This is a genomic window from Brevundimonas sp. FV1ye7S, from assembly GCF_058680995.1.
Map to the genome: position 1 here is coordinate 2287093 of NZ_CM178726.1, position 108199 is coordinate 2395291.

120 protein-coding genes, 2 tRNA genes, 3 pseudogenes, 3 riboswitches and 1 other annotated feature (2 of these 129 running past the window's edge) are annotated in these 108199 nt (G+C 67.7%); of the genes and pseudogenes, 76 read left to right on the forward strand and 49 right to left on the reverse strand.

Going from position 1 to position 108199, the window contains the following annotated elements; translation table 11 throughout:
- The 3 genes from ACW18C_RS11165 to ACW18C_RS11175 form a co-directional block, all read left to right on the forward strand.
- Window positions 1-1609: the 3' portion of a CocE/NonD family hydrolase gene (locus tag ACW18C_RS11165; RefSeq protein ID WP_492070921.1), read on the forward strand. It extends 278 nt beyond the left edge of the window; only the last 1609 of its 1887 coding nucleotides appear in the window; the start codon falls outside the window, past its left edge; it ends in the stop codon at window positions 1607-1609.
- 75 nt (window positions 1610-1684) lie between these two features.
- Entirely contained in the window at window positions 1685-2635 is a 951-nt protein-coding gene (locus tag ACW18C_RS11170) for an ABC transporter ATP-binding protein (RefSeq protein WP_492070923.1), read from the forward strand.
- The gene (locus tag ACW18C_RS11175) at window positions 2632-3990 is read left to right on the forward strand and encodes an ABC transporter permease (protein ID WP_492070925.1); all 1359 of its coding nucleotides are present in this window, start codon (window positions 2632-2634) and stop codon (window positions 3988-3990) included. The genes ACW18C_RS11170 and ACW18C_RS11175 overlap by 4 nt, the downstream gene beginning before the upstream one ends.
- 101 nt (window positions 3991-4091) lie before the next feature.
- Here the strand turns inward: ACW18C_RS11175 and rpsU are convergent, their stop codons facing one another.
- Complete coding sequence (gene rpsU / locus ACW18C_RS11180) at window positions 4092-4352, reverse strand: 30S ribosomal protein S21 (protein WP_035310689.1); 261 nt, start codon at window positions 4350-4352, stop codon at window positions 4092-4094.
- Window positions 4353-4539: 187 nt separating this feature from the next.
- Here rpsU and ACW18C_RS11185 point away from each other — a divergent pair, with 187 nt between their 5' ends.
- Window positions 4540-5199, forward strand: a complete 660-nt coding sequence (locus tag ACW18C_RS11185) for a COQ9 family protein (protein ID WP_492070926.1) — start codon at window positions 4540-4542, stop codon at window positions 5197-5199.
- 106 nt (window positions 5200-5305) lie between these two features.
- On the opposite strand, the gene tuf is transcribed toward ACW18C_RS11185, so the two are convergent.
- The 3 genes from tuf to ACW18C_RS11200 form a co-directional block, all read right to left on the reverse strand.
- Complete coding sequence (gene tuf / locus ACW18C_RS11190) at window positions 5306-6496, reverse strand: elongation factor Tu (protein WP_040349698.1); 1191 nt, start codon at window positions 6494-6496, stop codon at window positions 5306-5308.
- Window positions 6497-6548: 52 nt separating this feature from the next.
- A tRNA-Gly gene (locus tag ACW18C_RS11195) sits at window positions 6549-6622 on the reverse strand.
- An 81-nt stretch (window positions 6623-6703) separates the two neighbouring features.
- Window positions 6704-6787: transfer RNA gene (locus ACW18C_RS11200), tRNA-Tyr, on the reverse strand.
- A 148-nt stretch (window positions 6788-6935) separates the two neighbouring features.
- Between ACW18C_RS11200 and rlmB the strand changes: the two genes are divergently transcribed.
- From rlmB to ACW18C_RS11215, 3 genes are read left to right on the forward strand one after another with little or no spacing between them, the layout of a single operon-like run.
- Complete coding sequence (gene rlmB, locus ACW18C_RS11205) at window positions 6936-7820, forward strand: 23S rRNA (guanosine(2251)-2'-O)-methyltransferase RlmB (protein ID WP_492070927.1); 885 nt, start codon at window positions 6936-6938, stop codon at window positions 7818-7820.
- 31 nt (window positions 7821-7851) lie between these two features.
- Window positions 7852-8673, forward strand: coding sequence for a TerC family protein (locus ACW18C_RS11210; protein WP_008262837.1), 822 nt, complete (start codon window positions 7852-7854; stop codon window positions 8671-8673).
- Window positions 8670-8999, forward strand: coding sequence for a rhodanese-like domain-containing protein (locus tag ACW18C_RS11215; RefSeq protein ID WP_008259958.1), 330 nt, complete (start codon window positions 8670-8672; stop codon window positions 8997-8999). Before ACW18C_RS11210 ends, ACW18C_RS11215 begins: the two co-directional genes overlap by 4 nt.
- Here the strand turns inward: ACW18C_RS11215 and ACW18C_RS11220 are convergent.
- Window positions 8996-9343, reverse strand: a complete 348-nt coding sequence (locus ACW18C_RS11220; RefSeq protein ID WP_008258902.1) for a carboxymuconolactone decarboxylase family protein — start codon at window positions 9341-9343, stop codon at window positions 8996-8998. The two genes, ACW18C_RS11215 and ACW18C_RS11220, sit on opposite strands and share 4 nt — an antisense overlap.
- Before the next feature lie 44 nt (window positions 9344-9387).
- Here ACW18C_RS11220 and ACW18C_RS11225 point away from each other — a divergent pair, with 44 nt between their 5' ends.
- The gene (locus ACW18C_RS11225) at window positions 9388-9720 is read left to right on the forward strand and encodes an ArsR/SmtB family transcription factor (protein ID WP_230307715.1); all 333 of its coding nucleotides are present in this window, start codon (window positions 9388-9390) and stop codon (window positions 9718-9720) included.
- A gap of 88 nt (window positions 9721-9808) precedes the next feature.
- Here ACW18C_RS11225 and metG read toward each other — a convergent pair whose 3' ends face one another.
- The 3 genes from metG to ACW18C_RS11240 form a co-directional block, all read right to left on the reverse strand.
- Window positions 9809-11527 carry a methionine--tRNA ligase gene (gene metG, locus ACW18C_RS11230; protein ID WP_492070929.1) on the reverse strand — a complete coding sequence of 573 codons (1719 nt, stop codon included), beginning with the start codon at window positions 11525-11527 and terminating at the stop codon, window positions 9809-9811.
- An 88-nt stretch (window positions 11528-11615) separates the two neighbouring features.
- Window positions 11616-12965 carry an MATE family efflux transporter gene (locus ACW18C_RS11235; RefSeq protein ID WP_426026240.1) on the reverse strand — a complete coding sequence of 450 codons (1350 nt, stop codon included), beginning with the start codon at window positions 12963-12965 and terminating at the stop codon, window positions 11616-11618.
- Between the two features lie 51 nt (window positions 12966-13016).
- On the reverse strand, window positions 13017-13415 hold the full coding sequence (locus ACW18C_RS11240) for a DUF1489 family protein (RefSeq protein ID WP_492070930.1): 399 nt from the start codon (window positions 13413-13415) through the stop codon (window positions 13017-13019).
- 95 nt (window positions 13416-13510) lie between these two features.
- Between ACW18C_RS11240 and ACW18C_RS11245 the strand changes: the two genes are divergently transcribed.
- Window positions 13511-13801, forward strand: coding sequence for a putative quinol monooxygenase (locus tag ACW18C_RS11245; RefSeq protein ID WP_292150569.1), 291 nt, complete (start codon window positions 13511-13513; stop codon window positions 13799-13801).
- On the opposite strand, the gene ACW18C_RS11250 is transcribed toward ACW18C_RS11245, so the two are convergent.
- Window positions 13798-15789, reverse strand: a complete 1992-nt coding sequence (locus ACW18C_RS11250; protein ID WP_492070932.1) for an acetyl/propionyl/methylcrotonyl-CoA carboxylase subunit alpha — start codon at window positions 15787-15789, stop codon at window positions 13798-13800. The two genes, ACW18C_RS11245 and ACW18C_RS11250, sit on opposite strands and share 4 nt — an antisense overlap.
- 213 nt (window positions 15790-16002) lie before the next feature.
- Here ACW18C_RS11250 and ACW18C_RS11255 point away from each other — a divergent pair, with 213 nt between their 5' ends.
- Complete coding sequence (locus ACW18C_RS11255) at window positions 16003-16614, forward strand: TIGR02466 family protein (protein ID WP_492070933.1); 612 nt, start codon at window positions 16003-16005, stop codon at window positions 16612-16614.
- A 702-nt stretch (window positions 16615-17316) separates the two neighbouring features.
- On the opposite strand, the gene ACW18C_RS11260 is transcribed toward ACW18C_RS11255, so the two are convergent.
- The 3 genes from ACW18C_RS11260 to ACW18C_RS11270 all read right to left on the reverse strand — a co-directional run bounded on the left by ACW18C_RS11260 (window position 17317) and on the right by ACW18C_RS11270 (window position 19388).
- Complete coding sequence (locus tag ACW18C_RS11260) at window positions 17317-17745, reverse strand: J domain-containing protein (protein WP_492070934.1); 429 nt, start codon at window positions 17743-17745, stop codon at window positions 17317-17319.
- Between the two features lie 16 nt (window positions 17746-17761).
- Entirely contained in the window at window positions 17762-18598 is an 837-nt protein-coding gene (locus ACW18C_RS11265) for a division plane positioning ATPase MipZ (RefSeq protein ID WP_035308288.1), read from the reverse strand.
- Between the two features lie 127 nt (window positions 18599-18725).
- Window positions 18726-19388 (reverse strand): SPOR domain-containing protein, encoded by a 663-nt coding sequence (locus ACW18C_RS11270; RefSeq protein WP_492070936.1) that lies wholly within the window; start codon window positions 19386-19388, stop codon window positions 18726-18728.
- Window positions 19389-19508: 120 nt separating this feature from the next.
- Here ACW18C_RS11270 and panC point away from each other — a divergent pair, with 120 nt between their 5' ends.
- On the forward strand, window positions 19509-20369 hold the full coding sequence (gene panC, locus ACW18C_RS11275) for a pantoate--beta-alanine ligase (RefSeq protein ID WP_008259248.1): 861 nt from the start codon (window positions 19509-19511) through the stop codon (window positions 20367-20369).
- Window positions 20370-20491: 122 nt separating this feature from the next.
- On the opposite strand, the gene ACW18C_RS11280 is transcribed toward panC, so the two are convergent.
- Window positions 20492-21235: a hypothetical protein gene (locus tag ACW18C_RS11280; RefSeq protein WP_008263486.1), complete on the reverse strand. Its 744-nt coding sequence runs from the start codon at window positions 21233-21235 to the stop codon at window positions 20492-20494.
- 110 nt (window positions 21236-21345) lie between these two features.
- On the opposite strand from ACW18C_RS11280, the gene ACW18C_RS11285 reads away from it, so the two are divergent.
- Both ACW18C_RS11285 and ACW18C_RS11290 read left to right on the forward strand, forming a co-directional pair.
- Window positions 21346-21951 (forward strand): LOG family protein, encoded by a 606-nt coding sequence (locus tag ACW18C_RS11285; RefSeq protein WP_154725530.1) that lies wholly within the window; start codon window positions 21346-21348, stop codon window positions 21949-21951.
- Window positions 21952-22055: 104 nt separating this feature from the next.
- On the forward strand, window positions 22056-22349 hold the full coding sequence (locus ACW18C_RS11290) for a DUF8200 family protein (protein ID WP_035308281.1): 294 nt from the start codon (window positions 22056-22058) through the stop codon (window positions 22347-22349).
- Window positions 22350-22365: 16 nt separating this feature from the next.
- Here ACW18C_RS11290 and gltX read toward each other — a convergent pair whose 3' ends face one another.
- Window positions 22366-23700 carry a glutamate--tRNA ligase gene (gene gltX, locus ACW18C_RS11295; protein ID WP_492070939.1) on the reverse strand — a complete coding sequence of 445 codons (1335 nt, stop codon included), beginning with the start codon at window positions 23698-23700 and terminating at the stop codon, window positions 22366-22368.
- A 104-nt stretch (window positions 23701-23804) separates the two neighbouring features.
- On the opposite strand from gltX, the gene ACW18C_RS11300 reads away from it, so the two are divergent.
- Window positions 23805-24068, forward strand: a complete 264-nt coding sequence (locus ACW18C_RS11300) for a type II toxin-antitoxin system VapB family antitoxin (RefSeq protein ID WP_052005001.1) — start codon at window positions 23805-23807, stop codon at window positions 24066-24068.
- A complete protein-coding gene (locus ACW18C_RS11305; protein ID WP_492070941.1) occupies window positions 24065-24457 on the forward strand; it encodes a type II toxin-antitoxin system VapC family toxin in 393 nt (130 codons plus the stop codon). Before ACW18C_RS11300 ends, ACW18C_RS11305 begins: the two co-directional genes overlap by 4 nt.
- 2 nt (window positions 24458-24459) lie before the next feature.
- On the opposite strand, the gene dksA is transcribed toward ACW18C_RS11305, so the two are convergent.
- The gene (dksA, locus tag ACW18C_RS11310; protein ID WP_081836181.1) at window positions 24460-24894 is read right to left on the reverse strand and encodes an RNA polymerase-binding protein DksA; all 435 of its coding nucleotides are present in this window, start codon (window positions 24892-24894) and stop codon (window positions 24460-24462) included.
- A 169-nt stretch (window positions 24895-25063) separates the two neighbouring features.
- Window positions 25064-25495, reverse strand: a complete 432-nt coding sequence (locus ACW18C_RS11315; RefSeq protein ID WP_008260169.1) for a flagellar assembly protein FliX — start codon at window positions 25493-25495, stop codon at window positions 25064-25066.
- A 184-nt stretch (window positions 25496-25679) separates the two neighbouring features.
- On the opposite strand from ACW18C_RS11315, the gene ACW18C_RS11320 reads away from it, so the two are divergent.
- The 5 genes and pseudogenes from ACW18C_RS11320 to ACW18C_RS11340 all read left to right on the forward strand — a co-directional run.
- Window positions 25680-26795 (forward strand): flagellar basal body P-ring protein FlgI, encoded by a 1116-nt coding sequence (locus ACW18C_RS11320; protein ID WP_035308278.1) that lies wholly within the window; start codon window positions 25680-25682, stop codon window positions 26793-26795.
- A 2-nt stretch (window positions 26796-26797) separates the two neighbouring features.
- Complete coding sequence (locus tag ACW18C_RS11325; protein WP_008263546.1) at window positions 26798-27109, forward strand: rod-binding protein; 312 nt, start codon at window positions 26798-26800, stop codon at window positions 27107-27109.
- The gene (locus ACW18C_RS11330; RefSeq protein ID WP_008259237.1) at window positions 27106-27543 is read left to right on the forward strand and encodes a hypothetical protein; all 438 of its coding nucleotides are present in this window, start codon (window positions 27106-27108) and stop codon (window positions 27541-27543) included. The genes ACW18C_RS11325 and ACW18C_RS11330 overlap by 4 nt, the downstream gene beginning before the upstream one ends.
- 795 nt (window positions 27544-28338) lie before the next feature.
- A pseudogene (locus ACW18C_RS11335) lies at window positions 28339-29061 on the forward strand (EAL domain-containing protein); the annotation flags it as partial.
- Window positions 29062-29158: 97 nt separating this feature from the next.
- Window positions 29159-29221, forward strand: a pseudogene (locus ACW18C_RS11340) (hypothetical protein); the annotation flags it as partial.
- A gap of 170 nt (window positions 29222-29391) precedes the next feature.
- Here ACW18C_RS11340 and ACW18C_RS11345 read toward each other — a convergent pair.
- Together ACW18C_RS11345 and ACW18C_RS11350 are read right to left on the reverse strand one after the other, a co-directional pair.
- Window positions 29392-30873: a SulP family inorganic anion transporter gene (locus tag ACW18C_RS11345; RefSeq protein WP_492070944.1), complete on the reverse strand. Its 1482-nt coding sequence runs from the start codon at window positions 30871-30873 to the stop codon at window positions 29392-29394.
- Window positions 30874-30932: 59 nt separating this feature from the next.
- Window positions 30933-30994: a sequence feature (sul1 is cis-regulatory element that is thought to sense ions involved in sulfur or methionine metabolism; They are found in Alphaproteobacteria), on the reverse strand.
- 45 nt (window positions 30995-31039) lie between these two features.
- Window positions 31040-32284: a dipeptidase gene (locus ACW18C_RS11350; RefSeq protein ID WP_492070945.1), complete on the reverse strand. Its 1245-nt coding sequence runs from the start codon at window positions 32282-32284 to the stop codon at window positions 31040-31042.
- A gap of 218 nt (window positions 32285-32502) precedes the next feature.
- Here ACW18C_RS11350 and hemF point away from each other — a divergent pair, with 218 nt between their 5' ends.
- Window positions 32503-33384, forward strand: coding sequence for an oxygen-dependent coproporphyrinogen oxidase (hemF, locus tag ACW18C_RS11355; protein ID WP_492070946.1), 882 nt, complete (start codon window positions 32503-32505; stop codon window positions 33382-33384).
- Window positions 33381-33572 (forward strand): hypothetical protein, encoded by a 192-nt coding sequence (locus ACW18C_RS11360; RefSeq protein WP_492070947.1) that lies wholly within the window; start codon window positions 33381-33383, stop codon window positions 33570-33572. Before hemF ends, ACW18C_RS11360 begins: the two co-directional genes overlap by 4 nt.
- Window positions 33573-33846: 274 nt before the next feature.
- Here ACW18C_RS11360 and ACW18C_RS11365 read toward each other — a convergent pair whose 3' ends face one another.
- The gene (locus tag ACW18C_RS11365) at window positions 33847-34722 is read right to left on the reverse strand and encodes a LysR family transcriptional regulator (protein ID WP_492070948.1); all 876 of its coding nucleotides are present in this window, start codon (window positions 34720-34722) and stop codon (window positions 33847-33849) included.
- Between the two features lie 79 nt (window positions 34723-34801).
- Between ACW18C_RS11365 and ACW18C_RS11370 the strand changes: the two genes are divergently transcribed.
- Window positions 34802-35866 (forward strand): YeiH family protein, encoded by a 1065-nt coding sequence (locus tag ACW18C_RS11370; RefSeq protein WP_492070950.1) that lies wholly within the window; start codon window positions 34802-34804, stop codon window positions 35864-35866.
- 188 nt (window positions 35867-36054) lie between these two features.
- Here ACW18C_RS11370 and ACW18C_RS11375 read toward each other — a convergent pair whose 3' ends face one another.
- Together ACW18C_RS11375 and rlmJ are read right to left on the reverse strand one after the other, a co-directional pair.
- Complete coding sequence (locus tag ACW18C_RS11375) at window positions 36055-36786, reverse strand: glutamine amidotransferase-related protein (protein WP_492070951.1); 732 nt, start codon at window positions 36784-36786, stop codon at window positions 36055-36057.
- A gap of 29 nt (window positions 36787-36815) precedes the next feature.
- Entirely contained in the window at window positions 36816-37631 is an 816-nt protein-coding gene (gene rlmJ, locus ACW18C_RS11380; protein WP_492070952.1) for a 23S rRNA (adenine(2030)-N(6))-methyltransferase RlmJ, read from the reverse strand.
- Window positions 37632-37771: 140 nt separating this feature from the next.
- Between rlmJ and ACW18C_RS11385 the strand changes: the two genes are divergently transcribed.
- The gene (locus ACW18C_RS11385) at window positions 37772-38794 is read left to right on the forward strand and encodes a DNA topoisomerase IB (RefSeq protein WP_492070953.1); all 1023 of its coding nucleotides are present in this window, start codon (window positions 37772-37774) and stop codon (window positions 38792-38794) included.
- 167 nt (window positions 38795-38961) lie between these two features.
- Here ACW18C_RS11385 and cysS read toward each other — a convergent pair whose 3' ends face one another.
- Complete coding sequence (gene cysS, locus ACW18C_RS11390; protein ID WP_492070954.1) at window positions 38962-40371, reverse strand: cysteine--tRNA ligase; 1410 nt, start codon at window positions 40369-40371, stop codon at window positions 38962-38964.
- A gap of 129 nt (window positions 40372-40500) precedes the next feature.
- Between cysS and folE the strand changes: the two genes are divergently transcribed.
- The 18 genes from folE (at window position 40501) to ACW18C_RS11480 (ending at window position 54544) form a co-directional block, all read left to right on the forward strand.
- On the forward strand, window positions 40501-41130 hold the full coding sequence (folE, locus tag ACW18C_RS11395) for a GTP cyclohydrolase I FolE (protein ID WP_154725539.1): 630 nt from the start codon (window positions 40501-40503) through the stop codon (window positions 41128-41130).
- A gap of 157 nt (window positions 41131-41287) precedes the next feature.
- Window positions 41288-41722: a biopolymer transporter ExbD gene (locus tag ACW18C_RS11400; RefSeq protein WP_292148310.1), complete on the forward strand. Its 435-nt coding sequence runs from the start codon at window positions 41288-41290 to the stop codon at window positions 41720-41722.
- A 127-nt stretch (window positions 41723-41849) separates the two neighbouring features.
- The gene (locus tag ACW18C_RS11405) at window positions 41850-43679 is read left to right on the forward strand and encodes a gamma-glutamyltransferase family protein (protein ID WP_492070956.1); all 1830 of its coding nucleotides are present in this window, start codon (window positions 41850-41852) and stop codon (window positions 43677-43679) included.
- Window positions 43680-43703: 24 nt separating this feature from the next.
- Window positions 43704-43946: an AbrB/MazE/SpoVT family DNA-binding domain-containing protein gene (locus ACW18C_RS11410; protein ID WP_008263152.1), complete on the forward strand. Its 243-nt coding sequence runs from the start codon at window positions 43704-43706 to the stop codon at window positions 43944-43946.
- Window positions 43947-43966: 20 nt separating this feature from the next.
- Window positions 43967-44341 (forward strand): type II toxin-antitoxin system VapC family toxin, encoded by a 375-nt coding sequence (locus ACW18C_RS11415; protein WP_492070958.1) that lies wholly within the window; start codon window positions 43967-43969, stop codon window positions 44339-44341.
- Window positions 44338-44679, forward strand: a complete 342-nt coding sequence (locus tag ACW18C_RS11420; protein WP_492070960.1) for an MmcQ/YjbR family DNA-binding protein — start codon at window positions 44338-44340, stop codon at window positions 44677-44679. The genes ACW18C_RS11415 and ACW18C_RS11420 overlap by 4 nt, the downstream gene beginning before the upstream one ends.
- Window positions 44680-44736: 57 nt before the next feature.
- Window positions 44737-45621, forward strand: a complete 885-nt coding sequence (locus ACW18C_RS11425; RefSeq protein ID WP_492070962.1) for an alpha/beta hydrolase family protein — start codon at window positions 44737-44739, stop codon at window positions 45619-45621.
- Window positions 45622-45653: 32 nt separating this feature from the next.
- A complete protein-coding gene (locus ACW18C_RS11430; protein ID WP_492070963.1) occupies window positions 45654-46496 on the forward strand; it encodes an aldo/keto reductase in 843 nt (280 codons plus the stop codon).
- A 15-nt stretch (window positions 46497-46511) separates the two neighbouring features.
- Entirely contained in the window at window positions 46512-47174 is a 663-nt protein-coding gene (locus tag ACW18C_RS11435) for a Pr6Pr family membrane protein (protein ID WP_492070965.1), read from the forward strand.
- An 8-nt stretch (window positions 47175-47182) separates the two neighbouring features.
- Window positions 47183-48712 (forward strand): UbiD family decarboxylase, encoded by a 1530-nt coding sequence (locus ACW18C_RS11440; protein ID WP_492070966.1) that lies wholly within the window; start codon window positions 47183-47185, stop codon window positions 48710-48712.
- A 42-nt stretch (window positions 48713-48754) separates the two neighbouring features.
- Entirely contained in the window at window positions 48755-49084 is a 330-nt protein-coding gene (locus ACW18C_RS11445) for an AbrB/MazE/SpoVT family DNA-binding domain-containing protein (protein WP_492070968.1), read from the forward strand.
- Between the two features lies 1 nt (window position 49085).
- Entirely contained in the window at window positions 49086-49403 is a 318-nt protein-coding gene (locus ACW18C_RS11450) for a type II toxin-antitoxin system PemK/MazF family toxin (RefSeq protein WP_426026269.1), read from the forward strand.
- Between the two features lie 74 nt (window positions 49404-49477).
- Window positions 49478-51310, forward strand: a complete 1833-nt coding sequence (locus tag ACW18C_RS11455; RefSeq protein ID WP_492070970.1) for a M14 family metallopeptidase — start codon at window positions 49478-49480, stop codon at window positions 51308-51310.
- Between the two features lie 3 nt (window positions 51311-51313).
- Window positions 51314-51721, forward strand: a complete 408-nt coding sequence (locus ACW18C_RS11460; RefSeq protein WP_035307697.1) for an MAPEG family protein — start codon at window positions 51314-51316, stop codon at window positions 51719-51721.
- A 54-nt stretch (window positions 51722-51775) separates the two neighbouring features.
- Window positions 51776-53143, forward strand: a complete 1368-nt coding sequence (locus ACW18C_RS11465; RefSeq protein WP_492070971.1) for a TldD/PmbA family protein — start codon at window positions 51776-51778, stop codon at window positions 53141-53143.
- Window positions 53140-53934, forward strand: coding sequence for a 3'(2'),5'-bisphosphate nucleotidase CysQ (locus ACW18C_RS11470; protein ID WP_492070973.1), 795 nt, complete (start codon window positions 53140-53142; stop codon window positions 53932-53934). The genes ACW18C_RS11465 and ACW18C_RS11470 overlap by 4 nt, the downstream gene beginning before the upstream one ends.
- Before the next feature lie 93 nt (window positions 53935-54027).
- Window positions 54028-54273, forward strand: coding sequence for a DUF4170 domain-containing protein (locus tag ACW18C_RS11475; RefSeq protein WP_008262601.1), 246 nt, complete (start codon window positions 54028-54030; stop codon window positions 54271-54273).
- 67 nt (window positions 54274-54340) lie between these two features.
- Complete coding sequence (locus ACW18C_RS11480) at window positions 54341-54544, forward strand: hypothetical protein (protein WP_035307695.1); 204 nt, start codon at window positions 54341-54343, stop codon at window positions 54542-54544.
- Window positions 54545-54611: 67 nt separating this feature from the next.
- Here the strand turns inward: ACW18C_RS11480 and ACW18C_RS11485 are convergent, their stop codons facing one another.
- Together ACW18C_RS11485 and ACW18C_RS11490 are read right to left on the reverse strand one after the other, a co-directional pair.
- The gene (locus ACW18C_RS11485; RefSeq protein WP_492070974.1) at window positions 54612-55277 is read right to left on the reverse strand and encodes a fused DSP-PTPase phosphatase/NAD kinase-like protein; all 666 of its coding nucleotides are present in this window, start codon (window positions 55275-55277) and stop codon (window positions 54612-54614) included.
- 31 nt (window positions 55278-55308) lie between these two features.
- A complete protein-coding gene (locus tag ACW18C_RS11490; protein ID WP_492070975.1) occupies window positions 55309-56280 on the reverse strand; it encodes a DMT family transporter in 972 nt (323 codons plus the stop codon).
- Between the two features lie 97 nt (window positions 56281-56377).
- Window positions 56378-56521: riboswitch (FMN riboswitch) on the reverse strand.
- Window positions 56522-56625: 104 nt separating this feature from the next.
- On the opposite strand from ACW18C_RS11490, the gene ACW18C_RS11495 reads away from it, so the two are divergent.
- From ACW18C_RS11495 to lpxK, 5 genes are read left to right on the forward strand one after another with little or no spacing between them, the layout of a single operon-like run.
- Window positions 56626-57141 (forward strand): COG3650 family protein, encoded by a 516-nt coding sequence (locus tag ACW18C_RS11495; protein ID WP_492070976.1) that lies wholly within the window; start codon window positions 56626-56628, stop codon window positions 57139-57141.
- A 31-nt stretch (window positions 57142-57172) separates the two neighbouring features.
- Window positions 57173-59002, forward strand: a complete 1830-nt coding sequence (locus ACW18C_RS11500) for an ABC transporter ATP-binding protein (RefSeq protein WP_492070977.1) — start codon at window positions 57173-57175, stop codon at window positions 59000-59002.
- Complete coding sequence (locus ACW18C_RS11505) at window positions 58999-59682, forward strand: lysophospholipid acyltransferase family protein (RefSeq protein WP_492070978.1); 684 nt, start codon at window positions 58999-59001, stop codon at window positions 59680-59682. The genes ACW18C_RS11500 and ACW18C_RS11505 overlap by 4 nt, the downstream gene beginning before the upstream one ends.
- On the forward strand, window positions 59679-60983 hold the full coding sequence (locus ACW18C_RS11510; RefSeq protein ID WP_492070979.1) for a 3-deoxy-D-manno-octulosonic acid transferase: 1305 nt from the start codon (window positions 59679-59681) through the stop codon (window positions 60981-60983). Before ACW18C_RS11505 ends, ACW18C_RS11510 begins: the two co-directional genes overlap by 4 nt.
- Entirely contained in the window at window positions 60980-61996 is a 1017-nt protein-coding gene (gene lpxK / locus ACW18C_RS11515; protein WP_492074010.1) for a tetraacyldisaccharide 4'-kinase, read from the forward strand. The genes ACW18C_RS11510 and lpxK overlap by 4 nt, the downstream gene beginning before the upstream one ends.
- Here lpxK and ACW18C_RS11520 read toward each other — a convergent pair.
- On the reverse strand, window positions 61981-63306 hold the full coding sequence (locus ACW18C_RS11520) for a metal-dependent hydrolase family protein (RefSeq protein WP_492070981.1): 1326 nt from the start codon (window positions 63304-63306) through the stop codon (window positions 61981-61983). The two genes, lpxK and ACW18C_RS11520, sit on opposite strands and share 16 nt — an antisense overlap.
- Before the next feature lie 114 nt (window positions 63307-63420).
- Between ACW18C_RS11520 and ACW18C_RS11525 the strand changes: the two genes are divergently transcribed.
- Entirely contained in the window at window positions 63421-64104 is a 684-nt protein-coding gene (locus ACW18C_RS11525; RefSeq protein WP_035307683.1) for a murein L,D-transpeptidase catalytic domain family protein, read from the forward strand.
- Window positions 64105-64207: 103 nt separating this feature from the next.
- A complete protein-coding gene (locus ACW18C_RS11530) occupies window positions 64208-64537 on the forward strand; it encodes a hypothetical protein (protein ID WP_492070982.1) in 330 nt (109 codons plus the stop codon).
- A 65-nt stretch (window positions 64538-64602) separates the two neighbouring features.
- On the opposite strand, the gene purD is transcribed toward ACW18C_RS11530, so the two are convergent.
- Together purD and ACW18C_RS11540 are read right to left on the reverse strand one after the other, a co-directional pair.
- Window positions 64603-65877, reverse strand: a complete 1275-nt coding sequence (purD, locus tag ACW18C_RS11535) for a phosphoribosylamine--glycine ligase (protein ID WP_492070984.1) — start codon at window positions 65875-65877, stop codon at window positions 64603-64605.
- A gap of 56 nt (window positions 65878-65933) precedes the next feature.
- Window positions 65934-66095 carry a hypothetical protein gene (locus ACW18C_RS11540; RefSeq protein WP_492070985.1) on the reverse strand — a complete coding sequence of 54 codons (162 nt, stop codon included), beginning with the start codon at window positions 66093-66095 and terminating at the stop codon, window positions 65934-65936.
- A 64-nt stretch (window positions 66096-66159) separates the two neighbouring features.
- On the opposite strand from ACW18C_RS11540, the gene xseA reads away from it, so the two are divergent.
- From xseA to ACW18C_RS11585, 9 genes are all read left to right on the forward strand, one after another.
- Window positions 66160-67761, forward strand: a complete 1602-nt coding sequence (gene xseA / locus ACW18C_RS11545; RefSeq protein WP_492070987.1) for an exodeoxyribonuclease VII large subunit — start codon at window positions 66160-66162, stop codon at window positions 67759-67761.
- A gap of 57 nt (window positions 67762-67818) precedes the next feature.
- Window positions 67819-68325 (forward strand): signal peptidase II, encoded by a 507-nt coding sequence (gene lspA / locus ACW18C_RS11550; protein ID WP_035307679.1) that lies wholly within the window; start codon window positions 67819-67821, stop codon window positions 68323-68325.
- A gap of 174 nt (window positions 68326-68499) precedes the next feature.
- Window positions 68500-69066, forward strand: coding sequence for a DUF3035 domain-containing protein (locus tag ACW18C_RS11555; RefSeq protein WP_008261403.1), 567 nt, complete (start codon window positions 68500-68502; stop codon window positions 69064-69066).
- Between the two features lie 68 nt (window positions 69067-69134).
- Window positions 69135-69809: a Tat pathway signal sequence domain protein gene (locus tag ACW18C_RS11560; protein ID WP_492070988.1), complete on the forward strand. Its 675-nt coding sequence runs from the start codon at window positions 69135-69137 to the stop codon at window positions 69807-69809.
- On the forward strand, window positions 69809-71611 hold the full coding sequence (argS, locus tag ACW18C_RS11565; protein WP_492070990.1) for an arginine--tRNA ligase: 1803 nt from the start codon (window positions 69809-69811) through the stop codon (window positions 71609-71611). The genes ACW18C_RS11560 and argS overlap by 1 nt, the downstream gene beginning before the upstream one ends.
- 121 nt (window positions 71612-71732) lie before the next feature.
- Entirely contained in the window at window positions 71733-72494 is a 762-nt protein-coding gene (locus ACW18C_RS11570) for a PIN domain-containing protein (protein WP_492070991.1), read from the forward strand.
- Between the two features lie 46 nt (window positions 72495-72540).
- Window positions 72541-72780: a FitA-like ribbon-helix-helix domain-containing protein gene (locus ACW18C_RS11575; protein WP_008261351.1), complete on the forward strand. Its 240-nt coding sequence runs from the start codon at window positions 72541-72543 to the stop codon at window positions 72778-72780.
- Window positions 72781-72797: 17 nt separating this feature from the next.
- Window positions 72798-73208 (forward strand): type II toxin-antitoxin system VapC family toxin, encoded by a 411-nt coding sequence (locus tag ACW18C_RS11580; protein WP_492070993.1) that lies wholly within the window; start codon window positions 72798-72800, stop codon window positions 73206-73208.
- Window positions 73205-74233: an adenosine deaminase gene (locus ACW18C_RS11585; RefSeq protein ID WP_492070994.1), complete on the forward strand. Its 1029-nt coding sequence runs from the start codon at window positions 73205-73207 to the stop codon at window positions 74231-74233. Before ACW18C_RS11580 ends, ACW18C_RS11585 begins: the two co-directional genes overlap by 4 nt.
- A 190-nt stretch (window positions 74234-74423) precedes the next feature.
- Here the strand turns inward: ACW18C_RS11585 and pncA are convergent, their stop codons facing one another.
- Window positions 74424-75056: a bifunctional nicotinamidase/pyrazinamidase gene (gene pncA, locus ACW18C_RS11590; RefSeq protein WP_492070996.1), complete on the reverse strand. Its 633-nt coding sequence runs from the start codon at window positions 75054-75056 to the stop codon at window positions 74424-74426.
- Window positions 75056-76027: a class 1 fructose-bisphosphatase gene (locus ACW18C_RS11595; protein WP_492070997.1), complete on the reverse strand. Its 972-nt coding sequence runs from the start codon at window positions 76025-76027 to the stop codon at window positions 75056-75058. Before ACW18C_RS11595 ends, pncA begins: the two co-directional genes overlap by 1 nt.
- A 167-nt stretch (window positions 76028-76194) precedes the next feature.
- A riboswitch (glycine riboswitch) is annotated at window positions 76195-76293 on the forward strand.
- 4 nt (window positions 76294-76297) lie between these two features.
- Window positions 76298-76378, forward strand: a riboswitch (glycine riboswitch).
- A 55-nt stretch (window positions 76379-76433) separates the two neighbouring features.
- Here ACW18C_RS11595 and gcvT point away from each other — a divergent pair.
- The 8 genes from gcvT to ACW18C_RS11635 all read left to right on the forward strand — a co-directional run bounded on the left by gcvT (window position 76434) and on the right by ACW18C_RS11635 (window position 83203).
- A complete protein-coding gene (gene gcvT / locus ACW18C_RS11600; protein ID WP_492070999.1) occupies window positions 76434-77549 on the forward strand; it encodes a glycine cleavage system aminomethyltransferase GcvT in 1116 nt (371 codons plus the stop codon).
- Window positions 77550-77559: 10 nt separating this feature from the next.
- The gene (gcvH, locus tag ACW18C_RS11605; protein ID WP_492071000.1) at window positions 77560-77925 is read left to right on the forward strand and encodes a glycine cleavage system protein GcvH; all 366 of its coding nucleotides are present in this window, start codon (window positions 77560-77562) and stop codon (window positions 77923-77925) included.
- 6 nt (window positions 77926-77931) lie between these two features.
- The gene (locus tag ACW18C_RS11610) at window positions 77932-78444 is read left to right on the forward strand and encodes a hypothetical protein (RefSeq protein WP_492071002.1); all 513 of its coding nucleotides are present in this window, start codon (window positions 77932-77934) and stop codon (window positions 78442-78444) included.
- A complete protein-coding gene (gene gcvPA, locus ACW18C_RS11615; RefSeq protein WP_492071003.1) occupies window positions 78444-79790 on the forward strand; it encodes an aminomethyl-transferring glycine dehydrogenase subunit GcvPA in 1347 nt (448 codons plus the stop codon). The genes ACW18C_RS11610 and gcvPA overlap by 1 nt, the downstream gene beginning before the upstream one ends.
- On the forward strand, window positions 79787-80272 hold the full coding sequence (locus ACW18C_RS11620) for a hypothetical protein (protein ID WP_492071005.1): 486 nt from the start codon (window positions 79787-79789) through the stop codon (window positions 80270-80272). Before gcvPA ends, ACW18C_RS11620 begins: the two co-directional genes overlap by 4 nt.
- Window positions 80269-81837, forward strand: a complete 1569-nt coding sequence (gcvPB, locus tag ACW18C_RS11625) for an aminomethyl-transferring glycine dehydrogenase subunit GcvPB (protein WP_492071006.1) — start codon at window positions 80269-80271, stop codon at window positions 81835-81837. Before ACW18C_RS11620 ends, gcvPB begins: the two co-directional genes overlap by 4 nt.
- A 309-nt stretch (window positions 81838-82146) precedes the next feature.
- Window positions 82147-82599 (forward strand): hypothetical protein, encoded by a 453-nt coding sequence (locus ACW18C_RS11630; RefSeq protein WP_291837821.1) that lies wholly within the window; start codon window positions 82147-82149, stop codon window positions 82597-82599.
- A 133-nt stretch (window positions 82600-82732) separates the two neighbouring features.
- Window positions 82733-83203: a DUF6789 family protein gene (locus tag ACW18C_RS11635; protein ID WP_035309002.1), complete on the forward strand. Its 471-nt coding sequence runs from the start codon at window positions 82733-82735 to the stop codon at window positions 83201-83203.
- Between the two features lie 77 nt (window positions 83204-83280).
- On the opposite strand, the gene ACW18C_RS11640 is transcribed toward ACW18C_RS11635, so the two are convergent.
- From ACW18C_RS11640 to ACW18C_RS11660, 5 genes are all read right to left on the reverse strand, one after another.
- Window positions 83281-83796: a F0F1 ATP synthase subunit B gene (locus ACW18C_RS11640; protein ID WP_492071007.1), complete on the reverse strand. Its 516-nt coding sequence runs from the start codon at window positions 83794-83796 to the stop codon at window positions 83281-83283.
- Entirely contained in the window at window positions 83796-84368 is a 573-nt protein-coding gene (locus tag ACW18C_RS11645) for a F0F1 ATP synthase subunit B family protein (protein ID WP_492071008.1), read from the reverse strand. Before ACW18C_RS11645 ends, ACW18C_RS11640 begins: the two co-directional genes overlap by 1 nt.
- Before the next feature lie 68 nt (window positions 84369-84436).
- The gene (locus ACW18C_RS11650; RefSeq protein WP_008261286.1) at window positions 84437-84661 is read right to left on the reverse strand and encodes a F0F1 ATP synthase subunit C; all 225 of its coding nucleotides are present in this window, start codon (window positions 84659-84661) and stop codon (window positions 84437-84439) included.
- 57 nt (window positions 84662-84718) lie between these two features.
- A complete protein-coding gene (locus ACW18C_RS11655; RefSeq protein WP_035309004.1) occupies window positions 84719-85504 on the reverse strand; it encodes a F0F1 ATP synthase subunit A in 786 nt (261 codons plus the stop codon).
- Window positions 85505-85510: 6 nt separating this feature from the next.
- Window positions 85511-85870 (reverse strand): AtpZ/AtpI family protein, encoded by a 360-nt coding sequence (locus tag ACW18C_RS11660; RefSeq protein ID WP_008261665.1) that lies wholly within the window; start codon window positions 85868-85870, stop codon window positions 85511-85513.
- A gap of 237 nt (window positions 85871-86107) precedes the next feature.
- Here ACW18C_RS11660 and ispH point away from each other — a divergent pair, with 237 nt between their 5' ends.
- The gene (gene ispH, locus ACW18C_RS11665) at window positions 86108-87079 is read left to right on the forward strand and encodes a 4-hydroxy-3-methylbut-2-enyl diphosphate reductase (RefSeq protein WP_426026300.1); all 972 of its coding nucleotides are present in this window, start codon (window positions 86108-86110) and stop codon (window positions 87077-87079) included.
- Between the two features lie 20 nt (window positions 87080-87099).
- Here ispH and scpB read toward each other — a convergent pair whose 3' ends face one another.
- The 5 genes from scpB to ACW18C_RS11690 all read right to left on the reverse strand — a co-directional run bounded on the left by scpB (window position 87100) and on the right by ACW18C_RS11690 (window position 91716).
- Window positions 87100-87765, reverse strand: coding sequence for an SMC-Scp complex subunit ScpB (gene scpB, locus ACW18C_RS11670; RefSeq protein ID WP_008262461.1), 666 nt, complete (start codon window positions 87763-87765; stop codon window positions 87100-87102).
- Window positions 87762-88583, reverse strand: a complete 822-nt coding sequence (locus ACW18C_RS11675; protein WP_492071011.1) for a segregation and condensation protein A — start codon at window positions 88581-88583, stop codon at window positions 87762-87764. The genes scpB and ACW18C_RS11675 overlap by 4 nt, the downstream gene beginning before the upstream one ends.
- A gap of 54 nt (window positions 88584-88637) precedes the next feature.
- Complete coding sequence (gene nagZ / locus ACW18C_RS11680) at window positions 88638-89687, reverse strand: beta-N-acetylhexosaminidase (RefSeq protein ID WP_492071013.1); 1050 nt, start codon at window positions 89685-89687, stop codon at window positions 88638-88640.
- A complete protein-coding gene (locus tag ACW18C_RS11685) occupies window positions 89684-90445 on the reverse strand; it encodes an SPOR domain-containing protein (protein ID WP_492071015.1) in 762 nt (253 codons plus the stop codon). Before ACW18C_RS11685 ends, nagZ begins: the two co-directional genes overlap by 4 nt.
- 80 nt (window positions 90446-90525) lie before the next feature.
- A complete protein-coding gene (locus ACW18C_RS11690; protein WP_492071016.1) occupies window positions 90526-91716 on the reverse strand; it encodes a deoxyguanosinetriphosphate triphosphohydrolase in 1191 nt (396 codons plus the stop codon).
- 142 nt (window positions 91717-91858) lie between these two features.
- Here ACW18C_RS11690 and erpA point away from each other — a divergent pair, with 142 nt between their 5' ends.
- On the forward strand, window positions 91859-92176 hold the full coding sequence (gene erpA, locus ACW18C_RS11695) for an iron-sulfur cluster insertion protein ErpA (protein ID WP_492074012.1): 318 nt from the start codon (window positions 91859-91861) through the stop codon (window positions 92174-92176).
- A 6-nt stretch (window positions 92177-92182) separates the two neighbouring features.
- On the opposite strand, the gene ACW18C_RS11700 is transcribed toward erpA, so the two are convergent.
- From ACW18C_RS11700 to ACW18C_RS11710, 3 genes and pseudogenes are all read right to left on the reverse strand, one after another.
- Entirely contained in the window at window positions 92183-92365 is a 183-nt protein-coding gene (locus ACW18C_RS11700) for a hypothetical protein (protein WP_492071017.1), read from the reverse strand.
- A pseudogene (locus ACW18C_RS11705) lies at window positions 92362-93548 on the reverse strand (PepSY-associated TM helix domain-containing protein). Before ACW18C_RS11705 ends, ACW18C_RS11700 begins: the two are co-directional and overlap by 4 nt.
- Window positions 93458-95695, reverse strand: coding sequence for a TonB-dependent receptor (locus ACW18C_RS11710; RefSeq protein ID WP_492071019.1), 2238 nt, complete (start codon window positions 95693-95695; stop codon window positions 93458-93460). The pseudogene ACW18C_RS11705 and the gene ACW18C_RS11710 overlap by 91 nt, the downstream one beginning before the upstream one ends.
- 146 nt (window positions 95696-95841) lie before the next feature.
- Between ACW18C_RS11710 and ACW18C_RS11715 the strand changes: the two genes are divergently transcribed.
- From ACW18C_RS11715 to rnhB, 8 genes are all read left to right on the forward strand, one after another.
- Window positions 95842-96147, forward strand: a complete 306-nt coding sequence (locus ACW18C_RS11715; RefSeq protein ID WP_492071021.1) for a metalloregulator ArsR/SmtB family transcription factor — start codon at window positions 95842-95844, stop codon at window positions 96145-96147.
- A complete protein-coding gene (locus ACW18C_RS11720) occupies window positions 96144-96824 on the forward strand; it encodes an SdpI family protein (RefSeq protein ID WP_492071022.1) in 681 nt (226 codons plus the stop codon). The genes ACW18C_RS11715 and ACW18C_RS11720 overlap by 4 nt, the downstream gene beginning before the upstream one ends.
- Window positions 96825-96853: 29 nt before the next feature.
- A complete protein-coding gene (locus tag ACW18C_RS11725; RefSeq protein WP_492071024.1) occupies window positions 96854-97789 on the forward strand; it encodes an alpha/beta hydrolase in 936 nt (311 codons plus the stop codon).
- Window positions 97790-97846: 57 nt separating this feature from the next.
- Window positions 97847-98650 carry a CAF17-like 4Fe-4S cluster assembly/insertion protein YgfZ gene (ygfZ, locus tag ACW18C_RS11730; protein WP_492071026.1) on the forward strand — a complete coding sequence of 268 codons (804 nt, stop codon included), beginning with the start codon at window positions 97847-97849 and terminating at the stop codon, window positions 98648-98650.
- Window positions 98651-98660: 10 nt separating this feature from the next.
- Complete coding sequence (locus tag ACW18C_RS11735; RefSeq protein WP_492071028.1) at window positions 98661-99419, forward strand: 3-oxoacyl-ACP reductase; 759 nt, start codon at window positions 98661-98663, stop codon at window positions 99417-99419.
- Between the two features lie 203 nt (window positions 99420-99622).
- Window positions 99623-100213, forward strand: coding sequence for a DNA-3-methyladenine glycosylase I (locus ACW18C_RS11740; RefSeq protein WP_492071029.1), 591 nt, complete (start codon window positions 99623-99625; stop codon window positions 100211-100213).
- Between the two features lie 107 nt (window positions 100214-100320).
- Window positions 100321-100518: a hypothetical protein gene (locus ACW18C_RS11745; protein ID WP_492071030.1), complete on the forward strand. Its 198-nt coding sequence runs from the start codon at window positions 100321-100323 to the stop codon at window positions 100516-100518.
- A gap of 169 nt (window positions 100519-100687) precedes the next feature.
- Window positions 100688-101329 (forward strand): ribonuclease HII, encoded by a 642-nt coding sequence (gene rnhB, locus ACW18C_RS11750; RefSeq protein WP_292148178.1) that lies wholly within the window; start codon window positions 100688-100690, stop codon window positions 101327-101329.
- 16 nt (window positions 101330-101345) lie between these two features.
- Here rnhB and ACW18C_RS11755 read toward each other — a convergent pair whose 3' ends face one another.
- The 7 genes from ACW18C_RS11755 to hemN all read right to left on the reverse strand — a co-directional run.
- Entirely contained in the window at window positions 101346-101654 is a 309-nt protein-coding gene (locus ACW18C_RS11755) for a hypothetical protein (protein ID WP_492071032.1), read from the reverse strand.
- Window positions 101655-101716: 62 nt separating this feature from the next.
- Window positions 101717-102754: a DNA adenine methylase gene (locus ACW18C_RS11760; RefSeq protein WP_492071033.1), complete on the reverse strand. Its 1038-nt coding sequence runs from the start codon at window positions 102752-102754 to the stop codon at window positions 101717-101719.
- Between the two features lie 71 nt (window positions 102755-102825).
- Window positions 102826-104271: a pyruvate kinase gene (pyk, locus tag ACW18C_RS11765; protein WP_492071034.1), complete on the reverse strand. Its 1446-nt coding sequence runs from the start codon at window positions 104269-104271 to the stop codon at window positions 102826-102828.
- Between the two features lie 149 nt (window positions 104272-104420).
- On the reverse strand, window positions 104421-106130 hold the full coding sequence (locus tag ACW18C_RS11770; protein ID WP_492071036.1) for an alkaline phosphatase family protein: 1710 nt from the start codon (window positions 106128-106130) through the stop codon (window positions 104421-104423).
- Window positions 106131-106207: 77 nt separating this feature from the next.
- The gene (locus ACW18C_RS11775; RefSeq protein WP_492071037.1) at window positions 106208-107152 is read right to left on the reverse strand and encodes a DUF808 domain-containing protein; all 945 of its coding nucleotides are present in this window, start codon (window positions 107150-107152) and stop codon (window positions 106208-106210) included.
- A gap of 152 nt (window positions 107153-107304) precedes the next feature.
- On the reverse strand, window positions 107305-107970 hold the full coding sequence (locus ACW18C_RS11780) for an OmpW/AlkL family protein (RefSeq protein WP_492071038.1): 666 nt from the start codon (window positions 107968-107970) through the stop codon (window positions 107305-107307).
- A gap of 122 nt (window positions 107971-108092) precedes the next feature.
- Window positions 108093-108199, reverse strand: partial view of an oxygen-independent coproporphyrinogen III oxidase gene (hemN, locus tag ACW18C_RS11785; RefSeq protein ID WP_492071039.1) — the 3' portion only. It continues 1273 nt past the right edge of the window; the window shows 107 of its 1380 coding nt (coding positions 1274-1380); its start codon lies beyond the right edge, outside the window — the gene reads right to left on this strand; the stop codon is at window positions 108093-108095.

Here is a 108199-nt window from a genome sequence, read left to right on the forward strand (position 1 = left end):
CCTGACCTGGGTCAGCCGGGGCTATGCCCTGGTGATGCAGAACGAACGCGGCCGCTACTTCTCGCAGGGCGATTACGAGATCCTGGGCTATCCCCAGACCGACGGCTATGACGCCCTGACCTGGATCGCGGCCCAGCCCTGGTCGAACGGCAAGGTCGGCACCTTGGGCTGTTCCTCCTCGGCGGAGTGGCAACTGGCCCTGGCCGCCCAGAACCACCCGGCTCACGCCGCCATGGTGCCCCAGGCGTCCGGCGCCGGCATCGGCAAGGTCGGCCGGTTCCAGGAACAGGGCAACTGGTACACGGGCGGCGTGCCCCGCAACCTGTTCTTCGTCTGGCTGTACGGCGTGGACAATCCGCAGCGGGCCCAGATCCCCGGCGATATCGATCAGGAAACCCGCGCCCGGATCGTCCGCTACAACGACCTGGACGCCGAGAAGCCGGACGTGAACTGGCCCAGCCAGATCCGCCACCTGCCCGTCAACGAGATGATGAAGGATCTGGGCGAGCCGCCGGCGACCTTCGAGGCGTTGATCGCGCGGACGCCGGACGATCCGGCCTGGCGCGAAGGAGGCCTGTATCACGACGACATGGGCTGGGGCGTGCCGTCGCTGTGGTTCAACAGCTGGTACGACGTGTCCATCGGCCCGAACATGGAGCTGTTCAACCACGCCCGTTCGACCACCCAGGATCGCGAGGCGGCCGAGAACCAGTATGTCGTGGTCGGACCGAACAACCACTGCGCCTTCGGCGGCCTGGGGCCGAACTTCCGCTCGGGCGACCGGGACCTGGGCGACGCCAGCTTCGACAGCGACGCCCTGGTCGCCGCCTGGTTCGACCGCTGGCTGAAGGGCGAAGCCCGCGCCTTCCCGACCACGACCCCTCACGTCCAGTATTTCAACATGGGCGAAAACAGGTGGCGCACCGCCGCCCAGTGGCCGCCGCAGGGCGTCGAGACGGTGCGGATGTACCTGCGCTCAAGCGGCGAGGCCAACAGCCTGAACGGCGACGGCCGCCTCAGCCTGGAGGCGCCGCCGGCCGGAGAAGCGGCCGACCGCTATCGCTATGACCCGATGAACCCGGTCCAGACCATCGGCGGCGGCGACTGCTGCAACGGCGGCCTGGTCACGGCCGGCGCCTTCGACCAGCGCCCGATCGAGGCGCGCAACGACGTGCTGGTCTATACGTCCGAGCCGTTGACCGCGCCGATGCAGGTGACCGGCTTCATCGATGCGGTGTTGAAGGTGTCGTCGTCGGCGGCGGATACGGACTTCGCGGTCAAGCTGGTGGACGTGGCGCCGGACGGGACGGCCTATATCCTGGGCGACACCATCATGCGGGCGCGCTACCGCGACGGCTATGCCCGGCCGACGCCCCTGGTCCCCGGCCAGGTGGCGACGGTGCAGCCGACGCCGATGACGGTCAGCAACACCTTCCAGCCGGGCCATCGCATCCGCGTGGAAGTGACCAGCTCCAACTTCCCGAAGTTCGTCCGCAACCTGAATACGGGCGGCCCAAACGAGACGGAAACCCAGGGCGTGATCGCCGACAACGCCCTCCACCACGCGGGCGAGGACGCCTCCTATATCGACCTGCCCGTCCTGAAGTAGGGGCGCGACGCCGAAGCGGCTGGCCTGAACCGCTTCGGCCTTGCTAGGCTGACTGCAACTGTGGGGGGAGACGAGATGACGGCGGCGTTGACGCTGGAAAGCGTAAGCAAGCGGTACGGCGGGTTCGACGCCGTGCGCGATCTCAGTTTTCAGGTGCCCAAGGGCTCGATCTGCGGCTTTCTGGGCCCGAACGGGGCGGGCAAGACCTCGACCCTGCGGATGATCCTGGGGCTGCAGGAGGCGAGCGCGGGGCGGATCGATATTCTGGGCGCGCCCAATGGGCGGTTCGTGCGCGACCGGATCGGCTTCCTGCCCGAGGAGCGCGGCCTCTACAAGAAGATGACCCCGGTCGAGGCCATCGCCTTCTTCGGCGCCCTGAAGGGCCTGCCCATGAACGAGGGCAAGAAACGCGCGAAACTCTTGCTGGAGCAGCAGGGGCTGGGCGCGGCGCAGAAGAAGAAGATGAAGGAGCTGTCCAAGGGGATGGCCCAGAAGGTCCAGCTGATCGCCGCCGTGGTCCACAAGCCCGAGTTCGTCATCCTGGACGAGCCCTTCTCCGGCCTGGACCCGATGAACCAGCAGGGGCTCGAAGAGATGATCCGGGGGCTGGCGGCGGACGGGGCCACCGTCCTGTTCTCGACCCATGTGATGCAGCACGCCGAACGGCTGTGCGACAAGGTCGTGCTGCTCGCCCGGGGCAAGAAGGCGTTCGAGGGTTCGGTGGACGAGGCCAAGGCCACCTCGCCGCGCTTTCTTGATCTGGACGGCGCCATCACGCCCGAGGCGGCAGCGGCCCTGCCTGGCGTGGCGGGGGTCGAGATCCTGTCCGACACGGACGGGGTGCGACGGCTGAAGATCGCCCTGGCGCCCGGCGCAGGTGGGCAGGAGACGCTGAAGGCGGCCTTCCTGAACGGGCTGGACGTGCGCGGCTTCGCCCTGAAGGAGCCGACCCTGCACGACGCCTTCATCGGCCTGACCGGGGACAATCCCGATCAAGCCGTCACCCCTTCGGAGGCGGTCCAATGAAGCGCACCCTGCTGATCGCCCGGCGCGAATATGTCGCCTACGCCAAGACCGTGGGCTTCTGGCTGTCACTGCTGGCCTTGCCGTTGTTCGCCGTGCTGGGCGGCGGCATTCCCCTGCTGATCCAGTCGGCCGAACCGATCAAGGCCGTGGCCGTCGTCGAGGACGGTCCGACCGCCACGGGCCTGACCGCCGCCGTGCGCGCCTCGCTCCAGTCCGATCTGGACCGTCAGAACGAGCGTCTGCGCGAAGCCGCCGAAAAGGGACAGGCCGGCGCCGGCCGCGCCGTCGCCTCCATCAGCGGTCCCAAGATCCGCCTGGTCGCCCCGCCGCCCGCCATCGCCGAGACGACCGGCCCGGCCCGCGACGCCGCCATCAAGACGGCCCTGGACAAGGAGACGCCCAAGGACCGCCGCCTGGACGCGGTCGTCTTCCTGAGCCGCGTCGACGGCAAGCCCGCCGCCCAGGTCTGGACCGGCCGCGCCAATGACAACGACGTCTCCGGCTTCATCCGCAGCGCCCTGCGCGACGCCCGCCGCACCGAACTGCTGACCGCCGCCGGGGTCGCCCCAGCCGTGGCCCAGGAGGTGCAGAGCTTCCGCCCCGAGGTGAAGGCCTTCTCGCCCAACGCCGCCAGCGGGGGCGAGGTCTCGATGCGCGACCGCATCCCCTCCTTCATCGGCCTGGCCGCCGGCTTCCTGCTATGGTCCCTGGTCATCACCGGGGCCTCCATCCTGCTGAACAGCGTGATGGAGGAGAAGTCGAACAAGATCCTGGAGGTCCTGCTGTCGTCGGCCTCGGCGACCGAAATCCTGACCGGCAAGGTGCTGGGCGTGGCGATGCTGACCCTGAGCGTGCTGGTGGTCTGGGGCGGGATCGGAACGTTCGGCCTGCTGTCCGCCTCGCCCCAGACGGCGGCGACGGTCGGACAGGTGCTGATGCACGACGGCCTGGTCTTCTATTTCATCGCCTATATGGTCGGCGGCTATCTGATGTACGCGGTCCTGTTCGCGGCCATCGGCGCCTTCTGCGAGACGCCGCGCGACGCCCAGACCCTGATGGGACCGATCATGATGATCCTGGTCGTGCCCATGCTGGTCATGCAGATGGCCCTGACCAGTCCCGACGCGCCGGTGGTCAAGGTCCTGTCGTGGATTCCCTTCTTCACCCCCTTCCTGATGAGCGCCCGCGCGCCCAGCGATCCGCCTCTGGTCGAGATCGTCCTGACCCTGATCGGCATGTTCGCCACCGCCGCCCTGATGGTCTGGATCGCCGGCCGCGCCTTCCGGGCCGGCGCCCTGTCGGACGTCAAACTGAGCTGGAAGACCTTCGGCCGGGCGATCACCGGCCGGGGCTGAGCACGCCACGCGGTCTCCTCCCCGCTTTGCAGGGTGGAGACAAAGAAAAAGGCCGCCTCCTTGCGGAGGCGGCCTCGAATCTTTTGGCCTGAGCCTGAGCCTTAGCGGCTGCCGCCAGCGGCGCCGGGGCCGGGAACCCGCGGCTTCGGCGGGGGCAGCAGGCCTTCGCGCTGAGCGCGCTTGCGGGCCAGCTTACGGGCGCGGCGGACAGCTTCGGCCTTTTGACGGGCGCGCTTTTCCGACGGCTTTTCGTAATGCACGTGGCGCTTCATTTCACGGAAGCTGCCTTCGCGTTGCATCTTCTTCTTGAGGGCTTTCAGCGCTTGATCGACGTTATTATCGCGAACGAAAATCTGTACCAGGTTGAACTCTCCTTTGGCCGCCCGCCGCGTCCTGTGAGGGAGACGGGCGAACAAAATAAAATTGTCTTCCGGAAGTCGGGCTCCCGGATGAAGGCGCGCTGATACACGAGCCGCCCCATTCTGTCCAGTTCGTCGCAACCATTCTTCGAGGCTCGAAAGCCCGATGAGACGGGCGTATGATCCGCCCATGACACAGAACGACGATTGGGCCGACTGGACCGAACAGACCGTGCTGGATGCGGCCGTCGCGCGCGCCCCCGCCCTGGGCTGGAACGCCCGTCTGGTGCGGGAAGCCTGCGAGGCCTGCGGCCTGTCGCGCGGCGACGAGGAACTGCTTCTGCCCAATGGCGCGCGCGATCTGGCCGCCCTGCTCTCGCGCCGCCATGACGCCCGTGCGCTTGAGGCCCTGGCCGTAATCGACGCCAAGTCCTTGAAGATACGCGACAGAATCGCCCGCGCCGTGTCCGAGCGGATGGAGGCCGGCGCCGCCGACCTGGAGGCGACCCGTCGCTGCGCCGCCTTCCTCGCCCTGCCGACCAACGCCGACCTGGGGCTGAAACTGGCCTGGGAGAGCGCCGACCACCTGTGGCGCTGGGCCGGCGACGAGACCACGGACTGGAACCACTATTCCAAGCGCACCATCCTGTCGGGCATCCTGATCCCCGCCCTGACGATGCGCTGGTTCGACGGTCGCGCGCCGGCCGAGGCCTTCGTCGCCCGTCGAATCGAAAACGTCATGGCCTTCGAGAAATGGAAGGCCGGCAAGGATTTCGAGGCGCCGTTCCGCAGGGTGAGCGACGCCCTGAGTCGGATGCGCTACGGGGCGAAGGACCAGCCGGCGTCCTGATTCGCGCGTCGGCCGCGCCAAAGCCGCCAGCCCCCGCCCCACAGCAAAACGGCCCCCGGATCGCTCCGGGGGCCGTTCTGTTACGCGACTTAGGTCAGACTATCGATTACTCGATGATCTTGGCGACGACGCCGGCGCCGACGGTGCGGCCGCCTTCACGGATGGCGAAGCGCAGGCCCTGGTCCATGGCGATCGGGGTGATCAGTTCGACGTTCAGCTCGGCGTTGTCGCCGGGCATGATCATTTCGACGCCTTCCTTCAGCTGCACGATGCCGGTCACGTCGGTCGTGCGGAAGTAGAACTGCGGGCGATAGTTGGTGAAGAACGGGGTGTGACGGCCGCCTTCTTCCTTGGTCAGGATGTAGGCTTCAGCCAGGAACTTGGTGTGCGGGGTGATCGAACCCGGCTTGCACAGAACCTGACCGCGCTCGACGTCTTCACGCTTGGTGCCGCGCAGCAGAACGCCGACGTTGTCGCCCGCTTGACCCTGGTCCAGCAGCTTGCGGAACATTTCGACGCCGGTGCAGGTCGTCTTCTGAACCGGGCGGATGCCGACGATTTCGACTTCTTCACCGACCTTGACGATGCCCTTTTCGACGCGGCCCGTGACCACGGTGCCGCGGCCCGAGATCGAGAAGACGTCTTCGACCGGCATCAGGAAGGGCAGGTCGACCGGACGTTCCGGCTGCGGGATGTAGCTGTCGACGGTTTCCATCAGGGCCAGAACGCGCTGTTCGCCGATTTCCGGGTTCACGCCGTCGGTCGCGGCCTTGGCCGAACCCTTGGTGATCGGAATATCGTCGCCCGGGAACTGGTACGAGCTCAGCAGCTCGCGCACTTCCATCTCGACCAGTTCCAGCAGTTCTTCGTCGTCGACCAGGTCGACCTTGTTCATGAAGACCACCAGAGCCGGCACGCCGACCTGACGGGCCAGCAGGATGTGCTCGCGGGTCTGCGGCATCGGGCCGTCAGCGGCCGAAACCACCAGGATCGCGCCGTCCATCTGCGCCGCGCCGGTGATCATGTTCTTCACATAGTCGGCGTGGCCGGGGCAGTCGACGTGGGCGTAGTGACGGTTGGCCGTCTCATATTCCACGTGCGCCGTGTTGATCGTGATGCCGCGCGCCTTTTCTTCCGGCGCAGCGTCGATGTCCGCATAGGCCATCGCCTTGGCGCCGCCGGCCTTCGCCAGCGTCATCGTGATCGCCGCCGTCAGCGTCGTCTTGCCGTGGTCAACGTGGCCGATCGTGCCGATGTTGCAGTGCGGCTTCGTGCGTTCGAACTTTTCCTTGGCCATGGCCAAACTCCTGATGGCCCGGGTTGAGGGGCGCGATGCTGATCAAAAAACCTGGAGCGGGTAGACGGGATCGAACCGACATCCTCAGCTTGGAAGGCTGCTGCACTACCATTGTGCTATACCCGCGCGGAGACTGCGGAAGTTCTTGGGGAACGCCGCAGCCGGTTCCTCTCCGTCGTCCTGATCCATCGTATCCGTCAAGGCGCGTGGTGGGGGAAGAAGGACTCGAACCTTCGAAGCTTACGCAGGGGATTTACAGTCCCCCCCCTTTGCCACTCGGGACATTCCCCCAGCGCGCCTTGTCGAACCGATGGACCCCTCGTTCCGCCCTTAATCAAGCGGGACGAAACAAAAGCCTTCGGCTTGTCGCCTCCTCTAGGATAGAGGGGGCGCCCAGACCCGAAAGCCCTTGGGGCTCCAAATCGGAGGGCGTCTTATAGTGTCGTCGAAAACAGAACGCAACGACCGTAAAAGCGGTAAAAAACCGGTCTTCGGAAACCGGTCTTCCGGCCCGCGCGAAAAGGGCCAAAAGCCCGTCGCACAAGGCTTTTCCAGCCGCGAGGAGCCCCTTCGCGCGCCCCGTCCGGCGGACCGAAGCAAGTCCGACGCCGATAATTTTCTCTGGGGCCGTCATCCGGTCCTGGCCGCGCTGGCGAATCCCGCGCGTCGCGGCATGGGCCGGTTGCTGGCCACGGCCGAGCGCGCCGCCGAGATCGAACAGGGCCAACTGGCCCACGGCCACAAGATCGAGGTCGTCGAGGTTCAGGCCCTGAGCCGGATGCTGCCGGCCGGCGCCGTCCACCAGGGCCTGGCCTTCAAGGTTCAGCCGCTGGAGGGCGTTTCGCTGGAAGAGCTGGCCGAACCAGCCCAGGGCGTCATCGTCATGCTGGACCAGCTGACGGATCCCCAGAACGTGGGCGCCATCTTCCGCTCGGCCCTGGCCTTCGGCGCGCGGGGCATCGTCGTCCAGGACCGCCACGCCCCCGCCCTGGCCGGCGCCCTGGCCAAGGCGGCGGTCGGCGCGACCGAACGCCTGCCCCATGCGCGCGTGACCAATCTGTCGCGCGCCCTGGAGCGGCTGGCCGATCTGGGCTGGCGCGCCGTCGGCCTGGACGGCGCTGGCGAACAGACGCTGGAAGAGGCGCTGGACCGCCAGCCGACCGTTCTGGTCATGGGGTCCGAAGGCGACGGCATCCGCCGACTGGTCGCCGAACACTGCGATGTCCTGGCCAAGATCCCCATGCCCGGCGGATTCGAGAGCCTGAACGTCTCCAATGCGGCCGCCGTCGCGCTTTATGAGGCGACGCGCGCGCAACGCGGCTGACAGACGGCCGGACCGGCGTTAAGGAGCGGACATGGAATTTCTCTCGTCTCCCGAACTCGCCAGCCAGGCCACGGCGCTGGGCCAGGTCCTGCTGATGGACCTGGTCCTCGCCGGCGACAACGCCGTCGCCGTGGGCCTGGCCGCCGCCGCCCTGCCCCAGGATCAGCGCAAGAAGGCCATTCTGATCGGTCTGGCCGCCGCCGTCGTCATGCGCATCGGCTTCGCCCTGATCACGGTCCAGCTTCTGGCCCTGGTCGGCCTGCTGCTGGCCGGCGGGCTGCTGCTGCTGTGGGTCTGCTGGAAGATGTGGCGCGAACTGCAGGAGCAGCGCACCCACGACCAGGCCGAGGCGGAGAAGGAGCTCGAGCTCGCCATGAGTATCGAGCACGGCACCGGCCCCTCGCCCGAAGAACTGGGGCTCAAGCGCAAGTCGTTCGGCGCCGCCCTGCTCCAGATCATGGTCGCCGACATCACCATGTCGCTGGACAATGTGCTGGCCGTCGCCGGCGCCGCTCATGAACATCCGTGGATCATGGTCTTCGGCCTGATCCTGTCCATCGCCCTGATGGGGGTGGCGGCGACCTTCATCGCCAAACTGCTGCACCGTTTCCGCTGGATCGGCTATATCGGCCTTGTCGTGGTCCTGTATGTCGCCCTCCACATGATCTGGGACGGCGCCCGCCAGGTGGTGGTCCGCACCGGCAATATGGATGAGTTCAACGCCTCGGCCCCGGCCTTCATCGAGATCAGTCCCGAGGAAGCCGCCAAACACCTGGGGCACAAGCGCACCGAGACCAGCCCGACCCCGGCCCCGGCCGAACCCGCCGCGCCGGCGCCGACGCCCGCGCCATGACCGTCGCCACGGTCGATGTCGAAACGGCCGCCGCCTGGCTGCGCGCGGGCGAGGCCGTTCTGATCGACGTGCGTGAGGCGGACGAGTTCGCCGCCGCCCGCATCGACGGCGCGATTCTGGCCCCCCTCAGCGCCATGCCCGCCGCCTGGGAGGCGCTGGACCTCCCGGCGGATCGCCGGATCATCGTCATGTGCCTGCGCGGCGGCCGCAGCCACCAGGTCTGCGCCTTCGTCGGCCCGACCGGCCCCGAGGGCCAGCCCCTGTTCAACCTGACCGGCGGCATCCAGGACTGGCGCGCCGCCGGTCTGCCGATCATCGAGGCCTAGGCCGCTTCGGAATACTGGTCGAACGCCCTCAGGGCGTCGGCCGCGTACATCAGGGCCGGCCCGCCGCCCATATAGACGCACATCGCCATGGCCTCGGCGATCTCGTCGCGCGTGGCTCCCAGATCCTTCAGCGCCTTGGCGTGAAAGCCGATGCAGCCGTCGCACCGCTGCGTCACTCCGATGGACAGGGCGATCAGTTCCTTGGTCTTCTTGTCCAGCGCCCCTTCGGCCGTGGCCGACTTCGCCAGTTCCGAAAAGGCCTGCATCGGCCCGGGCTGCAGCCGGCGCAGTTCGCCGATGTAGGTCGAGATGTCGCGGGTCAGCGCCGCATAGTCCTTGGCCATGACAGCCTCCTTCTCAATTCATATTTTTACGATATGAGACGAGCATGGAATGTAAAGACGCCATGACGGTGAAATTGTCCCACGCCCTTCCGCAGCGCGTGGACGACGCCTCCGCCTTTCTGAAGGGTCTGGCCAATCCCCACCGGCTGATGATCTTGTGCGCCCTGGCCCAGGGCGAGCGGAACGTCTCGGCCCTGATCGCCGAAACGGGCGTGGCGCCCGCCTCCATGTCGCAGCATCTGTCCAAGCTGAAGGACGAGGGGGTGGTGGATTTCCGCCGCGACCACCGCACCCTGACCTATTTCATCGCCCATCCCGCGACGATCCAGATCATGGCCGTGCTGTACGACCATTTCTGCGCACGCGACGACGCCTGACCGGGCGCGGCTTTGCGCCGCGCCCGGGGCGCTCAAGCGTAGAGTTTAATCCGTTGTCCCTGCCTTCAGGGGGAACCGGCCGTTCGGCTTAGTCCGCCCCGCCGAACCGTTCGGACCATTCGGCCACCTGGGCGTCCTCGATCTTGGCGAACAGAACGCCCTGGGCCGCCACGGCCTGACCGACGGCCAGGCTGTTCAGCACATCCTCGTCAGCCCCGGGCCAGCTCAGGTCGCTGGACCCGACCGACGCCGCGATCTTCTCGGCCGAGAAGGGCAGGATCGGCGCCGCCAGACGCGCGAACAGGGCCACCAGATTCAGCCCGGTCCGCACACCCACCGCCGCGCGGTCGCGGTCGGTCTTCAACGCCGTCCAGGGCGCCGCGACCTGCAGATATTCGTTGCCCAGCACCCAGACGGCGCGCAGCGCGGACGCGGCCTTGCGGAACTCCATGGCCTCGAATTGTTCGGTCGCCTCGGCGATTCCCGCCTTGATGTCGGCTTCCAGCTGGATCTCGACCGGACCCGCCTCGCCGCCCTCGGGCACGACGCCGTCGAACTTCGACTCGGCGAATTTGACGATCCGGTTGACGAAATTCCCCAGCACATCGGCCAGGTCCTTGTTGGTCGAGGCCTGGAAATCCTCCCAGGTGAAGGCCGAGTCCGCGTGTTCCGGCCCATAGGCCGTCAGGCGCCAGCGCCAGTAGTCGGCCGGCAGCAGTTCCAGCGCCTGGTCCATGAAGACGCCGCGTTTCTGGCTGGTCGAGAATTTGCCGCCGTACCAGTTCAGCCAGTTAAAGGCCTTCAACTGGTCCACCGTCTTCCACGGCTCGCCCGAGCCGATTATGGTCGCCGGGAAACTGACAGTGTGGAAGGCGACATTGTCCTTGCCCATGAACTGGACATAACGGACGTCCTCGGCCCCCTCGTCCAGACGCCACCAGTCGCGCCAAGACCCACCGGTCGCCTCGGCCCATTCCTCGGTCGCGGCGATATATTCGATGGGGGCGTCAAACCAGACGTAGAAGACCTTGTCCTCCATGCCCGGACGGGGGAAGCCGTCCTTCAGCACCGGCACGCCCCAGGCCAGGTCGCGGGTGATGCCGCGGTCGATCAGCCCCTCGTCCAGATGCTTGTAAGCGATGGACTTGGCCAGCACCTGCCAGCCGCTCTTGCCGTCGACCCAGGCGCGGATCTGAGGCTCGATCCTGGTCTGCAACAGATAGAGATGGCGCGTGTCGCGCACCTCCAGGTTCTTGGAGCCCGACACCGACGAATAGGGATCGATCAGGTCGGTCGGATCCAGCAGCCGGCCGCAGTTGTCGCACTGATCGCCGCGCGCGCCGACATGGCCGCAGTGCGGGCAGGTGCCCTCGACATAGCGATCGGGCAGAAAGCGGGCGTCGTCGATCGAATAGATCATCCGATCCACCCGCTCCTCGATCAGGCCGTTCTTCTCCAGCGCCTCGGCGAAATGCTGGGTCAGGCGATGGTTCTGCGGGTTGGACGACCGGCCGAACCAGTCGTAGCTCAGGCCGAAGGCCTGGCCGGCCGCCTTCTGGATCTCGTGCTGTTCGTCGCAATAGGTGCGCACGTCCTGGCCGGCGGCGGCGGCGGCCAGTTCGGCCGGGGTGCCGTGTTCGTCGGTGGCGCAGATATAGAGGACCTCATGCCGGCTTCCATCAGGAAGAACTTGGGCCCGCTTGAACCGCGCCCAGACGTCGGCCGGCAACATCGAGCCCGCCAGATTCCCCAGGTGCTTGATGCCGTTGATGTAGGGCAGCGCCGAGGTGATGAGGATGCGGGCCATGATCGTCCAGGAGTTCGGGGAAGCGCAGGGATATAGAGAGCGGAAGCGGCGACGTCACCTCTCCCTCCCCTACATGGGGACGGAGAGTCTATGGCAGGCGTCGCGCCACCCTGACGAACCGCCCGGTCAGCAAGACAGACGACGCCAGGCTCGCGATCACCACCGCCCAGACCAGACCGTCGACGCCCATCCGGTGCGCCAGAATCCAGCCCAGCGGCATCATCACCGCCCCATAGGCCACGAAATGCATGATCGTGGGCCACCAGACGTCGCCCGCCGCCCGGTTCGCCTGGGCCGCCACCACCTGGATTCCGTCCGCCACGAAGAACAGGGTGGCCAGCACCAGGGCCGGGGCGGCGATGGCCAGCAGGACCGGATCGCGATTGTAGGCGCCCACGATCAGATGCGCGCTGGGCCACACCAGCAGGGCGACCACGAAGGTCATGGCCGTGACCACCCCCAGCCCGACCAGACCCGCCCGCAACACCCCTCGCCCGTCGCCCGCCCCATAGCTGCGCCCCACCAGCACCGCCGTCGCCGACGACAGGCCCATGGGCAACATGAAGACGATGGCCGAGACGTTCAGCACCACCGCCCAGGCCGCCGTCTCGGCGGCGCCGATCTGACCGGCGAAGAAGGTGAAGCCCGAAAAGGCCCCGACCTCGATGAAATAGGACGCGCCGGCGCCCAGGCCGACCTTGACCTGTTCGCGCGCCGCCTTGGGGTCGCGTTCGGGCTTGTCGAAGATACCCAGCGCCCGCGCCTCGGGCAGGCGCAGGATATAGACCACCAGGAAGATCGCCAGCGCCGCCCGCGCCCCGAACGTCGCCCAGGCCGAGGCGAAGGCGCCGTCGAAGCCGATGCCCAGCAGGTCCGGCACCAGCACGATGTTCAGCGCCAGATTGACCCCGTTGGCGATCCACATGGCCACCATGCCGGGCTTGGGCCGTCCCAGGGCCTCCAGGAAGAACTGGCCCGTCACCGAGATCAGATAGAAGGGCATGGACAGGGCGAAGACCACTAGGGCCGGCCCCGCCCCCTCGGCCAGTCCGTCCTCCAGCCCGATCTTGCCCAGGCCCCAGGGACCGACGGCGATCAGGGCGATCATCGACACCACCCCGATCTGCAGCGAATAGGTCATGCCCCGCCTCAGCACAGACCCGACCGCGTGCCGCCGTCCCTCGCCCAGCATTCGCGCCGTCATCACCTGCACGCCCAGCATCAGGCCCACCGCCGTCGTCACCACGATCGAGGTCGGCGCCCAGGCCAGCGAATGGAAGGCCAGTTCCTTGCTGGAGAAATTCCCCACCACGATGGCGTCCGTCAGCCCCATGGTCATGATGCCGATCCGCGCCAGGATCACCGGCCATGCCAGGTGCAGCAGGTCGCGAAAGGCGGAACGGGTCTGGAAACTGAGCGCGATCATCGGAGCCGGCACAGGCCACGCCCGACCGCCCCGGTCAACACCCAAAAACCGTGCAGCTCTGGCCTACCAGGCGCCCAGTTCGCGAAGCTGGCGCACCAGTTCCTCCGGCGCCTCGCCCGCGTCGAGGTCGGTCAGATCGACCGGCGCGTCCTTGGGCTCGAAATAGCGCCAGCCCTGGAAGGGCCGGCGCGCCATCGGCGCCGTGCGAACGACCTTGGGCTCCAGCGTGATCTCGCACCGGCTCTGCTTGCCCTCGCCCAGGGTGGCGATGTCGAGCACGCGCTGGCGGCAGACGATCACGCCCTTGACCACCCAGTACAGCGATCCGCCGTCCTCGATCTCGGGCGCGCGTTTCGGCGTCATCCGGGTATGGACCACCAGCGGCCCGCTCCTGGCCGCGCGGGCCTCCAGCCAGTCGACGTCGGGAACCCCGACGCCCAGTTTGATCATGTGAAGCGGCATGGCGCCCACGTAGTCGCCCTTATCCGCCTTGGCCAGATTCTTTAACGACGAAGCCGGATCATGGCCCGCGCGCTACGGGACGCCACGGAACCAGTATGTACGGATTGATCACGCGCCTGACCGCATACCCGGGTCGCCGCGACGAACTCGCGCTGCTCCTGATGGACCCCGCCGTCAGGAAGCACGGCTGTCATTCCTATATCGTCGCGCACGATCTGGTCGACGCCGACGTCCTCTGGGTCACGGAGGTCTGGGCCGATCAGCCGACCCATCTGTCCTGGAGCGAAGATCTGCGTCAAAGCGGCGCCTGGCGCCCCATCTACGGCCTGATGGCCAAGATGGACGACTCGATCCTGACCCGGCCGCTGGGCGGTCTCGGGCTTTAGTCCGCCGCCTTCACCACCGCCAGCACGGCCGCCTCGACCACCTGATCGCCCACAGCCGCCACATGCTCGACGACCCCGTCGAAGGGCGCCGTCAGCGCGTGCTCCATCTTCATCGCCTCAAGCACGACAACCGGCTGGCCCTTGGTCACAGCGTCGCCCGCCTTGACCGGGGCGGCGACGACCTTGCCCGGCATGGGGGCGCGGAGGGAGCCGTCTGAGAAGGCGCCGGTATCCCCGCCGCGGTTGGCACGAGCCCACTCCACAGGGTAAGCGTCGCCTTCCGCGAAAATGACGGTCTCCTCCACATCGAAAAAGCCGAGGCTTTCGTCTCCAACCGTGACCCGGTTGACCGCGCCTGTCCGGCGGTTGCCAGGATGGATCGCAATCGGACGATTTGCATCACCGTCGGTGAACTCGAACTTACCGCTTCCTAGAAGTTGGACCGCGTCAGATACTCCCGCGACGCTGATGTACTGTCGACCTGCGGGAGCGTTCATTCTGAGCCCTAGAAGCCCGTCCGACCTGCTGCTCCAGGGAGATGGCCTATCTTCATAGTAGGGTTCAGCCCACTTCATATTCTGCACAAGCAGAGCCGCTCCTGCTAAGCCGACCTCACGAAGGCCTCTCCCGACCACGAGCGTCCCCTCTTCCGCCGCGATGAACCCCGTATCCACGTCCCCCGCCACAAAGCGCGGATGGTCCAGGCAACGTTTCAGGAAGCCGGCATTGGTCTTGACCGGCCAGACCTCGACCTCGCCCGCCGCCTCGGCCAGCCGCGCCGCCGCCGCCTCGCGCGTGTCCTCATGCACGATCAGCTTGGCGATCATCGGGTCGTAGAACTGGCTGACCTCGCCGCCCTGTTCCACGCCGGTGTCGACGCGGATTCCTTCGGGCATGACGAAATGCTCCAGCCGGCCGATCGACGGCAGGAAACCGGTCGCCGGGTCCTCGGCATAGAGGCGCGCCTCCATGGCCCAGCCGTTCAGCTTGATCTGATCCTGCTTCAGCGGCAGGGGCTCGCCCGCCGCGACGCGGAACTGCCATTCGACCAGGTCGACGCCGGTCACGCTCTCGGTCACCGGGTGCTCGACCTGCAGCCGGGTGTTCATCTCCATGAACCAGATCCCGTCCGCCTTCAGCCCGTCCGAGGCGTCGGCGATGAATTCGATGGTCCCGGCCCCGACATAGTTGACCGCCTTGGCCGCCTTGATCGCCGCGCCCGTCACGGCGGCCCGCACGGCCTCGCTCATCCCCGGCGCCGGCGCCTCTTCGATCACCTTCTGATGGCGGCGTTGCAGCGAACAGTCCCGCTCATACAGATGCACGACATCGCCGTGCCGGTCCCCGAACACCTGCACCTCGATATGGCGCGGGCGGGTGATGTAGCGTTCGATCAGCACCCGGTCGTCGCCGAAGGCCGCGGCCCCCTCGCGCTTGGCGCTGGCCAGACCGGCGGCGAAATCGGCCGGATCATCGACCCGTTTCATCCCCTTGCCGCCGCCGCCCGCCACCGCCTTGATCAGCACCGGATAGCCGATCCGCGCCGCCTCGGCCGTCAGGGTCGCTTCCGACTGGTCCGCGCCCTGATACCCCGGCGTCACCGGCACCCCGGCCTGGATCATCAGTTCCTTGGCCGCGTCCTTCAGACCCATGGCCCGGATCGAGGCCGGGTCCGGTCCGATCCAGATCAGACCCGCCGCTGCAACAGCTTCCGCAAAGTCCGCGTTTTCGCTCAGGAATCCGTAACCGGGATGGATCGCCTCCGCCCCCGTCGCCTTGGCCGCCGCCAGCACCTTGGCGCCGTCCAGGTAGGATTCGCGCGCCGCCGCCGGGCCGATCCGCACCGCCTCGTCGGCCTCGCGCACATGCAGGGCCTGGGCGTCGGCCTCGGAATAGACGGCGATGGTGCGTAACCCCATCCGCTTGGCGGTGCGGAAGACACGACAGGCGATTTCGCCGCGATTGGCGACCAGGACGGACTTGAACATGACGCGTTCTTAGCCGGATCGTCCACGCCTGCACAGCCGTTCTCCCTCCCCTTCATGGGGAGGGACGGCGGAGCGCAGCGGAGCCAGGGTGGGGCGGTCATGGCCATTTCGCTCGCGCCCTTTCGGGCCCCACCCCGATCGCTCCGCGATCGCCCCTCCCCAAAATGGGGAGGGAGAGTTTCCGTCTCGCTCTCGACCCGCTATCCCTCCCCCATGTCCCTGCGCCCCCTCTTCGTCACCCAGGTCTATGAAGCCTCCCTCGCCGAGGGCCGAGGCTGGGCCGAGTTCAACGAGCAACTGATCGACGTCGTCCGCCTGATGGCCGAGGAGGACGCGGCCGGCCGCCGCTGGTGCCGCGACAACGCCTATCGCGGCTACACCTCCTACGCCTCGCTGAACGACCTGCCCCAGCGCTTCCCCGAGTTCGCCGAGTTGAAACGCCACCTCGACCGGCACGCCGTCGCCTACGCCAAGGCCCTGAATTTCGACCTGGCCCGCAAGCCCCGGCTCGACAATCTCTGGGTCAACATCCTCAAGCCCGGCGGCGGCCACACCAGCCATATCCACCCTCACGCCTTCTTGTCGGGCACCGTCTATATCGACATCCCCGACGGCGCCTCGTCGCTGAAACTGGAAGACCCCCGCCTGCCCTTCATGATGGCCCGCCCCTCCGTCACCGAGGACGCGACCGAGGCCGAACGCCCCTTCGTCTATCTGACGCCCCGCCCAGGCACGATCCTGATGTGGGAAAGCTGGCTGCGCCACGAGGTCCCGACCAACCAGGCCAAGTCCGACCGCATCTCGATCAGCTTCAACTACGCCTGAGACGAACTTCCGCCCCATTCCAGCGTCGCCCCGATTGAATGGCGCGCTGTCTCGGGACCCCCGTAGGGGTGGAGGGGCTTTTGACGCCCCACCGACTTTTCCGAGGCGTTTGCCCCCTCCGTCACGGCGCTCTGCGCCGCGCCACCTCCCCCAAGGGGGGAGGATCTCCGTCATCCCACTCCTCCCCCCCTGGGGGAGGTGGATCGCCGCGCAGCGGCGAGACGGAGGGGCCCCGAACGGCGCCAACTGTCACAATGACGCTGGTCTCACCCCAGCGATTCCAACGGCTTGTCAGTTTCTCGCCCCGACTTCCCGCCTGGGTTCGCCCGCCCCCTATAATCACGCCCGGTCTCGTCGCTTGGAGGGCTCGCTTGGCCTGCGACCTTGCGGCGGCGGGAGCGGATGGAACGGGAGCGGGGGTGCAACTCCCCCGCGCCAACGGCGTCTCAGGACGTCGGCGGAGGGTCGAGGGGGATACTCGGCCGCACTCGGGACGGTTCTTCGCAGGGACCGCCGACCCGTCGCAGGCTTATGGGGTTAGGCGATAAGACCGCCACCGCTCGGCGCCCCGAGCTTGCAGGCCAACCATTCGCGCGGGGCGTCAAACCTTCGTCGAAACGGTACTCAAAACACAAAACTCCGGGCGAAGGCCCGGCGCCCTGCCCAGCCCTCCATAACTTCGCAGCGAAAGCGCGAGGACGATCAGACGCGTCCGGTCTTTCTCAACAGCCTGTCCCGCGCCGCATTGACCCGCGTCGCCAGGCCCTCGGTTCCGCCCTGGTCGGGGTGGGCGCGGCCCATGGCCTTTTTCCAGGCCGTGCGGATCTCGGCCTCGGTCGCGCCGGGAGGCACGCCCAGAACGGCGCGGGCGTCGGCTTCGCTGATCGGTTCAGATCGCACCACGAGCCGGATGCGCGACGACCAGGCCAGATACAGCCCCGCCGCCGCCAGCACGCCTGCCCACAACCAGGCGCCGCGAAACGCCGACAAGGCGCCCCCGGCCAGCAGCACCGATCCCAGCAGGGTCGCCGTCACGCGCCAATGGGCCCGGCCGCGCCGCTCGGTCTGGCGGCCCAGCCGCACCAGGGCCCAGACGGCGATCGCCGCCAGGGCCAGCCAGATCAGGCTCATGCGGTCAGATCGCCTTTCAGGCGGCCACGTCCAGAGGCGCCAGGGCCTGTTCCAGACCCATGGCCTTCATCAGGTTGCGCAGTTCCTGGCGCGCCGCGACATGGGCCAGGGACACGGCCACCGGACGAATGTCGTTCGACAGGTCGGCGACGGTCAGGCCGAACGGGAACAGTTCGCGATAGATGACCCGGTCGCGCAGGCCCGGCCCGACGCGGAAGCCGACCCGTTTGGCCAGCTTGTTCATCCGCTCTTCCAGGCGTTTGCGGTTGCGCGCCTCGGCGACGGCCAGGCGATTGGTCACCACCAGCCAGTCGATGGTGGCGTTCCGGCCCTGGCTGATCGCCCGGACCTTGCGCGCCTCCCAGACGCTTTCGGAATAGATCGAGGGTTTCAGCAGATCCAGCGACACGGGGTCCACCTCGCCCAGCAGGTCGAAGTCGACGAAACTGTCGTTCATCGGCGTCACGATCTGGTCGGCCCGCGCGTGGGCCGCGCTGGACACGGCGGTGTCGCCGCCGGGGGTGTCGATCAGGATGGCGTCCACGCCCGCCGCCACGGCCTCGTCGAAGGCGCGTTCGAAGGCGGCGATCTGCTCGTCCACCCCGCCCTTGGCCAGGGCCTTGCCGTCGCCCATGTCGGGCATAAAGGGCTGGGGCAATTCCTGCCTGTTCGCCGCCAGCCAGGCCAGGCGATTGGTGAAGAACCGCTGCATCGACCGCTGGCGCAGGTCCAGATCGATGATCGCGACAGAGCGCCCCGCATGCAGCAGGCCGGTGACGATATGGATCGCCAGGGTGGACTTGCCCGCCCCGCCCTTCTCGTTGCCGAGGACGATCACGTGAGGCTGCGTCATGGAGGATACCCTCTGTGGCGACCGACGCGACTCAACACTGCGCGGCCTTCGGACGGGGCAGAGTCGGCGCACCGGCCGCAAACGTCAACGAGGCGTTAACGCGTAGCTGTGGACTTCAGCCCCAAGTTCAGCCGGCGCGGCGGCACCACGGGTCCGCCACCTGGGCGGCGGCGCACAGGGCGGACGCGGCCTCGACCGGAATCGGCCCGACCTTCAGCCGCGTCAGGCTGCGGCCGTTGACCTCGACGCCCTCGAACACCGGCGACAGGTTCGACAGGCTGGCGCGGGCCTTCAGCTGCGTCCAGGCGGCCTGCGCCCCGGCCTGGCTGGAATAGGCGCCCAGCTGGACCATGCGGCCTTCGGCGCGCGGACCTGCGTCAACGACGGCGGGGCGCAGCATGGGCGGCTCGCTCCGCGCGACAGCCTGTTCGACCATGGCCCTGGCCACGACCGGCGCAGCGGCGCGCAGGGCCGGCTCGACCGCCGGCTCCGCCATCCGCGCCACGGCGCCGCGCAGGCCGTCTTCGCTCTTGTCTTCGGCCAACGCCAGGGAGCCGCCCCGGCTCAGGACGTCCCGCGCATCCCACATCTGATGCGGCGTGAGCACCGCCACATGGACGGGCGAGAATTTGGCGGGACGCAAGCCCTGGGCCTGCGCTGTCTGACGCGACGCCGCGCCGGAACCGATGGCCTTGGGATCCAGCGGGATGTCGATGGCGGCCACGCGCTCGGCCATCGCCTGGAAACTCTGGCGGTCGCCCTCGACCGCCCCACAGCCGGCAAGGGCCAAGGTAAGCGCGATCAGAACTGGACGGGTCGCTCGTGCTGGCGTCATAAGCACGACCCTAGCCGCCAGGGTTTGAAGTCTGGTGCATCAACACGCTTAAGCCAAAGGGTTAACCGCTTCACCATGACCGAGCCTGCGTCCCTCCCCGTCGTCCGCACCGTGGCGGAACTGCGCGCCGTCGTGCGTGACTGGAAAAGACAAGGCCTGACCGTCGGCATGGTTCCGACCATGGGCGCCCTGCACGAAGGCCATCTGACCCTGGTGCACGAGGCCGGCCGCCGCGCCGACCGCGTCGTGGCCTCCAACTTCGTCAATCCGACCCAGTTCGCCGCCAACGAGGACCTGGGCCGCTATCCTCGCCGTCAGGAGGAGGACGCCCGGCTGCTGGCCGGCGCCGGCTGCCATCTGATGTTCGCCCCGACGCCGGAGGAAATGTACCCGCAGGGCTTCGCCACCAGCGTCGCCGTGGCCGGGCCTGCGCTTGGGCTGGAAGGCGATTTCCGGCCCCAGATGTTCGGCGGGGTCGCCCTGATCGTGACCAAGCTGTTCAACCAGGTCCAGCCCGACGTCGCCGTGTTCGGCGAGAAGGACTATCAGCAGTTGATGGTAATCCGTCGCTTCGTCCGCGACCTGGACCTGCCGGTCGAGATCATCGGCGCCCCGACCCAGCGGGATGAGACCGGTCTGGCCCTGTCTTCGCGCAACGACTATCTGTCCGACGCCGAACTGGCCGTCGCCCGCCGCCTGAACGTGATCCTGGCCGAGGCCGCCGCCGGCGCCGCCGCGGGCCGCCCCCTGCCCGGCGTCGAACGGGACGCCTATTCCGCCATCCTCAAGGCCGGGTTCGAACGGATCGACTATGTCGCCGTTCGCCATGCCGAAGACCTGTCGCCGTTCCGCGACGGCGTCGTCGACGCCCCGGCGCGCATCCTGGCCGCCGCCTGGCTGGGCAAGACCCGGCTGATCGACAACCGGGCCGTCTGAGCTCGAGACAAAAAGAACCCGACGCGGACGCCGGGTTGAAAAAGGTTCGGTGATGGTGCGTCCCAAAAAGGGACAGGCCCTTCATTGGACGCTTCGGTTAACAACTTCCTAAGTTCAGCGCCCTAGGCGCCGCGATCCGGAAGCCAGACGGTCTGACGGCCGCTGGGTCCCGTCGGCCAGGTCAGTCGCCAGCCTTCGCCGGCTCGCACCGGGGTGAAGTCCGACTGGGCGCCCAATCCGGGAAAGGCGAACCGCGTCCCGTCGACGTCGATCGTGGCGGCCCCGCCGCCCGGCGCCCTGGCCCGCCAGCGCCCGCCCGGTCCGCGCATGACCTCCGCGCGCTCCCCGTCGATCAGAACGACCGGGGGCGCGCCGTTCGATCGGCCGGACACGATGACCGCCGATCCATCGGAATCGACCGCGTCCAGCGCGCCTTGACCGTCCAGCCGCACCGTCGGCTCGCCGGCCGCGACCAGCACGATAGGCCCCGCCCCGCCCCTAATCAGCACCAGAGTTTCGGGAGACGGCGCGGCGTCCTCGCCGACCTGAACCTCGGGCGTCAGCCGGATGTCCCCCGGCGCGGCCGGAACGCGCAGCTCGAATCGTCCCGTAGCGTCGGCGCCGACCGCCACCGCCGCCCCGTCGGCCCCGCGCAGCACCACGCGGGCGTCCGGCCCCGCCCGGCCCTGAACCAGGATCATCGCCCCGTCGCGCCTTGCGGTCTGAACATGAGGAGGCTGCACCCAGGGGGAGGTCGCCTCGGCGTCCGCCGCGCGCGGCGCGCCCTCGCCGTCACGGGAACAGGCCGACAGGGCCGCGACCATAGTCACGGATACGGCGGCCATGGCGATGATCCGACGTTTCATCCTGCGTCCCGACGATATAAGGCTGGCGGCCAAGCGCCCGGGGATTCTGTTACCCCGACCGCCGCCGGTTTGGCCATGGGCCGACCCGGCATTCGTTCAGTTGAGGCTCCATGTCCCTGCCCCCCGTTTTGATCCAGCCCTTCGACGGCCCGTCCGTCTGCCTGTTCTGCGGCTCTTCCGACCGCGCCGATCCCGCCTATACCGAGGCCGCCCGCGCCTTCGGCAGGGCCACAGCCGAGGCAGGCTGGCGTCTGGTCTATGGCGGCGGCGGCGTGGGCCTGATGGGCGCCTCGGCGCGCGGCGCCCATGACGCCGGCGGTCGTGTCGTCGGCATCATGCCGGCCTTCCTGCGCAGCCGCGAACGCCTGTTCGACGAGGTCGAGACCGTCGTCGTCACCTCGATGCACGAGCGCAAACAGCTGATGTACGACCAGTCCGACGCCTTCGTCGTCGCGCCCGGGGGCATCGGCACCCTGGAAGAAGTCGTGGAACTGCTGTCGTGGAAACGGCTGGACCTGCACCAGAAGCCGGTCGTCTTCCTGAACCTGAACGGCTTCTGGGAGGGCTTCTTCGCCCTGATGCGTCACAGCGTGGACGAAGGCATGACCCCCGCCTCCTTCCTTGACGCCTGGACGGTGGCGGAGTCGGTGGAAGAGGCCATGGTGCTGATCCAGGGCGACGCCGACACGGCCGTCCAGCAATATGATCGCCGATAGGTGATCGGCGCTAACAAATAATGCGGGCGCGTCTTGACAGTTTTTATCGAAAACTGACATTGGCGCGACGGCACGACGCCGTTCTTCAATCCGGAGACTTGCTCATGCGCGCCCTGCTCATCGCCGCCGCCCTGTTCGCGGCCGCCCCGGCCGTGGCCCAGGCCCCCGCCGCCACCCGCCTGACCCTGGCCGATTCGGCCAAAGCGCCGGCCCGCGCCACCATCATCGACGGCGCCCGCTGGTCCTGCGAAGGCGCGGCCTGCACCGCCTCGGGCGGCACGGAACAGCCGGCGACGCGCGCCTGCCGCCGCGTGGTGCAGAAGTTCGGCCCCGTGACCGCCTTCACCTACAAGGGAACCGAGCTGAGCGCCGAAGAACTGGCGGTCTGCAACGCCTGATCGGGCGGGGGCGGCCTTAGGCCGCCTCGCCTTTCAGCCGCCGCTGAATGGTCTCACGACCGATCAGCGGCGCCATGGCCGCCATGTCCGGCCCATGCGCCTGACCCGTCAGGGCCAGACGCAACGGCATGAACAGGGCCTTGCCCTTGGCGCCGGTCTCGGTCTTGACGGCGTTGGTCCAAGCGGACCAGGCGGTGTCGTCGATCACTTCCGGCAGCAGGGCGGCGGCGGCGGCGATGAAGGCGGCGTCCTCGATCACCGGCTGGATCGGCCCGCGCACGATCTTCGCCATTTCAACCACATCGGCGAACTTGCTGAGGTTGCCCCGCACCACCGACCAGAAGGCCTCGCCCAGGTCGGCGTCCAGCGCCTGTAGCCGCGGCTGGGCGGTGGCGTAGTCCATGACGTGCAAGGCCTGTGCGTTCAGCCGGTCCAGGTCCGCCGTGTCGTAACGCGCCGGCGAACGTCCCATCTTGGTGAAGGCGAAACTGGCGCCCAGAGCCTGCACCGACTCGGCCACTTCCAACGGATCCGAAGTGCCGATCCGGCCCAGGTGGCTGGTGATGGCGATCGGCTCATAGCCCTGGTCGCGCATGTCGCTGATCGACAGCGAACCCAGACGTTTCGACAGGGCCGCGCCGTCGGCGCCGACCAGCAGCGGCATATGGGCGAAGCCGGGAATCGTCGCGCCCAGGGCTTCGAAGATCTCGATCTGGGCGCCGGTGTTGGTGACGTGGTCCTCGCCCCGGATGATGTGGCTGATGGCCATGTCGATGTCGTCGACCACGGACGGCAGGGTGTAGAGGAACAGGCCGTCCTCGCGGATCAGGACCGGGTCGGACATGGAGGCGGTGTCGACCTCGGCATGGCCGCGCGCCAGGTCTTCCCAGGCGACGCGCTTGCCTTCCAGCTTGAAGCGCCAGTGGGGACGACGGCCCTCGGCCTCATAGGCGGCCTTCTGATCTTCGGTCAGCTCAAGCGCGGCGCGGTCGTAGATCGGCGGCAGGCCGCGCGACAACTGCACCTTGCGACGGCGATCCAGTTCGTCGGCGGTCTCATAGGCGGGATAAAGCCGGCCGGACGCCTTCAGCCTGGCGGCGGCCTCTTCGTAGCGGTCGAACCGCTTGGACTGGTTGTAACGCTCGTCCCAGGTCAGACCCAGCCAGGCCAGATCGTCCTCGATCCCCTGTTCGAACTCGGGCGTGGAGCGCGCCAGGTCGGTGTCGTCGATGCGCAGCACGAACGACCCGCCCTGCCCCTTGGCGAACAGCCAGTTCACCAGGGCGGTGCGGACATTGCCGACGTGCAGCTTACCCGTCGGCGACGGGGCGAAACGAACCTTGACGGACATGGGATAGCGACCTTGAAAGCGAGGCGGCTAGGTCGCGCCGCAACCCGGCGAAGTCAAGGCGCGGGTTGGATCGAAACACCCGTCATGATAGACTTATCGCCGTCATGAACGCTCCCGTGCAGATCAGGAAGCCCGAAGTCGCCGAACGACTACGCCAACGCGCCAAGAGCGAAGGCAAGTCGATCACCGAACTGGTGGAGACGATGCTGGCTGAGCGCATCGCGGCGGACGAGGCCCGAGCCTCCGACGACAGGGAGAATCGTCGCGCGGCGGTCGAAGCCATCCTGGCTCGCGTCAGCGCGATGCCTAGATTGGCGACATGGCCAACGGACGACGATTTTTATGATGAGGACGGCCTTCCAAAGTGATCGTCGTGGATGCGTCGGCGTTAGTCGCCATCCTGGCCGGCGAGCCGGAGGCAGACGCTTTTATAAAGTTGCTGATTGAAACACCGTCGCTGTTGTCGCCGCTCGGGTTTTGGGAGACGACAGTCGCCGCGCGCCGCGTCCTAGGCCCCGACGGCCAGCAAAGCCTGCTCGCGCTGATGGACGCTCTTCGCATTGAGATCACTGCCGCAGGCGGAGAGACGGCGCGGATCGCGGTGGAGGCCGAGACAAGGTTCGGCAAACGCACGCCAGCCAAGCTGAACCTGGGCGACTGTTTCGCCTACGCCCTGGCGAAGGAACGCAACCTGCCCCTGCTCTACAAGGGCGACGATTTCAGCCGGACCGACATCGAACCGGCCTTGCCCGTCTGAGATCAGTCGTCGCGGTGGACGCGTTCGCGGCGTTCGTGGCGTTCCTGAGCCTCGACCGACAGGGTCGCCGTGGGGCGGGCCTCGAGACGTCCCAGGCCGATCGGTTCGCCGGTGTCCTCGCAATAGCCGTAGGACCCGTCCTCGATCCGACGCAGGGCGTCATCAATCTTGGAGATCAGCTTGCGTTGACGATCACGGGTGCGCAACTCCAGCGCGCGATCCGATTCCGACGAAGCCCGATCCACCAGATCGGGGTGGTTTTCGGTCTCGGCCTTCAGATTGACCACCGTGCCCTTGGACTCTCGAAGGATGTCGTCCTTCCAGTCCAGAAGCTTTTTCTTGAAATAGGCAAGCTGCCGTTCACTCATGAACGGCTCGTCGTCAGACGGCCGATACGGACCGGTTTCGTCGGACACAACGGACGCCAAAGCGTTCATCGCACTCACGCTCTCTAAGCACGCCCCCCTGTGGCGTATGGGCCGTATAGTGGGGTCCGCGAGTCCCGGCAACGGCGTTCGCGATTCCGTGATCATGATTAGGCGAAGCGTTGAACCGCGTGACATTTGGCGCGCAGTTTTCGCGCTCCGATTTGAAATACTGAAGCTTTCAGCTTTCGGAGCTGCGGCGGCGCATCTCCGCCTTGGCCAGTTCCACCGATGCTCTCAGGTCGATCTGGTCCAGCAGGTCGTTCAGTCCTGCATCCCCGTCATCGGGCCGATCCTCGCGCAACGTCCGGGAGAGTTGCTGCAGCACGGCCTCGTCCGGCTCGCCGGACAACAGGGCCATCTTCATCTCGTCCAGCCGGTCCAGCAGACCTGCGCCCCGTTTCACCGCGCGGCGTCGCTTCTCCAGCGGTCCCTCGATCCCCTGGAGCGCCATCAGGGCCGAGACGTCATTGACCCCCGATGTCGCCGCACTGGCGGAGGCGGCGGACGGCGCGGCGGTCGCGCCGGTCTGGCCCAGCGAAAATCCGGCGCTGGCGCGCGCAGGCTTGCCGCCCGTCGGCGCGCTGGGTCCCGTAGTCCCTGTGACCTTCATCGGCGGAGGCTCCGTCTCATGACGCCACCCTTTGGCGAACGGAATGACCTTTTGGTTAACGCCCAGGCAAAAACTGCCGCCGCTCCCGCTCTCACCACAGAACGAAGTCAGTTATTTCAGTAACTTAAACCACGGCACGATCTTCGCATCATAATGAATGAAACGCCTTTGGGACGTCCGACCGATGCAGAATCTGCTTGCCCGCCTTGTCGCGCCTCTCACCGCCTTTGCTGCGCTGGGCCTCGTCGCGTCTCCAGCCCTGGCCCAGTCACGAATCAAGGATATCGCCGCCGTCGAGGGCGTTCGCGGCAACCAGCTGGTCGGATACGGCATGGTCATGGGGCTGAACGGAACCGGCGACTCGCTCCGCAACTGCCCCTTCACCCGTCAATCGCTGGAAGGCATGACCGAGCGTCTCGGGGTCAATATCCGCGGCGCCAACGCCAACACCAAGAACATGGCCGCCGTCATGGTCTCGGCCGAGCTGCCGGCCTTCGCCACGCCCGGCTCGCGCATCGACGTCAATGTCTCATCCATGTGCGACGCCAAGAGCCTCCTGGGCGGGGCGCTGGTCGTCACCAGCCTCCAGGGCGCCGACGGCCAGGTCTATGCGGTCGCCCAGGGTTCGGTTCAGACCGGCGCCGTCTCGGCTTCCGGCGGTTCAGGCTCGTCGGTGACGCGCGGCGTGCCGACCGCCGGCCGCATCGCCTCGGGGGCCTCGGTCGAGCGCGAGACCGGGTTCGAGATGTCCAATATGAACGAGGTGCGCCTGAACCTCCGCAACCCCGACTTCACCACAGCCCAACGCGTCGCCGCCGTGGTCAACGCCGCCTATCCCGGCACGGCCCTGGCCGAGAACGGCACGGTCGTCACCCTGCGCGCCCCCGGCCAGCTGGGCATGGCGGGCTTCATCAGCCGCGTGGAGAACCTGGCGGTCACGGTCGACTCGCCGGCCAAGGTGATCATCGACGAGGTCAACGGCGTCATCGTCATGGGCGATGCGGTGCGGATCTCGCGCGTCGCCATCGCCCAGGGCAATCTGACCATATCGGTCGATGAACAACTGTCCGTCAGTCAACCTGCACCCTTCAGCCAGGGCCAGACCGCCGTCATCCCCGACTCCCAGGTCAGCGTCGAAGAGGATCTGGGCACCCAGATGCGGATCGTCGGCGGTGGAACAAGCCTGTCCACCCTGGTCAACGGCCTGAACGCCCTGGGCGTCAGCCCGCGCGACATGATCAGCATCCTACAGGCCATCAAGGCGTCGGGCGCCCTGCAGGCCGACATCGAGGTGATGTGACCATGACCGACCTGTCTGTCCCTACCGACCTGATCCGCCCCGTCCAGGGCCTGGCCGCCGGCGTCGGCGATGCGACCAAGGCCAAGATCAAGGAAACCGCCGAGGCCTTCGAAGCGTCCTTCCTGTCGCAGATGCTGAAGCCGATGTTCGAAGGCCTATCGACCGACGGCCTGTTCGGCGGCGGTCAGGGCGAAGCGACCTGGCGCAGCTTCCTGCTGGACGAGATGGCCAAGAAGACGGTCGCAGCGGGCGGCATCGGCCTGGCGGGGCCGGTGATGAACGAAATGCTGAAGATGCAGGAGGGCGCGCAATGAGCGACGCCGAACTCGCCACCGCCCGCGTCCGCCAGTTGCTCGACCTGACGCGCCGCCTGACGGATCGCCTGGCCGCCGAAACGCGGGCCTTCGAAGAAGGCAGGCCCCAGGACGTCGCCGCCAGCCTGGCCGAGACACAGGAGATGGCCAATCTCTATCGTCGCGACTCCGGCCATGTGAAGGCCAATCCCGCCCTGCTCAGCGGCGGCCTGGCGACCGATCGGATGGCGTTGATCGAAGCCACGCGCGCCTTTGACGCCGTTCTGTCTCGCCACGCCAGCGCAGTCGAGGCGGCGCGGAAGATTTCGGAAGGCCTGGTGCGCGCCATCGCCCACGAGGTCGCCGCCGCCCGCACGCCCGCTTCGGCCTATGCCGCCGACGGCCGCGCCGCACAGGGCGATGGTCGCGCCGTCGCCTTCAACCGCAAGGCCTGACTTCGGCGCGTTTCGACAACCGCGGTCGTTGTCGCCGTTGCCGATTTTTTAAGCGCCGCCATGCATGCTGTCGGCATGTCGATGACTGCTCGCCTCCTGGGTCTGGCCTTTGCATCTGCGGATGCGCTCGTCGAGATCGACGCCAAGGGCTCCGTGGCCTTCGCCTTGGGGGCCGGACCGTCTCCGGGGCAGGATGTCGGCGCCCTGTGGACCGGCAAGCCGCTGCTCGATTTCCTGCATGAAGGCGCAGGGGCCGTCGAAACTCTGCTGGCCACCAAGCCGGGCGGGCGCAGTCCCGCCACCCAGATCCTGATCCGCGTCGGAACGGACCGGGTTCGACGCGCCTCGCTCCGGGCCTTCATCCTGCCTCAGTTGGCCCCCGCCATATCCTGCTCGATCTCCTATGAAGGTCCCGCCATCGCACTGGCGGACGTCGAGACCCCGCCCCTGTCGGATGCGGAAGGATTTCTGGCTCAGGCGGCCTGTATCGTCGAGGGCGCCCCAGGCCTGTCTCTGGCCTTTCTTGATATCAGAGGCCTCGAATGCCTCGGCGGCGAAGTCGCCGACAAGGTGTATCGCCGCATCGAGGCGACGCTGCAGTCCGCCGCCGCACAGGGCTCCTCAGCCGCCCAGATCACGCCTGAACGTTTCGCCGTCCTGCGCCCCAGCGGCGACACGCGTGACCTGGCGGCCGAGATCGTCGAGGCTGGCCGCGCGGAAGGCGTGGACCTGGGCGCCGAGTCCTTCATCTCCAGCGTTCCCAAAGGCGCCGACACCCTTTGCGTGTTGCGCGCCATGCGGTTCGCCATCGAAGGCTGCCTCAAGGATGACGGCCTGGCCAATCCGCAGATCGCTTTCTCGGACTCGCTGAAACGCACCTTCCGCGACGCCGAGGCCTTCCGCAGCGTGGTCAAGTCGCGTGAGTTCCAGGTCCACTACCAGCCCATTGTTCATCTCGCCTCTCGCTCGGTCCACCATTTCGAGGCCCTGGCGCGGTTCAGCTCCAACAACAACGGCCCGGCCAACGCCATCCGCATGGCCGAGGAGCTGGATCTGATCGAATCCTTCGATCTCGCCGTCGCCGAAAAGGTGCTGAAACGCATGCGGGCGCCGGGCGCCGGCCTGCTGAAGATGGCGATCAACGTCTCCGGCTCCTCCCTGGGCGACGACACCTATGTCGAACAGTTGCTGCACATGACCGCCGGATCGCCGGCAGAGCGCAAACGCCTGATCGTCGAGGTCACCGAGACGTCAGCCCTGGCCGACATAGAGGCGGCCAACCGCCGCCTGGCCGCCCTGCGCGAAACCGGGATCAAGGTCTGTATCGACGACTTCGGCTCCGGCGCCGCTTCCTACGACTACCTCCGCAAGCTGACGGTCGATGCAGTCAAGATCGACGGCTCCCTGGTGCGCGATCTCGAGACAGACGAATTGGGCCGCGACTTGCTGCGCAATATCGTGGAGCTGTGCCGTTCCATGAAGCTCGAGACCATCGCTGAAATGATCGAGACCGAAGGCGTGGTGACCGAGTTGAAGGCGCTCGGCGTGGAATACGGCCAAGGCTGGCTGTTCGGCCGGGCCGAGGCGGAGCCCCGCACCCAGTTGGCCAGCGCCGCGCCCGTCCGCCGCCGTGGAGCGGTCGAAGCCTGGGGCTGAGATCAGGTATATGACGTATTGACCTGATCAGTCTTGACCGGGCTTGACGCGAATCGCTCCATATACCATCGGTATGCGCGGCCAAGTCCGGGTTGGATGCAGGCCTGAAAACGGCCCGTTCCGAACCTTCATTGGCTCCGGGGCGGGCCGTTTTGCATGACCTCGCAGACGCCTTGTTTCACAAGGCCGCCCTTAGTGGGCCGCCGCCGTCGGCAGGTGTTCCTTCTCGAACCGGCCCACCTGATCCACCAGGGTTCGGGCGGCCTGGTTCATGCCGATGACCTCCACCTGGGCACCCTGGCGGCGATAGCGGAAAACGACCTTGTCCACGGCGGCGACGCCGGTCAGATCCCACAGATGGGCCTCGGTCATGTCGATCTCGACGCGCTTGGGATGGCCGTGGTGTTCGAAGCTGGCGGCGAACAGATCGGCTGAGGCGAAGAACAGCTGGCCGGTCACGCGATAGCGCAGCACGCCCTCCTCCGGGGTCTCGATCTCGGTCACGGCGATGGTCTTGCCAATTTTGCGCATGAAGAAGACCGCCGACAGCAGGACGCCCAGGATCACGCCCTTTGAAAGGTCGTGGGTGGCGACCACTGTGACGGTGGTGGCGATCATGACGACCGAGGACTGGAACGGGGTCGAACGCAGCTTCAACACCGAGCCCCAGTCGAAGGTGCCGATGGACACCATGATCATCACGGCGACCAGGGCCGCCATCGGGATCTGGGCGACCCAGTCGCGCAGCACCAGGATCAGGAACAGCAGGAACAGACCGGCCCACAGGGTGGACAGCCGACCTCGCGCGCCGGAGGTGACGTTGATGATCGACTGGCCGATCATGGCGCAGCCCGCCATGCCGCCGAACAGGGGCGACAGGATGTTGGCGATGCCCTGGCCGCGCGTCTCGCGGTCCTTGTCCGACGGGGTGTCGGTGATGTCGTCCAGCAGATTGGCGGTCAGCAGGCTTTCCAGCAGACCGACGAAGGCCAGGGTCGCCGAGATCGGGGCGATGATGGCCAGGGTTTCCCAGGTCAGGGGCACGGCCGGCAGGTGGAACATGGGCAGGGTCGAAGGCATCTGGCCCATGTCGCCGACGGTGCGGACGTCCAGCCCGGTCATGATGACGAAGGCGCTGATCAGGACGATGGCGACCAGGGACGACGGCACGGCCCTGGTCAGGCGCGGGAAGCCGTAGATGACGACCAGGGCGGCCCCGACCAGGGCGAAGGTCTGCCAGTTGGCGCCGATCAGCTCGGGCATCTGGGCCAGGAAGATCAGGATCGCCAGGGAGTTGACGAAGCCGGTCATCACGCTGCGGCTGACGAACCTGATGTAGCGGCCCAGCTTCAGCAGGCCGATGATGATCTGGAACACGCCGCACAGGATCGAGGCGGCGAACAGGTATTCAAGCCCGTGGTCGCGGACCAGACCGACCATCAGCAGGGCCATGGCCCCGGTGGCGGCCGAGATCATGGCCGGACGACCACCGACGAAGGCGATGGTCACGGCGATGACGACGCTGGCGTAGAGACCGACGGCCGGATCGACGCCGGCGATGATGGAGAAGGCGATAGCCTCGGGGATCAGGGCCAGGGCGACGACGGTCCCCGCCAACAGGTCGCGGCGAGGGTTGGCGAGCCATTGCTGGCGCGCGGAGGCGATAAGGGACATGTGGGGTTCATCTGGGGTCTGCCGCCGACCTGGCGCGCGGCCATGGGTCGTGTGCGGCGGGTTTCCCGGCGGATCGGCGGCCGGGATAGCCACCCGACGCTTCAAACAGGCCGGGTCCAAGGTGAGGCGCGCCTGATGCCCGGTCCCGGCCCGAAAGGCAAGCCGCCTATCCGGCGGTCGGCTTGGCCAGCGACGGTCGCTCGGACGCCTTGGCGGCGGCGGTGGCTTCGACGGCGCGCATGACGCGCAGCAGGTTCTCGCCGGCGATCTTGCGGATGTCGGCCTCGGTCCAGCCGGCGTCCATCAGGGCGGCGAGGATGCGGGGATAGGCGTCCACCCCGGTCATGCCCTCAGGCAGGCTGCCGATGCCGTCGAAGTCTGCGCCCAGGCCGACATGGTCGATCCCCGCGACCTGACGCACATGCTGGATGTGGGCGACGACGTCGGCCAGGGTCGCCTCCGGCGTCGGATGGGCGGCGGACCAGGCGGTCAGCCCGGCCTCGACGGCGGTCGGATCGCCGGGGTTCAGGGTCTTCAGCCGCGCCTCCTCGCCCGCGCGGTCGGCGTTCCAGGCGCGGACCCGTTCGGAGACGAAGCCGGGAGCCAGGTTGATCATCACGATCCCCCCGTCCTCGGGCATCATCCGCAGCACCCGGTCGGGCACGTTGCGGGGATGGGCCGTGAGCGCCCGGGCCGAGGAGTGGGAGAAGATGACCGGGGCGTCGGACACCCGCATGGCGTCCAGCATGGTGTCCTCGGACACGTGGCTGAGGTCCACCATCATGCCCAGACGGTTCATCTCGCGCACCACGTCCTCGCCGAAGGGGCTGAGCCCGCCCCATTTGGGGGCGTCGGTGGCGCTGTCGGCCCAGGTGGTGGTCTTGGAATGGGTCAGGGTCATGTAGCGGGCGCCGGCGCGGTGGAACTCGCGCAGCAGGGCCAGGGAGTCGTCGATGGAATAGCCCCCCTCCATGCCGATCAGGCTGGCGATCCGGCCCGAGGCGAAGACGGCGTCCACCTGGTCCGCCGTCGTGGCCAGGCCGAAGACGTCGGGGTGGGCGGCGATGATCCGCTTGGCCGTGTCGATCTGCTCGAAGGTCTCCTCGACCGCCTCCAGCGGGGTCAGGCTGGCGGGGACATAGACCGACCAGAACTGGCCGCCGACGCCGCCGGCGCGCAGGCGGGCGATGTCGGTGTGAAGCCGGGTCGTCGCCTCAAGATTGGCTGTCAAATCAACGGCGTAGACGTCGTTTCCATACTCCTGGCGCAGGGCCCAGGGCAGGTCGTTGTGGCCGTCGATCAGGGGGGTGGTCTTGAGGATTTCGAGCACGCGGGCCTCGCCGGCCGACTGGGCGTGGGCGGCGGTGGCGAAGGCGGCGACGGCGACGCCGGCCAGCAGATGACGGATCATGATGCGACTCCCTGATGTTGCGCCGCACACTGACAGACGGACCTGGAGAAAAGAACCCTCTCCCGCTTGCGGGAGAGGTGGCCCGGCGTTCGCGCAGCGAACCAGGGTCGGAGAGGGAAGTCTTACTCAGAAAGAGGACTTCCCCCATTGTCAGGCGTGTCGCTTCGCGCCACGATCTGCCACTTCCCCCGCAAGCGGGGGAAGGTCTAAGAGACGGCATGAGCGACGCCGCCTTTTCCGATCCGCTCGACCTGAAGAAGGTCGAGACCCGCGCCTGGTTCGAGCATCTGCGCGACCGTATCCATGCGGCCTTCGAGGCGCTGGAGGATGCGGCGCCCGATGATCTGTTTCCGGGGAAGCCAGGGCGGTTCGTGCGGACGCCGTGGGACCGCGAGGCAGGCGGCGGGGGCGTCATGGGGATGATGCACGGTCGGCTGTTCGAGAAGGTCGGGGTTCATGTCTCGACCGTCCACGGATCCTTTCCGGCCGACTACGCCAAGACGGTGCCCGGCGCGGCGGAGGACCCCCGCTTCTTCGCCACCGGGATCAGCCTGATCTGCCATCCGGTCAGCCCCCGGGTTCCGGCGGTGCATATGAACACCCGTTTCATCGCCACGACCCAGAGCTGGTTCGGCGGCGGAGGCGATCTGACGCCGGTGCTGGACGCGGATCGGCGCCAGGACCACCCGGACACCCTGGCCTTCCACGCCGCGATGAAGGCGGCCTGCGACGCCCATGATCCGGACTGGCACGCCAAGTACAAGGCTTGGTGCGACGAGTATTTCTTCCTGCCGCATCGGCAGGAGCCGCGGGGCACCGGCGGCATCTTCTACGACCACCACGACAGCGGCGACCACGACCGCGACTTCGCCTTCACCCGCGACGTGGGCCTGGCCTTCCTGGACGTCTATCCGAAGATCGTCGCCGGGCGGATGGGCGAGGCCTGGACGCCGGAGCAACGCGAAGAGCAGTTGGTGCGGCGCGGGCGGTATGTTGAGTTCAACCTGCTGTACGACCGTGGCACCATGTTCGGCCTCAAGACCGGCGGCAACGTCGATTCGATCCTCAGCTCCATGCCCCCGGTGGTGAAATGGCCGTGAAGTCCCCCCTTGCGAAGATCCTGCTGCGCCCCCTGGCCACCTCGGCCCTGTTTGCGGTGCTGTACGGGATCTATCTGACCCTGTCGCACCAGCCGCAGATCCCGCTGACCCTGTTCGTTGTGATCGGCTTCTATTTCGCCGCCTCGCTGCTGCTGGAGCGGTTCGTGTTTCCCCGGTTGGGACTCTGATCAAAAAAAGACAGTCTAGATCGTCTAAACAGTCTGAATTCGGCGGCCCGCCCGCCCTTGAAACCGCGTCCCCGAATTGCACTGCGCCGGCGAAAACCGGTGCGATGCGCAAAAGAGTGCAGTTTGGCGGCGTGTTTTCCGTTCGATTGTCAAAGACCTGGCGGCCAGTCTAACCGCGCCCGGAAGGGCGATGGGTCGATTGTGGGGATTTCATTGAAAGCCCTTAGAATTCAGAATGCGGTGGAGCGGAATTAGGGGTGCATCCCCCGTCGGCTCATTCCATGGCGGCGACAAAAGCGTCGCCCGCCTTGCTGCGATAGCGTTCGCGATGCCGCAGCAGGCGGAACGGGCGTTCCGGCAGGCTGAAGGCGGCGCTGACCAGACGTCCGGCGGCGACCGAGCCATAGGCCACGCTTTCGGACAGGGCCGTGGCCCCCGCCCCCGCCTCGGCCGCCGCCAGCACCGCCTCGTTTGACGGCAGGGTCATGGCGATGGACAGGGCGGCGGGGTCCACGCCCGCGTTTCGCAGCGCCGCCTCCAGGGTCGAGCGGGTGCCCGATCCCGCTTCGCGCAGGACCCAGGCCTGGGTCGCCAGGGTCTGGGCCTCCAGTCGACGCAGTCCGGCCCAGGGATGGTCGGGCGTGACCAGAACCGCCAGCCGGTCCGAGCCCACCACCGTCTGATCCAGCAAGGGCTGGTCGATCTCGCCCTCGACCAGACCCAGTTCGGCCGCGCCGCTCAACACCCCCTCGGCCACCTCACGCGTATTGCCTATGGCCACATCCAGTTCGACGCCGGGATGGGCCGCATGAAAGGCGGCCAGTCGGCGGGGCAACCAGGCGCTGGCGATGGTCTGGCTGGCGAAGAGGGTCAGGCGGCCGCGTCGCAGGGCGCTCATGTCCGCAAGCGCCGCCTCGGCCGCCGCTGCGCGGGCCAGCACGGCCCTGGCCTCGGGCAGGAAGGCCTGGCCGGTCTGGTTCAGGACGACGCCCCGGCCGACCCGGTCGAACAGATGCACGTCATGTTCGGCCTCCAGCGCCGCGATGGCGTTGGAGACCGCCGACTGGGTCAGGTTCAGCGCCCGCGCGGCGGCCGTCACATGCTGGCGCTCGGCCACGGCGACGAAGATGCGCAGGCGTTCCAGGGTCACGATCAATCTCCAAATCGGATTGAAACGACCATAACAATCCGTTGGACCGAGGTCGAGGGGCCGCCCATCAAGCTGGACCATGAAATCCGCTGCCCCTGACGCCGTTTTGAGTCCTCCCCTGCCCCGCATGATACGGCTGGGCGCGTTCGGGCGCGCGGTGTGGCCCGGCCTGATGATGAGCCTGGTGGTCGCCCTGGCGGCGGTGGGCCTGGGTGGCCTGGAACGCGGGGCGGTCGGCAAGGTCTGGCTGGAGCCGCTGGTGCTGGCCATCCTGCTGGGCGCCGGCGTGCGGGCGGCCTGGACGCCGGACGTGCGGTTCAGGGCCGGGATCGATTTCAGCGCCAAGATCCTGCTGGAGGTCGCCGTGGTCCTGCTGGGCGCCTCGGTCAGTGCGGCGACCCTGTCGTCGCTGGGGCTGGGGTTCGTGGCGGGGGTCTTCGCCCTGGTCGCCGCCGCCATTCTGGCCGGGTTCGGGATCGGGCGTCTGCTGGGGCTGAACCCGCGCATGGCCCTGCTGGTGGCTTGCGGCAACGCCATTTGCGGCAACTCCGCCATCGCCGCCGTGGCCCCGGTGATCGACGCCGATGGCGAGGAGGTCGCCGCCTCCATCGCCTTTACCGCCGTGCTGGGGGTGGTGGTGGTGCTGACCCTGCCGCTGCTGGGCGGGCTGATGGGGATGAGCGGGCTGCAATACGGCGCCCTGGCGGGGCTGACCGTCTACGCCGTGCCCCAGGTGCTGGCCGCCGCAGCCCCGTTCGGCGCGGTCGCGACCCAGACGGGGACGGTGGTCAAGCTGGCGCGGGTGCTGATGCTGGGGCCGGTGATCCTGGTGCTGTCGCTGATCTTCCGGGATCGGGCGGAGGGGGCGAAGGGGCCGGGACTGCACCGGCTCCTGCCGTGGTTCATCGTCGGTTTTCTGGCGATGATCGCGCTGCGGAACCTGGAGCTGATCCCGCAGGCGGCGCTCGAACCGATGGCGGCGGCCTCCGGCCTGCTGACCGTGGCGGCCATGGCGGCCTTGGGCCTGCAGACCGACATCCGGGCCGTGGCGCGGGCCGGCGGGCGGGTGGTCGCGGCGGTGGTGTTGTCGCTGGCGGCCCTGGTTGGGCTGAGCCTGGGGCTGATCGCGGTGTTGGGGGTTTAGCGCCTTCTACTTTCGTCATTCTCCGGCAAGCCGCCCCTTCGCGGCGCAGACCTGGGAACCCAGCGGCGCCGAAGGCGATGTATCCGCCGCGCGATGCTCGAAAGTTCTTCCGCGACAGGTTCGCGCTCTCGCGCGCCGCTGGGTCCCCCGGTCTCGCTACGCTCGCCGGAGGATGACGAAAGTAAGGATCAGATCCCGCTGCCCTGGTCCTCGACCGGGGGCGGGGTCAGCAGCAGGAAGGCGCGGATCCAGGCGGTGAGGACGGCGCGGTCGTTGGGGCGTTTCAGGCTGTCGAGCGCGGCCTCGGCCAGGGGTTCGGGGATGCGCGAACCGCGCCGGACCTCGACCAGGGCGGCGGCGTAGTCGGGCTGGAACTCCGGGTGGCACTGGAAGGAGATGGCGTCCTGGCCCCAGGCCAGGCCGGCGTAGGGGGTGAAGCCGCTGGAGGCGATGACGCGCGCATCGGGCGAGACGGCCACGACCTGATCCTGATGCGAGACGGGGATGGCGAGGGTGCGGGCGCGGGGGTGCATCCAGGGCTCGGTCCCGTGCACGTCGTAACGGTGCAGGCCGACGCCCCAGCCCTTGTCCGACTTCTCGACCGCGCCGCCGAAGGCGTGGGCCAGGACCTGATGGCCGAAACAGATGCCGACGATCCGGGTCCGGCCCCGCGCCGCACGCAGCCAGTCGATCAGCTGGGGAATCCACGGCAGGTCGTCATAGACGCCGGCGGCCGAGCCGGTGACGATCACCCCCTGGAAGGCGGCGGGGTCTGACGGCAGATGGCCGGACTGGACGTCGAACCGGGTGGTCGGGACGTTTTCGCCCAGCAGGGCGCGGAACCGGGCCGGATAGTCGTCGAAACTGTCCTTCAGGGCCTCGGGCGGATGGCCGGTTTCCAGAATGGCGATACGGGTCATGGCCCGACCATAGACAAGGGGCGCGCCGATCAGAAGGACCAGATTTCAGCCTTGCCGCCCGGATCGCCCAGACGGTCGGCGACCCAGCCGCAGACTTGGCGCGCCGCGTCCTCGGCGCCCGGCGGCGGATTGACGATCACCAGGGCGCAGCCGTTCATCTTCATCGGATTGGTCAGGGGACGCAGGCGGGCCTCGGCGACCAGGGTCGGGCCGGCCTTGGGCTGCAGCCGGCGGATGAAGCCGTCGAAGGTCTCCAGATCCTTCAGCGGGGTCCAGATCGCCACGGTCGCGGTCGGGTCGCGACGGACCACCGCCAGGGCGGTTTCGGCCGAACGGATATAGTCGTCGGGCTTCTCGAACGGCGGGTCGATCAGGATCAGGGGCGCCTTGACCCGCGCCGCCTCGGCCGTGGCCAGGGCGTAGCCGTCGCCCTCGCGCGCCTCGGCGTTGGGGCGATCCGCGAGGGCCTGATCCAGCAGGGCGCGGACGGGCGGGTTCAGCTCATAGCCGACATAGGTTCCGCCCGCCCCGAGGGCGTCGGCGATCAGCAGGGGCGAGCCGGGATAGAAGCGGGCGCCGCCGTCGGGGTTCAGCGCCGCCACCCGATCCGCCAGGGCCTGCATCAGGGGCGGCAGGTCCGGGTCGGTCATCAGACGCGCGACTCCGGCCTCGGCCTCCTTGGACCGGACGGCGTCGCCGGACAGATCATAAAGGCCGGCGCCGGCGTGGGTGTCGAGCACCGTCAGCGAGCCTGCGGCCGCGCGGGTCTTCACCAGCCACAGGACCAGGGCGTGTTTGACCAGGTCGGCGAAGTTTCCGGCGTGGAAGCTGTGGCGATAATTCATGCCGCCTCGTGTCGCGCCGGGCGCGCGGGGTCAAGGGGAAGCGGCGGCTGGAACCCGGCGACCCCACCCGGCGTTCGTTGCTGGTCTTGGGGCGGGTCTGGGGCAAGCCGCTGAAAGACCAATGAAAAGGAAGGCCGCTGATGGCGGACGGATCGCACGGCGTGGATATTGCGGTCGAGGTTCCGCAGGGGCTGAGCTGGTGCAGCGACGACAACCCCGGCCTGACCCGCCGCCGCGCCGGCAAGGGTTGGTCCTATCGCGACGCCAAGGATCAACCGGTCAAGGACGCCAAGGTTCTGGACCGGATCCGCGCCTTGGCCATTCCGCCCGCCTGGACCGACGTCTGGATCTGCCCCAAGGCCAACGGCCATATCCAGGCGACCGGCCGCGACGTGAAGGGGCGCAAACAGTATCGCTATCACGACGGCTGGAGCGCGGCCCGATCCGAGAACAAGTTCGACAAGCTGCCGGCCTTTTCGCGCGCCCTGCCCAAGCTGCGCGCCCAGGTCGAACATGACCTGAACCTGAGAGGGCCGGTGAAGGACAAGGTGCTGGCCACCGCCGTGCGCCTGCTGGAGATCACCCTGATCCGGGTCGGCAATGCGGCCTATGCGCGGGAGAACCGCAGCTATGGGCTGACCACCCTGAACAAGCGGCATCTGGAGGTGGACGGCGCGGCCCTGACATTCGAGTTCCGGGGCAAGAGCGGCAAGGACCACCGGGTCAGCGTCCGCGACCGGCGACTGGCGCGGGTGGTGCGGGCGCTGGAGGAACTGCCGGGCCAGCACCTGTTCAAATACCGCACGGCCGACGGGGAGCTGTGCCCCGTCACCTCGGACGATGTGAACGCCTATATCCGCGCGGCCATGGGCGACCAGTTCTCGGCCAAGGATTTCCGCACCTGGGCGGGCACGGTCTCGGCGGCGCGGGCCTTGCGCGAGATGGAGCCCCCGACCTCGCCGACCGACGCCAAACGCAAGATCACCGTCTGCGTCAAGGCGGTGGCGGGCCTGCTGGGCAATACGCCGACAGTGTGCCGGACCTCCTACGTCCATCCGAAGGTGATGGCGCTGTACGAGAGCGGCGAGCTGAAGACCGCCCTGCCGGGGCCGGACACCAAGGGGTTCGAGACGGCGCTGATCAAGCTGCTGAAGGTGGAGTGAGCCCACCGCCCCGCTCCGTCACCCTCCGACTTGTTCGGAGGGCCTACCCTAGCAACACACGAAACGAACGAGGGGCGCACGGTGGTCCGTGCGCCCCCCATCTTATCGCACAATCCCCGCCGTGGGCCCTCCGGACGAGCCGGAGGGTGACGGGTCTGGTGGGGGCGTCAGCCCTTCATCCGCCAGGTCGCGCCGTCGGGGCCGTCCATGACGACGACGTTCAGTGCGTTCAGGCGGTCGCGGATGCGGTCGGCCTCGGGCCAGTCCTTGGCGGCGCGGGCGGCTGCGCGTTGCTCCAGCAGGGCCTCGACCTCGATACGCAAGGCGTCGGAGACGTCGCCTTCCAGCCAGGCGGCTGGATCGGCCTGGAGCACGCCCAGGATGGAGGCGCAGGCCACGAGGCGAGCACGGGCCTGAGCGACGGCGGCGGTGTCGCCCGCCGTCATGCCGCGTTCGATCTCGCTGGACAGGGCGAACAGGGTCGCCATGGCGCCGGGGGTGTTCAGATCGTCCTCGATGGACTTGAGGAAGTCGGCGGGGGGATCGAGATCCAGAACCTCGACGCCGCTGGAGCGGTGCAGTGCGCCGTAGAGACGATCCAACGACTTCTTGGACTGATCCAGCAGACCCTGGTTCCAGTCCAGCGGCTGGCGGTAGTGGGCCGACAGCAGCGCCCAGCGGACGACCTCGCCCGGCATGGCCTGGACCAGGTCGTGCAGCAACAGGACGTTGCCGATGGACTTGGACATCTTCTCGGCGTCCACGGTCAGGAAGCCGTTGTGCATCCAGTAGCGGGCGTATTCGTCGTGCGCCTGATCGTCATGGGCGTGGCCGTGGGCGCAGACGCCCTGGGCGATCTCATTCTCGTGGTGAGGGAAGACCAGGTCGATGCCGCCGCCGTGGATATCGATGGGCAGGCCCAGGGCCTGTTCGATCATGGCCGAGCATTCGATATGCCAGCCAGGACGCCCCTCGCCCCAGGGCGACGGCCAGGACGGCTCGTCCGGCTTGGACGGTTTCCACAGGACGAAATCATGGGGGTTCTTCTTGTACGGCGCGACCTCGACGCGGGCGCCGGCGATCATGTCGTCCAGGTTCCGACCCGAGAGGGCGCCGTAGGACGGATAGGAGGAGACGTCGAACAGGACGTGGCCCTCCGCCGCATAGGCGCAGCCGGCGTCGACGATGGCCTGGATCTGGGCGACGATGGCCGGGATATAGTCGGTGACGTGGGGGGCGAGGTCGGGCGGCGAGACGTTCAGCAGGCCCATGTCGGCGAGATAGGCGGCCTCGTAGCGGGCGGTGACCTCGCCGATCGGCACGCCCTCGCGGGCGGCCTTCTGATTGATCTTGTCGTCCACGTCGGTGACGTTGCGAGCGTAGATCACATGATCCGCGCCATAGGTCCGGCGCAGCAGACGCACCAGGACGTCGAACACCACCGGCGGGCGCGCATTGCCGATATGGGCGTAGTCATAGACCGTCGGGCCGCAGACATAGAGGGTCACCCGGTTCGGATCGCGCGGTTCGAACAGGCGCTTTTCACGGTGCAGGGTGTCGTGGATGTGCAGCGGCATAAGATAGGTGGACTTCGTTTTCTTGCAGGACGGAGGGTCCGTCCCATATAGCGGCCTGATATACAGTCCAGACGGATTGTAGAAGCTATACCGGGCGGCTCCGACCGCCCCGGCCGGAAAATCGAGTTCATGAGCGTCATCCCCGCCAAGCCCGTCCTCGTCAGCGACGAAACCGCCACGGTTCAGGAGTCTGGCCGCCCGTCGCGCGAGCAGGCGCTGGAGGCCGTGCGCACCCTGATCGCCTGGGCCGGGGACAATCCGGACCGTCCGGGCCTGATCGACACGCCCAAGCGGGTGGTGGACGCTTACGGCGAATGGTTCGACGGCTATGAGGCCGACGCGGCCAAGGAGCTGTCGCGCACCTTCGAGGACGTGACCGGCTATGACGACATGGTCATCCTGCGCGAGATCGAGGTGGAGAGCCATTGCGAGCACCACCTGGCCCCCTTCCTGGGCAAGGCCTATGTCGCCTATCTGCCCGGCGAGAAGGTTGTCGGCATCTCCAAGCTGGCGCGGGTGGTGGAGATCTTCGCCCGACGTCTGCAGAATCAGGAAACCCTGACCAACGACATCATCGAGGCCATCGAATCGCACCTGCAGCCCAAGGGCGTCGCGGTGATGATCGACGCCGCGCACCAGTGCATGACCACGCGCGGGGTGCATCACCGGCATGTTTCGACCGTCACGACCCGGTTCACCGGCGCCTTCAAGTCCGATCCGGCCCTTATGGACCGTTTCCTGAAGCTGGCGAAGGCGTAAAGCCTCGCCTGTCGCGGGTAATTGACGTTCCGGAACGCCGGATCGTTTAGAACCGCTTTACAAGCGCGCATCGGGACGCCAAGAACCGAACAAGCTCTCGGGCGATCCATAGGGAAATGTCGGCGCGGATCGCGGCCGGCGGTAACGGAGATTAGGCATGGCTGCGAAGATCGGCGGTTCCGGTGGGGACAAGCACACGATCGAACAGACGGCGGATATCAACATCACGCCGTTCATCGACATTCTGCTGGTGCTGATGATCATCTTCATGGTCGCCGCGCCCATGGCGACCGTGTCGATCCGCCTCGACCTGCCGCCGGCGACGCCGCCCACCGATCCGACCAAGGAAAAGGAACCGGTGTACATCACCATCCAGGAAAACGGTCAGCTGTTCCTGTCGGACAAGCAGACCTCGATCGACAACCTGGCCGCCGACGTCTGCACCGCCCTGGGCGGCGGCGCCTGCCAGGAAGAGCGCGTCTTCGTGCGCGCCCAGCCGGAAGTGAAATATTCTCAGTTCATGGAAGTCATGAACAAGATGCAGGAGAACGGCTTCTTCAAGGTCGGCCTGCTGAACGAAGACATCGAATAGGACCGAGGTTCTATCCCGGATCAGGGCCGCGTTCCGAAAGGGACGCGGCCTTTTTCTTTGCGGCAAGGCTTGCTCCCGCGCACGCTGACCGCCTTGATGCCAAATCGGCTGTTCGAGGAGTCCGCCCATGCGTCGTCGCACCTTCCTGTCCGCCCTGCCGGCCGGAGCCCTGGCGGCGACGGCCGTCCAGGCGCGACAGTCGTCTCCGACCGCCAAGCCGACCGAGGCGGTCCCCGCCCCTGCCCGTCCCGCCGATCCCTACGCCGGGGTCGGCATCGGCGACCGGGTCACGGGACCGAAATTCATGGGCCGCTCAACCGTCTGGGGCGCGAACGGGGCGGCGGCGACGGCGCACCCGGCGGCCAGCCTGATCGGCATCGACACCCTGAGGCGCGGCGGATCGGCCATCGACGCGGCCATCGCCATCAATGCGGCCCTGGGCTTCCTGGAGCCGGTGGCCAACGGCATCGGCGGCGACGCCTATTGCCTGCTGTGGGACCCGAAACAGAAGACGGTGGTCGGGCTGAACGGGTCCGGCGCCAGTCCGCGAGGCCTTAGCCTGGAAACCGCGCGGTCCAAGGCCATCGAGGGCTATCTGCCGCGTTATGGGGCGGTGACGGTGAATGTGCCCGGCACCGTGGACGCCTGGTGGAGCGCGCACCAACGCTACGGCAAGCTGCCGTGGAAGGATGTCCTGCTGCCGGTCGCCGAGCTTTGCGAACAGGGCGCGCCCGTGCCCCAGGTCATCGCCTACTACCTGGAACGCAATATGGCGGCCTTCGACCGGGGCGTGATCCCTATCGAGGAGAACGACAATAGGAAGCGCATCTGGGCCGCCGGCGGGGCGACGCCCAAGGTGGGCGAGGTTTTCGCCAACCCCTTCCTGGGCAAGACCCTGCGGATGATCGCCGAGGGCGGGCGCGACGCCTTCTATGACGGCCCCATCGCCGATCAGATCGAGGCCTATTTCAAACGGATCGGCGGCTGGATGACCCGCGCCGACATGGCCGCCCACCGCACCGAATGGGTCGAGCCGATCCAGACCAATTATCGCGGGGTGGACGTCTTCGGCCTGGGCCCCAACACGCAAGGCCTGTCGACCAACCAGATCCTGAACATCTGCGAACAGTTCGATCTGAAATCCATGGGCTTCCAGTCCGCCGCCTCGCTGCACGTCCAGGCCGAGGCCAAGCGGCTGGCGTTCGAGGACCGGGCGCGCTGGTTCGCCGACGACCGATTCTCCAAGACCCCGGTCGAATGGCTGAACTCCAAGGCCTACGCCGCCGAACGGGCCAGGCTGATCCGGCCGGACCGGGTCATGGATCGCGTCATGCCGGGCGACGCCCCGCACCACGGCGACACCACCTATTTCAGCGTCGCCGACAGCGACGGGATGATGGTCAGCTGGATCCAGTCCAACTATCGCGGCATGGGCTCGGGCCTGGCGCCGGACAATGGATCGGAGCCGCTGGGCTTCATGTTCCAGGACCGGGGCGAGCTGTTCGCCCTGAGCGACGGCCATCCCAACGTCTATGCGCCCGGCAAGCGGCCGTTCCAGACCATTATCCCCGGTTTCGCGGTCAAGGACGGCGAGCCCTGGATGGCCTTCGGCGTCATGGGCGGCGCCATGCAGCCCCAGGGCCAGGCCCAGATCATCATCAACATGGTCGATTATGGGCTTGAGCCCCAGGCGGCGGGGGATGCGCCGCGCTGGCAACACTATGGCTCGTCCGAACCGACCGGCCAGGCGCAGGAGGGGACCGGGGTGCTGCACCTGGAGAGCGGCGTGCCCGAGGCGACCAAGGCGCAGTTGCGAGCGATGGGCTGGACCCTGGGCGAGCCGGACGGCGGGTTCGGCGGCTATCAGAACGTCATGAAGCAGATGAACCCCGGCGGACGCTGGACCTATGGCGCGGCGACCGAGATGCGCAAGGACGGGATCGCCATCGCCTATTGAGGGCGGGGATGTTATGATCGGGTCATGAAGATCGGCGCTCAGGGTCAGGTCGTTATTCCGGCGGAACTGGTGGAACAGGCCGGTTTCGGGCCTGACGACGAGTTGTCGGTCCGGATCGACAGCGGCGTCCTGACCATTCGCGCGGCCAACGACCGACCGCACGCGGCGAAAGACCGCGGGCGCGCACTGATTGAGCATATGCAACGGTATCGTTCCGCCCTGAACATGACGACGGACGACGTCATGGCGATGACGCGGGGCGAATGAGGGTTCTGATCGACAGCAATGTGCTGATCGACCTGATCGACGAGACGCTGTCTTGGCATGACTGGTCAGCGAGCCAAGCCTCAGCGATCCTGAATGCGGAAGGGGCGCTGGTGATCAATCCGATCATCTATACGGAGGTCTCAATTCCGTTTCTTAATGCAGACACGGTGGAAGCACTGCTGGCTCCGTTTGATCGCGAAGGCCTGCCGTTCGAAGCCGCCTTTCTGGCCGGCAAGGCTTTTCAGGCCTATCGTCGGCGGGGCGGTGTTCGGACTTCGCCCCTGCCTGACTTCTTCATCGGCGCCCACGCCCTGGTCGCCGGATACAGGCTGCTGACGCGCGACGGAGCGCGGTATCGTACCTATTTTCCCGAGCTTGAGCTGATCGCGCCATGACCCGTGACGAGGTGCGCGCCCTGCTGCTGTCGTTTCCCGGCGTCGAGGACGGCGTCTCCTATGGCGAGCCATCGTTCAAGGTGGCGGGGAAGTTCTTCACCTGGCTGCGTCCGAAGCTGGACGACAGTATCGTGGTGCATCTGGACAATCTGGATGAGCGGGATTTGCTGATCGAGATGGACCCGGCCGCCTTTCACTTCACCGACCACTACCGCGACTATCCGATCGTGCTGGCGCGGATCGCGGCGGTCGATCCCGTCTGGCTGAGGGCGGCGCTGGAAAGGCGGTGGCGCAAGGTGGCGCCGAAGCGGCTGGTGAAGGTCTACGACGCCGCTTGACCTGACGTCGGGGAAACCATGCAGGGTCCGTTGAAAATAACAACGGACAGAAACGACATGGGGCGGGCGGTTGAGGATCGGGTCATCAAGGCTCAGGACGGCTGGCCGCTGGAGGCGACGCTGTTCCGGGGCGATGCGCCGAGGATGGCGGTGCTGGTCTCGGCGGGCACGGGGTTTCCGCGCGGCTTCTATGCGCGGTTCGCGCGCTGGATGGCCGAGCGGGGCTGCGTGGTCCTGACCTATGACTATCGCGGAATCGGCGGGTCGCGGCCCGAGGATCTGGCGGCGATGGAGATGGACTATCCCGACTGGGGTCGGCTGGACATGCCGGCGGCGCTGAAGGCGTTGAAGAAGGCGGCGCCGGGTCTGCCGATCTTCCACGTCGGACACAGCGTCGGGGGCCATTTCGTGGGCTTCATGCCGAACCAGGCCGAGATCGGGCGGCACGCCTTCGTCTCGGTCGGGACCGGATGGTGGGGCGGACACCATCGGACTTATAATCCGGTCGAGCTGTTCTTCTGGTTCGGTTTCGGGCCGCACCATCTGCGACGCCACGGCTATGTCCGCGCCGGCAGGCTGTGGCGGGGGACCGACCTGCCGCGCGGGGTGTTCGAGACCTGGAAACGGTGGTGCCTGAAGCCGGCCTATTTCCTGGACGAGCTGAAGTCCGGCGCGCTGGAGTCCCAGGGGTTCGATGCGGTCCGGGCGCCGATCCGGTCCTGGATCTTTCCGGACGACCCCATCGCCACGCCGGTCACAGGGGCGGCCCTGCTGGAGGCCTATCCCAACGCGCCGTCCGAGGTCGTGGTGCGTGACGGCCCCGACTATGGGGTGCGACGGGTCGGCCACGAGGGCGCCTTCCGCAAGGGGCTGGAGCCGCTGTGGCAGGAAATCCTGGATTGGTTCGACGCAGGGGTTACGAAGACCGGAGCCGGCGCCTAACTGTGCTGCTCCCGAAAACGAAGGATTTCCCCATGGCTTACGGCGATCAGCCCACAATCACCGTCGATGGCGTCGAGATCCCCCTGCTCGGCTTCGGCACCTGGCAGCTGGAGCCGGCGGATGCGCGCCGGATGGTCGCGGAGGCCCTGCGGATCGGTTATCGCCACATCGACACGGCCTGGATCTACAAGAACGAGAAGGCGGTCGGCGAAGGCATCGTCGATTCGGGCGTGGCCCGCGAGGACATCTTCCTGACCACCAAGATCTGGGTCGAGCATTTCACCCATGACGCCCTGCTGAAACAGGCGAAGGAATCCGCCGAAAGCCTGGGCACGACGCCGGATTTGCTGCTGCTGCACTGGCCCAAGCCGACGCCGACGTTCGAAGAGACTCTGGGGGCGCTGAACGAAGCCAGGGACCAGGGCCTGACCAAGTCGATCGGCCTGTCGAACTTCCCGTCCAAGGAGTTCCGGCAGGCGCAGAGCCTGTCCAAGGCGCGGCTGATCACCAACCAGGTCGAACATCATCCGTATCTAGGGATCGACCAACTGGTGGCGACGGCGGCCGAGCTGGGGTCGTCGATCACCGCCTGGTCGCCCCTGGCCCAGGGCAAGATCGCCGACGACAGGACGATCTCCGAAATCGCCGAGGCCCACGGCAAGACCAACGGCCAGGTCACCCTGCGCTGGCTGATCCAGAGCCGGATCATCGCCATTCCGCGCACGACCAAGGAAAGCCGGGCGCGCGAGAATTTCGACATTTTCGACTTCGAACTCTCGGGCGAGGAGATGCAGCGGATGGACGCCCTGGATCGCGGCGAGCGGCTGGGCGACTGGCTGGATCCGACTTACCAATGGGACAAGGCCGCCGCTTGATCAGGGGAGGCGCGCATGTTGCGTGACCGGGATCGCCCGCGTCTTTGGCGCGCCGCCTTCGCCGTGACCGGCTGGGCGGCGCTGGTCCTGCAGTACCTGCTGATGGCGGGGCCGGCGGACGGCTGGGCGGTGGTGACGCGCACCGTCCAGTACTTCAGCTTCTTCACCATACTGACCAACATCCTGGTCGCCCTGGCGCTGACCGGGCCGTTGCTGAAGCCCACAAGACCCCTGGCGCGCTGGACGGCGTCGCCGGCCTTCCGCGCCGCCGTGACGACCTACATCCTGATCGTCGGGGTGGTGTATCATTTCATGATCGCCCCCTACTGGAGACCCGAGGGGCTGACCCTGGGCGTCAATCTAGTGCTGCACTACGTCATGCCCGCCGCCTTCCTGCTGGACTGGCTGTGGTTCACGCCGAGAGGCCGACTGCGATGGATCGATCCGGTGAAGGCCCTGGGGTTCCCGCTGATCTTCGGCGTTTGGACTCTGGTTCACGGACTTATGACCCACTGGTGGCCCTATGGGTTCGTCAATGTTGACGAACTGGGCCTGGGCCGGGTGCTGGCGGTTTTCGCCGGCCTGCTGGTCTGTTTCCTGCTGGTCGGGCTGGCGCTGGTCGGGCTGGATCGGGCCTTCAGTCGAACGAGGCGTGACAGTTCGGCCCCGGCGCTTTAGGCGGAGGCATGGCCTACAAATCCCTGCGTGACTTCATCGACCAGCTGGAAGCCCAGGGCGAGCTGGTGCGGGTTTCCGAGCCGGTCTCGACCGTGCTGGAGATGACCGAGATCCAGACCCGGCTGCTGCGAAACGGCGGACCGGCGGTGCTGTTCGAGAAGCCGGTGATGCCGGACGGGACGATCAGCCCCATCCCCTGCCTGGCCAATCTGTTCGGCACGGTGAAACGGGTCGCCATGGGAGTGACGCTGGAGGGTAAGAACCGGACGACGGCGGGCGAGCTGCGCGAGGTCGGGGAGTTGCTGGCCTTCCTGCGCAATCCGACGCCACCGCGCGGCCTGGGCGACGCGATGGAGATGCTGCCCCTGGCCCAGACCGTCATGTCGATGCGGCCCAAGACGGTGAAGAAGTCGCCGGTGCAGGAGGTCGTGCTGAAAGGCGACCAGATCGACCTGACCGCCCTGCCCGTTCAGTCGTGCTGGCCCGGCGAGCCGGCGCCCCTTATCACCTGGGGCCTGGTCGTGACCAAGGGACCGAGCGAGGACCGCGAGGACGACTTCAACCTGGGCATCTATCGGATGCAGGTGCTGGGCAAGGACAAGGCGATCATGCGCTGGCTGGCGCATCGCGGCGGGGCGCAACACTATGCGCGGCACAAGAAGGCCCGGCCGAAGGAGCCCCTGCCCTGCGCCGTGGTCCTGGGCGCCGATCCGGGCACGATCCTGGCGGCGGTGACGCCCGTGCCGGACACCCTGTCGGAATATCAGTTCGCCGGCCTGATGCGGGGCGCCAAGGCCGAGTTGGTCGCTTGCAAGACCGTGCCGCTGATGGTCCCGGCCCAGGCCGAGATCGTGCTGGAAGGCCACGTCCTGCTGGACGAGTTCGAGGACGAGGGTCCGTACGGCGACCACACCGGCTATTACAACTCGGTCGAGAAGTTCCCGGTCTTCCAGGTCAGCGCCATCACCATGCGGCGTGACCCGATCTATCTGACGACCTTCACCGGCCGGCCGCCGGACGAGCCCAGCGTGCTGGGCGAGGCGCTGAACGAGGTCTTCATTCCCCTGCTGCGCCAGCAGTTCCCCGAGATCGTCGACTTCTGGCTGCCGCCCGAGGGGTGCAGCTATCGGATCGCCGTGGTGTCGATGAAGAAGGCCTATCCGGGCCACGCCAAGCGGGTGATGCTGGGCGTGTGGAGCTATCTGCGCCAGTTCATGTACACCAAATGGGTCATCGTCGTGGACCACGACATCGACGCCCGCGACTGGAAGGACGTCATGTGGGCCATCTCGACCAAGATGGACCCGGCGCGCGACATCACGGTGATTGAGTCGACGCCCATCGACTATCTGGACTTCGCCAGCCCCGAGAGCGGCCTGGGCTCCAAGATCGGCCTGGACGCCACCGACAAATGGCCGCCCGAGACCAAGCGCGAATGGGGCGAGGAAATCCGCATGGATGAGGCGGTGATCGAGCGGGTCAACGACCTGTGGGGCCGGCTGGGTCTGCCGGGCGACGGGACGCCGATCTGGAAGTAACGCGGCCGCCATGTTATAACTATGTTGTAACGGAGCGCGATCATGACCAGCAAGGTTCGCAAGATCGGGAATTCGGCCGGGATCATCCTGCCCAAACCGGTGTTGGCCGCGCTGGGCGTCAGCGAGGGCGCCGCCGTCGAGTTCGTCTATGAGCCCGGCAAGGTCACCATCGTGCCGGTGAAGCGCAAGGTGCGCGAAGGCTGGGCGGAAGACTTCGAGGCCTTGGCCAAGGAGGGGCTGACCGAGGAGGATCGGGAATGGCTGGAAGCCGACCTGACCAGCGAGACGGACGATGAGTGGGACGCCTCGTCAGAAGAGGATATGGCGCGCATAGAGGCGCAACTGCGGGCTGACGGCGTGGTAAAGCCCTGAGATGGTCCAGCGGGGCGAGATCTGGTGGATCAAGCTGGATCCGACCGTGGGGCATGAGATCCGCAAGACCCGCCCATGCGTGATCGTGTCGCCGGATGCGATGAATCGTAGCGGAGCTTCAATCATCGTGCCGCTCACGGGCGGTGGAGCGCATCGGCGGTTTCGCGTTCCCGCCTCCGTTCAAGACAAGCCGGGCTCAGCCGCCGTCGATCAGGTCCGCACCGTCGACCATACGCGTCTGGGACGACGGATCGGCGAGGCGGACCCGCGCCTGTTGCGTGAAGTTCTCGCCGTCCTGCGTGAGATGTTCGAGGATTAGGTCGCAGAAGGGCGGCCGCGCTGGGCGGCGCGGGTCATACTTGTCAGGCCGAGGCAATCGGCTCACGAAAGGCCATGCGATCCACTTCCCTGATTGCGGCCCTTCTTGCCGCCCTTGCCTGTAGCGTGAGCCCCGCCATGTCCCAGACGCTTCCCAACACCGCGCCGTGGGAGCAGGCCTTCCTGCCGCCCGCACCTCAATGGAACGGGGCGTCCAAGGCCTTGCTGCGCGACGCCTCCGATCCCTGGGTCACGGCGTTCGAGGCCGATCCGGCGCATGATTTCTCGCCCAACTACGCCGACACCCGGGCCTGGTTCGACCGGCTGGATCAGGCGAGCGACCTGATCCGCATCGAACAGTTCGGCGTCTCGCCCGAGGGTCGGCCGATCTATGCGGTGATCGCCTCGAAGGATGGCGCGGCCTTCGATCCGGCCAAGCCGGTGCTGATGATCCAGGCGGGCATCCACCCCGGCGAGATCGACGGCAAGGACGCGGGCATGATGGTGCTGCGTGACATCGCCTTCTACGGCAAGGACGCCCTGCTGGACCGGGTCAATCTGATCCTGATCCCGATCCTGAGCGTGGATGGCCATGAGCGGGCGTCGGCCTATTCCCGGCCGAACCAGCGCGGGCCGCGCATTCAGGGCTGGCGCAATACGGCGACGAACCAGAACCTGAACCGCGACTATCTGAAGCTGGACCAGCCCGAGATGCGCAGCGTTCGGGGCCTGATCCTGAAATACCGGCCGGACCTGTATGTCGACGTCCACGTCACCGACGGCCTGGATTACCAGTACGACGTCACCTACGGCTTCAACGGCGAGGACGGGTCGTTCAGCCGGTCGCCGCACAGCTCGGCCTGGCTGGACACGGTGTTCAAGCCGGCGATGAACGGAGCGCTGGAGCGCGAGGGTCATATCCCCGGCGAACTGGTGTTCGGCATCGACGACGACGAGCCAAAGAAGGGGCTGTCGGACGGCGGTCTGGGTGAGCGGTTCTCGAACGGCTGGGGCGCGGCGGCCCATGTGCCGACCATATTGATCGAGAACCACAGCCTGAAACCGCACGAGCAACGGGTGCTGGGCACCTATGTGTTCATTGAAGAGGCGATGCGACTGCTGGCGGATCAGGGCGCAGCGCTGAAGGCGGCGACGGATCAGGACCGGGCCGTGCGTCCCGCCGAAATCCTGGCGAACTTCGAGGCGGAAGAGGCCCCCTCCTCCACGCGGCCGTTCAAGGGCGTTCTGTACGAGATGTACCACAGCCCGGCCTCGGGTCGCGACGAGGTGCGCTGGCTGGGTCGGCCCGATCCCGAGCTGTGGCAGATGCCCTTCTATGGGTCCAAGCCGACGCTGAGCCTGACGCGGCCGACGGCCTATTGGGTGCCGAGCTATCGCACCGACATCATCGAGCGCCTGAAGATCCACGGGATCGAGATGGAGACGGTCGAGGCGCCGCGCACGGTGAACCTGTCGATGCTGCGCCTGGTCGAACCGAAACTGGCGACGCGGGCCAATGAGGGTCACGTCCAGGCCTCGGTGAAGACGGTCGAGGTCGAGCGCCGCGACTGGACCTTCCCGACCGGTTCGGTGCGGGTGCCGACCGATCAGCCGCTGGGCGACATTGTCGTGCTGCTGCTGGAACCGCAGTCCAGCGAGAGCTTCTTCGCCTGGGGCATGTTCCCCGAGGTCATGAGCCGGGTCGAATATATCGAGGCCTACGCCATCGCGCCCCTGGCGGAGAAGATGCTGGCCGCCGACCCGGCGCTGAAGGCCGAGTTCGAGGCCAAGCTGGCCGCCGAGCCCGCGTTCGCCGCCGATCCGCAGGCGCGGCTGGCCTGGTTCTACGAGCGGACGCCCTTCTACGACGACCGCTATCTGCTCTATCCCGTCGGCCGCGAGGACTGATCGATGACCACACCCCTGATGCAAGCCGTCCAGGCCGCCGCCCTGTGGAGCGGCCTGCTGATCCTGCTGATGCTGGTCCTGTCGGGGATAGTGGTCAGCGGGCGGCGCAAGCACATGGTCTCGTTCGGCGACGGCGGGAACCCCGATCTGGCGGCCGCGACCCGCGCCTTCGGCAACTGCGCCGAATATGCGGCGCCGGGCATGATCGCCATGCTGTTGCTGGCCGCCGTCGGCGCTCCGGCGTGGATGGTCCATGCCGTCGGCGCGACCCTGCTGGTCGGGCGCGTGGTCCATGCCCTGGGCCTGCTGTTCCAGACGGGGCCGTCGCTGGGCCGTGTCATCGGCATGTTGCTGACCTGGGTCGCGCTGCTGACCGCCGCCGTCGGCCTGATCGCCTTCGCCGTCGTCTGATCCTGTTGCAGCGCAACAGGTTGCGGCGCGGCGGGGCGTCCGCCATATCGGGGCATGACCGACACCCTAGATACGCCTGTTTCCACCGATCTTCTGCCCGATCTTCTGAATGACATCGTCCAGGCGGCCCTGAGGGCCGGCGCCGACGCCGCCGAGGCGGTCAGCGCCGATCGTCGGTCCCTGTCGGTCGGGGTGCGCAACGGCAAGCTGGAAGACGTGGAGCGTGAGGAATCGCGCGATCTGGGCCTGCGGGTCTTCGTCGGCCAGCGTCAGGCCTCGGTGTCGGCGTCGGACCTGTCGCCCGAAACCCGCACCCGCCTGGTGGAACGCGCCGTGGCCATGGCGCGCCTCGCGCCGGAAGATCCCCACGCCGGTTTCGCCCCCGAAGATCGGCTGGCGCGCGGACCCTTCGTCGATCTGGACCTGTTCGATCCCAGCGAACGGACCGCCTTGATTCTGGAACAGGTTTCCGCCGAGGCCGAGACAGCGGCCCTGGCGGTCGAGGGCGTCGCCCGATCCGAGGGCGGGCATGCGTCCTGGTCGTCCAGCCAGTGGCGACTGGTCACCTCGCACGGGTTCGACGGCGACTATCGCGGTTCGGCCTTTTCGCTGGGCGTCGGGGTGATCGCCGAAAAGGACGGGGCCATGGAGCGTGGCGGCGAGAGCCGTTCGACCCGGCATCTGGCCGACCTGCCGGGCGCCGAGATCATCGGGCGCACGGCCGGCGAGCGCGCCGTGGCCCGAACCGGGGCGCGCAAGATCGCCTCGACCACCGCCCCGGTCATCTTCGACAACCGGATGGCCGGCCAGATCGTCTCGCCGGCCATAGGCGCCATTTCGGGGCCGTCGATCGCGCGGGGCACCTCCTTCCTGAAGGACAGGATGGGCCAGAGGGTGTTCGCCGAAGGGGTGACCCTGATCGACGATCCGTTCCGGCCGCGCGGCCTGGGATCGACGCCGTTCGACGACGAAGGGGTCGCGGTCGAGCGGCGCGCCCTGTTCGACGACGGCGTCCTGACCACCTGGCTGCTGAACAGCGCCTCGGCCCGCCAACTGGGGCTGCAGTCCACCGGTCACGCCTCGCGCGGCCTGGCCGGACCGCCGGGGGTTGGAACCCACAATCTGCACATGGAGCCGGGCGACCGCGATCTGGCCGGCCTGATGGCCGATGCGGGGACGGGTCTGCTGGTCACGTCGATGTTCGGGCCGTCGCTCAACGGAAACACCGGCGACTGGTCCGCCGGGGTGTCCGGCTTCTGGTTCGAGAACGGCGAGATCGCCTATCCGGTCAACGAGGTCACGGTGGCGGGCAAGCTGCCCGAGCTTTATCTGCGCCTCCAACGCGGGTCGGACCTGGAGTTCCGGGGCGGGTTCAATGTGCCCAGCCTGATGTTCGACGCGGTGGCCATAGCGGGCAAATGATCGACCTAGATGCAGATCTGGAACTGATCCGCCAGGCGGCGATCGACGCCGGGGCGCTGGCGGTTGCGGAGCGCGAGGCCGGGCTGAGGATCGAGTCCAAGGTCGGCGGCTCGCCGGTCACAAGCGGCGATCTGGCGGTGGACGCCATGCTGAAGGACCGGCTGCTGGCCGCCCGGCCCGACTATGGCTGGCTGTCGGAAGAGACGGCGGACACGCCCGAACGCTTGTCGAAGCGCCGAATCTTCGTCGTCGATCCGGTGGACGGCACGGTGGCCTATATGAAGCGCCAGCCCTGGTGGTGCGTGCCCATCGCCGTCGTCGAGGACGGCCAGGTGGTGGCCGCCGCCATCCATGCGCCCGAGGTTCAGGAAACCTATGCGGCGGCGCGCGGCGGCGGCGCGCAGCGCAATGGGGCCGTGATCCGGGCGTCCGACGCCGAGACCCTGGACGACGCCTCGGTGCTGGGCGATGCGCGGATGATCGAGGGGTCGCATTGGGACGAGCCCTGGCCGGTGCTGCGCTTCGCCAAGCGCAACGCCCTGGCCTACCGGATGGCCCTGGTCGCCGCCGGCGCCTTCGACGCCGCCCTGGCCCTGATGCCCAAATGGGACTGGGACGTGGCCGCGGGCAGCCTGATCGCCGAAGAGGCCGGCGCCCGCGTCACCGACCATCACGGCCGGCCGTGGCGGTTCAACCGACCCGACCCGCGTCAGGCCAGCCTGGTCTGCGCCGCTCCGGCCCTGCACCCGCTGATCGTTCGGCGCTGTAAAAACGTGCCGCTATCGACCTAAGGCTTGGGTTGAAAAACCCTGTCATACATTGATCCTTAGGCGTTCTGGGCCTATGCCCCGGCAAAAGCCCTCCCCAGACTTCAAGGACACCCGATGGTCGATCAATCCTCCGTCCCGCCCCAGCTGCTTCACCTCGTCATCGGCGGCGAACTGCGTCACCTGGGCGAGCCGACGTTCCGCGATCTTTCGCAAATCGAATTCGTGGGCGCCTTCGGCAGCTACGACGAAGCCAAGAAGGCCTGGAAGGCCCGCGCTCAGGCGACGGTCGACAACGCCCACATGCGCTATTTCATCCTGCACGCCCACAAGCTGATCGACCCGCGCGGCGACGCGGCCTGATCCTGCGACATCAGGGAGCCGAACCGGCTCCCTGATCCGACGTTGAAGTCTGGATGCGAGGAAGAACATGAACCTGGAACCGCAACAGATCTTCCAACTGGTCAGCCTGCTGGCGGTGCTGGCGCTCTTCAGCATCTCGCTGCGCGGGCAGATCGGGTATGCGCGCTGGTTCAAGAAGTGGGAGGCCGACCGCAAGGCGCGGCGCGACGCCGAGCTTGATGCGGAAGCCCGCGAACGCGGAGACCAGCCCCCGAAAGGCCCTTGGGGCTGAGCCGCCGCTCCTTCACGCCCGTGACCCGGACTTGTTCCTAGGGTGACGGATGCAGAGACAGCGTGGCCTACTCCCGCTTCAGCAACTTCTCGGTCAGCAGCGTGCCCCACCAGCCGGCCTTGAACTCGGCGCGGATCGCCCTGGGGTCGTAGTCGGGACTGTCGATCCAGTCGATGAAACTGATCCCGCGGGGCTCGATCTCGCTGACGTATTTCTCCAGCGTATAGTCCAGCACGCCGGTGAGGCCCTCGCGCGAGTGGAGATACTTCTTCGACAGCTCCGCCATGGCGACCGAGATCGGTTCGCCCAGATGGAAGTGGCGATAGAAGACGGCCATCATGCCCGCCCGGTCCGCACCCGACTTGCAGTGGATCAGCACCGGGTATTCGATGGTCGTGAACAAGCGCCGCGCGCGGTGAATCCGGTCCGTCTCGGGCGGGTCGCGCGAATCCAGCGGCGCGTCGATCAGGGTCAGGCCCAGGCGTTCGCAGGCTTCCTTCTCCAGCCAGTAGTAGCCCTCGTCGCGTTGGCCGCGCAGATTGATGACGGTCTTGACGCCCTTCTTCTTCCAATAGGCCAACTGGCGCGGCGACGGCTGGTTGGTGCGCACAAGGTCTGGACCCAGCCAGTGGGCGTTGGAAAACGCCAGGCGCAGGAAGGCGTGGTCCGCCCAGAAATAGTGCCAATGCGCCCGGAAACGGCCCATCGCGGTCGAAAGATCAAAGCGCGCCATGGCCGCCAGATAGCGATCCTGAGCCGCCGCGTCATCCTCCGCTTGCGACGGGGGCCGTGGCGGCCCCGCCCTTCGGCGCCCGACCCTCGATGCAGAAGATGAAGATCGAGGCGCCGACGATAAGGGCGGCGCCCGGCCAGAACCAGATCGAGGGCGTCTGGCCCAGCAGAAGCCAGCCCACGAGACCGGCCAGCGGCGCTTTCAAATCGGCGAAGGGCTGAAGATAGGCCGCGTCGGCCAGCCTGTAGGCGGAGGCCAGAAAATATTGCGCAGCGGCCGTCAGGCCGCCCAGGGCCAGCAACAGCAGCAGACCCGCGCCCTGCGGCAGGGCGAAGGCCAGGTCCGTCGCCACCCCGGCCGGAAGGGCGAAGGAGAAGGCGTTCGCCAAGAGCAGAAGCGCTAGATGGCTGGGCGTGATCAGGACCAGCAGGGATACGGTCAGGGTTTCGGGCGTCTCCTCCCGGGCCAACCAGCGGGTCATCACATCGGTGACGGCCCAAAGGGCGGCGGCCAGGACCGGGGTCAGGGCGGCCCATCCCAGGCCTTCGGCTCCGACGCCTGAGACAATGACGGCGCCGATGAAGCCGATCACCGCTGCGCCGATCCGCGAGGCCGACACCCGCTCCCCCAGAAACAGGGTCGAGCCGATGATGACGAACAGGGGGCCGGTCGCCAACAGCGTCACCATCTGCCAGATCGGCACGCCCGAGACGAAGCCGTAGACGAAGACGTGCACACCCAGGGCCGATGCAAAGGCGCGGATCAGATGCGCCAAGGGGCGGCGCGTCTTCAGCTTATCCAGTCCGATCCGCACCACGATCGGCAGCATCAGGACCGAAGCGATCAGATATTGCCAGAAGGCCATGCCCGTCGAACTCATGCCGAACTGGCGCGGCAGGACCGATTGCAGGGTGTTGCCACCGGCGAAGACAAGACTGGCCGACAGCATCAACAGCGCGCCCCAGGCGGCGGCGCGGGAGGAAGGCGAGGAAATCTGGTTCAATGGTCGTCCTTTCCGTAACCAGTTTTCCAGGGTTACGGGCGACGACGCGCCGCGCCCGCCGCTCAAGCACGAGCGACGAACGCCGCGAGGCGTTGGGTCCCGTTCTCTTTCATCCGGACTATACCGTCGGCCCCGGAATCACACCGGATCTGCTGACCTCCCCAAGCCGGGGGAGCGCTCGCGGGCTTGGCGTCGCCGCCTTACCGCCGGTGGGGAATCGCACCCCGCCCTGAGAACACTGCAGGCGAACCTGCGCACCCTACTTAGAAAAAGGCCGCTCGATCTTCAACCATCTCGACGTTCAGGCGTTCAGGCGTCGAAGCCCGTCACGCCGGAAGCGCCGCCATGAAGATCCTCGCCGCCGTCATCGCCGTCGCCTTGCCGGCCGGCGGCGCCATCGCCCAGACCACGCCGCCTGAAGACCCGTCCCTGATCGCCTATCTGCAACAGCGCGCCGGCGACGCGACGACCACGACCCGCTACACCGCCGCCCTCACCCCCGACGGCAAGACGGCTCTGGTCTATCTGACCGGACCGGCCTGGTGCGGCTCGGGCGGATGCCGCCTGCTGGTTCTGGACCGCGACGGACCGGCCTATCGCTCGGTCGGAGAGATCAGCGTGGCCCGCGCGCCCATTCGTCTTCTGGAACGCGAAAACCACGGCCGCCGCGCGCTGGGGGTTCAGGTGGCGGGCGGCGGGATCGTCCAGGGCTATGAGGCCGCCGTGCCGTTCGACGGGCGACGCTACGCCTCCAATCCGACCGTCCCCCCGGCGGTCAGGATCGACGACGCGCCGGGCGAAACCCTGATCCGAGCCGACGAGGAGCGGCGGTCTCTTCCGCCGTCGCCTGACAAGCCTTGACTTGAGGGGCGGCTCGGACGACCGAAGGCCGATGACCGCGCCCGCTTCCGAGACCATGCCCCTGCGCGCCCTGCTGGCGCGGATTTGGCGCGATTACCTGTCCCGGCACAAGGGATCGCTGATCCTGTCGGTCCTTTGCGCGGCGATGACGGGCTTGCTGACGGCGGCCCTGCTGAAACTGCTGGAACCGGCGGTGAACGGCCTGTTCCTGGGCGGGACCGAGCCGATCAGCCTGTTCGGCGTGATCACATTCCCGGCCGACAAGGCCTTGATCTGGATCCCGGCCGCCATTCTGGCGGTCGCGGTGATGCGGACCCTGGCGGCGCTGGGCCAGGCGGCCCTGGTCAACCGGCTGGGTCACACGATCGTCGGCGACATCCAGATCCGTCTGTTCGGGGCCATGATCCGCGCCGATCTGGCCCGGTTGCGCAGCCAGCATTCGGGCGGCTTCGTCTCGTCGGTTCTGTTCGACGCCAATATGGTGCGCGAGGCCTTCACCTCGGGCGTGGTCAACTACACCCAGAACCTGCTGACCCTGATCGCCGTGCTGATCTATATGGGCTTCATCGACTGGCAGCTGACCATGGTGGTGCTGCTGGGGGTGCCGCTGGTGGCGCTGGTGCTGCGCCGGTTCGGGCGCAAGACCCGCAAGGCCGCGCAAGGCGCCATGGCCGAGACCGAGAACCTGTCCACCGCCCTGATGGAGAATCTGGACGGGGTTCGCCTGATCAAGATCGAAAACCGCGAGGCCGCTGAGCAGGACCGCGTCGCAGAGGTGGTGGCCCGTCGCCAGCGCCACGTCATCAAGGGCGCCAACGCCCGCGCCTTCGCGGGACCGTCCAGCGATCTGGTGGCCTATATCGTTGTCGCTGCCGTCATGGCCTATGCCGGATGGCGGGCGCAGTCGGGCGAGATGACGGTCGGCGGTTTCGCCGCCTTCATCGGCATGTTGCTGGCCGCCGGTCAGGCCCTGCGTCAGGTGACCAATCTGGCGACGGTCATGAGCGAGGGCTTCACCGCCGCGCGCCGCCTGTTCGGCGCCCTGGACATCGAGGCCGAGATCCGTGAGGCGCCTGATGCGGCGCCCCTGTCCCCCGGGCCAGTCGAGGTGGTGCTGGACCAGGTGTCGTTCGCCTATGGGCCGGGCGGCGCGCCGACGCTGGATCAGGTGTCGTTGCGGGTGGCCCCCGGCGAGACCGTGGCCCTGGTCGGCCCGTCGGGCGGAGGCAAGAGCACGATATTGAGCCTGTTGCCGCGTTTCTATGACGTGACGGGCGGGGCGGTGACGATCAATGGGCGGGACGTGCGTGGGCTGCGGATCAACGACCTGCGCGACCATATCGCCCTGGTGACGCAGGAGCCCTTCCTGTTCGACGACACCATCGCCGCCAACATCGCCTATGGCCGACCCGGCGCGACGCAAGCCCAGATCGAGGAGGCCGCGCGTTCGGCCGCCGCCCATGACTTCATCACCGCCCTGCCCGAAGGTTACGAGACCCGCGCCGGCGAGGCGGGCCTGCGGCTATCCGGCGGCCAGCGCCAGCGAATCGCCATCGCCCGCGCCTTCCTGAAGGACGCGCCCATCCTGCTGCTGGACGAGGCGACCAGCGCCCTGGACACCGAGAGCGAGGCCCTGGTCCAGGCGGCCCTGGAGCGGTTGATGGAAGGGCGCGCCACCCTGATGATCGCCCACCGTCTGTCGACCGTTCGCAACGCCGACCGCATCTATGTGATCGAGGCCGGACGCGTGGTGGAGGAAGGCCCGCACGTCGTCCTGGTCGCGCGCGGCGGCCTCTATTCCCGACTGGCCCGCCAGCAGTCTCTGGACGGGACGCCGCCCACGGTCGAGACCGTCGCGTGAGGCCGCTGCGCAACCCGGTGATCCAGTCCGTCCTGGCCTGGGCGCTGGCGCAGTGGATGCAGTTCTGCTTCGCCACCATCCGCTGGACCCACGAGAACCAGACGGTCGCCGAAGAGGTCTGGGCTCAGGGCGGCGGCGTTCTTTGCGTCTTCTGGCATTCGCGGATCGGCCTGGCCCCGGCGTCGTGGCCGCTGGACCGGGCGCAACCGGCGAAGGGGCTGATCTCGCTGTCGGCCGACGGCGAGTTCATCGCCAAGGCCGTGGCGCGTCAGGGCTTTCCCGCCGTCCGCGGTTCGTCGGCCAACAAGGACAAGGCCGACCGGGCCAAGGGCGGGTCACAGGCCCTGCGCGACGGCTTGAAACAGTTGAAGATCGGCGCCCTGGCCGTGACGCCCGATGGGCCGCGCGGCCCGGCCAATACCATGGCCGAAGGCCTGCCCCTGATGGCGAAACTGTCGAAGGCGCCGGCCCTGTTCATCGGCCTGTCGTGCAATCCGGCGATCCGCCTGAACAGCTGGGACCGCGCCGTCCTGCCCCTGCCCTTCGGCAAGGGGGCGATCGTCTGGGACCGCGCCGAATTCCCCGAGGGCGGCGACATGGCCGCCGTCATCGAGGACTGGACGGCCCGCATGAACGCGGTCGAGGCGCGGGCTGACGCGATCACGGGGCTGAAGCCGTGACGCCCCTGCCGCTGCTGGCCTATCGACTGCTGACCCGCGCGCTGGAGCCGCTCGCCCCGCGCCTGCTGGACGCCCGCGCGCACAGGGGCAAGGAAGACCCTGCGCGCGTCGACGAGCGGCTGGGTTTCACCCGCGCCGAACGACCCGCCGGCGATCTGGTCTGGCTGCACGGCGTCAGCGTGGGCGAAACCCTGTCGCTGCTGCCCCTGGTCGAACGGTTCGTGAAGACCCGGCCGGACCTGACGGTGCTGGTGACATCGGGCACCGTGACCTCGGCCCGGATCCTGGCCGAACGGCTGCCCAAGGGCGCCATCCACCAGTATGCGCCGGTCGACGGGCCCGGCGTCGTGGCGCGGTTCCTGGATCATTGGCGGCCCAGCCTGGCGATCTTCGTCGAAAGCGAACTGTGGCCGAACATGCTGCTGGAGGCGCATCGACGCGGCGTCAAACTGGCGCTGGTCAGCGCACGGATCACCGAAAAGACGGCCGAGGGCTGGGCGCGGTTTCCGGCCTCGGCGCGGGCGCTGACCGGGGTCTTCGACCTGGTCCTGCCCCAGGATCAGGCGTCGGGTGAGCGATTGGAGCGCCTGGGCGCGCGGATCGACGGCCTGGTCAATCTGAAGCTGGCGGGCGACGCCCTGCCCCATGACGCCGCCGCCTTCAGCCGCCTGAGCGCCGCCATCGGGGACCGGCCGGTGGTCGTCGCCGCCAGCACCCATGAAGGCGAAGAGATCGCCATTGTCCGCGCCCTGGATAAGCTGGCGGACCGCGCCTGCCTGATCCTGGCGCCGCGCCATCCGGAACGGGGACCGCATATCGCCACAGCCCTGCAGCGAGAGGGCGTGGCCTTCGCCATGCGGTCGCGGGGCGAGACCATCGGTCGAGACACCGACGTCTATCTGGCCGACACCCTGAACGAGATGGGGCTGTTCCTGCGGTTGGCGGATGTGGTGGTGATGGGCGGCTCCTTCGCCCCTGCCCTGGGCCTGCCGGCGGTGGGCGGGCACAATCCGCTGGAGCCGGCGCGGCTGGCGCGGCCGACCATCACCGGACCCGACGCCTCCAACTGGGCCACCGTGACCTCGGCCCTGGCCCAGGCCGGAGGATTGGTCCTGGTTCAGGCGCCCTGGGACCTGCCCGGCGCGGTCGAGCCCCTGCTGGCCGATCCTGCAGCGGCCAAGGCCATGGGCGAGCGCGCGCGTCGCGCCGCCGCCGAAGCGGGCGGCGGACTGGACCGGTTGTGGACCTTCCTGTCGCCGCTGACGCCGAAGACGGCGACCAGGACGGGTTCGGGCCGATGAAGCTGAACACCCCCCGCTGGTGGTATGTGCGAGAACGCAGCCACGCCCGGCTGACCCGCACCCTGCTGAAGCCCCTGGGCTGGATCTGGGCCGGCGTCACGGCGCGGCGGATCGCGCGGGCGGTCCCGGTCGATCCCGGCTGTGCGGTGATTTCGGTCGGCAATCTGACGGTGGGCGGATCGGGCAAGACGCCGGTGGCGCGCGAGGTGTTGCGACTGCTGCGGACGGCAGGCGTAGAGGCTCAGGCCCTGTCGCGCGGCTACGGCGGGCGGCTGGAGGGGCCGGTGCGCGTCGATCTGCAGATCCATAGCGCCGAGGACGTCGGCGACGAGCCCCTGATGCTGGCGCAAGCCTCGCCCGCCTGGATCGCGCGGGATCGGGTCGCGGGCGCGCGGGCGGCGACGGCCGAGGGCGCGCAGGTGCTGGTGCTGGACGACGGCCATCAGAACCCCGCCTTGAAGAAGACGGTCAGCCTGATCGTCGTGGACGGCGAGACGCGCGAGGACGAATGGCCGTTCGGCGACGGCTCGGTGTTTCCATCCGGCCCGATGCGCGAGCCCCTGGCGGCGGGACTGGCGCGCGCCGACGCCGTGGTGGTGATGCTGCCCGCCGATGTCGAGACGGCCGATCCCGACCTGCTTGCCGCCTTCGGCGCCCTGCCCGTCTTCCTGTGCCGGCTGACGCCCGAAGGTCCGCCGCCGGCCGGGCCGCAGGTCGGCTTCGCCGGCATCGCCAAGCCCTGGAAGGTCGAGCGGTCGCTGAAGGCGGCCGGCTGCGACCTAGCGGACTTCGTCCCCTTCCCGGACCATGCGGCCTATAGACCCGAGGACATGGCCTTCCTGCGGGCGCGGGCGGCGGTGTTCCAGGCCGGTCTGGTCACGACGGAAAAGGACTGGGTCCGGCTGACGCCCGACCAGCGGGCCGATGTGACGGCCTGGCCGGTGGCCGCCCGCTTCGAGGATCAGGCGGGGTTCGCCGCCTTCCTGAACGCCCGTCTTCAGTCGGCGCGATAGACGGCTCCGCCCTTCATCACGAACTTCATCCGCTCCAGTTCGGTCACGTCCGTCAGCGGATCGCCCGACACCGCGACGATGTCGGCCGGCATGCCGGGCGCGATCTTTCCGGCCTCGCTGGAAATCCGCAGATGTTCGGCGGCCCCGACGGTGGCCGCCTGGATCGCCTCCAGGGGCGTCAGGCCGGCGCGGACCAGAAGCGCGAACTCCTGAGCATTGTCGCCATGGGCCGAGACGCCGCTGTCCGTGCCGAAGGCGATCTTCACCCCGCCCTCATGCGCGCGGCGCGCCATGTCCAGCATCTTTGGCCCCGCCTCCAGCGCCTTGGCGGTCTGGGCCGGGGTGAAGAAGTTGTTGGGGCCCGAGGCGATGCGGGCGACGAAATCGCCGGCCAACAGCGTGGGCACCAGCCAGGCGCCGTTGGCCTTGAACAGACGGATCGACTGGTCGTCCAGATAGGTGCCGTGTTCGATGGAGTCGCCGCCCGCGCGCAGGAAGGCGTTGATCCCGTCCACGCCGTGGGCATGGGCCGTGACCTGGCGGCCCATGCGGTGGGCGCTGTCGACGATGGCGGTCAGTTCGGGGTCGCTGAACTGCTGGCCCAGACCGGCGGCGGTGTTGGACAGGACCCCGCCCGTGGCCGTGATCTTGATAATGTCGGCGCCGGCCCGGACCTGGGTGCGGACCGCGCGCATGCAGTCGTCCGCCCCCGAACAGATGCTCTCGGACGACAGCAGATGCATGACGTCGTCGCGATAGCCGTTGATGTCGCCATGGCCGCCGTGGATGGAGACCGACGATCCCGACGCGATGATGCGCGGTCCCGGCACGTCGCCGTTCCGCACTGCGTTTCTCAGGGCGAAGATCGCCTGATTGCCGGCGCCCAGGTCTGCGACGGTGGTGAAGCCCGCCATCAGGGTGCGGCGGGCGTAGCGGGCGCCGACCATGGCCTGATCCGCGTCGGACAGGGTGACCTCTTCCAGACGGGAATTGGGGTTCTGCTGGCCCGTCAGATGGACGTGGCTGTCGATCAGTCCCGGCAGGACGAAGGCGGTCCGCAGGTCGATGACCTGCCCTTGCGCCGGGTCGCCGACGAAGCCGTCACGCACCTCGACGACCTGGTTCCCTCTGATCACGAGAGTTTTACCGCGCTGCACAACGCCGTTCGACGGGTCGGCCAGCAATCGCCCGGCCTCGACGAACATCGTCGTCGGCTCTGGAGAAACCCCAACCCCTGCGGGGCTTTGCTGCGCCGCTGCGCCTGCGGCCAACGCCCCCCATGCCGCCATCGCCAGACCGAAACGCTTCATCGATTTCTCCCCCAAACAGGTGCGCCGCAAAATCGCCCCACAAGGCCAAGGTTGCTTCGCCCGTAACCATTTGAAACAAACACGCCTGAAGACCAACCGCAACGAGGGCGTCGCATGCGGCTATCGAGACGAGGGCTTATTCTGGGCGGATCGGCCATGTTGGCGGGTTGCGCCAGCGCGAGCGCCAAGGCCCCGCTCACCACCGCCGCGACAGTCGCGCCGGTCGTCCCCCCTGCGGCCCCGATCCAGACCGTAAGCGTGACGCCTCCGCCGCTGGATCCGCGCGGTCATGTCCGCAAGGAACTGATGGAACGCGCCATGACGGCGTTGGACGTCCACCACCACAAGATCCCGCTTCGCGACCGCATGTATCTGGTCGATTTCCAGAAATTCTCGGGCGAAGAGCGGCTGTACGAGGTCGATCTGGTCGCCGGCGAGGTCAAGGTCCTGCGCACCTGCCACGGTCGCGGTTCCGACCCCAGCCACTCAGGTTACGCCCAGCGCTTCTCCAATACGCCGGATTCCAACATGTCCTCGGTCGGCGCCTACGCCACCGCCGGCGCCAGCTGGGGGTCGCAACAGGGGCCGAACGTCCTGCTGGACGGGCTGGAATATTCAAACGACAAGGCCCGCGAGCGGGCCATCATCATCCACGGCGCCGACTACGCCGACCCGGACTTCCTGGCGCGCGAAGGCAAACTGGGTCGCAGCTACGGCTGTTTCTCGGTCGCCCACACCGATCTGCCCGAACTGCGCGAACGCATGGGCGAAGGCCGGCTGCTGTTCGCCTGGGCGTAAGGCTCAGGTCCGGGTTTTAGCCTTTGGCTGACGGCCAAGGCCCAAACGCCATACGCGTAAACACCGGCACCTCGACGCCTTTGCTGCGGTCAAAACGCGAAACATGCACCGCCGGCGCGTTGACGTGCGCCAGCCATATGTCGCCGCCTCCAGGCCCGAACGCCTGGATTTCTACGATCTCGCCTCGGAAGACGTCCTCCAAAATTCCAACGGCTTCGGTAACGGCTTCCACGCGAACTCGCGCTCTTCGCAGGAAGACGAAGGCGCCACCGACCGATGGACCGATTACCACGCCAGTTTTGACGCCCTTGTCGCGCCAGATAAGCAGACCCTCGTCCCCGAAGACCTTCAGACGCGGAAGCGGCGACTGGTATTTGAACTCGGACGCAATCCGCTCAAGGAACTCGCCTGCCGTGAGTTTGCGACGAACTGACATGGGCCGAGTTGGAAGCTTTGCCGCTGTTTCGTCAAATCAAAACCGAAGGTTGGTTGTTGGAGTCAGCCCCGGTCTAGGGCCCGCCAGCCGATATCGGAGCGGTTGAAGCCGCCGGGCCAGTCGATCTTCCGGATGGCGGCATAGGCGCGTTCGCGGGCCTGGGCGATGTCGTCGCCCTCGGCGCAGACGTTCAGGACGCGGCCGCCAGCGGCGCACAGCTGGCCGTCTTCGCGGCGTCGGGTCCCGGCGTGGAAGACCTGGACGTGGGGGCCGAAGTCCTGATCGACGCCGCGGATGATCGAGCCTTCCAGCGGGCTGTCGGGATAGCCCTTGGCCGCCATGACCACGCAGATCACCGTCTGGGGCTTGAAGGCCGGGGACGGCAGGCCGGAGACGTCGCCCCGCGCGCAGCCCAGCAGATAGGGGACGATGTCCCCGGTCATCCGCATCATCAACACCTGGCATTCGGGATCGCCGAAGCGGGCGTTGAACTCGACGACCTTGGGGCCGTCGGCCGTGGCCATCAGGCCGGCGTAGAGAACGCCGCGATAGGGGGCGCCCTCCTCGGCCATCTTGCGGATGGTGGGCTGGACGATGAGTTCGTCGGCCTGTTGCACCAGGTCGGCGGTGAAGACCGGAGCGGGCGAATAGGCGCCCATGCCGCCGGTGTTGGGGCCGGTGTCGCCATCGAAGGCGCGCTTGTGGTCCTGGGCGCCGCCGAACAGGACGGCCTGCTTGCCGTCGCACAGGGCGAAGAGGGAGCCCTCCTCCCCGTCCATGAACTCCTCGATCACGACGCGGGCCCCGGCGGCGCCGAAGCGGCCGCCCAGCATGCGCTCGATCTCGGCCTCGGCGTCGGCGCGATCCGGGCTGATGGCCACGCCCTTGCCGGCGGCCAGGCCGTCGGCCTTGATGACATAGGGAGGCTTGAACACGTCCAGCGCGGCCTTGGCGTCCTTGACCGTGTCATAGACGCCGTAGCCGGCGGTGGGGATTTCGTGGCGTTCCAGGAAGGCCTTGGAGAAGGCCTTGGACACCTCCAGCTGGGCCGCCTTGGCGGTGGGGCCGAAGCAAGGGACGCCGGCCGAGGTCAGACGGTCGGCGAGACCGGCGGCCAGGGCGACCTCGGGCCCGACCACGACGAGATCCGCCTTGATCTCGCGGGCCAGGGCGGCGAGGCCCTCCGCGTCGTCGGCCTTGACCGAACGGAGCTCGCACAGCTTCTCGATGCCCGGATTGCCGGGGGCGGCGACGAGGCGGGTGACCAGCGGCGACTGGGCGATCTTCCAGGCCAGGGCGTGTTCGCGCCCGCCCGATCCGACGAGAAGAATAATCATGAAGTCGGCAATGACGGGCCTGCGTCGGGCGGTCAAGCGTCCGCCGGGCTGAAGCGTCAGAACAGGGCGGAAAGGACGTAGACGACCAGGCCGATCAGGGCGATCCCGCCGATGATCAGCCAGGGGCTCATGGCCCCGCCGGCGCCGCTGCGACGCATGAGGTCGCGCTCGCGCGGGTCGCGGTCGTCCGGATCGGTTCCTTGGGGGTCGGCGGCCATGAAAGCCGAACGGGGCGGCGTCGATCCTGTTCCCGCAAGAGGCGACGCAGGCTAGGATGGGCCGATGAGCGACGACTCCTATGTGTTCGAAGGCCCGGCCGAGGCCGCCGCCCCGCGCGACAACAATCCGCCCCTGTCGATCTCCGAACTGTCGTTCGCCCTGAAGCGGACGCTGGAGGAGCGATTCGGCCACGTCCGGCTGAGGGGGGAGGTGTCCAAGGTCAATCGGCATGCATCGGGCCATATCTATCTGACCCTGAAGGACGACAAGTCGGCCATCGACGGGGTGATCTGGAAGGGATCGGTGCGCGGCCTGGGGGTCCAGCCTGAGGCGGGGCTGGAGGTCATCGTCACCGGCAAGATCACCTCGTATCCGGCGCGGTCGTCGTACCAGATCGTGATCGAGAGCATGGAGGCGGCCGGAGCCGGCGCCCTGCTGGCGCAGCTGGAGCGGCTGAAGGTCCGGCTTCGCGAAGAGGGCCTGTTCGAGCCGGGGCGCAAGAAGCCCCTGCCCCAGTTCCCCCGCACCATCGGCGTCATCACCAGCCCGACGGGCGCCGTGATCCGCGACGTCCTGCACCGGATCGCCGAACGCTGGCCCTGCCGGGTGATCGTCTGGCCCGTGGTGGTCCAGGGCGAGGCGGCCAGCGGCCAGGTAGCCAACGCCATTCGCGGGTTCGATGCGATGACCGTCGATGGACCGATTCCCCGCCCCGACCTGCTGATCGTGGCCCGTGGGGGCGGCTCGGTCGAGGACCTGTGGTGCTTCAACGACGAGGGACTGGCGCGGACGGTCGCGGCGGCCCGGATCCCGATCATCTCGGCCGTGGGGCACGAGACGGACACCACCCTGATCGACTTCGTGTCCGACCGGCGCGCGCCGACGCCGACGGGCGCGGCCGAGATCGCGACGCCGGTGCTGGCGGACCTGAGATATGCGGTCGCCGACCTGGACCGGCGGATGGTCCTGGCCGGCGGGCGGCTGATCGAGGATCGGCGCACGCGGCTGCGCGCCGTGGCGCGGGGTCTGCCGGCGCGGCCGGAGGATCTGCTGGCCCTGGCGCAGCAGCGACTGGACAACGCCGCCAGCCGGCTGGGTTCGGGGCTGCAACGCAATGTCGCCCTGCACGAACGGCACCTGGCCGTCACAGGCGGCAAGCTGAGCCCCGCCCTGTTGCGGGCGCGGATCGAGCGAGGACAGGACCGGTTGCGCGGCGCGGGCGACCGGCTGGGCGCGGCCTTGCAGGCCGGCGTCGCACGGAGCGAGCGCCGGCTGCTGCAAGTCTCGGCGCGACTGTCGCCCGCCCCCCTGCATCGTCGGCTGGACCAACGCGAGGCGCGGTTGCAGGCGCTTGGGGCGCGACTGGACGGCGTCATGCCGCGTCGGCTGGAACGGGACGCGGATCGGCTGGCGGGCCTGACGCGCGCCCTGGCCACGCTGGACCCCGGCCGGCCCAAGCCCGGCTTCGCGCGGGTGGAAAATCCGGACGGCGACTGGATCACTTCCGCAGCGACGCTGGAGGCGGGCCAGGCGGTGCGTCTTGTGTTCGGTGACGGCGCAAGGGGCGCGATCATCGACGGCGGCGACGGCCGTACAGCGTCCGCCCCGGCGCGGCCGGCGCCTCGGCCCAAGCCTGCCGCGCCGGGGCAAGGCGACCTGTTCTGACCGGTTCCGTCCGTTTTCCGCTTCGCCCCGGCGGCGCTTCCTGCTAACCGCCGCCCCATGAAGATCCCTCGCATCGCCCTGGCCGCCTATGGCTTCGCCCTTCTGATCATCGTGCTGGACCAGTGGACCAAGGCCTGGATTCTGGGCCTGCCCGACGTCGCCTCGATCAGCCAGATCCCGCCCGGCTATGTCTTCGCCGAGGTGCTGCCGCCGATCCTGCGCTTCACCTTTGTTCAGAACACCGGCGTCAGTTTTGGCCTGTTCGGCGGGGGCGAGGCGCGCTGGGGCCTGACCATCTTCTCGGTCATCGTCTCGGCCGGCCTGGCCTGGTGGGCGACCCAGTCGAATCGCCGCCTGCTGATCACCGCCATCGGTTTCGTCATGGGCGGGGCCCTGGGCAATGTCATCGACCGGGTCCGCTTCGGCTATGTGGTCGATTTCATCGACTTCTCCGGCACGGGCGTCTTCCCCTGGGTGTTCAACATCGCTGACAGCGCCATCACCATCGGCGTCATTCTGCTGATTCTGGACAGCTTCCTGTCCGACAAGGCCGCCAAGGCCTGAAACCGGCTTTCGACTGATCCAAAGCCCGTTTCGCGGCCTCGGCGAGATCGCCGGCGCAGCAGATCAGGCTCGAAGGTTGGCGCGGCCCCCGAAAAGTCGTAATCACCCCGTCTTCACTATGCCAACAACGCCCGTAGAGGCGTTTCGAGCATCAGCCGATCAGAGCCTGAACCCATGCGTATCCGCAGCGTCGCCGTACTGACCCTCGCCGCCTCCGCCGCGCTCGCCGTGTCGGCCTGCGGCAGCCTCAAGCAAGGCATCGGCCTGACCAAGGTCGTGCCGGACGAGTTCGTGACCGTCTCCACCGCCCCGCTCAGCGTCCCGCCCGAGTACGGCCTTCGCCCGCCCGCACCCGGCCAGCCGCGTCCGCAGGAACTCGCGCCTGAAAGCGCCGCCCGTCAGATTCTGCTGGGTCAGCGCCAGGCCGTCACCCGCACCCCGGGCGAGCAGGTCCTGGTCGCCCAGGCCGGCGCCGACCAGGCCGATCCCCTGGCCCGTTATGTCGTCGACGACGAGTTCGGCGACATCGCGCACAAGGACGAAAGCTTCGCCAACCGCCTGATGTTCTGGCGCAAGGATGACGCATCGACCCAGGCGCCGACCGTTCGCCAAACCTCGGAAGGTCAGACGACGATCGACGCCACGACCGAGGCCGCGCGTCTTCAGGCCCTGACCGGCGGCCAACAGGCCATCACCATCACCCCGCGTCGCAGCGGCGGCTTCAAGCTGCCCGGTCTCTAAGACCTCTTCGCCTCTTTTCTAAGGACGCCTGCCACGGCGTTGGTCCTCTCGCTGTCGGAAGATAACTGATGCGTCGCGTGCTCTCCGCCCTGGCCGCCGTCTCCATTGCGGCCGCTGTCCTGCCCGTCGCCGCCGAGGCGCAGACCTCGCAGCGCCAGCGTGATCGCAGTTCCAGCGGCCAGCAGGCCGATGGTGCTGAAAACGCTCCCAGCCGAGCGCCGCGCATCGCGCCCCTGCGCCGCCGGCCCAACGCCGGCCCCTGCCCCTTCGTGAAGGTGCTGTACGACGCCGCCCGCTACGTCGAGCTGGAAGGCGGCCGCGCGGCCGTTTCCAACGTCGGCTACACCGGCGAGATCGAAGGCGTGTCCGCTGACTGCGAATACCGCGAGGCCGATCCGATCCGCCTGGATATGGACATCCTGTTCGAGCTGGGCCGTGGCGAAAAGGCGGCGGGTGACCAGAAGACCTATCGCTACTGGGTTGCCGTGACCGAGCGCAACAACGCCATCCTGGCCAAGGAATATTTCGACCTGCCGGTGGATTTCGACGGCCAACGCACCGCCTCGGTCCATGAACAGCGGACCATCGTGATCCCCCGCGCGGGCATCGACACCAGCGGCGGCAATTTCGAAGTCCTGATCGGCTTCGACGTCACGCCGGAAATGGCCGAGTTCAACCGCTCGGGCAGCCGCTTCCGCGTCAACGCCGGCGTGCCGGCCCAAGCCTCTGCGCCGAACCAATAATGGCTGATCTGAAGACCGTTCTCAGCGAAGCGGTCGCCGCCGCCTTCGCCGCCGAAGGCGTGGATGCGGCCCTGGCCCGTGTCACCCCGTCCGACCGCCCCGACCTGGCCGACTTCCAGTCGAACGGCGCCCTGGCCGCCGCCAAGGCGTTGAAGGCCAATCCGCGCGAACTGGCGGGCAGGATCGCCGAGCGGCTGAGCTCCGACCCGCGCTTCGCCTCGGTCGAGGTGGCGGGACCGGGCTTCATCAATCTGAAGCTGGCCGATGCGCTGCTGGCCGAACGCGCCGCAGAGGTGGCCGCCGACGCCGAGCATGCGGGCGCCGCCGTGGTGGCCGATCCGCGCAAGGTGGTGATCGACTACGGCGGTCCGAACGTGGCCAAGCCGATGCACGTCGGCCATCTGCGCAGCGCCATCATCGGCGAGAGCCTGAAGCGGCTGTTCCGCTTCCGCGGCGACCATGTCACCGGTGACGCCCATTTCGGCGACTGGGGCTTCCAGATGGGGCTGCTGATCGTCGCCTGCGGCGACGAGGGCCTGGCTGAGGGTTTCCTCGTCGAGGGCGACGGCCCGTTCTCGGCCGACAGCCCCGTGACCCTGGCCGATCTGGACCGGCTGTATCCGCTGGCGGCCGGCAAGGCCAAGGAAGACCTGGCCTTCCGCGACCGCGCCCGCAAGGCGACGGCGGAGCTGCAGAACGGACGTCCCGGCTATCGCGCGCTTTGGAAGCATTTCGTCGCCGTCAGCCGCGAGGCTCTGAAACGCGAGTACGGCGACCTTTCGGTCGATTTCGATCTGTGGAACGGCGAGAGCGACGCCGATCCCCTGATGCCGGAAATGCTGGCGCATCTGAAGGCGACCGGTCTGCTGGTCGAGGACGACGGCGCCCAGGTGGTGCATGTCGCCAAGCCCGGCGAGACCCGCAAGAAGAAGCTGGCCGACGGTTCGGTGATCGAGGCCCCCTCGCCCCCGCCCCTGCTGGTGATCAGCTCGGAAGGCTCGGCCATGTACGGCACGACCGACCTGGCCACGATCCTGGACCGCAAGAAGGCCCTGGCGCCGGACCTGGCCCTTTATGTGGTCGACGAACGCCAGGCCGAGCATTTCGAACAGGTGTTCCGCGCCGCCTATCTGGCCGGCTACGCCGCCGAAGGGGCGCTGGAGCATCTGGGCTTCGGCACCATGAACGGCCAGGACGGCAAGCCGTTCAAGACCCGTGCGGGCGGGGTGTTGAAGCTGCGCGACCTGATCGACCAGGCGACGGACAAGGCGCGCGAGCGGCTGAAGGAAGCCAAGCTGGGCGACGACCTGTCGCCGGAAGAATTCGAAGCCATCGCGCACAAGGTGGCCATCGCCGCCCTGAAGTTCGCCGATCTTTCGAACGCCCGCACCACCAGCTACGTCTTCGATCTGGACCGGTTCATGAGCTTCGAGGGCAAGACGGGCCCCTATCTGCTGTACCAGTCGGTGCGGATCAAATCCCTGCTGCGCAAGGCGGCCGAACAGGGCGCGACGCCCGGCGCCATCGTCATCGCCGAACAGGCGGAACGCGATCTGGCCCTGACGCTGGACGCCTTCTCGACCGCCGTGTCGGACGCCTATGACAAGCGGATGCCGCATCTGGTGGCGGAGCACGCCTATCGCGTGGCGCAATCGTTCTCGAAATTCTACGCCGCCTGCCCGGTGCTGGTCGCGCCAGATGAGGCGACGCGGGCTTCGCGCCTGGCCTTGTCGGCTGCGGCCCTGCGTCAGCTCGAGACGGCGCTGACCCTGCTGGGGATCGAGACGCCCGAACGGATGTGACCGCCGTTCTGTGACCTGAAAGACGCGGACTCCGCTGCGCTCCTCTGATTAACCTTTACGGGGGACAGGGGGCGGACGACGGATGGGGAAACCCTACGGTCAGCATCACGGACGCATTCGCATGGCCGATGGGGCCATTCGCGGTTTCGGTCCCGGCGATTTCACGCCGCCGTTCCTGAAACGCCGCGCCGTCCTCTATGTCGACGGCTATAATCTGTTTCACGCCCTGCTGGACCAGAAGCGGCGCGAATGGCTGTGGCTGGATCTGCAGGCCCTGGGACGGGGGCTGATCGATCCGATGGAGCGGCTGACCTGCGTCGTCTGGGTCAGCGCGCACAAGCCCCAGGCCAGGGCGCGAATGGAGGCGCAGTTCCGCTATGAAGCCGCGCTGAGGGCGCGGGGCGTGCGCTGTCTGATGGGGCATTTTATCGTCCATGGCGAACACTGTCGCGCCTGCGGACACGGCTGGAGTTCGGCGACGGAGAAGCAGAGCGACGTCAACCTGGCCCTGGCGGTGGCGGACGATGTGGCGGCGAACCGGGTCGATAGCGTCTATCTGCTGACCACCGACGGGGACCATGCGGCTACCGTGCGGTTCGTGCGCGAGGCCTATCCGGACAAGCGGATCGTCAGCGTCGCCCCGCCCGGCCGGCTTCACAACCGCCAGATCGCCAACTGGACCGACGAACTGGTGGGGATCGGCTCCAATCTGCTGGCCCAGTCGATGCTGCCCGACCGACTGAAGACGGCCAAGGGCTGGATCGAACGGCCCGAGGCCTGGAGCGCCCGCCCCATCCTGCCCCCGCCGCCCGATCCGCCGCCGACCGACGACGCAGGGAAGACCAAGGCTGGACATCTGCGGCTGGTGGTGTCGAACGCCTAGTGGCGACGAGGGCCTCATGCTATATGTGCTAGCACAAGGAGCGACCATGCCCGTCAACCTCCACGTCCGCAACATCGACGATGACATCGCCATCGCCCTGAAGAAGCGCGCCCAGGAAAACAATCGCTCGGCCGAGGCGGAGCATCGCGAGATCCTTCGCAAGGCTTTGACGCCTCGTATCGACGCGGAGTGGGAGCGCCGCGCCGCCGCCCTTCGCGACGCCACCAAGGGAAAGCTCAGCACGCCCTCCGAAATCCTGATCCGCGAAGATCGGGATTCTCGTTGATCGTCGTGGACGCGAGCGTGGCGATCAAGGTCGCGCTCTATGAACCCGACAGCCCCATCGCCGTCGCCGCCCTGCGCGCTCAGCCCTGGTCGGCGCCTGATCTGATCCTGTCGGAATGCGCCAACATCATCTGGAAGCGCTGTCGGATGGGCGACATCACTCGCGATCAGGCGATGCAGGCGGTCACACTGATCGAAACCATGACCCTGGATGTAGAGCCCGGTCGCCGGCTGATCGAACGGGCGGTGGAATTGGCGATCACGCTGGATCATCCCGCCTATGACTGCTTCTACATCGCCCACGCCGAACAGTTGGGCGCGCCCCTTCTGACGGCGGACAAGAAACTCATCGCCAAGACGCGGGCGTCCGACGCGACGACCATCCAGATCATGGGTCTGGACGACTATGCACGGGAGAACGGCCTATGAACGTACAAGCTGACACCACCCTCGACGCCTATATCGCCGGCCTGCCCAAGGCGGAGCTGCACCTGCACATTGAGGGCTCGCTGGAGCCGGAGCTGATGTTCGAGCTGGCGCAGCGCAATGGGGTGTCCATCCCCTATGACAGCGTCGAGGCGGTGCGGGCGGCCTATGACTTCTCGAACCTGCAGGACTTCCTGGACATCTATTACGCCGGAGCGGCCGTGCTGCTGACCCGCAAGGATTTCGAGGATCTGGCCTTCGCCTATTTCCAGCGGGCGGCCGCCGATAACGTGCGCCATGCCGAGATCTTCTTTGATCCCCAAACCCACACAGATCGGGGCGTGGCCTTCGGCGTGGTGGTCGAGGGGCTGATCGCGGGGATGGACCGGGCCAAGGCGGAACTGGGCGTCAGTTCGGGACTGATCCTCAGCTTCCTGCGCCACCTGACCGAGGAGGAGGCGTTCGCGACCCTGGAGGCGGCCAAGCCCTATCTGCACCATTTCATCGGGGTGGGACTGGACTCGTCGGAGGTCGGCCATCCGCCGTCCAAGTTCCAGCGCGTCTTCGCCGCCGCCCGCGACCTGGGCCTGAAACTGTGCGCCCACGCCGGCGAGGAAGGCCCGCCGGCCTATGTGCACGAGGCGCTGGACCTTCTGCACATCGACCGGATGGACCACGGCAATCGCTCGATGGAGGACGAGGCCCTGGTGGAGCGGCTGGCGCGCGAGCGGATGACCCTGACCGTCTGCCCCCTGTCGAACCTGAAACTGTGCGTGGTGAACGACCTGAAGGACCACCCCGTGCCCGAGATGCTGCGTCGGGGCCTGCACGTCACCCTCAACTCGGACGACCCGTCCTATTTCGGCGGGTATGTGAACGACAACTACAGCCGGCTGGCGGCCGCGGTGGGCCTGACGAAGGAACAGGTGACGCTGCTGGCGCGGAACAGTTTCGAGGGGTCGTTCCTGGGCGAGGCGGAGAAGGCGGCGTATCTGGCGGAGGTGGAGGCCTACGCGAAGGCGGGCTGACGCCTCTTCTTTCGTCATCCTCCGGCAAGCCGCGTCTTCGCGGCGCAGACCGGGGGACCCAGCGGCGCCGAAGGCGATGCGGTTCCGCCGCTCGATGTTTGAACACCTCGTCCGCGACAGGTTCGCGCTCACGCGCGCCGCTGGGTCCCCCGGTCTCGCTGCGCTCGCCGGAGGATGACGAAAGAGGGGTTTAGGCGAGGACGCTCGCCGCCCCACTCTCCGCCACCCCCAGCGCCCGGAAACTGTCCCGCGCCGCCGCCGCCGTCTCAGGCGCGATCGCGCGGCTGGCGTCGGAGATGACCACCGCCTCGAAGCCTTCGCGCACAGCATCCTCGGCGGTGAAGCGGACGCAGTAGTCGAAGGCCAGGCCCGCGAGGAAGACGCGGGTCACGCCCAAGTCGCGCAGCAGGCCGGCCAGGCCCGTCGGGGTGCGATGGTCATTCTCGAAGAAGCCGGAATAGGAATCGACCGCCGGGTTGGAGCCCTTGCGGATCACGGCCAGGGCCTTTTGCACCGTGGGCGCCGCGTCGGGATGGAAGTCGGCGCCGGGCGCGCCCTGGATACAGTGATCGGGCCACAGCATCTGGCGGCCGTAGGCGACCTCGATCTCGGTGAAGGGGGCCGCGCCGGGGTGGTTGGAGGCGAAGCTGATCTGGTCCGGCGTGTGCCAGTCCTGGGTCAGGATCACGCGGGAGAACCGTTCGGCCAGCCGGTTGATCAGCGGCATGATCCCCGCCCCGCCCGCGACCGCCAAAGCGCCGCCCTCGCAGAAGTCGTTCTGCGGGTCGATGACCAGGAGGGAGTCAGTCGGGCGGATAAGCATCACACGCCCGCGTAGGCGTCGATCTCGTTGGCCGAACCCAGGGCGACGGGGATGCGCTGGTGCAGATGCTCGGGCTGGACGTCCAGGATGGGCTGCGTCCCGTCCGTCGTCGCCTTGCCCCCGGCCTGTTCGACCAGGAAGGCCATGGGATTGCCCTCGTACATCAGGCGCAGCTTGCCGGGCTTGTTCGGCTCGCGCTTGTCCCACGGGTAGAGGAAGACGCCGCCGCGCATCAGGATGCGGTGGACGTCGGCGACCATGGCTGCGACCCAGCGCATGTTGAAATTCTTGCCGCGCGGGCCTTCGTCGCCTTTCAGCAGGTCGCCGATGTAGGTCTGCACCGGCTCGGACCAGTGGCGCAGGTTCGACATGTTGATGGCGAACTCCTTGGTGTCCGGCGATATGGCGATGTCGTCGTGGGTCAGGATCCAGTCGCCGTCGTTCGACAGGGTGAAGCCCTTCACGCCCGCACCCGTGGTCAGGACCAGCATGGTCTGGGGACCGTACAGGGCATAGAGGGCCGCGACCTGATTGCGGCCCGGCTGCATGAAGTCGGCCTCGGTCGGCGTCGGCGTGGCGGACTTCAGCACCGAGACGATGGTCCCGACCATGGCGTTGATGTCGATGTTGGACGAGCCGTCCAGCGGGTCGAACAGGGCCAGATAGTCGCCGGTCGAATGGGAGGCCGGCTGGACCTCGTCCATCTCCTCGGAGGCGACGCCCGCGACGGCGGGACAGGCCAGGAGGGCGTCGGTCAGCATGTCGTTGGTCATGACGTCGAGCTTCTTCTGCTCCTCGTCCTGGACATTGATCTGGCCCGAGGCGCCCAGAGCCCCGGCCAGGGCGCCGCCGGCGACGACCTTGCTGATGTCGGCGCAGGTGGCGGCGACGACGGTCAGCACCGCTTTCAGACCCTCGGGCGCGTCGAGCGCGGCGATATGGGCGTCGAGACGGGTGCGGTCGGCGGTCATGCGGTCGGTCCGGTGCGGCTGAGGCGGTTCCCGTTCTTGGCGGGCCAACGGCACGAGGGCAAGGGCGACGCAACAACCGACGATGCGAACGGCGACAATGACGCCGCCGGACGGCCTCCGAAAGCCGCCGACGCTTGACTTGGGCCCGGAGTCGGTGGCTTAGGTCGGATGCTCTCGCGGGAGAGTTCGGGACCGGCAGGCTGCCCCCCGACGCCGAAGGCGCAACCGCCCCGGAAACGCTCAGGCAAACGGACCGCGACAGCATACGGACGCTGGAAAGTCGCTCTTGATGGGCGCGCCGACGGAGCAAGGTGGTCTGACCGCCGGAATCTCTCAGGCTTCAGGACAGCGGGGGCGCGAAGACGGCGGAGCTCCGCCACCAAACGCGACCGTGAAAGCCTGAACCATGACCGACCAAGCCCTGAAGACCACGCCCCTGAACGCCGCGCACCGCGCCTTGGGGGCCCGGATGGTGGGCTTCGGCGGCTATGACATGCCGGTCCAGTATGAGGGCGTCCTGGCCGAGCACCGCTGGACCCGCGAACACGCCGGCCTGTTCGACGTGTCGCACATGGGCCAGTGCAAGATCACCGGCGCCGACGCGACCGCCCAGTTCGAGCGGTTCGTGCCCGGCGACTATGAAATCCTGAAGGCCGGCAAGCAGAAATATTCGCTGCTGCTGAACAAGGACGGCGGGATCATCGACGACCTGATGGCCGGCCGCCCCGACCACGACGGCCTGTTCGTCGTCGTCAACGCCGGCAACAAGGACGAGGATTTCGCCTTCTGGGACGCGAACCTAGAAGGCGACGCCAAACTGACGGTGCTGGACCGCGCCCTGATCGCCATCCAGGGACCGGAAGCCGCCGAAGTCATGTCGGCGTACGAGCCGCTCCTGGCCGAGATGGGCTTCATGGAATGCGCCCGGCTGATGCTGTTCGGCGTCGACTGCTATGTCTCGCGTTCGGGCTATACCGGCGAGGACGGCTATGAGATCTCGGTGCCGGCGGACCAGGCCGAGCGCGTCTGGAACACCATACTGGAGGACGCCCGCGTCAAGCCGATCGGCCTGGGCGCCCGCGACAGCCTGCGCCTGGAAGCCGGCCTGCCGCTGCACGGCCATGACATCGACCCGACCACCAGCCCGGTCGAAGGCGCGCTGACCTTCGCCCTGTCCAAGTCGCGCAAGGAGCGCGCGGACTTCAGCGGCGCCGACCGGATCCTGAAAGAACTGACCGAGGGTCCGTCGCGAGTCCGCATCGGCCTGATCGTCAAGGAAGGCGCCCCGGCCCGCGAAGGCGCCGAGATCGCCGACGCTGACGGGAACGTCATCGGCAAGGTCACCTCGGGCGGCCCCTCCCCTACGCTGGGCAAGAACATCGCCATGGGCTTCGTGCCGCCGGCGTATGCCGCGCTGGGTACGGAGTTGAAGGTCGTCGTGCGCGGCAAGTCCGCCGCCGCCGAAGTCGTCGCCATGCCCTTCGTGGCGCAACGCTATTACCGCAAACCGAAGACCGTCTGAGGATCAGATCATGAAGTTCACCAAGGATCACGAGTGGGTCAGCCTGGACGGCGACATCGCCACCGTGGGCATCTCGAAGCACGCCGCCGACGCCCTGGGCGACGTGGTGTTCGTGGAAACGCCTGAGGTCGGCAAGACCGTCGCCAAGGGCGCCAGCTTCGCCGTGGTCGAAAGCGTCAAGGCCGCCTCCGACGTCTACGCCCCCGTCTCGGGCGAAGTGGTCGAGGCCAACGACGCCCTGTCGACCGCTCCGGAAACCGTCAACGCCGCCCCGGAAGGCGACGGCTGGTTCGCCAAGATCAAGGTGTCGGACGTCTCGGAACTGGACGCCCTGATGGACCAGGCCGCTTACGACGAGTTCCTGGCCAGCCTGTAAGCGCTAGTGTTCACCGTCTTCTTCCGCAACTCGACGACGACGCCGTCCCAGCCCGGTCTAGGCCAGCTGGTGCAGGCGGCGCTCGCCGAGGCGGGTGCGGAATGGACGGGCATGGAAGCAGAACTGCGCCTTACGGACGGCGCGGCCCTTTACCTGTTCGGCGAGGACCTGAACGACGGCATGCTGGCCGAGTATCCGATCCTCACCAATGCCGTGGCCGAGGCCCTCTACCGCATAGCGGACCGGACGAGCGCCTTCATCATGGCCGATGTCTTCGATCCCGTCGCGCTTCGCACCCATTCCAGCGTGGGTGAAGTGCGGGCTGCGGACATGAATGTCATAGGTCCCGATACGCTGGAAGGCCCGGAACAGCTTCATGCTGTACTGGCTGAACTCTCGCCTAATGCCGCGCAGCAAGAGGTTGCGGCTCCGCGTAGCATATTGCCGGCTCGCAGGACTGAACGGCCCCCTTCTCTACTCTCAAGACTATTTGACCTCCTCTTCGGAAAATCCGTCTGATGCGCTACCTCCCCCTGACGCCCGACGACCGCACGGCGATGCTCGCCGCCATCGGCGCGAAATCGATCGACGACCTGTTCGTGGACGTGCCCGAGGCGGCGCGACTGGACGGGCCGGTGGACCTGCCCCGCGTGGCCGGCGAGATGGAGGTCGAGCGCGCCCTGTCCGCCATGGCCGCCAAGAACGCGACGGCCGGCGCCGTGCCCTTCTTCTGCGGCGCAGGGGCCTACAAGCACCATGTCCCGGCGACGGTGGATCATGTGATCCAGCGGTCCGAGTTTCTGACCAGCTACACCCCCTACCAGCCGGAAATCGCCCAGGGCACCCTACAGTACCTGTACGAGTTCCAGACCCAGGTCGCGAACCTGACCGGCATGCCGGTGGCCAACGCCAGCCTCTATGACGGCTCGACCGCCATGGCCGAGGGCGTGCTGATGGCGACCCGCGTGACCCGCCGCAACAAGGCGGTGATCTCGGGCGGCGTGCACCCCCACTACGTCAAGGCGACCGAAACCGTGGTCCACGCCGTCGGCGTCGAGACCCAGGTCCTGGCCGCCGCCGTCGACGCCGAGGCCGCCGTGATTGACCAGATCGGTCCCGACACGGCTTGCGTCGTGGTCCAGACCCCGAACGTCTTCGGCACGGCGACGGATGTCACCAAGATCGCCGAGGCCGCCCACGCCGCCGGCGCCCTGCTGATCGTCGTAGTCACCGAGGCCGTGTCCATGGGCCTGCTGAAGTCGCCCGGCGAGATGGGCGCCGACATCGTCGCGGCCGAGGGCCAGTCGATCGGCAACGCCCTGAACTTCGGCGGCCCCTATGTCGGCCTGTTCGCCACCCGCGAGAAACTGCTGCGCCAGACGCCCGGTCGCTACTGCGGCGAGACCGTCGACGCCGACGGCCGCCGCGGCTTCGTCCTGACCCTGTCGACGCGCGAACAGCACATCCGCCGCGACAAGGCGACCTCGAACATCTGCACCAATTCCGGCCTGTGCACCCTGGCCTTCACCATCCACATGAGCCTGCTGGGCGAGACCGGCCTGCGCAAACTGGCCCTGCTGAACCACGAGAAGGCGCTGGCCACGCGCGACGCCCTGGCGGCCATCCCGGGCGTCCAGATCCTGACCTCGCGCTTCTTCAATGAGTTCGCGGTGCGTTTGCCGAAGAACGCCGCCGAAGTGGTGGATACGCTGGCGGCCCACCACGTGCTGGCGGGCGTGCCCTACAGCCGTCTGGCGCCGGATGCGGGCATGGACGACGTCCTGCTGGTCGCGGCGACGGAGACGACGCTGGATGCGGACATCCAGATTCTCGCCAAGTCCCTGACGAAAGTGCTGGCGGGATGATCCGCAACTTCACGCGAGATGATCTAACACAGCTTGCTAACAGGTTTGCCTACAACAAGCCTGACCCCGGGATCACTCGTTGTGATAGGCTCAATCGCGCCGACTTCTTGACGATCTGCCATTGGAAGGCGGAACGTCGCCACGACCTCTGCTTGAAGAATGCTACAGAAGACATTCAACGCATCACTGAAGCATCTTTTGCGTCTAAAGATCCACTGGTCCAAGTCTGTGCCCTTACCTCATTGCACGGTGTAGGAGTTCCTACAGCCACCGCGATCTTGCATTGGGGCTACCAAGAAGGACCCATCCTAGACTTCCGGGCATGGTGGACGGTTCATGGCCAAGTCAAGCGTGTATTTCGAGGTGCCGACTGGGTTCCGTTCCAAGCACGCATGTGGGCTGAAGCAGAATACTACAGCCTAAATATCCGACAACTCGACAAAGCCGTCTGGCAATTTAGCCTTGAGAACCAACCGACATGAGCACCATGAACACCGTCGGCCGCCCGACTACCCCCAACGCAGTCGAAACCAAACCCGCCACCCTGACCGGCGCGCGCGGCCTGTTGCAGGACGAGGCCCTGATCTTCGAGGGCGAGGGCTGGGGCAAGACCGGCGTCGACCTGCCGGAGCCGAAGACGGACGGCTCGGACCTCGGCGACCTGATCCGGCGCGACCCGATCGGCCTGCCGGGTCTGAGCGAACCCGAGACGATGCGCCACTATGTGCGCCTGTCGCAAAAGAACCACGCCATCGACCTGGCCATCTATCCGCTGGGGTCGTGCACGATGAAGCACAATCCCCGCCTGAACGAGAAGATGGCGCGCCTGCCGGGCTTCTCGGACATCCATCCGCTGCAGCCGATCTCGACGGTGCAGGGCGCGCTGGAGCTGATGGATACGCTGGCCCACTGGCTGAAGACCCTGACCGGCATGCCCGCCGTCGCCCTGTCGCCCAAGGCGGGCGCCCATGGCGAGCTGTGCGGTCTGATGGCCATCCGCGCCGCCCACGAGGCCTCGGGTCAGCATGAGAAGCGCCGCAAGGTTCTGGTGCCCACCAGCGCCCACGGCACCAACCCGGCCACCGCCGCCTTCGTCGGCTACACCGTCGTCGAGGTCGCCCAGACTGAGGACGGCCGCGTGGACGTCGCCGACCTGGCCGCCAAGCTGGGCGACGACGTCGCCGCCATCATGGTGACCAACCCCAACACCTGCGGCCTGTTCGAGCGCGACATCCTGGAGATCAGCCGGCTGACGCACGAAGCCGGCGCCTACTTCTACTGCGACGGCGCCAACTTCAACGCCATCGTCGGCCGGGTTCGTCCAGGCGATCTGGGCGTGGACGCCATGCACATCAACCTCCACAAGACCTTCTCGACGCCGCACGGCGGCGGCGGTCCGGGCGCGGGTCCGGTGGTCCTGTCGGAAGCCCTGGCGCCCTTCGCCCCGGCCCCCTGGGTCGTGCATGATGACAACGGCTATCGCCTGATCGAGCGCGAGGAGGACGAGGCGGTTCAGGCCTTTGGCCGCCTGTGCGCCTTCCAGGGCCAGATGGGCATGTATGTACGCGCCCTGTCCTACATGATGTCGCACGGCGCTGACGGCCTGCGTCAGGTGGCCGAAGATGCGGTGCTGAACGCCAACTACATCAAGGCCCGCCTGTCGGACCTGATGAGCGCGGCCTTCCCGGACGGCCCCTGCATGCACGAGGCCCTGTTCGACGACGAGTGGCTGAAGGGCACGGACATCACCACGCTCGACTTCGCCAAGGCGATGATCGACGAGGGCTTCCACCCGATGACCATGTATTTCCCGCTGGTCGTCCACGGCGCCATGCTGATCGAGCCGACCGAGACCGAGTCCAAGGCCGAACTGGACCGCTTCATCCACGCCATGCGCCTGTTGGCCGAGGCGGCGAAAGCCGGCGACGTCGACCGCTTCAAGGGCGCGCCCTTCCATGCGCCGATGAAGCGGCTGGACGAAACCCGCGCCGCCCGCTCGCCGGTGCTGCGCTGGACCGCGCCGGCAGGGTCGAACCAGGCGGCGTAAGGGCGACGGATAGGCCCCGTCATCCCAGGGCTTGTCCCTGGGATCCATACTCCCGGCGCCTGACGAAGGCGCATTCTGCGGAAACACCGGGAGTATGGATCCTCGCCGCAAGGGCGAGGATGACGAAGGTTGAGGAGGGGGGGGTCTCCCCTTATTGTGTCCTGGCGGCAACAGCCAGAAGCCCTTGATCAATCATGACCAAAGCTTCACGCCGTAGACACGGATCGGCCATGGACACACGGTCTTAACGAGCCTGTGGCAGGCTGGCCACGGTCGCTCTTTCCTCTCCCGAGTCGGGATCGGGCGGTCGTGACGATCGTTGTCACAGGACCTCCCTCCTCTCTGTCTGGCGCCGACTTGACCTTCGCAACCGCGATCCGCCTTCCGTCCTACCGCGCGCGCAGCCGTACGCTTCGCGCGCTGAAGCGTTGGGCGCTTATGGCGGGCGGGCTGTTCGTGGTGCTTCTGGGAATTCTGATCGCGCCCTTGCCGGGTCCAGGCGGCATTCCCGTCATCGCCGTCGGCCTGATGCTGATCCTGAAGAGCTCCTTCTGGGCCAAGCGGCTGTTCATTCGTGCCCAGTATGCCCGGCCCAAATGGGTCTATCCATTCCGGCGGCTCATGCGCAAAAAGCCGGAGTTCGCTCCTGTCTTCTGGCAGCAGGCCCTGCGCGCCGAGAAGGTCGTGCTTAAGAGACCCCGCCGACGTCTGACGCGGTTGCGGAAGATGCTTCGTCGCTATTTCCGGAAGCTTTTCCGCTAGTTGACAGACCGTCTCGCGGTTGCGGTGTCGCAACTGCTAACCACATCATCGTGAACGCCCTTCTCCCGCTACAGGCGTATTCTGTCTGGGCGTTATCAGAGAACCATCAAATGCGTTGGGAGGCGCTAAGGTCATGATGTCACGCGTACAAAAGGGCATGATCGCGGGCGTCGCCGCGACCGTCGCCGTTTCCTTGCTTGAAATACCCAACCTGTTCCTGAACTGGTTCGACCCGTTCCAGGGGGTCATCGCCACCATGATCGGCATGCCTGGAAATATGGCCGTCGGCTGGGCGATCCACGCCTTCAGCGGCGTCTTCATCCTGGGGCCGCTGTTCGGTCTGATGTGTCCCCGCCTGCCCACCGATACCCCCGAGACCAAGGGCATCGTCTTCGCCGTCGGCGCCTGGGTGGTGATGATGGGGGCCATCCTGATGCTGGGCGATTACCGGACCTTCTCGGCCGCCGCCGGCTTCGGCACCATCGGCTGGCTGCTGATCACCCATGCGGTGTTCGGCATCGTGCTGGGCAATGTCTACGCCCGGCTGGTGACACGCGAGAAGCGCCAGGCGGCCCATTTCATGGGCGGCGCCACCGCCCACTGACAGCGGCCGTTCGGACATAAGAAAAGGCCCCCAGCGACGCCGGGGGCCTTTTTGTCGTTCGGCTAAGCCGGCCGGCCTTAGTTCAGGTGATCGCCGATCTGGGCGATGGCGGCGTCCAGCAGCGGGTCCTTGGCGCCGCCGGCGAGACGGGCGGCCAGGATCTGTTCCGCGGCCTTGGCGGCCAGGTCGGCGGCGGCCGCCTTGACCTCGGCCGAGGCCTGGGCCTCCGCCTGGGCGATGCGGGTCTCGGCCATCTTCTGGCGACGGGCCAGGGTCTCTTCCAGCTTGGCCTTGGATTCGACTTCCAGACGACGGGCGTCGGCTTCCGCCTGGGCCATCATCTCGGCGGCCTGAGCCTCGGCCTCGGCCTTTTCTTTGCGGATCTGAGCCAGCAGGGCCTCGGCCTCGGCGCGCAGACGGGCGGCCTCGTCCAGGTCGGCCTGGATCTTGGCGCCCTTGGCGTCCAGTTGGGCGGCGGCGATCTTGGGCACGCCGGCGGCGATCAGGATGCCGAAGAAGATCAGCAGGCCGATCCCGACCCAGATCTCCGCATTGGCGAAGCTCCAGATGCCGTGTTCGAAGATCAGGTTCATCAGACGGCTCCCTTGGCCGTAGCCAGCTCGCCCGAGGTGGCGGCCTTGCCGGTCAGGCGCTCGACCATGGCGGCGGCGGCGTCGGAGGCGATCACGGCGACATTGGCCATGGCCGCGTCGCGGGTCTTGCCGATGGCGGTCTCGGCCTCGGCGATGCGGGCGTTGACGACGGCTTCTTCCGCAGCCTGGCGGGCGGCGGCGTCTTCGGTCACGCGGGCCTTGGCGGCGGCGGCCATGGCGCGGGCGTCGGAACGAGCCTTGGCGACTTCAGCCTGGGCTTGAGCAGCCTGGTCGGCGGCCTCGGCCTGAACCTGACGCGCGGTGGCGACGGCGTTGGAAATCGTATCGGCCCGCTCGTCCATCACCTTGCGAAGGCGCGGCGCGAAGACCTTGGAGACCAGAACATACAGGATGACGAACAGGATCAGCAGATAGCCGATCTGTCCCGCCCAGTGTTCGAACTGGAATTGCGGCAGGCCGCCCGAGCCGTGCTCGGCGGCGGTCGCCGTCTCGGCGTGCAGGTCCGCTTCGACCGAAGCCGGAACCGCATGATTGGTGTGGGTGCTGGCCATGAACCGTCTGCTGCAGGATCAGATGAAACGGCGCGCGGGCGAGCCCCGCGCGCCGGTATCGGCTGATATCAGCCGAAGATCATCAGGATGCCGAGCACGAAGGCCAGGATGCCCAGGGCTTCGGCGAGGGCGGCGCCCACGAACAGGTTGCCGACCTGGCCGGCGGCGGCCGACGGGTTGCGCAGGGCGCCGGCCAGGAACTGACCGAAGATGTTGCCCACGCCCAGGGCCGAACCGATCATGCCCAGGGTTGCGAGACCGGCACCGATGTACTTGGCGGCTTCAGCGTCCATGATTGTATTCCTAGATTTAAGTCGTTGGTGGTTGGGGTGAAGAGACTGGTCCTGCCCTTAGTGGGCGTGATCCAGGTTGACCACATCATTCAGATAGATGCAGGCCAGAACGGCGAAGACGAAGGCCTGAAGGAAGGCCACGAGAAACTCCAGGGCGGTCAGCGCCACGACCATGCCCAGCGACAGGGCCGCAACCGGGAAGGCCAGCAGGCCGATGCCACCGCCCAGGCCCAGCAGGCCCAGGGAGACGACGAAGCCGGCGAAGATCTTCAGCGCGACGTGGCCGCCCAGCATGTTGCCGAACAGACGAAGCGCCAGTGTGACCGGACGCAGCAGGAAGGAGACGAACTCGATCAGACCGACGACCGGGCGCAGCGCCAGCGGCGCGCCCATCGGCCAGAACAGCTTGAAGAAGCCCAGGCCGTTCTTGGCGAACCCGACCACCAGCACCAGACCGAAGGTGATCAGGGCGAAGGTGACGGTGATGGCCAGCTGCGACGTCGCCGTAAAGGTCAGGAACAGACCCAGGATGTTCATGCCCAGGATCAGCATGAACAGGGTGAAGACGAACGGGAAATATTTGCGGCCTTCGTGACCGATGATAGAATCGGCCAGATTGTCGATCAGGCCGAACACGCCCTCGCCTGCGGCCTGCAGACGACCGGGCACGACCTGGGCGTTCGAGGTCACGGCGGCCAGGAAGCCGACGATCACGACGAAGGCGGCCGTCATGGCGATGTGCGAATTGGTCACGGCCAAATCGACCGTACCCAGAAGGGGCAGGGTCACGTCAGGAAGATCGATGACCTTCTGAATCTGAAACTGATGAATCGGATCGGCCATGAAGCCCTATCGTTCCCCGTCTTCGTCGGCCTCGACATAAGGATCGGCCGGAGCCGACGTCCCTAACGCCTTGGCCTGCGCCATCAGCCGGTTGGCTGTGCGACGCGCCATGTAAATCGACAAGGCGAAGCCCAACAGGACCCCGCCGATCAAACCCCACGGACGGGTCCCAAAGACCCAGTCCGCGATGAAACCCGCCGCAAGACCCACGAAGACGCCGCCGAGAAGCTCGGCGATGATCTTGTAGGCCTGACCCGACACCTGATGGCCGGTCAGCTCGGCGGATTTCTCCACCGTGGTCCGCGCCTCCAATGCGGATGCGCTGTCTTGGAGGCGTTTGATCGCCTCTTCGCGCGATTCCGACATGGGGGACAGGACCTGTGCTCTCAGCGCTCAAACAATGTGTTTGGGCGGGTCTGAATTCGGCGCGGAAACTAATCGTGAGCGGCCAAGAGGTCAAGGCGTCGTGAACGGAGGTTAAATCTTTGTTCGAACTCGATTTTCGCCGGAAACAGCCTGACCGTGGCGATGCGTCGCTGTTCAAGACCAGGGATTCGGTCGCCCTGCATGGCGATATGTCGCGCGAACGACTAGGTTGCGGCCATGAACATGCACGTCCCCGCCCCCTCGCCCGAACGCCGCCCCATCGCGGTGCGGCTGGCGACGCCGCGCGGTTTCTGCGCCGGGGTGGACCGGGCGATCCAGATCGTCGAGCGCGCGATCGAGAAATACGGCGCGCCCGTCTATGTGCGGCACGAGATCGTGCACAACCGCCATGTGGTCGAGCGGCTGAAGTCCATGGGCGCGATCTTCGTCAAGGAGCTGGACGAATGCCCGGACGACCGGCCGGTGGTCTTCTCGGCCCACGGCGTGCCCAAGTCGGTTCCCGCCAACGCCCAGGCGCGACAACTGCTGTTCCTCGACGCCACCTGCCCCCTGGTGTCCAAGGTCCATGTGGAGGCGGAGCGTCATCATGACGCGGGCCGCCATATCATCCTGATCGGCCACGCCGGCCATCCGGAGGTGATCGGCACCATGGGTCAACTGCCGCCGGGCGCCATCAGCCTGATCGAGACCGAGGCCGACGCCGAATCGTTCGAACGGCCCGGCGACGCCCCCCTGGCCTATGCGACCCAGACCACCCTGTCGGTCGACGACACGGCGGGCATATTGAAGGTGCTGAAGCGGCGCTTCCCCGAACTGCCCGACCCGCACAAGGAAGACATCTGCTACGCCACCACCAACCGCCAGGACGCAGTCAAGGTGCTGGGCGAAGGGTGCGAGCTGGTGCTGGTGGTCGGGTCCAAGAACTCGTCCAACTCGGCCCGGCTGGTCGAGGTGGCGATGCGCGCCGGCGCCCGTGACGCCCGGCTGGTCGACGACGCCTCCCAGGTGGACTGGAGCTGGTTCGACGGGGTTCAGACGGTGGGCGTCACCGCCGGCGCCTCGGCCCCCGAACCGCTGATCGCCGCCCTCGTGGACGCCATCGCGGAACGGTTCGACGCCACCGTCACCGAGGACGGGGGGGCGCGCGAGACCGTGACCTTCAAGCTGCCTCGGCTGCTGACGACCTGACGCCCCTCTATCGATCCCGCCTAGCGTTCCTCGCCGACAAAGTCCTGCGCGAACTCCGGCGCGTCGTTTTCGTTCGTCAGACTGTCCTCGTCGACGTCCGCGCCTCGTCCGGGATCCGGCAGTTCGAACCCGACGGGCAGCGACAGGTCCAGCAGGCCCGCCGCCTTCATTTCCTGCACGCCCGGCAGGTCGTACAGGGTCGCCAGGCCGAAATGCTCAAGGAACCGATCTGCGGTGGCGTAGGTGACGGGCCGGCCCGGCGTCCGTCGGCGCCCGCGCAGACGCACGAACCCCATCTCCAGCAGCAGGTCCAGCGTGCCCTTCGACAGGGTGACGCCCCGCACGCTCTCGATCTCGGCGCGGGTCACGGGCTGGTGATAGGCGATGATGGCAAGGGTCTCCAGCGCGGCCTTGGACAGGCGGCGGGGCTCCTCTCGCTCCTCGGTCATCATGAAGGCCAGATCCGCCGCCGTGCGGAACCGCCAGCGGTCGGCGACGCAGTCCAGTTCCACGCCCCGCCCCTCGTATCGGGCGCGCAGGCCCGACAGGGCGCGGGCGACGTCGGCGCCTTCGGGCAGACGGCCGGCGATCTCGGCGGCGCTCAGCGGCCCGGCGGCGGCGAACAACAGCGCCTCGACCCGGCGCTCGATCTCGCCATCGTCGGGTTGGAAGGAGAGGTCGCTCACGGCGTCAGCTCCAGCGGATGTCCGCCTCCCCGGCGTTTCAGATACAGGTCCGCGAAGGGCGCCGTCTGGCGGATGTCCATGGCCCCCTCCTTCACCAGCTCCAGACTGGCCGACAGGGTCGAGGCGGTATAGCTGGCCTGGCTGGGGCCGTCCGGGTCTTCGGGATGGGGCGCCACCTGGTCCAGCGGGGTCCAGTCGGCCAGGCGCGGCATGATCTCGCGCAGCCAGTCGCGCGCCGCCTCCAGCGGAAAGGCCTCGACCCGCTGGCCGGGCGAATAGCGCCGCCCCTCCTCGCGGCGGCGCTGGGTCACATAGGCGCTCATCAGGTCATACAGGCTGGCGTCGATCCGGTCGGACGGGACGATCACCGTCGCCTGGGGATCGCCCCGCGTGAAGACGTCGCGCTTCAGCTGGGGCCGCGCCATCAGCTGGTCCACCGCCTTGCGCATGGCCTCCAGCTTCTGCAGCCGGAAGGCCAGGGCGGCGGCCATGGCCTCGGCCGGCGGCTCCTCGCCCTTGTCCTTTTCGGTGCGCGGCAACAGCAGGCGAGACTTCAGATAGGCCAGCCAGGACGCCATCACGAGATAGTCCGCCGCCAAGGCGAAATTCCTGCGCCGCGCCTCGTGCACGAAGGCCAGATATTGTTCCGCCAGCCGGGTGATCGACAGTTTCAGCAGATCGACCTTCTGCGTCCGCGCCAGGGCCAGCAGAACGTGAAGCGGCCCCTCGTAGCCGTCCAGATCGACGACGAAGGCCTCGCGCTCCTCGGCCTCGGCGGCCGCGCTGAAATCCAGATTGGGCTGAAAGGCGTCGGTCATCCTTGTCGGCCTACCGCGCTTCGCGCGGCTTGAGGCCGATCGGGTCCAGGCGGCTCATGCCTGCGCCTCGCCCACGTCCGGCCCCTTGGCGGCGTCCGTCTTGCCCGCCATCGCCCGGAAGAAGCGTTCATGCCCCGCGACCGGATCAAGGGGTTCTGGAACGCGCACGATCCGCGCCATCGCCGCCTCGGCCCTGGCCCTGGCCTTGCCCTTCAGCTTGCCCGTCGCCTCGGCCACGGCCTGCATCTCGGCCAGATCGCCGTTGCAGTGAAGCACGACGTCGCAGCCCGCCTTCAAGGATTGATGCGCTCGCTCGCCCAGCGAACCGCTCAGGGCCTGCATCGACAGATCGTCGCTCATGATCAGGCCGGAGAAACCGAGATGCCCCCGCATCATCTTGATCGCCTTCTTCGACTGGGTCGCCGGGCGCTTCCGATCCACAGCGGTGAAGACGATGTGCGCCGTCATGGCCCAGGGCATGTCCGACAGCGCCTTGAAGGGCGCGAAGTCCCAGGCGTCGAGCGTGTCGAAATCGGCGTGGACCGTCGGCAGGTCCTTGTGGCTGTCGGCAAAGGCCCGGCCGTGGCCCGGCATATGTTTGATACAGGGCAGCACCCCGCCGGCCAGCAGGCCTTCCGACGCCGCCCGGCCCAGCAGGGCGACCGTGGCCGGATCCTGACCATAAGCGCGGTCGCCGACGATGTCGTGGGCGCCGGGCACCGGCACGTCCAGCACCGGCAGCAGATCGACGTTGATCCCGACCTCGCGCAGATCGTGCGCCATCAGCCGCGCGCCCAGGCGGACCAGCTCGCGCGCGTCCATCGGGTCGTTCGACGCCTTCAGATAGGCGGCGCCCGGCGGGTATTTGGGCCAGTGCGGCGGGCCCATCCGTTGAACCCGGCCGCCTTCCTGATCGATCAGGATGGGGGCGTCGGCGTCGCCGATGGCGGCCCGCAGTTCGTCCGTCAGAGCCCGCACCTGTTCCGGCGTGTCGATATTGCGCCGGAACAGGATGAAGCCCCAGGGCCGCGCCTCGGCGAAGAAGGCGCGTTCCTCCTCCGTCAGCCGGTGGCCCGAACAGCCGTAGATGGCGGCGGAGGTCACCGAACGATGCAATCCCGTCCGGCGGCCTTCAGGGCGTTGCAGAAGGCGACCGCCCGCTCGCGCGACAGGCCCGAGAAGGTGGTGCGGTACAGGGTTGAACCGCTGGACGAGGTGACTTCGGTCACCCGCTTCTGGGCGCCCGAGGCGTACTGGCCGAAGCGACCCGCGACGGCGGCGTATTCGCGGTCGGCGATCTCGGTGGAGGAGAAGGCGCCGATCTGGACCGAGGCGGAACCCGTGGCGGCGCCGGCGGCCGGCGCAGGCGTCGCCGCTGCGGGGGCCGGGGCGGCCGGGGTTGCAGCCGGGGCGGCCTTGGCCGGCGGCAAGCCCTGTCCGGTCGGGGCGGCGGCGGGCGGCGCGGCCGGACGCGGCTGGGGCGCCTCGGGCGGCGGGGTGAAGGTGACGGGCGCGTCGGTCGTCTCGGCCTCGTCTCGATAGACCCGCACCCCGTCGGCCGGATCCACCGGCTGGGCGTCCACGGGCGGGGCGGTCTTCATCTCGCCGACGGGCTGGCCCACGGCGGGCGGCGCGTCGGTCGAGGCGCGCATGCCCGAACGATAGAAGAAGATCACGGCGATGATCAGGACCAGCAGGACCACCGCGCTGATGATCAAAGTCACCGGCGGCGCCTTGCCCCCGCCCGAACCGACGTTGCGGCCGCTGCGCGGATCATAGGAGTTGCGACGGAAGGGCAGGTCGTCGTCGGTCGGGGGCGTATAGGCGCCCCGGCCCGGTCGGTTTTCGTCATCGAAAGACATGGTCGCACTCCGCCGTGGGTCCGGCGCTGCGAATCGGCGCGCCGAATAATGAGTTTAACGCCCCGCCGCCGTCTTTCGAATCACAGATCGAGGGCCAGGTCGAGGCTGAACAGTTTCTGGTGGACTTCTATCGCGTAGCGGTCGGTCATCCCGGCGATGTAATCGCACACCGCGCGCGCCCTTTGGGTCCGGTCTTCGGTGGCCGCCGGCACGGCCCACTCCGGCGGCATCACCTCCGGCTCGGCCATGAACAGCTCGAACAGCTGCGACAGCACCCGTCGCGCCTGGCTGCGCGTCCGGTTGACCCGGTAGTGGCGATACATCCGTTCGAACAGGAACTTGCGCAGGACGGCCAGGTCCGCGTGCATGGACCGCGAGAAGTCCACCATGGTCCGCGTCGCCGTGCGCACGTCCTCGGTCGAACCGATCCGGTCCTCCTCCAGCCGCCGCGCCGTCTCGGCCAGGACGTCCTCGACCATGACGCCGATCATCCGCCGCACGGCCTCGATCCGCAGCATCCGGTCGTCGATGGCCGGCCAGTCGCGCCGCACCTCGGCCAGCATCGGTCCGATCAGCGGCACCTGATCGAGGTCTTGCAGGGTGATCAGCCCCGCCTGCACCCCGTCGTCCACGTCGTGGTTGTTGTAGGCGATGTCGTCGGCGATGGCGGCGCACTGGGCCTCCAGCGAGGCGAAGGTGCCCAAGCGCAGATCCCAGCCCGCCTCCCCGCCCGTCCTGTAGGGCCGCACCACTGACCAGGCCGGCTCGTCCAGCCGGTGCGACACCGGGCCATTGTGCTTGATGACCCCCTCGACCGTCTCCCAGCTCAGGTTCAGCCCGTCGAACTGCGGATAGCGGTTCTCCAGCTCGGTCACGACGCGGAAGCTCTGGACGTTGTGATCGAAGCCGCCGTGGTCGGCCATCTGGATCACCAGTTCGTCCTCGCCCGCATGCGCGAAGGGCGGGTGGCCCAGGTCGTGGGCCAGGGCGACCGTCTCGGCCAGATCGTCGTCCAGCCGCAGCGCATGGGCCAGGGACCGCGCAATCTGGGCCACCTCCAGCGAATGGGTCAGGCGGGTGCGGTAGTGATCGCCCTCATGCGCCACGAAGACCTGGGTCTTCTCCTTCAGGCGGCGGAAGGCGGTCGCATGGATGATCCGGTCGCGATCGCGCGCGAAGGCCGTGCGGGTCCGGCTGGGCGGCTCGAAGAAGCGGCGGCCCTTGGTCAGATCGGCGCGTTCGGCGTAGGGGGCGAGGTCTGTCTGGCTCAAGTCATCAACTTTGAGGCTGGTTTGATGCGGGCGGCCCTTTGCGAACGCCCTTGCGCGCCTCATATAGACAGCCGTGAGCACCGTCCAATCCACAGAACCGTCCACACCCGCCTTCAGCGTCGCCACGCGCGCGCCGGAAGGCATTGTCCTGGCCGCCAGCGCCGCCAAACGCCTGGCCAAACTGGGCGCGGCCGAGGGCAAGACCCTGATGCTGCGCGTGGCGGTGGACGGCGGCGGCTGTTCGGGCTTCCAGTACCGGTTCGAACTGGGCGAGACGGCCGAGGACGACGACCTGCGCATCCAGGCCGACGGCCAGACCGCCCTGATCGACCCCGTCTCGGTCCCCTTCCTGAAGAATTCCGAGATCGCCTATGTCGACGAACTGGCCGGCGCCCAGTTCGTGGTCCGCAACCCCAACGCCGCCTCCAGCTGCGGCTGCGGCGTCAGCTTCTCGATCTGACCGCGGTCAGCGTCGGCGTCGGATCAAGGCCCAGACGGTGACGACGACGGTCGAGGCCAGCAGGGCCGAAAAGACCGCATCCCAGACGTCGTCTCCCAGCAGGGCGCCGATCAGCCCCGTCAGGCTGAGCACGAAGACCGCGACGGGCGCTCCGAAGATGGCCCACAGATTCAGGTCCTTGCGGCTCATGCCGGTTTCCGCCGCGCCTTGACCAGCCAGAGGTAAAGGCCGGACCCCAGGATGACGATGGTCGCCAGGTCAAGCAGCGCCCAAAGGATCTTCAGCCCCAGCCCGCCATAGTCGCCGAAGTGCAGCGGCTGGGACAGCGACAGCGCCTTCACATACCAGGGCGTCGGGGCCACGGCCGCCAGTTCCCCGGTCCGGGCGTCGATCAGGGCCGGAGTGGTCAGATGGGTCGTCAGCGGCGTGTCGCCGTGGAAGAAGACGGCGTAGTGGTGGTCGGTCGAATAGTCGGTGCCTGGGAAGGCGATGAACTGAAGCGTCTTGCCCGGCAGCGCCCGTTTCGCCCGCTCCACCGCCGCATCCAGCGAGGCCCGCTCACCCGCCAGCGCCGGGGCGTCATAGGCGACGGTCAGTTCCTTCAGCGCCGTGTTCTTCCAATAGGCCAGGATCGGCGTGGCCAGGGTGTTGACGACGCCCGTCGCACCGACCACCAGCACCCAGGCCACGGTCACCACGCCCAGCAGGTTGTGATAGTCCAGCCACCGCGTCCGGGCCGACCTGGCCGCGCGCACCGTGCCGAACGGCAGCCGCCGCATGAAGGGGGCGTACAGCACCACCCCCGACACCACGGCCACGATCAGCATCAGACCCATCAGGCCCTGGAACAGCATGCCCGGCAGGCCCAGGAACATGTCGGTGTGCAGTTGGAGCAGGAACTCCATGACCGGATGGCCGGCCACCGGCGGGGCGACCGCGCCGCTGGTCTGGTCGATCGGCTCGAAGCTGTAGGCGCCGGCCGGGCCGTTCGGATCCACGCTGGTGACGTTCACCACCGGCCGGTCCTCGTCGAAGCTCATGAAGGCGGGGACCTCGCCGGGGTGAAGCGCCAGGGCCGCCGCCAGCACTTCATCCAGGGTCAGACGCGGCCCGTCCGGATCGGCCGGCGTCCACGCCTGCTCCAGCAGGACCTCTTCGATCTCATGGGTGAAGACCAGCGGCAGGCCCGTGACGCACAGCATCAGCAGGAAGAGCGTGGAGACCAGGCTCGACCATTTGTGCGTCCAGGACCAGGCGCGGATGGTCCGCGTCTTCATCCGATCAGAATTCCGCCGAGACCGACAGGCGGAAGGTGCGCGGCGCGCCCAGGGTCAGATAGTTCGACCCCGGATAGCCCCCGACGGCGACCCACTGGTCCTCGTCCGCGAGGTTCTCGACCCGCGCCCGCACCGTCAGATCCTTGCCGCCGGCGACGAAGGCGTAGCGCAGGCCGGCGTCGAACCGGGTCCATTCTTCCAGCTCCAGCGTGTTGGCCGCATTGGCGGGCTGCGCGCCGGTATGGACCGCACGGCCCTCCAGCGTCAGGCCGCTGAACATCGGCACGTCCCATTCGACATTGGCGTTGATCTGGAAGTCCGGCACGCCGATGGCGGATTTGCCCGCGTTCGCGGCGGTCAGCGAGCGGTTGATCTCGGCCTCCAACCAGGTCGCGCCGCCGATCAGGCGCAGGCCGGCGACCGGCTCGCCATAGACGGTCAGTTCGACGCCCTGGTTCTCCTGTTCGCCGCCGTCGGTATAGACGCCTGTAGGCCGGGCGCCCGCGACAGGATCTCCATTGGAGGTGATCGAGACCAGCGCGCTGGGCAGAGTCGTGCGGAAGACACTCAGCGTGCCGCCGAACGACCCCGCGTCATACTTCACCCCCACCTCGGCCTGTTCAGCGCGGAAAGGTTCCAGCACTTCGCCGCCGTTGGTGACGGTGACCGGCACGGCCGCGTCTCCCCACCCTGCCACCACCGCGTTCGCCAGCGTCGGCGCCGTGGTTCCTGGCACGAGGGCTTCGGCATAGTTGGCGTACAGCGAGATCTTGTCGCTGGGCCTGTAGACCAGGGCGAAGGCCGGGGTGATCGCATCACTGGAATAGCCCGAGCCGAAGGCCCCGTCGGCATAGGCGTAGGACTTGGTCTCGATCTCCTGATAGCGCACGCCGACCGTCGCCAGGACGCGGCCGTCCAGGAAGGACAGAATGTCCGCCACGGCGACGCTGGTGTGCTTGACCCGCTCGGTCACGTTCGGATCATCCAGATCGCCCGATACGCTGGTGATGGCCGGCGCAGGCGACAGGGTCGGGTTGCTCAGCGTCCCGAACGCATAGCCGCTGAAGCTCGAGGCCGCCCAGGCGTTCTTCGACTTCGACTGGATCTGCGAGGCCGAGGCCACCAGACGGTGCTCGACCGGCCCGGTCGTCAGGTCGGCGCGCACGCCGATATCGCCGGACCAGACCGTGTCCTCGCGGATGTTGTCAAAGCGATAGCCGCGGATCGCGCCAGCGGCGTCAGCGCGCGGATTGGCCAGGCTGTTGTCTTCCTTGCCGTGACGCCCACCGAAGGCCGCCCAGGCGGTCACGCTGTCGGTCAGGTCGAACTCGCCGCGCACCGCGCCGAACAGCTGCTCCTCGTCGGTGTAGGTCCAGCGCTGCGCGAAATTCTTGTCGGCCGACGGGGCGTCCGGGATGGCGGTCCCCGGCGTCACGCTGGGACGCGGCGCGTCGATGCGGTGGTCCTGCCAGCCCAGGTCGGCCGAGAATCGGGCGCGCTCGCCCCGGCGGTCCAGGCCCAGGCCGACGACGCGCAGCTGGCCGTTCTCGTTCTCGACCGAGCCCTCGCCGTCGCGGCTGACCAGGTTCAGGCGCGCCCCCCATTCTTCCTCGGCGCCGAAGCGACGGGCCAGATCGGCGGCGGCGTAGATCTCGTCATTGCCCGATACCCCTGCCGTCAGGCGCGTCAGGGGTTCGCCGGCGCGCTTGGGCGTCAGGTTGAAGGCGCCGCCTACGCCCGTCCCGCCCGGCGCGGCGCCGTTCAGGAAGGCGCTGGCGCCGCGGAACACCTCGACCCGCTCGATCAGTTCGGCCGCCACGAACTGACGCGGCAGCACACCGTACAGGCCGTTGTAGCTCATGTCGTCCGAGAAGACCGGGAAGCCCCGGATCACATACAGCTCCTGGAAATTGCCGAAGCCCTTGGACACCCGCACCGTCGGATCGTTCTGCAGCACGTCGCCGATGCCGCGCGCCTGCTGATCGCGGATCAGCGTTTCGGTGTAGTTGCTGGTCGAGAAGGGCGTGTCCATCACGTCCATATTGCCCAGCAGGCCGACCCGGCCGCCTCGCGCCACCTGCCCGCCGGCATAGGCCGAGGTCAGTCGCACCTGCGATCCCGTCACGACGATCTCATCCAGTTCGGCAGGCGCGGCCGGCGCCTCCTGGGCCAGGGCAGGCGCGGCGACGGCAAGGGCCAGCAGGCTGGAGGCGCAGGCGAAACGGCGGGTCGGGCGGGTCATGACTTGCAAAATATTCTCAAAATCAGGGAGTGGCGGCTGCATACGCCCCGATGCGATTGCTTTGCAATGGCGAACGCCTTCTCGTGGCCGCGCGTCTTGCCGCACCCGACTTGCAATTAGTCATATTCCTAATTAGGGTGAGACCTATGAACGCCCTGTTCAAAGCCCTGTCGCATCCGGTGCGCCGCCGCATCATCGCCATGCTGCGCGCCGGTCCCCTGGCGTCGGGCGACATCGCCGCCGGCTTCGACGTGAGCTGGCCGACGATCACCGGTCATCTCAACGCCCTGAAGGAGGCCGGCCTCGTCAGTCCCGAGCGCGAGGGCCAGACCATTCGCTACCGGCTGGAGATCTCGGCGGTGGAAGAGGCCATGGCCTTTCTGATGGACATCGCCGGAACGGGCGAGACCGCCGAAGTCCCGTCCATCTCCCGGAAGGCGCCCCGTCGATGAAAGACCGCCTGTCGCTGCTGGACTATCTGACCCTGGCCGTCTTCGCGCTCCAGGCGGCCTTCGCCCTGCATGTCAGCCTCAACGGCCCGACCACGCCGATGCCGATGCACTGGAACGGCCAGTTCCAGGTGGATCGGTGGGGCAGCCGGGTCGAGTTCGGGACCTTCCTCGGCGGCATGACCCTGATCGGCTTCATCGCCACAGCCGGTCTGGGCCTGGCCGCCCTGCGCGCCGTGTCGGAAGGCGACGCCTCGCGCGGTCGTTCCTTTCGGATCGGCCAAGGCATAAGCCTGTTCGTCTTCACCGTCATCGGCCTGCTGATCAGCTGGACGGGCCTGGGCGACGCCACGACCGACACCGGACCGGTCGTGACCATGGCGGGGGTGTCGCTGATCCTTCTGGTCCTGGGCGGCTTCCTCGGCCGGGTCGCGCCCAATCCGGTGGTCGGGGTCCGCACGCCCTGGAGCTACAAGAGCCGCCTGGCCTGGGACCGTTCCAACAGGCTCGCCGGGCGACTGTTCTTCCTGCTGGGCCTCGCCGGCCTTATCGCCGCACCCCTTGCGCCCCAGCCGCTGGGCGCCCTGTCCCTGATCATCGCCGCCCTGATCGTCGCCGCCCTCTCAGTGTTCGAGAGCTGGCGCGTCTGGCGCAGCGATCCCGACCGCCAGCCCTTCTGAACCCGATCCGCCCCGTCAAGGAGACCGCCATGTTCAGCCTCGCCCTCGCCCTGCTCGCCGGCCCGGTCTCGACCGAGATCGCCCTGCCCGCCCAGCCCGCGCCCCTGCACGGAACCCTGCTGGCGCCCGAGAACGCCAGCGCCGTCGGGGTCATCCTGCCCGGCTCCGGCCCGACGGATCGGGATGGGAACAGCCCCATGGGCGTCTCAGCTTCGACCTACCGCCTGCTGGCGGACGGGCTGGCGGCGCAGGGAATCGCCACTCTTCGCATCGACAAGCGGGGCGTCGGCCAGAGCGCGGCGGCCGGAGGAGATGAGTTCGATCTGCGCTTTGACGCCTATGTCGCCGACGCCCGCGCCTGGGCCGCCGAAGCCGCCCGTCGCGCCGGCAAGCCCTGCGCCTGGCTGATCGGCCACAGCGAGGGCGCCCTGATCGCCCTGAAGGCCGTCGAGGGCGGCGACGACCCCGAATCCAGCAAAGTCTGCGGCCTGGTCCTGCTGTCCGGCGCCGGCCGTCCGGCGGGCGCGGTCATCCGCGAACAGCTGGCTTCCTTACCCGAACCGATGAAGACCCAGGCCTTTTCCGCCCTGACCGAGCTGGAAGCCGGCCGCACCGTCGCCGACACGCCGCCCGCCCTGGCCGCCCTGTTCCGTCCGTCGGTCCAGCCCTATCTGATCTCGTGGCTGCCGCTGGACCCCGCCGCCCTGATCGCCGCTTACGGCGGCCCCGTCTTCATCGGCCAGGGGACCACCGACATCCAGGTCGGCGTCGCGGACGCCCAGGCCCTGGCCGCCGCCGATCCGCAGGCGACGCTGAAACTGTGGGATGGCGTCAATCATGTGCTGAAGACGGCGCCCGCAGACCGGGCCGCAAACATCGCCGCCTATTCCAACCCCGACCTGCCCCTGGCGCCCGGCGTGGTCGAGGATGTGGCCGCCTTCATCCAGGCCCGAACGCCGCACTGACGACTTGCGGCGACAACAGGTCTGGAGCCCAGGCCTGCGCGTCCCTATCTTGGCGCCATGCCCATCGCCCGCCTCTCCTCCCGCGCCCTCATCTCCGTCATGGGCGAGGAGGCCAGGCCCTTCCTGCACAATCTGCTGACCCAGGATGTGGAGACGCTGGGCGACGGCGAGCTGCGGTTCGGCGCCCTGCTGTCCCCGCCCGGCCGGCTGCTGTTCGACCTGTTCATCCTGGGCGAGGCCGAAGGGGTTCTGCTGGACGTGGCCGCCGAGCGCCGCGAGGCCCTGATCCAGCGGCTGTCGATGTACAAGCTCCGCGCCAAGGTCCAGGTCGCCGCCGACGACCGCCCGGTCTTCGCCGCCTGGCCGGACGCCCCCGCCGGCTTCATTCCCGACCCCCGCACGCCCCTGATGGGCGGCCGCCTGTACGGCGAAGCGGCTGCGGACGCGACCGAGGCCGACTATGACGCCCACCGCCTGTCTGTCGGCGTGCCCGATCCGACCACCGACGCCCCACAGGACAAGACCTATCCGATCGAGGCCGATTTCGACCTGCTGAACGGCATCGACTTCCAAAAAGGCTGTTTCGTCGGCCAGGAGACCACCTCGCGCATGAAACGCCGGGGCGCGATCAAGAACCGCATGCTGGCCATCGACTTCGACGGTCCCCCGCCCCCCTTCGGCGCCGAGGTTCTGAAGGGCGAACTGCGCGCGGGCGAGGTACTGTCCGGCCGCGACGGTTCGGCCATGGCGCTTGTGCGCATCGACCGTCTCGACGGCGACCTGACAGTCGAGGGCCGTCCCGTGCGCTTGCGTCGGCCCGCCTGGATGGGTCAGGACGTGATCCCCTCCACCAACGCGTGAGTCGTCTCCCATGAAGATCGCCGACCAGATCGTCCTCGTCACCGGCGGCGCGCGCGGCGTCGGCGCCGCCGCCGTCCGCGCTTTCGCGCGTGAAGGGGCGCGCGTGATCATCAATTGGCGCGCCAGCGGCGAGGCCGCGAACGCCCTGGCGGAAGAGATCGGCGACCGCGCCATCGCCCTCCAGGCTGACGTGACCGACCGCGCCGCCGTCGACGCCCTGGTCGCCGCCGCCCATGCCCGGTTCGGCGCGCCCGTCACCACCGTCGTCAACAACGCCCTGGACTACAGTTTCAACGGCGACGCCCGGTCGCAGATGACCGACATCGGCTGGGACGAACTGGCGGCCCAGTTCTCGACCGTGGTGCGCGGCGCCCTGAACACCATCCAGGCGACGGCGCCGGGCATGGCCGCCGGTCGGTTCGGGCGGGTGATCAACATCGGCACCAACCTGTTCCAGAACCCGGTCGTGCCCTATCACGACTATACCGCCGCCAAGGCCGCGCTCCTGTCCCTGACCCGCACCGCAGCCGGCGACCTGGGTCCCGACGGGATCACCGTGAACATGGTCTCCGGCGGCCTGCTGCGCACCACCGACGCCAGCGCCGCCACGCCGGACGCGGTCTTCGATCTGATCGCCGGCATGACCCCGCTGCGGTCGGTGACGACGCCCGAGGAATTCGCCGACGCCGCCCTGTTCTTCGCCTCCCCCTGGAGCCGCGCGGTGACGGGTCAGAACCTGGTGGTGGACGGGGGACTGGTCAGGGACTGAGCCGCAAGACCTTCCCCCGCTTGCGGGGGAAGTGTCAGGTCGTGGCGCGAAGCGACACGCCTGACGATGGGGGAAGTCCTCTTTCTGAGTAAGACTTCCCTCTCCGACCCTGGTTCGCTTCGCGGACGCCGGGCCACCTCTCCCGCAAGCGGGAGAGGGTCGCGCCCCTTCCCCCTCATCGAACAAACCGGCAACATCGCCGTATGACCGACTCACACACCTCGGGCCGCTGCGGCTGGTGCGGGACCGACCCGCTCTACATCGCCTACCACGACACCGAATGGGGCGTGCCCGAACGCGACCCCCGCGCCCTGTGGGAAAAGCTGGTCCTCGACGGCTTCCAGGCCGGCCTCGCCTGGATCACCATCCTGCGCAAACGCGAAGGCATCCGCGACGCCTTCGACGGCTTCGACCCCGAGATCGTCGCCCGCTATGACGAGACCGACATCCAGCGTCTGCTGGACGACGCCCGCATTATCCGCTCGCGCGCCAAGATCAACGCCGCCATCCGCGGCGCGCAGATCTGGCTTCAGATGCGTGATGACGGAGAAGACTTCTCCGAATGGCTCTGGTCCTTCGTCGGCGGCCAACCGATCCACACCCCCTTCGCCGACTACCGCCAGGCCCCGACCCAGACCGAACAGTCCGTCGCCATGGCCAAGGCGCTGAAGAAGCGCGGCTTCAATTTCTGCGGCCCGGTGATCGTCTACGCCTTCATGCAGGCCGTGGGCATGGTCAACGACCACCAGACGACCTGCTTCCGACATGGCGAAGTCCGGGCGATGAGCCTCTGACTCAAAGATCAGGACTCAGGTGTTGAACGATTGACCGACATCGACCCGTAGCCGACAGCGCAGCTGGAGCATAATATGCAACCAGACGGGACCGTCGGAGAGTGGGAATGAGCGCGTTCAGAAGAGCCTTCGGCATTGCCTGCTTCGTCTATGCCGCTTTTGTCATTTTGCGTTTCTTCAAGCTGATTAGTTTTGATGCAAACCTCATGATCGCTGGCTTTCTCGTGCTAACCGCTATCTCACTCGCCATCGATGTGATTGTCGCCCGGCAAGAGAAAAAGGGCTTGAAGGCCAAGGACGTCTGAGCCGATGGCTTAGCATCGTGGGAAGTTCTGCATGTCCGCTGTCCGGCCCTCTCAGACACCCCAAGACCGCTTTTGGATGTCTGTGATGCCCCGATCATGAAGGCAGCCGTCATGACGCACGCCCCCCCACCCCGCTTCCGTCACGCCCAGGTTCGTGCGATGGCGGGCCATGGCTAGAGCCCCTGCGAATCCGAAAGCCTTCCCCACCCTGGCGCTCGAGACTGTGCTGATCCAGCGCGTCAACGGCCCCGTCTGCGGCGTGGACGAGGCGGGGCGCGGGCCGTGGGCGGGGCCGGTGTCGGCGGCGGCGGTGATCCTGAACCCCGACGATCTGCCGCCGGGCATCGACGACTCCAAGGCCCTGACCGAAAAGCGCCGCGCGGCGCTGGAGCCCGAGATCAAGGCCCGCGCCGTCGCCTGGGGCGTCGGGTTTGCGTCGGTGGAGGAGATTGAGGACCTGAATATCCTGCACGCCACTGGCCTGGCCATGTGTCGGGCGGTGGAGCAGTTGGCGGTCCAGCCGGTGGCGGCTCTGGTGGACGGCAATTACCGGTTCAAACTGCCGTGCGAGATTCAGACCGTGGTCGGGGGCGACGGCCTGTCCCTGTCGATTGCGGCGGCGTCGATCCTGGCGAAGACGGCGCGCGACCGGCTGATGATCGATCTGGACGCGCAGTATCCCGGCTACGGCTTTGCGCGGCACAAGGGCTACAACGCCCCCATTCATCAGGCGGCGTTGAAGACACTGGGTCCGTGCCCGGCCCACCGACGCGGCTGGTCGCCCATCAAGGCTTTGCTGGAACAGGTCTGAAGCGCGGAACCGCGCGTCAGATGTGCATGAACCCGCCGAGCAATGCGCCCATCAGGGCGGCGACGGCGGCGCCCGCCAACATCATCATCCAGTGTGGCGGCTGCGCCAGACTGGGCTCCACGTCATCCTGAGCGGTCTCGACCGCCACCTGCTCGCGCCGTCCATACCGTTCGGCGTTGTGGGTATAGATGCGCGGCGCCAGCCGGTCCGACGAAATCTCTACGACCGGTTCAGCCGAAATCCACGACTTCGGCTCGGGCGCGGACCGCAGGCGGTAATCCTCTTCGCGCGTGGAGGCCGGGGTGTGAGAGACGAGCGGTTGCATGTCTCTTCAACGACACCGGCTGTGTCGGGTTCCCGACAGAGTCTGCCAAAACCCATTTGTAATCAGGCGGCCACGGGAAGCTCGACCGGCCGATCCGTGACGACGAACAGGTGTTCGACGTTCTTCAGCCGGCCCACCTGGCCCACCTTGACCCCCTTGGGATTATGGATGCCGATCCGGGCGCCGACATAGCGGGGGTGGGCGATTTCGACCACCTGAACATGGCCACGCGACGACAGCATCTCGACCAGGTCGGCCCGGCTCAGATAGCCTTCGTCGTTGAAACTGACGATCAGGTTGGGGGCGCGCAACCGTTCGATCACGGACCGCAGGGCCGGGCCGATGCCGGGCCGGCTGTTGAAGGCGCTCTTGCGCGTCCTCACGTCCACCCGCTTGTTGGCGACGCCGTAGGTTTCCGGCCGGTCCCACAGGACCAGGCTTTCCCAGCAATGGTAATTGCCCAGATAGGAGTGCTGGTTATAGGGCGGGTCGAGATAGACGAGGTCCGCCTCCACCTGTTCAGCCATTTCGACCGCATCCCCCTGGGTCGCGCGACAGGCGCCGCCCACCGAAGGCAGGATATCGGGCATGCGCAGTTCAAGCGGCTTCAGCGCGCGCGGGGCCCACTGTTTCATATAGGCCATCTGAACCCCGGCGGTGGAATCCACCCGGTCGGCCGCCTCCATCAGGCTGACCAGGGCGACGGCCTTCAGTTCGGGCTCCAGACCCATGGCCTCGATCCGGTCGCGCATGGCGTCGATGCGCGCGCCATTGTCCGGGTGAAAATACCGGGCGTCGTGGCAGAAGGCCTGGGTGAACCAGCCGGCCTGGGGCGTGACCGCCCGCAACTCGCCCAGCACCGTCTCCGCCCGCTCGACCCAGCGCTCGCGATCCGCCTGGACATAGGCCGTCGCCAGGATGTGCGCATAGGCGTTGTGGTCGTTGGACCAGACCTGGAACCCCTGCTTCTTCAGGGCGTGACCCACGCGGGCCGTGCCGGAAAACAGGTCGCAGACCTGGCCGCCCTGCGGCAGAAGCCCCGCGACCACGCCGGTCACGTGCCCCAGCAGGGCGCGCTTGGAGCCGATGTATTTGATCATTCGGGCCGCCGATTCATCAGCGCACAGTAGCGTTATAGTTCGCCCGCGCCAGCCTTCCGAAAAAGCCCCCCTCAGCCCTTCTTGCGCCCCTTGGCCTTGGCCGCCGGCGCATGGGCGAGACGCAGCAGATTGGCGGCCCCGGGCGCCCCGAAGGGCGTGCCGGCCAGGATCAGGATGCGTTGGCCGGGCTCGGCCAGGCCGTATTTGACCGCCCCTTCCACCGCGTCGTCGGTGACGGCTTCCAGCGAATCGGGCTGGTCGCCCAGGCGCGGCTCCAGCCCCCAGACCAGGGCCAACCGACGGGCCGTATTCGGATTGGGCGTCAGGACCAGGATCGGCTTCAGCGGCCGCTCGCGCGCCATCCGCCGGGCCGTGCCGCCCAGGGTGGTGAAGACCACCAGACAACCGGTGGACGGCGCGCTGGCGGCCATGGCCGCCGCCCCGACCAGGGCGTCGACGTCATGCTCGTCCATGCCGGCGTGTTCGGCGCCCATCAGCTTGGGCCACATCGGATCGCGTTCGACCCGTTCGATGATCCGGCTCATGATCTCGACCGATTCCAGCGGGTAGTCGCCCGACGCCGTCTCGGCCGACAGCATCAGGGCGTCGGCGCCTTCATAGACCGCATTGGCGACGTCGGTGGCCTCGGCGCGGGTCGGCGACGGGGCGCTGGTCATGGATTCCAGCATCTGGGTCGCCACGATCACCGGCACGCCGCGATTACGGGCCGCGCGCACGATCTGCTTCTGCGCCACCGGCACGTCCTCGGGGTCCAGCTCGACGCCCAGGTCGCCACGCGCCACCATGACCCCGTCGCAGTAGTCGAGGATGGCCTCGAGATCGGCCAGAGCCGCCGGCTTCTCAATCTTGGCCAGACACGCCGCCTGGCCGTTCACGATCCGCTTCAGCTCGGCCATGTCCTCGGGCTTCTGCACGAAGCTGAGCGCGACCCAGTCCACGCCCTGACGCAGGGCGAAGGCCAGGTCCTCGCGGTCCTTGGGGGTCAGGGCCGAGACGGGAATGACGGCCTCAGGCACGGCCACGCCCTTGCGGTCCGACAGTTTCGTGCCGCTCTCGACCGTCACATCGGCCCAGTCGTCGGTCCGGTCGTTGACCCGCAGCCGCACCCGGCCGTCGTCCAGCAGCAGCAACATGCCGGTGCGCAGGGCCTTGAAGATCTCGGGGTGCGGCATCTGCACCCGGGTTTCATCGCCGGGCGTCGGGTCCAGGTCGAACCGCATCTTGTGGCCCGGCTTGACGGCGATCTCGACGTCCTTGAACCGGCCCAGCCGCAGTTTGGGCCCCTGCAGGTCGGCCAGAACGCCCAACGGACGCTGCAGCGCCATCTCGGCCCCACGCACGGCCTTCAGGGCGGCGGCGTGGTCCTCATGCGTGCCGTGGCTGAAGTTCAGGCGGAAGACGTCCACCCCGGCTTGGGCCAAGGCCTTGACCGTGCCGGGGGCGCGGCTCGCGGGACCCAGGGTCGCGACGATGCGGGCGCGGCGGGCTCTGTTCATGGGGACGTTTCCTGTTCGCTTCCGAGGCCGCCCAAATCACGCCCCGAAAGGGACGGTTGGACGATTTGCCCCCTTCTGCCGATGAAACGTCCCCGACGTAAGGTCACGCCCCCGCTGGGAAACACGAGTTTACGACGCGAAACAGGAGTTTATCGCGCCGGGCTGGCCTCCGTCGCCGGACAGTCGGCCACGGCGAAGCCGTTCAGGTCGATACAGCGCCCCTCGACCTTGGGCGCGGGCACCCCGATCACATGCGCCAGGGTGGGGGCGATGTCGATGGTGCGGATAGGCAGGAAGCGCTCTTCGCCGGTCGCGCCGGGCCACCAGAAGATGATCGGCACGCGGCGGTCATATTCAAACGGGCTGCCGTGGCCGGCCAGGGTGCTGCCGACGCGGCCGCCTGCAACGACGTTCTGGGCGAAGGAAAACTGGATGTCGGGCGACCGCGCCGCCACGGTGGACAGACGCATCCGCTCGCGCAGGCTCATCATCTCGGGCTCGTTCGTGGCCGGCAGGGGTTCGGCCAGCAGACGGTCGCGCGTTTCGGCGAAGCCGACGTCCGGCAGCGCGCGCAGCAGTTCGACGGCGGCCTCGGCCACCTGGGTGCGCAGCGGATCAGGCAGCGACCGATGCTGGGCGTCTGCGACCATCAGGCCGCTGCCGCCCGCCTGAAGCGGATCGGCGTCCAGATTGAAGCGGGCCTTCAGGACGTCGTTCACGCCCTGGATCTCCGACAGGTCGGCGCGGCGGGCGTGGGGATAGCCGTGGTCGTGCAGCCGCTCGACGAAGTCCGAACCGCCATGGTCCGCCGTCAGCACCACCAGAGCGCCGCCGGGAACCTGGGCCAACCGGTCCAGGAACGCGCCCAGGGCCGCGTCCAGCCGCAGCATCTGCTCGCACATCTCCGGGCCCTGGGTGCCGTACATGTGGCCGATCCGGTCGGTCGCCGACAAGCTGACGCCCAGCATGTCGGTCGCCGCCCCCTGCCCCAGCTTCTGGCTGTCCAGCAGATATTCGGCGGCCTTCAGCGTCTGCTCGTCCAGCAGGGGCGAGGTGTCGAACTTCAGCCCCGCCGGCGGCAGGACGGAATGGAAGGTCTGGCCACGAATGGTCCAGTCGCCGGCCAGCGCCCGGCACTGCTCATGGGCATAGTCCCAGGCGACCGGGGTCGCGGCCATCCAGGCGTTGAAATCGCGATTGAAGCCTGCGACCGGCGCCAGCTTGGCCTGCGCCGTCTCGCCCGGCTCGACATAGGTGGTCAGGCCGAACCCCTCGGTGAACCAGAAGGCCTGACCCTGATGGCCGGCCAGATTGATCGCGCCCCGGTCCTTGCCCGAGACGGCGAAGACCTTGCTTTGCGGGCTGACGACCTTCAGCCAGTCGCCCAGGGTCGTGGCGCGCAGTTGTTCCGGGCCGACCGGGCCGTTGTCGACGTCGTCGCGTCCATTCGCCAGGTGGTTGGCGGGCGCGGCCAGGCAATAGACTTCCTTGCCGGTCTTGCCGTCGATCCAGTCGTTGGCGGGGATTCCGGTCTCAGTCGGATGCATGCCCGTCAGAACCGTCGAGTGGCCGGGGCAGGTCTCGGTCAGGCCATGGGTCTGATAGCCGTTGATCGACACCAGCCCCTGGTCCGCCATCCGGCGCAGGCCGCCCGTGTAGCGGCCGCGGTACTGGTCGAACAGATTGGCGCTAAACTGGTCCACCACGATGGTGACGATCAGCTTCGGAGGCGTCAGGGCCGCAACGGAGGCCTGTGGAGCCGGGGTCGGCGTCTGGCTCTGTCGCGCCATCGCCGGAACGGCGGCGCCGACAAGCGAAACAGCGGCCAGGGCCGCGAGGGCGGTGCGCGACAGGGACATGAGCTTACTCCGAAGACAGGCGTGGGGGTCTAGCGGGCCGGGATTGCAACAGCGTGACAGCTACGGCCCTGGGAGATTTAGTGCGCGGGCTTGGCCCGCAGCCGGCCCAGTTGATGGACCAGCACGGCGATCAGTCCGCCGACGATCACGCCGATGATCGCCGCCCCCAGGGCCGTCACGAACCAGCTGACGATCCCATGAAGCGGACCGGTCGCGGCCCCGACCGCATGGGCCAGATGCTCAAGCGGTTCGGCCGGCCAGTGCAGGCCCAGCTTATGGGTTCCGTGAACCAGAATGCCGCCGCCGACCCACAACATGGCGGCCGTGCCGATGGCCGACAGGGCGTCCATCACCACCGGCATCCCCTTGACCAAGCCGCGGCCCAGGGCGCGCACTCCGCCGTTGGGGCGCTCGGCCAGATGCAGGCCGATATCGTCCATCTTCACGATCAGGCCGACAGCCCCATAGACCGCGACCGTCATCGCGATCCCGACCACGGCCAGAACCGCCGCCTGGGTGAGGATCGGCTGGGCGGAGACGTCGGCCAGGGCGATGGCCATGATCTCGGCCGACAGGATCAGGTCGGTCCGAACCGCCCCCGCCACCGTCGTCTTCTCCAGGGTCGCCGGGTCGCCCACGACCGGGGCGGCGTCAGCATGGCCGCCGTGCCCGAAGGCCTCCATCAACTTCTCCGCCCCTTCGAAACAGAGATAGGCCCCGCCGCACATCAGCAGCGGCGTGATGGCCCAGGGAGCGAAGGCGCTCAGCAGCAGGGCGGCCGGCAGGATGAAGATCAGCTTGTTACGGAACGACCCAAGGGCGATCTTGCCGATGATCGGCAGTTCGCGGCTGGGCGACAGGCCGGTGACATAGCGCGGCGTCACCGCCGCATCGTCCACCACCACCCCGGCGGCCTTGGTCGAGGCCTTGCCCGCCGCCGCCCCGACGTCGTCGATCGACGCCGCCGCCATCTTGGCGATCCCCGCCACATCATCGAGCAGGGCGATCAGACCGGAAGGCATGCGGAAATCCCGAGATTGCGCCGCAACAAACGGCTCGTCTCCCGCCTAGGGCGCGCCGCCCGTTTTGTCGAGCGCATCCGCACAAGAGCGAAAGCCCCGCCGGCGAACCGGCGGGGCTTCCATTTCGAACGCATTTCCGATGTCGATTTTTCTTAGAACTTACGGCCTACCCCCACAGAAACGACCCACGGGTCCAGATCCACATCGCTCTTCAGAGCGCCGTCGTTGACGTCGGCGTCGATATTGACCCAGACTTTCTTGACGTCGACGTTCAGGTTCCACGGCCCCTGAATGCCGATGTCGGCGCCCGCCTGCAGGGCGTAGCCGAAGTTGTCGTCCAGATCGACTTTGAAGTCGTTCTTGTCTTTGCCGCTGTAGAACAGCATGTAGTTGACGCCTGCACCGACATAGGGGCTGAAACGACCCTCGGTCAGCGGGCGATATTGCAGGGTCACGACCGGGGGCAGAACCCAGGTCTCGTGCACGGCGACGTCGGTGGCTCCGCCCTGGGCGCGGATTTCGTGCTTGGTCGTGCCCAGGATCGCCTCGACCGCCAGATGGTCGGTCAGGAAGTAGGTGAAGCCCAGTGTCGGCATGACACTGTCGCCCACATCGACCTTCAGGCCGGAATCGACGCCGGCGGCCGTGGTGATGGCGTTGTCAGCCTCAGAGAAGACATCCGTCACGCGGCCGGTGATGATCCAGTCGCCCTTCTTGGGCATCTCCCAAGCGGCCGGGCTCTGCGCCAGGGCCGGCGCAGCGAAGGCGGCGGCGGCGACGGCTGAGAGGATCAGGGTTTTCAGTTTCATCTTGCTCATCCCCGACGCCCGCTGCCGCCTCATGCGACTTGTCCGAGCGTCTTGACGGGGAAATGCGCCCCCTGCCCCGCCTCGGCCTTGATTTAGCGCAAACCCCGCCAAGGGTTGGACAATCTGTCCATTCAGACCACGCGGGCGTGGCGTTTCTCGATGTCGGCGGCGCCCGGATCAAAGGCGGCGCAGACGGCGCGGACGAACGGCCGGCCCAGATCCGTGACGGTCACGGTCG

What these genes read in the sequence shown, in the direction of transcription:
- folE (WP_154725539.1), top strand. Translation starts at nt 40,501, where the DNA reads ATGAGCGTCATCCCCGCCAAGCCCGTCCTCGTCAGCGACGAAACCGCC.
- ACW18C_RS11465 (WP_492070971.1), top strand. Translation starts at nt 51,776, where the DNA reads ATGACCGACACCCTAGATACGCCTGTTTCCACCGATCTTCTGCCCGAT.
- ACW18C_RS11425 (WP_492070962.1), top strand. Translation starts at nt 44,737, where the DNA reads ATGGGGCGGGCGGTTGAGGATCGGGTCATCAAGGCTCAGGACGGCTGG.
- ACW18C_RS11470 (WP_492070973.1), top strand. Translation starts at nt 53,140, where the DNA reads ATGATCGACCTAGATGCAGATCTGGAACTGATCCGCCAGGCGGCGATC.
- ACW18C_RS11595 (WP_492070997.1), bottom strand. Translation starts at nt 76,027, where the DNA reads ATGACCGCCGACCGCACCCGTCTCGACGCCCATATCGCCGCGCTCGAC.
- cysS (WP_492070954.1), bottom strand. Translation starts at nt 40,371, where the DNA reads ATGCCGCTGCACATCCACGACACCCTGCACCGTGAAAAGCGCCTGTTC.
- tuf (WP_040349698.1), bottom strand. Translation starts at nt 6,496, where the DNA reads ATGGCCAAGGAAAAGTTCGAACGCACGAAGCCGCACTGCAACATCGGC.
- gcvPB (WP_492071006.1), top strand. Translation starts at nt 80,269, where the DNA reads ATGAGCACCATGAACACCGTCGGCCGCCCGACTACCCCCAACGCAGTC.
- ACW18C_RS11280 (WP_008263486.1), bottom strand. Translation starts at nt 21,235, where the DNA reads ATGAAACGTCGGATCATCGCCATGGCCGCCGTATCCGTGACTATGGTC.
- ACW18C_RS11215 (WP_008259958.1), top strand. Translation starts at nt 8,670, where the DNA reads ATGACCGTCGCCACGGTCGATGTCGAAACGGCCGCCGCCTGGCTGCGC.
- ACW18C_RS11575 (WP_008261351.1), top strand. Translation starts at nt 72,541, where the DNA reads ATGCCCGTCAACCTCCACGTCCGCAACATCGACGATGACATCGCCATC.
- pncA (WP_492070996.1), bottom strand. Translation starts at nt 75,056, where the DNA reads ATGCTTATCCGCCCGACTGACTCCCTCCTGGTCATCGACCCGCAGAAC.
- ACW18C_RS11720 (WP_492071022.1), top strand. Translation starts at nt 96,144, where the DNA reads ATGAAAGACCGCCTGTCGCTGCTGGACTATCTGACCCTGGCCGTCTTC.
- ACW18C_RS11480 (WP_035307695.1), top strand. Translation starts at nt 54,341, where the DNA reads ATGAACCTGGAACCGCAACAGATCTTCCAACTGGTCAGCCTGCTGGCG.
- ACW18C_RS11455 (WP_492070970.1), top strand. Translation starts at nt 49,478, where the DNA reads ATGCGATCCACTTCCCTGATTGCGGCCCTTCTTGCCGCCCTTGCCTGT.
- argS (WP_492070990.1), top strand. Translation starts at nt 69,809, where the DNA reads ATGGCTGATCTGAAGACCGTTCTCAGCGAAGCGGTCGCCGCCGCCTTC.
- ACW18C_RS11210 (WP_008262837.1), top strand. Translation starts at nt 7,852, where the DNA reads ATGGAATTTCTCTCGTCTCCCGAACTCGCCAGCCAGGCCACGGCGCTG.
- ACW18C_RS11555 (WP_008261403.1), top strand. Translation starts at nt 68,500, where the DNA reads ATGCGTATCCGCAGCGTCGCCGTACTGACCCTCGCCGCCTCCGCCGCG.
- ACW18C_RS11440 (WP_492070966.1), top strand. Translation starts at nt 47,183, where the DNA reads ATGGCCTACAAATCCCTGCGTGACTTCATCGACCAGCTGGAAGCCCAG.
- ACW18C_RS11585 (WP_492070994.1), top strand. Translation starts at nt 73,205, where the DNA reads ATGAACGTACAAGCTGACACCACCCTCGACGCCTATATCGCCGGCCTG.
- ACW18C_RS11770 (WP_492071036.1), bottom strand. Translation starts at nt 106,130, where the DNA reads ATGTCCCTGTCGCGCACCGCCCTCGCGGCCCTGGCCGCTGTTTCGCTT.
- ACW18C_RS11700 (WP_492071017.1), bottom strand. Translation starts at nt 92,365, where the DNA reads ATGAGCCGCAAGGACCTGAATCTGTGGGCCATCTTCGGAGCGCCCGTC.
- ACW18C_RS11405 (WP_492070956.1), top strand. Translation starts at nt 41,850, where the DNA reads ATGCGTCGTCGCACCTTCCTGTCCGCCCTGCCGGCCGGAGCCCTGGCG.
- dksA (WP_081836181.1), bottom strand. Translation starts at nt 24,894, where the DNA reads ATGAACGCTTTGGCGTCCGTTGTGTCCGACGAAACCGGTCCGTATCGG.
- ACW18C_RS11250 (WP_492070932.1), bottom strand. Translation starts at nt 15,789, where the DNA reads ATGTTCAAGTCCGTCCTGGTCGCCAATCGCGGCGAAATCGCCTGTCGT.
- ACW18C_RS11620 (WP_492071005.1), top strand. Translation starts at nt 79,787, where the DNA reads ATGATCCGCAACTTCACGCGAGATGATCTAACACAGCTTGCTAACAGG.
- ACW18C_RS11635 (WP_035309002.1), top strand. Translation starts at nt 82,733, where the DNA reads ATGATGTCACGCGTACAAAAGGGCATGATCGCGGGCGTCGCCGCGACC.
- pyk (WP_492071034.1), bottom strand. Translation starts at nt 104,271, where the DNA reads ATGAACAGAGCCCGCCGCGCCCGCATCGTCGCGACCCTGGGTCCCGCG.
- ACW18C_RS11570 (WP_492070991.1), top strand. Translation starts at nt 71,733, where the DNA reads ATGGCCGATGGGGCCATTCGCGGTTTCGGTCCCGGCGATTTCACGCCG.
- panC (WP_008259248.1), top strand. Translation starts at nt 19,509, where the DNA reads ATGACCGAGCCTGCGTCCCTCCCCGTCGTCCGCACCGTGGCGGAACTG.
- ACW18C_RS11435 (WP_492070965.1), top strand. Translation starts at nt 46,512, where the DNA reads ATGTTGCGTGACCGGGATCGCCCGCGTCTTTGGCGCGCCGCCTTCGCC.
- ACW18C_RS11290 (WP_035308281.1), top strand. Translation starts at nt 22,056, where the DNA reads ATGCGCGCCCTGCTCATCGCCGCCGCCCTGTTCGCGGCCGCCCCGGCC.
- ACW18C_RS11755 (WP_492071032.1), bottom strand. Translation starts at nt 101,654, where the DNA reads ATGCAACCGCTCGTCTCTCACACCCCGGCCTCCACGCGCGAAGAGGAT.
- ACW18C_RS11320 (WP_035308278.1), top strand. Translation starts at nt 25,680, where the DNA reads ATGCAGAATCTGCTTGCCCGCCTTGTCGCGCCTCTCACCGCCTTTGCT.
- ACW18C_RS11330 (WP_008259237.1), top strand. Translation starts at nt 27,106, where the DNA reads ATGAGCGACGCCGAACTCGCCACCGCCCGCGTCCGCCAGTTGCTCGAC.
- ACW18C_RS11650 (WP_008261286.1), bottom strand. Translation starts at nt 84,661, where the DNA reads ATGGACGCTGAAGCCGCCAAGTACATCGGTGCCGGTCTCGCAACCCTG.
- lpxK (WP_492074010.1), top strand. Translation starts at nt 60,980, where the DNA reads ATGAAGCTGAACACCCCCCGCTGGTGGTATGTGCGAGAACGCAGCCAC.
- ACW18C_RS11725 (WP_492071024.1), top strand. Translation starts at nt 96,854, where the DNA reads ATGTTCAGCCTCGCCCTCGCCCTGCTCGCCGGCCCGGTCTCGACCGAG.
- metG (WP_492070929.1), bottom strand. Translation starts at nt 11,527, where the DNA reads ATGGCCCGCATCCTCATCACCTCGGCGCTGCCCTACATCAACGGCATC.
- gcvPA (WP_492071003.1), top strand. Translation starts at nt 78,444, where the DNA reads ATGCGCTACCTCCCCCTGACGCCCGACGACCGCACGGCGATGCTCGCC.
- ACW18C_RS11475 (WP_008262601.1), top strand. Translation starts at nt 54,028, where the DNA reads ATGGTCGATCAATCCTCCGTCCCGCCCCAGCTGCTTCACCTCGTCATC.
- hemF (WP_492070946.1), top strand. Translation starts at nt 32,503, where the DNA reads ATGAGCGACGCCGCCTTTTCCGATCCGCTCGACCTGAAGAAGGTCGAG.
- ACW18C_RS11245 (WP_292150569.1), top strand. Translation starts at nt 13,511, where the DNA reads ATGTACGGATTGATCACGCGCCTGACCGCATACCCGGGTCGCCGCGAC.
- ACW18C_RS11735 (WP_492071028.1), top strand. Translation starts at nt 98,661, where the DNA reads ATGAAGATCGCCGACCAGATCGTCCTCGTCACCGGCGGCGCGCGCGGC.
- ACW18C_RS11350 (WP_492070945.1), bottom strand. Translation starts at nt 32,284, where the DNA reads ATGATCCGTCATCTGCTGGCCGGCGTCGCCGTCGCCGCCTTCGCCACC.
- gcvT (WP_492070999.1), top strand. Translation starts at nt 76,434, where the DNA reads ATGACCGACCAAGCCCTGAAGACCACGCCCCTGAACGCCGCGCACCGC.
- ACW18C_RS11420 (WP_492070960.1), top strand. Translation starts at nt 44,338, where the DNA reads ATGACCCGTGACGAGGTGCGCGCCCTGCTGCTGTCGTTTCCCGGCGTC.
- ACW18C_RS11285 (WP_154725530.1), top strand. Translation starts at nt 21,346, where the DNA reads ATGTCCCTGCCCCCCGTTTTGATCCAGCCCTTCGACGGCCCGTCCGTC.
- ACW18C_RS11430 (WP_492070963.1), top strand. Translation starts at nt 45,654, where the DNA reads ATGGCTTACGGCGATCAGCCCACAATCACCGTCGATGGCGTCGAGATC.
- ACW18C_RS11265 (WP_035308288.1), bottom strand. Translation starts at nt 18,598, where the DNA reads ATGACGCAGCCTCACGTGATCGTCCTCGGCAACGAGAAGGGCGGGGCG.
- ACW18C_RS11375 (WP_492070951.1), bottom strand. Translation starts at nt 36,786, where the DNA reads ATGACCCGTATCGCCATTCTGGAAACCGGCCATCCGCCCGAGGCCCTG.
- ygfZ (WP_492071026.1), top strand. Translation starts at nt 97,847, where the DNA reads ATGCCCATCGCCCGCCTCTCCTCCCGCGCCCTCATCTCCGTCATGGGC.
- ACW18C_RS11760 (WP_492071033.1), bottom strand. Translation starts at nt 102,754, where the DNA reads ATGATCAAATACATCGGCTCCAAGCGCGCCCTGCTGGGGCACGTGACC.
- ACW18C_RS11685 (WP_492071015.1), bottom strand. Translation starts at nt 90,445, where the DNA reads ATGTCTTTCGATGACGAAAACCGACCGGGCCGGGGCGCCTATACGCCC.
- ACW18C_RS11645 (WP_492071008.1), bottom strand. Translation starts at nt 84,368, where the DNA reads ATGGCCAGCACCCACACCAATCATGCGGTTCCGGCTTCGGTCGAAGCG.
- ACW18C_RS11175 (WP_492070925.1), top strand. Translation starts at nt 2,632, where the DNA reads ATGAAGCGCACCCTGCTGATCGCCCGGCGCGAATATGTCGCCTACGCC.
- ACW18C_RS11445 (WP_492070968.1), top strand. Translation starts at nt 48,755, where the DNA reads ATGACCAGCAAGGTTCGCAAGATCGGGAATTCGGCCGGGATCATCCTG.
- ACW18C_RS11740 (WP_492071029.1), top strand. Translation starts at nt 99,623, where the DNA reads ATGACCGACTCACACACCTCGGGCCGCTGCGGCTGGTGCGGGACCGAC.
- ACW18C_RS11410 (WP_008263152.1), top strand. Translation starts at nt 43,704, where the DNA reads ATGAAGATCGGCGCTCAGGGTCAGGTCGTTATTCCGGCGGAACTGGTG.
- gltX (WP_492070939.1), bottom strand. Translation starts at nt 23,700, where the DNA reads ATGTCCGTCAAGGTTCGTTTCGCCCCGTCGCCGACGGGTAAGCTGCAC.
- ACW18C_RS11220 (WP_008258902.1), bottom strand. Translation starts at nt 9,343, where the DNA reads ATGGCCAAGGACTATGCGGCGCTGACCCGCGACATCTCGACCTACATC.
- xseA (WP_492070987.1), top strand. Translation starts at nt 66,160, where the DNA reads ATGAGCGACGACTCCTATGTGTTCGAAGGCCCGGCCGAGGCCGCCGCC.
- ACW18C_RS11260 (WP_492070934.1), bottom strand. Translation starts at nt 17,745, where the DNA reads ATGAGCCTGATCTGGCTGGCCCTGGCGGCGATCGCCGTCTGGGCCCTG.
- ACW18C_RS11495 (WP_492070976.1), top strand. Translation starts at nt 56,626, where the DNA reads ATGAAGATCCTCGCCGCCGTCATCGCCGTCGCCTTGCCGGCCGGCGGC.
- ACW18C_RS11660 (WP_008261665.1), bottom strand. Translation starts at nt 85,870, where the DNA reads ATGTCGGAATCGCGCGAAGAGGCGATCAAACGCCTCCAAGACAGCGCA.
- ACW18C_RS11400 (WP_292148310.1), top strand. Translation starts at nt 41,288, where the DNA reads ATGGCTGCGAAGATCGGCGGTTCCGGTGGGGACAAGCACACGATCGAA.
- ACW18C_RS11640 (WP_492071007.1), bottom strand. Translation starts at nt 83,796, where the DNA reads ATGAACCTGATCTTCGAACACGGCATCTGGAGCTTCGCCAATGCGGAG.
- gcvH (WP_492071000.1), top strand. Translation starts at nt 77,560, where the DNA reads ATGAAGTTCACCAAGGATCACGAGTGGGTCAGCCTGGACGGCGACATC.
- rlmJ (WP_492070952.1), bottom strand. Translation starts at nt 37,631, where the DNA reads ATGAATTATCGCCACAGCTTCCACGCCGGAAACTTCGCCGACCTGGTC.
- ACW18C_RS11185 (WP_492070926.1), top strand. Translation starts at nt 4,540, where the DNA reads ATGACACAGAACGACGATTGGGCCGACTGGACCGAACAGACCGTGCTG.
- ACW18C_RS11560 (WP_492070988.1), top strand. Translation starts at nt 69,135, where the DNA reads ATGCGTCGCGTGCTCTCCGCCCTGGCCGCCGTCTCCATTGCGGCCGCT.
- ACW18C_RS11520 (WP_492070981.1), bottom strand. Translation starts at nt 63,306, where the DNA reads ATGAAGCGTTTCGGTCTGGCGATGGCGGCATGGGGGGCGTTGGCCGCA.
- ACW18C_RS11225 (WP_230307715.1), top strand. Translation starts at nt 9,388, where the DNA reads ATGGAATGTAAAGACGCCATGACGGTGAAATTGTCCCACGCCCTTCCG.
- ACW18C_RS11170 (WP_492070923.1), top strand. Translation starts at nt 1,685, where the DNA reads ATGACGGCGGCGTTGACGCTGGAAAGCGTAAGCAAGCGGTACGGCGGG.
- ACW18C_RS11385 (WP_492070953.1), top strand. Translation starts at nt 37,772, where the DNA reads ATGGCGGACGGATCGCACGGCGTGGATATTGCGGTCGAGGTTCCGCAG.
- ACW18C_RS11710 (WP_492071019.1), bottom strand. Translation starts at nt 95,695, where the DNA reads ATGACCCGCCCGACCCGCCGTTTCGCCTGCGCCTCCAGCCTGCTGGCC.
- ACW18C_RS11540 (WP_492070985.1), bottom strand. Translation starts at nt 66,095, where the DNA reads ATGGCCGCCGACCCCCAAGGAACCGATCCGGACGACCGCGACCCGCGC.
- ACW18C_RS11450 (WP_426026269.1), top strand. Translation starts at nt 49,086, where the DNA reads ATGGTCCAGCGGGGCGAGATCTGGTGGATCAAGCTGGATCCGACCGTG.
- ACW18C_RS11240 (WP_492070930.1), bottom strand. Translation starts at nt 13,415, where the DNA reads ATGCCGCTTCACATGATCAAACTGGGCGTCGGGGTTCCCGACGTCGAC.
- lspA (WP_035307679.1), top strand. Translation starts at nt 67,819, where the DNA reads ATGAAGATCCCTCGCATCGCCCTGGCCGCCTATGGCTTCGCCCTTCTG.
- ispH (WP_426026300.1), top strand. Translation starts at nt 86,108, where the DNA reads ATGAACATGCACGTCCCCGCCCCCTCGCCCGAACGCCGCCCCATCGCG.
- rnhB (WP_292148178.1), top strand. Translation starts at nt 100,688, where the DNA reads ATGGCTAGAGCCCCTGCGAATCCGAAAGCCTTCCCCACCCTGGCGCTC.
- ACW18C_RS11655 (WP_035309004.1), bottom strand. Translation starts at nt 85,504, where the DNA reads ATGGCCGATCCGATTCATCAGTTTCAGATTCAGAAGGTCATCGATCTT.
- ACW18C_RS11255 (WP_492070933.1), top strand. Translation starts at nt 16,003, where the DNA reads ATGTCCCTGCGCCCCCTCTTCGTCACCCAGGTCTATGAAGCCTCCCTC.
- ACW18C_RS11675 (WP_492071011.1), bottom strand. Translation starts at nt 88,583, where the DNA reads ATGACCGACGCCTTTCAGCCCAATCTGGATTTCAGCGCGGCCGCCGAG.
- ACW18C_RS11345 (WP_492070944.1), bottom strand. Translation starts at nt 30,873, where the DNA reads ATGTCCCTTATCGCCTCCGCGCGCCAGCAATGGCTCGCCAACCCTCGC.
- ACW18C_RS11775 (WP_492071037.1), bottom strand. Translation starts at nt 107,152, where the DNA reads ATGCCTTCCGGTCTGATCGCCCTGCTCGATGATGTGGCGGGGATCGCC.
- ACW18C_RS11300 (WP_052005001.1), top strand. Translation starts at nt 23,805, where the DNA reads ATGAACGCTCCCGTGCAGATCAGGAAGCCCGAAGTCGCCGAACGACTA.
- ACW18C_RS11460 (WP_035307697.1), top strand. Translation starts at nt 51,314, where the DNA reads ATGACCACACCCCTGATGCAAGCCGTCCAGGCCGCCGCCCTGTGGAGC.
- ACW18C_RS11780 (WP_492071038.1), bottom strand. Translation starts at nt 107,970, where the DNA reads ATGAGCAAGATGAAACTGAAAACCCTGATCCTCTCAGCCGTCGCCGCC.
- ACW18C_RS11485 (WP_492070974.1), bottom strand. Translation starts at nt 55,277, where the DNA reads ATGGCGCGCTTTGATCTTTCGACCGCGATGGGCCGTTTCCGGGCGCAT.
- ACW18C_RS11315 (WP_008260169.1), bottom strand. Translation starts at nt 25,495, where the DNA reads ATGAAGGTCACAGGGACTACGGGACCCAGCGCGCCGACGGGCGGCAAG.
- ACW18C_RS11370 (WP_492070950.1), top strand. Translation starts at nt 34,802, where the DNA reads ATGAAATCCGCTGCCCCTGACGCCGTTTTGAGTCCTCCCCTGCCCCGC.
- ACW18C_RS11525 (WP_035307683.1), top strand. Translation starts at nt 63,421, where the DNA reads ATGCGGCTATCGAGACGAGGGCTTATTCTGGGCGGATCGGCCATGTTG.
- ACW18C_RS11325 (WP_008263546.1), top strand. Translation starts at nt 26,798, where the DNA reads ATGACCGACCTGTCTGTCCCTACCGACCTGATCCGCCCCGTCCAGGGC.
- ACW18C_RS11715 (WP_492071021.1), top strand. Translation starts at nt 95,842, where the DNA reads ATGAACGCCCTGTTCAAAGCCCTGTCGCATCCGGTGCGCCGCCGCATC.
- ACW18C_RS11745 (WP_492071030.1), top strand. Translation starts at nt 100,321, where the DNA reads ATGAGCGCGTTCAGAAGAGCCTTCGGCATTGCCTGCTTCGTCTATGCC.
- ACW18C_RS11500 (WP_492070977.1), top strand. Translation starts at nt 57,173, where the DNA reads ATGACCGCGCCCGCTTCCGAGACCATGCCCCTGCGCGCCCTGCTGGCG.
- purD (WP_492070984.1), bottom strand. Translation starts at nt 65,877, where the DNA reads ATGATTATTCTTCTCGTCGGATCGGGCGGGCGCGAACACGCCCTGGCC.
- ACW18C_RS11530 (WP_492070982.1), top strand. Translation starts at nt 64,208, where the DNA reads ATGCACCGCCGGCGCGTTGACGTGCGCCAGCCATATGTCGCCGCCTCC.